The organism is Methylocystis sp. ATCC 49242 (assembly GCF_000188155.2).
In the GTDB taxonomy this organism is placed as follows: domain Bacteria; phylum Pseudomonadota; class Alphaproteobacteria; order Rhizobiales; family Beijerinckiaceae; genus Methylocystis.
Genome location: NZ_KE124774.1, coordinates 2,200,754 through 2,311,759 on the forward strand (window position 1 = coordinate 2,200,754; position 111,006 = coordinate 2,311,759).

Annotated in this window: 108 protein-coding genes, 1 other RNA gene and 2 pseudogenes (2 of these 111 only partly in view); 42 read left to right on the top strand and 69 right to left on the bottom strand. The window is 64.3% G+C overall.

Annotation, left to right across the window (positions count from 1 at the left end):
• Positions 1-631, top strand: the 3' portion of a protein-coding gene (locus tag MET49242_RS12825) for an efflux RND transporter permease subunit (protein WP_036283321.1). 2,408 nt of this gene lie to the left of the window's left edge; the window shows 631 of its 3,039 coding nt (coding positions 2,409-3,039); the start codon falls outside the window, past its left edge; it ends in the stop codon at positions 629-631.
• Here the strand turns inward: MET49242_RS12825 and MET49242_RS26395 are convergent.
• Positions 582-836 carry a hypothetical protein gene (locus MET49242_RS26395; RefSeq protein ID WP_256378616.1) on the bottom strand — a complete coding sequence of 85 codons (255 nt, stop codon included), beginning with the start codon at positions 834-836 and terminating at the stop codon, positions 582-584. The genes MET49242_RS12825 and MET49242_RS26395 overlap by 50 nt on opposite strands.
• 118 nt (positions 837-954) lie before the next feature.
• A complete protein-coding gene (locus MET49242_RS12830; protein ID WP_051134184.1) occupies positions 955-2,526 on the bottom strand; it encodes a Na/Pi cotransporter family protein in 1,572 nt (523 codons plus the stop codon).
• Between the two features lie 102 nt (positions 2,527-2,628).
• Here MET49242_RS12830 and MET49242_RS12835 point away from each other — a divergent pair, with 102 nt between their 5' ends.
• Both MET49242_RS12835 and MET49242_RS12840 read left to right on the top strand, forming a co-directional pair.
• On the top strand, positions 2,629-6,105 hold the full coding sequence (locus MET49242_RS12835; protein ID WP_144259616.1) for an HAD-IC family P-type ATPase: 3,477 nt from the start codon (positions 2,629-2,631) through the stop codon (positions 6,103-6,105).
• A gap of 66 nt (positions 6,106-6,171) precedes the next feature.
• A complete protein-coding gene (locus MET49242_RS12840; RefSeq protein ID WP_036283323.1) occupies positions 6,172-6,720 on the top strand; it encodes a hypothetical protein in 549 nt (182 codons plus the stop codon).
• Positions 6,721-7,222: 502 nt separating this feature from the next.
• Here the strand turns inward: MET49242_RS12840 and MET49242_RS12850 are convergent.
• The 5 genes and pseudogenes from MET49242_RS12850 to MET49242_RS12875 form a co-directional block, all read right to left on the bottom strand.
• A pseudogene (locus MET49242_RS12850) lies at positions 7,223-7,873 on the bottom strand (IS110 family transposase); the annotation flags it as partial.
• Positions 7,874-7,879: 6 nt separating this feature from the next.
• Complete coding sequence (locus MET49242_RS12855; protein WP_036279258.1) at positions 7,880-8,692, bottom strand: IS5 family transposase; 813 nt, start codon at positions 8,690-8,692, stop codon at positions 7,880-7,882.
• A gap of 54 nt (positions 8,693-8,746) precedes the next feature.
• A pseudogene (locus MET49242_RS12860) lies at positions 8,747-9,121 on the bottom strand (transposase); the annotation flags it as partial.
• 365 nt (positions 9,122-9,486) lie between these two features.
• Positions 9,487-10,500, bottom strand: coding sequence for an IS110 family transposase (locus MET49242_RS12865; RefSeq protein WP_036287984.1), 1,014 nt, complete (start codon positions 10,498-10,500; stop codon positions 9,487-9,489).
• Between the two features lie 996 nt (positions 10,501-11,496).
• Positions 11,497-11,943 (bottom strand): MucR family transcriptional regulator, encoded by a 447-nt coding sequence (locus MET49242_RS12875; protein ID WP_036283332.1) that lies wholly within the window; start codon positions 11,941-11,943, stop codon positions 11,497-11,499.
• 847 nt (positions 11,944-12,790) lie between these two features.
• Here MET49242_RS12875 and MET49242_RS12880 point away from each other — a divergent pair.
• On the top strand, positions 12,791-12,997 hold the full coding sequence (locus tag MET49242_RS12880; protein WP_192815600.1) for a hypothetical protein: 207 nt from the start codon (positions 12,791-12,793) through the stop codon (positions 12,995-12,997).
• A 145-nt stretch (positions 12,998-13,142) separates the two neighbouring features.
• Here the strand turns inward: MET49242_RS12880 and MET49242_RS12885 are convergent, their stop codons facing one another.
• Complete coding sequence (locus tag MET49242_RS12885) at positions 13,143-14,321, bottom strand: alpha-hydroxy acid oxidase (protein WP_051134518.1); 1,179 nt, start codon at positions 14,319-14,321, stop codon at positions 13,143-13,145.
• Between the two features lie 573 nt (positions 14,322-14,894).
• Between MET49242_RS12885 and MET49242_RS12890 the strand changes: the two genes are divergently transcribed.
• Entirely contained in the window at positions 14,895-15,596 is a 702-nt protein-coding gene (locus tag MET49242_RS12890; protein WP_036283335.1) for a LexA family transcriptional regulator, read from the top strand.
• Positions 15,597-15,923: 327 nt separating this feature from the next.
• Here MET49242_RS12890 and MET49242_RS12895 read toward each other — a convergent pair whose 3' ends face one another.
• Positions 15,924-16,703: a M15 family metallopeptidase gene (locus MET49242_RS12895; protein WP_244430810.1), complete on the bottom strand. Its 780-nt coding sequence runs from the start codon at positions 16,701-16,703 to the stop codon at positions 15,924-15,926.
• 254 nt (positions 16,704-16,957) lie between these two features.
• Between MET49242_RS12895 and MET49242_RS12900 the strand changes: the two genes are divergently transcribed.
• Positions 16,958-17,446: a hypothetical protein gene (locus MET49242_RS12900; RefSeq protein ID WP_144259617.1), complete on the top strand. Its 489-nt coding sequence runs from the start codon at positions 16,958-16,960 to the stop codon at positions 17,444-17,446.
• Positions 17,447-17,488: 42 nt separating this feature from the next.
• On the opposite strand, the gene MET49242_RS12905 is transcribed toward MET49242_RS12900, so the two are convergent.
• The 3 genes from MET49242_RS12905 to MET49242_RS12915 form a co-directional block, all read right to left on the bottom strand.
• Positions 17,489-17,797: a cytochrome c gene (locus MET49242_RS12905; protein WP_036283341.1), complete on the bottom strand. Its 309-nt coding sequence runs from the start codon at positions 17,795-17,797 to the stop codon at positions 17,489-17,491.
• A gap of 15 nt (positions 17,798-17,812) precedes the next feature.
• Positions 17,813-19,030 (bottom strand): molybdopterin-dependent oxidoreductase, encoded by a 1,218-nt coding sequence (locus tag MET49242_RS12910; RefSeq protein WP_036283344.1) that lies wholly within the window; start codon positions 19,028-19,030, stop codon positions 17,813-17,815.
• Positions 19,031-19,099: 69 nt separating this feature from the next.
• Positions 19,100-20,524, bottom strand: a complete 1,425-nt coding sequence (locus tag MET49242_RS12915; RefSeq protein WP_036283347.1) for a multicopper oxidase family protein — start codon at positions 20,522-20,524, stop codon at positions 19,100-19,102.
• Positions 20,525-20,850: 326 nt separating this feature from the next.
• Here MET49242_RS12915 and MET49242_RS12925 point away from each other — a divergent pair, with 326 nt between their 5' ends.
• Positions 20,851-21,513 carry a DsbA family protein gene (locus MET49242_RS12925; RefSeq protein ID WP_036283353.1) on the top strand — a complete coding sequence of 221 codons (663 nt, stop codon included), beginning with the start codon at positions 20,851-20,853 and terminating at the stop codon, positions 21,511-21,513.
• Positions 21,514-21,586: 73 nt separating this feature from the next.
• Here the strand turns inward: MET49242_RS12925 and recR are convergent, their stop codons facing one another.
• From recR to ffs, 4 genes are all read right to left on the bottom strand, one after another.
• Positions 21,587-22,192: a recombination mediator RecR gene (gene recR, locus MET49242_RS12930; RefSeq protein WP_036283355.1), complete on the bottom strand. Its 606-nt coding sequence runs from the start codon at positions 22,190-22,192 to the stop codon at positions 21,587-21,589.
• 9 nt (positions 22,193-22,201) lie between these two features.
• The gene (locus MET49242_RS12935) at positions 22,202-22,525 is read right to left on the bottom strand and encodes a YbaB/EbfC family nucleoid-associated protein (RefSeq protein WP_036283359.1); all 324 of its coding nucleotides are present in this window, start codon (positions 22,523-22,525) and stop codon (positions 22,202-22,204) included.
• Positions 22,526-22,537: 12 nt separating this feature from the next.
• Positions 22,538-24,370, bottom strand: coding sequence for a DNA polymerase III subunit gamma/tau (locus MET49242_RS12940; RefSeq protein WP_036283362.1), 1,833 nt, complete (start codon positions 24,368-24,370; stop codon positions 22,538-22,540).
• 75 nt (positions 24,371-24,445) lie between these two features.
• Positions 24,446-24,542, bottom strand: an RNA gene (ffs, locus tag MET49242_RS24335) — signal recognition particle sRNA small type.
• 166 nt (positions 24,543-24,708) lie between these two features.
• Between ffs and MET49242_RS12945 the strand changes: the two genes are divergently transcribed.
• From MET49242_RS12945 to hisG, 3 genes are all read left to right on the top strand, one after another.
• Positions 24,709-25,476: a DUF4239 domain-containing protein gene (locus tag MET49242_RS12945; protein ID WP_036287997.1), complete on the top strand. Its 768-nt coding sequence runs from the start codon at positions 24,709-24,711 to the stop codon at positions 25,474-25,476.
• 123 nt (positions 25,477-25,599) lie between these two features.
• Positions 25,600-26,748, top strand: a complete 1,149-nt coding sequence (locus MET49242_RS12950) for an ATP phosphoribosyltransferase regulatory subunit (RefSeq protein WP_084679315.1) — start codon at positions 25,600-25,602, stop codon at positions 26,746-26,748.
• Positions 26,745-27,713, top strand: a complete 969-nt coding sequence (hisG, locus tag MET49242_RS12955; protein ID WP_036283365.1) for an ATP phosphoribosyltransferase — start codon at positions 26,745-26,747, stop codon at positions 27,711-27,713. The genes MET49242_RS12950 and hisG overlap by 4 nt, the downstream gene beginning before the upstream one ends.
• Before the next feature lie 77 nt (positions 27,714-27,790).
• Here hisG and MET49242_RS12960 read toward each other — a convergent pair whose 3' ends face one another.
• From MET49242_RS12960 to coxB, 13 genes are all read right to left on the bottom strand, one after another.
• Positions 27,791-28,024 (bottom strand): hypothetical protein, encoded by a 234-nt coding sequence (locus MET49242_RS12960; RefSeq protein WP_036283368.1) that lies wholly within the window; start codon positions 28,022-28,024, stop codon positions 27,791-27,793.
• Between the two features lie 24 nt (positions 28,025-28,048).
• On the bottom strand, positions 28,049-29,398 hold the full coding sequence (locus MET49242_RS12965; RefSeq protein WP_051134186.1) for a S8 family serine peptidase: 1,350 nt from the start codon (positions 29,396-29,398) through the stop codon (positions 28,049-28,051).
• Positions 29,399-29,597: 199 nt separating this feature from the next.
• The gene (locus MET49242_RS12970) at positions 29,598-30,359 is read right to left on the bottom strand and encodes a WecB/TagA/CpsF family glycosyltransferase (protein ID WP_036283371.1); all 762 of its coding nucleotides are present in this window, start codon (positions 30,357-30,359) and stop codon (positions 29,598-29,600) included.
• Between the two features lie 104 nt (positions 30,360-30,463).
• Positions 30,464-31,090, bottom strand: coding sequence for a GNAT family N-acetyltransferase (locus MET49242_RS12975; protein ID WP_036283373.1), 627 nt, complete (start codon positions 31,088-31,090; stop codon positions 30,464-30,466).
• A 14-nt stretch (positions 31,091-31,104) separates the two neighbouring features.
• On the bottom strand, positions 31,105-32,511 hold the full coding sequence (thrC, locus tag MET49242_RS12980) for a threonine synthase (protein WP_036288005.1): 1,407 nt from the start codon (positions 32,509-32,511) through the stop codon (positions 31,105-31,107).
• A gap of 89 nt (positions 32,512-32,600) precedes the next feature.
• Positions 32,601-33,332, bottom strand: coding sequence for an SURF1 family protein (locus tag MET49242_RS12985; protein WP_244430812.1), 732 nt, complete (start codon positions 33,330-33,332; stop codon positions 32,601-32,603).
• Positions 33,332-33,709 carry a DUF983 domain-containing protein gene (locus tag MET49242_RS12990; RefSeq protein WP_036283378.1) on the bottom strand — a complete coding sequence of 126 codons (378 nt, stop codon included), beginning with the start codon at positions 33,707-33,709 and terminating at the stop codon, positions 33,332-33,334. The genes MET49242_RS12985 and MET49242_RS12990 overlap by 1 nt, the downstream gene beginning before the upstream one ends.
• Before the next feature lie 93 nt (positions 33,710-33,802).
• Positions 33,803-34,693, bottom strand: coding sequence for a cytochrome c oxidase subunit 3 (locus MET49242_RS12995; RefSeq protein WP_036283381.1), 891 nt, complete (start codon positions 34,691-34,693; stop codon positions 33,803-33,805).
• Between the two features lie 75 nt (positions 34,694-34,768).
• Positions 34,769-35,362, bottom strand: a complete 594-nt coding sequence (locus MET49242_RS13000) for a cytochrome c oxidase assembly protein (protein WP_036283384.1) — start codon at positions 35,360-35,362, stop codon at positions 34,769-34,771.
• A gap of 7 nt (positions 35,363-35,369) precedes the next feature.
• The gene (locus MET49242_RS25780; protein ID WP_192815601.1) at positions 35,370-35,546 is read right to left on the bottom strand and encodes a hypothetical protein; all 177 of its coding nucleotides are present in this window, start codon (positions 35,544-35,546) and stop codon (positions 35,370-35,372) included.
• Between the two features lie 30 nt (positions 35,547-35,576).
• Positions 35,577-36,509: a heme o synthase gene (locus MET49242_RS13005; protein WP_036283387.1), complete on the bottom strand. Its 933-nt coding sequence runs from the start codon at positions 36,507-36,509 to the stop codon at positions 35,577-35,579.
• Between the two features lie 117 nt (positions 36,510-36,626).
• Positions 36,627-38,291, bottom strand: coding sequence for a cytochrome c oxidase subunit I (ctaD, locus tag MET49242_RS13010; protein WP_036288007.1), 1,665 nt, complete (start codon positions 38,289-38,291; stop codon positions 36,627-36,629).
• Between the two features lie 42 nt (positions 38,292-38,333).
• Positions 38,334-39,203, bottom strand: coding sequence for a cytochrome c oxidase subunit II (gene coxB, locus MET49242_RS13015; protein ID WP_036283390.1), 870 nt, complete (start codon positions 39,201-39,203; stop codon positions 38,334-38,336).
• Between the two features lie 319 nt (positions 39,204-39,522).
• On the opposite strand from coxB, the gene MET49242_RS13020 reads away from it, so the two are divergent.
• Both MET49242_RS13020 and MET49242_RS13025 read left to right on the top strand, forming a co-directional pair.
• On the top strand, positions 39,523-40,053 hold the full coding sequence (locus tag MET49242_RS13020) for an invasion associated locus B family protein (protein ID WP_036283392.1): 531 nt from the start codon (positions 39,523-39,525) through the stop codon (positions 40,051-40,053).
• Positions 40,054-40,072: 19 nt separating this feature from the next.
• Positions 40,073-40,681 carry a hypothetical protein gene (locus MET49242_RS13025; RefSeq protein WP_036283395.1) on the top strand — a complete coding sequence of 203 codons (609 nt, stop codon included), beginning with the start codon at positions 40,073-40,075 and terminating at the stop codon, positions 40,679-40,681.
• A gap of 35 nt (positions 40,682-40,716) precedes the next feature.
• On the opposite strand, the gene MET49242_RS13030 is transcribed toward MET49242_RS13025, so the two are convergent.
• The 5 genes from MET49242_RS13030 to MET49242_RS13050 form a co-directional block, all read right to left on the bottom strand.
• Positions 40,717-41,193 (bottom strand): ATP F0F1 synthase subunit B, encoded by a 477-nt coding sequence (locus MET49242_RS13030; RefSeq protein ID WP_036283398.1) that lies wholly within the window; start codon positions 41,191-41,193, stop codon positions 40,717-40,719.
• 13 nt (positions 41,194-41,206) lie between these two features.
• Positions 41,207-41,806 (bottom strand): ATPase, encoded by a 600-nt coding sequence (locus tag MET49242_RS13035; protein WP_144259619.1) that lies wholly within the window; start codon positions 41,804-41,806, stop codon positions 41,207-41,209.
• Between the two features lie 111 nt (positions 41,807-41,917).
• Entirely contained in the window at positions 41,918-42,142 is a 225-nt protein-coding gene (locus MET49242_RS13040; protein ID WP_036283401.1) for a F0F1 ATP synthase subunit C, read from the bottom strand.
• A 49-nt stretch (positions 42,143-42,191) separates the two neighbouring features.
• Positions 42,192-42,962 (bottom strand): F0F1 ATP synthase subunit A, encoded by a 771-nt coding sequence (locus tag MET49242_RS13045; RefSeq protein ID WP_036288011.1) that lies wholly within the window; start codon positions 42,960-42,962, stop codon positions 42,192-42,194.
• A gap of 58 nt (positions 42,963-43,020) precedes the next feature.
• Positions 43,021-43,359, bottom strand: coding sequence for an AtpZ/AtpI family protein (locus MET49242_RS13050; RefSeq protein ID WP_036288014.1), 339 nt, complete (start codon positions 43,357-43,359; stop codon positions 43,021-43,023).
• A 405-nt stretch (positions 43,360-43,764) separates the two neighbouring features.
• Between MET49242_RS13050 and MET49242_RS13055 the strand changes: the two genes are divergently transcribed.
• Positions 43,765-44,370: a CPBP family intramembrane glutamic endopeptidase gene (locus tag MET49242_RS13055; protein ID WP_036283404.1), complete on the top strand. Its 606-nt coding sequence runs from the start codon at positions 43,765-43,767 to the stop codon at positions 44,368-44,370.
• Between the two features lie 9 nt (positions 44,371-44,379).
• On the opposite strand, the gene MET49242_RS13060 is transcribed toward MET49242_RS13055, so the two are convergent.
• Together MET49242_RS13060 and MET49242_RS13065 are read right to left on the bottom strand one after the other, a co-directional pair.
• Positions 44,380-45,072 carry a ceramidase domain-containing protein gene (locus MET49242_RS13060; protein ID WP_371212527.1) on the bottom strand — a complete coding sequence of 231 codons (693 nt, stop codon included), beginning with the start codon at positions 45,070-45,072 and terminating at the stop codon, positions 44,380-44,382.
• A gap of 81 nt (positions 45,073-45,153) precedes the next feature.
• Positions 45,154-48,609: a chromosome segregation SMC family protein gene (locus MET49242_RS13065; protein WP_036283407.1), complete on the bottom strand. Its 3,456-nt coding sequence runs from the start codon at positions 48,607-48,609 to the stop codon at positions 45,154-45,156.
• A gap of 213 nt (positions 48,610-48,822) precedes the next feature.
• On the opposite strand from MET49242_RS13065, the gene MET49242_RS13070 reads away from it, so the two are divergent.
• A complete protein-coding gene (locus MET49242_RS13070; protein WP_036283409.1) occupies positions 48,823-49,395 on the top strand; it encodes a gamma-glutamylcyclotransferase in 573 nt (190 codons plus the stop codon).
• A gap of 93 nt (positions 49,396-49,488) precedes the next feature.
• Here the strand turns inward: MET49242_RS13070 and MET49242_RS13075 are convergent, their stop codons facing one another.
• Together MET49242_RS13075 and MET49242_RS13080 are read right to left on the bottom strand one after the other, a co-directional pair.
• Positions 49,489-49,878 carry a hypothetical protein gene (locus MET49242_RS13075; RefSeq protein ID WP_036288020.1) on the bottom strand — a complete coding sequence of 130 codons (390 nt, stop codon included), beginning with the start codon at positions 49,876-49,878 and terminating at the stop codon, positions 49,489-49,491.
• 337 nt (positions 49,879-50,215) lie between these two features.
• On the bottom strand, positions 50,216-51,151 hold the full coding sequence (locus MET49242_RS13080; RefSeq protein ID WP_036283414.1) for a glycine--tRNA ligase subunit alpha: 936 nt from the start codon (positions 51,149-51,151) through the stop codon (positions 50,216-50,218).
• 233 nt (positions 51,152-51,384) lie between these two features.
• Between MET49242_RS13080 and MET49242_RS13085 the strand changes: the two genes are divergently transcribed.
• Both MET49242_RS13085 and MET49242_RS13090 read left to right on the top strand, forming a co-directional pair.
• Positions 51,385-52,458 (top strand): DUF2778 domain-containing protein, encoded by a 1,074-nt coding sequence (locus MET49242_RS13085; RefSeq protein WP_244430813.1) that lies wholly within the window; start codon positions 51,385-51,387, stop codon positions 52,456-52,458.
• Positions 52,458-53,525 (top strand): alpha/beta hydrolase, encoded by a 1,068-nt coding sequence (locus tag MET49242_RS13090; RefSeq protein WP_051134187.1) that lies wholly within the window; start codon positions 52,458-52,460, stop codon positions 53,523-53,525. Before MET49242_RS13085 ends, MET49242_RS13090 begins: the two co-directional genes overlap by 1 nt.
• 42 nt (positions 53,526-53,567) lie before the next feature.
• Here MET49242_RS13090 and MET49242_RS13095 read toward each other — a convergent pair whose 3' ends face one another.
• The gene (locus tag MET49242_RS13095) at positions 53,568-53,969 is read right to left on the bottom strand and encodes a bacteriohemerythrin (RefSeq protein ID WP_036283420.1); all 402 of its coding nucleotides are present in this window, start codon (positions 53,967-53,969) and stop codon (positions 53,568-53,570) included.
• A gap of 359 nt (positions 53,970-54,328) precedes the next feature.
• On the opposite strand from MET49242_RS13095, the gene MET49242_RS13100 reads away from it, so the two are divergent.
• Positions 54,329-54,655, top strand: coding sequence for a hypothetical protein (locus tag MET49242_RS13100; RefSeq protein WP_036283423.1), 327 nt, complete (start codon positions 54,329-54,331; stop codon positions 54,653-54,655).
• A complete protein-coding gene (locus MET49242_RS13105) occupies positions 54,652-56,370 on the top strand; it encodes a methyl-accepting chemotaxis protein (RefSeq protein WP_051134188.1) in 1,719 nt (572 codons plus the stop codon). Before MET49242_RS13100 ends, MET49242_RS13105 begins: the two co-directional genes overlap by 4 nt.
• Positions 56,371-56,402: 32 nt before the next feature.
• Here the strand turns inward: MET49242_RS13105 and MET49242_RS13110 are convergent, their stop codons facing one another.
• A complete protein-coding gene (locus tag MET49242_RS13110) occupies positions 56,403-57,140 on the bottom strand; it encodes a tRNA1(Val) (adenine(37)-N6)-methyltransferase (protein WP_036283426.1) in 738 nt (245 codons plus the stop codon).
• 229 nt (positions 57,141-57,369) lie between these two features.
• Here MET49242_RS13110 and MET49242_RS13115 point away from each other — a divergent pair, with 229 nt between their 5' ends.
• Complete coding sequence (locus MET49242_RS13115) at positions 57,370-58,380, top strand: polyprenyl synthetase family protein (protein ID WP_036283428.1); 1,011 nt, start codon at positions 57,370-57,372, stop codon at positions 58,378-58,380.
• Between the two features lie 43 nt (positions 58,381-58,423).
• Here the strand turns inward: MET49242_RS13115 and MET49242_RS13120 are convergent, their stop codons facing one another.
• Both MET49242_RS13120 and MET49242_RS25550 read right to left on the bottom strand, forming a co-directional pair.
• Positions 58,424-58,711 carry a hypothetical protein gene (locus MET49242_RS13120; protein ID WP_036283431.1) on the bottom strand — a complete coding sequence of 96 codons (288 nt, stop codon included), beginning with the start codon at positions 58,709-58,711 and terminating at the stop codon, positions 58,424-58,426.
• Positions 58,712-58,874: 163 nt separating this feature from the next.
• Positions 58,875-59,048, bottom strand: coding sequence for a hypothetical protein (locus MET49242_RS25550; protein ID WP_158497301.1), 174 nt, complete (start codon positions 59,046-59,048; stop codon positions 58,875-58,877).
• Between the two features lie 171 nt (positions 59,049-59,219).
• On the opposite strand from MET49242_RS25550, the gene MET49242_RS13125 reads away from it, so the two are divergent.
• Positions 59,220-61,352, top strand: a complete 2,133-nt coding sequence (locus MET49242_RS13125; RefSeq protein WP_036283434.1) for a S9 family peptidase — start codon at positions 59,220-59,222, stop codon at positions 61,350-61,352.
• Positions 61,353-61,394: 42 nt separating this feature from the next.
• Here the strand turns inward: MET49242_RS13125 and MET49242_RS13130 are convergent, their stop codons facing one another.
• Positions 61,395-61,673, bottom strand: a complete 279-nt coding sequence (locus MET49242_RS13130; protein WP_051134189.1) for a hypothetical protein — start codon at positions 61,671-61,673, stop codon at positions 61,395-61,397.
• 165 nt (positions 61,674-61,838) lie between these two features.
• On the opposite strand from MET49242_RS13130, the gene MET49242_RS13135 reads away from it, so the two are divergent.
• Complete coding sequence (locus tag MET49242_RS13135) at positions 61,839-63,137, top strand: O-acetylhomoserine aminocarboxypropyltransferase/cysteine synthase family protein (protein ID WP_036283437.1); 1,299 nt, start codon at positions 61,839-61,841, stop codon at positions 63,135-63,137.
• Between the two features lie 42 nt (positions 63,138-63,179).
• Here the strand turns inward: MET49242_RS13135 and cobU are convergent, their stop codons facing one another.
• From cobU to smbP, 3 genes are all read right to left on the bottom strand, one after another.
• The gene (cobU, locus tag MET49242_RS13140) at positions 63,180-63,695 is read right to left on the bottom strand and encodes a bifunctional adenosylcobinamide kinase/adenosylcobinamide-phosphate guanylyltransferase (protein WP_036283440.1); all 516 of its coding nucleotides are present in this window, start codon (positions 63,693-63,695) and stop codon (positions 63,180-63,182) included.
• Positions 63,692-64,801, bottom strand: coding sequence for a cobalt-precorrin-5B (C(1))-methyltransferase (locus MET49242_RS13145; protein ID WP_036283443.1), 1,110 nt, complete (start codon positions 64,799-64,801; stop codon positions 63,692-63,694). Before MET49242_RS13145 ends, cobU begins: the two co-directional genes overlap by 4 nt.
• Positions 64,802-64,898: 97 nt before the next feature.
• Positions 64,899-65,249: a small metal-binding protein SmbP gene (smbP, locus tag MET49242_RS13150; RefSeq protein WP_036283446.1), complete on the bottom strand. Its 351-nt coding sequence runs from the start codon at positions 65,247-65,249 to the stop codon at positions 64,899-64,901.
• A gap of 227 nt (positions 65,250-65,476) precedes the next feature.
• On the opposite strand from smbP, the gene MET49242_RS13155 reads away from it, so the two are divergent.
• From MET49242_RS13155 to MET49242_RS13170, 4 genes are all read left to right on the top strand, one after another.
• Complete coding sequence (locus MET49242_RS13155) at positions 65,477-66,034, top strand: YbhB/YbcL family Raf kinase inhibitor-like protein (RefSeq protein WP_084679083.1); 558 nt, start codon at positions 65,477-65,479, stop codon at positions 66,032-66,034.
• Positions 66,031-66,987, top strand: coding sequence for an adenosylcobinamide-phosphate synthase CbiB (gene cbiB / locus MET49242_RS13160; RefSeq protein ID WP_036283449.1), 957 nt, complete (start codon positions 66,031-66,033; stop codon positions 66,985-66,987). The genes MET49242_RS13155 and cbiB overlap by 4 nt, the downstream gene beginning before the upstream one ends.
• Positions 66,988-67,159: 172 nt before the next feature.
• Positions 67,160-68,422, top strand: a complete 1,263-nt coding sequence (locus MET49242_RS13165) for a polyhydroxyalkanoate depolymerase (RefSeq protein WP_036283452.1) — start codon at positions 67,160-67,162, stop codon at positions 68,420-68,422.
• A gap of 136 nt (positions 68,423-68,558) precedes the next feature.
• Positions 68,559-69,398: a bifunctional 2-polyprenyl-6-hydroxyphenol methylase/3-demethylubiquinol 3-O-methyltransferase UbiG gene (locus MET49242_RS13170; protein ID WP_036283455.1), complete on the top strand. Its 840-nt coding sequence runs from the start codon at positions 68,559-68,561 to the stop codon at positions 69,396-69,398.
• 68 nt (positions 69,399-69,466) lie between these two features.
• Here MET49242_RS13170 and MET49242_RS13175 read toward each other — a convergent pair whose 3' ends face one another.
• Complete coding sequence (locus tag MET49242_RS13175; protein ID WP_244430814.1) at positions 69,467-70,684, bottom strand: WcbI family polysaccharide biosynthesis putative acetyltransferase; 1,218 nt, start codon at positions 70,682-70,684, stop codon at positions 69,467-69,469.
• Between the two features lie 18 nt (positions 70,685-70,702).
• On the opposite strand from MET49242_RS13175, the gene MET49242_RS13180 reads away from it, so the two are divergent.
• The 5 genes from MET49242_RS13180 (at position 70,703) to MET49242_RS13200 (ending at position 74,829) form a co-directional block, all read left to right on the top strand.
• The gene (locus tag MET49242_RS13180; RefSeq protein WP_036283459.1) at positions 70,703-71,767 is read left to right on the top strand and encodes a GSCFA domain-containing protein; all 1,065 of its coding nucleotides are present in this window, start codon (positions 70,703-70,705) and stop codon (positions 71,765-71,767) included.
• 48 nt (positions 71,768-71,815) lie between these two features.
• A complete protein-coding gene (locus MET49242_RS13185) occupies positions 71,816-72,244 on the top strand; it encodes a DUF1772 domain-containing protein (RefSeq protein WP_036283462.1) in 429 nt (142 codons plus the stop codon).
• Positions 72,245-72,277: 33 nt separating this feature from the next.
• Positions 72,278-73,690 (top strand): dihydrolipoyl dehydrogenase, encoded by a 1,413-nt coding sequence (gene lpdA, locus MET49242_RS13190; protein WP_036283465.1) that lies wholly within the window; start codon positions 72,278-72,280, stop codon positions 73,688-73,690.
• Between the two features lie 120 nt (positions 73,691-73,810).
• Positions 73,811-74,221: an META domain-containing protein gene (locus MET49242_RS13195; RefSeq protein WP_158497302.1), complete on the top strand. Its 411-nt coding sequence runs from the start codon at positions 73,811-73,813 to the stop codon at positions 74,219-74,221.
• 41 nt (positions 74,222-74,262) lie between these two features.
• Positions 74,263-74,829, top strand: a complete 567-nt coding sequence (locus tag MET49242_RS13200) for a hypothetical protein (RefSeq protein WP_051134191.1) — start codon at positions 74,263-74,265, stop codon at positions 74,827-74,829.
• Between the two features lie 655 nt (positions 74,830-75,484).
• Here the strand turns inward: MET49242_RS13200 and MET49242_RS13210 are convergent.
• On the bottom strand, positions 75,485-76,090 hold the full coding sequence (locus tag MET49242_RS13210) for a L,D-transpeptidase (protein ID WP_036283471.1): 606 nt from the start codon (positions 76,088-76,090) through the stop codon (positions 75,485-75,487).
• Between the two features lie 305 nt (positions 76,091-76,395).
• Between MET49242_RS13210 and MET49242_RS13215 the strand changes: the two genes are divergently transcribed.
• Positions 76,396-77,280, top strand: a complete 885-nt coding sequence (locus MET49242_RS13215; protein WP_051134192.1) for a histone deacetylase family protein — start codon at positions 76,396-76,398, stop codon at positions 77,278-77,280.
• Here the strand turns inward: MET49242_RS13215 and MET49242_RS13220 are convergent.
• The 5 genes from MET49242_RS13220 to MET49242_RS13240 form a co-directional block, all read right to left on the bottom strand.
• Positions 77,267-78,787: a hypothetical protein gene (locus MET49242_RS13220; RefSeq protein ID WP_144259620.1), complete on the bottom strand. Its 1,521-nt coding sequence runs from the start codon at positions 78,785-78,787 to the stop codon at positions 77,267-77,269. The two genes, MET49242_RS13215 and MET49242_RS13220, sit on opposite strands and share 14 nt — an antisense overlap.
• 265 nt (positions 78,788-79,052) lie before the next feature.
• Positions 79,053-79,178 (bottom strand): type B 50S ribosomal protein L36, encoded by a 126-nt coding sequence (gene ykgO, locus MET49242_RS13225; RefSeq protein ID WP_036283477.1) that lies wholly within the window; start codon positions 79,176-79,178, stop codon positions 79,053-79,055.
• A 116-nt stretch (positions 79,179-79,294) separates the two neighbouring features.
• Positions 79,295-81,544 carry a TonB-dependent receptor domain-containing protein gene (locus MET49242_RS13230; protein ID WP_084679085.1) on the bottom strand — a complete coding sequence of 750 codons (2,250 nt, stop codon included), beginning with the start codon at positions 81,542-81,544 and terminating at the stop codon, positions 79,295-79,297.
• Positions 81,545-81,633: 89 nt separating this feature from the next.
• Positions 81,634-82,356: a 7-cyano-7-deazaguanine synthase QueC gene (queC, locus tag MET49242_RS13235; RefSeq protein ID WP_036283480.1), complete on the bottom strand. Its 723-nt coding sequence runs from the start codon at positions 82,354-82,356 to the stop codon at positions 81,634-81,636.
• A gap of 48 nt (positions 82,357-82,404) precedes the next feature.
• Positions 82,405-83,940, bottom strand: coding sequence for a HAMP domain-containing sensor histidine kinase (locus MET49242_RS13240; protein ID WP_036283482.1), 1,536 nt, complete (start codon positions 83,938-83,940; stop codon positions 82,405-82,407).
• Positions 83,941-84,073: 133 nt separating this feature from the next.
• Between MET49242_RS13240 and MET49242_RS13245 the strand changes: the two genes are divergently transcribed.
• Genes MET49242_RS13245 through kdsA form a run of 3 tightly spaced genes read left to right on the top strand, consistent with a single transcriptional unit; the run spans position 84,074 to position 86,176 of the window.
• A complete protein-coding gene (locus tag MET49242_RS13245; RefSeq protein ID WP_036283485.1) occupies positions 84,074-84,685 on the top strand; it encodes a glutathione S-transferase family protein in 612 nt (203 codons plus the stop codon).
• Complete coding sequence (locus tag MET49242_RS13250) at positions 84,686-85,327, top strand: uracil-DNA glycosylase family protein (RefSeq protein WP_036283487.1); 642 nt, start codon at positions 84,686-84,688, stop codon at positions 85,325-85,327. It begins immediately after the preceding gene.
• Positions 85,328-85,339: 12 nt separating this feature from the next.
• Entirely contained in the window at positions 85,340-86,176 is an 837-nt protein-coding gene (gene kdsA, locus MET49242_RS13255; RefSeq protein ID WP_036283488.1) for a 3-deoxy-8-phosphooctulonate synthase, read from the top strand.
• 45 nt (positions 86,177-86,221) lie between these two features.
• Here kdsA and MET49242_RS13260 read toward each other — a convergent pair whose 3' ends face one another.
• From MET49242_RS13260 to queF, 3 genes are all read right to left on the bottom strand, one after another.
• On the bottom strand, positions 86,222-86,596 hold the full coding sequence (locus MET49242_RS13260) for a hypothetical protein (RefSeq protein WP_036288047.1): 375 nt from the start codon (positions 86,594-86,596) through the stop codon (positions 86,222-86,224).
• A gap of 96 nt (positions 86,597-86,692) precedes the next feature.
• Positions 86,693-87,349 carry a Crp/Fnr family transcriptional regulator gene (locus MET49242_RS13265; protein ID WP_036283491.1) on the bottom strand — a complete coding sequence of 219 codons (657 nt, stop codon included), beginning with the start codon at positions 87,347-87,349 and terminating at the stop codon, positions 86,693-86,695.
• A gap of 96 nt (positions 87,350-87,445) precedes the next feature.
• On the bottom strand, positions 87,446-87,907 hold the full coding sequence (gene queF / locus MET49242_RS13270; RefSeq protein ID WP_036283493.1) for a preQ(1) synthase: 462 nt from the start codon (positions 87,905-87,907) through the stop codon (positions 87,446-87,448).
• 176 nt (positions 87,908-88,083) lie between these two features.
• Here queF and MET49242_RS13275 point away from each other — a divergent pair, with 176 nt between their 5' ends.
• Positions 88,084-88,617 carry a ferritin-like domain-containing protein gene (locus MET49242_RS13275; RefSeq protein ID WP_158497303.1) on the top strand — a complete coding sequence of 178 codons (534 nt, stop codon included), beginning with the start codon at positions 88,084-88,086 and terminating at the stop codon, positions 88,615-88,617.
• A gap of 24 nt (positions 88,618-88,641) precedes the next feature.
• Here the strand turns inward: MET49242_RS13275 and MET49242_RS13280 are convergent, their stop codons facing one another.
• On the bottom strand, positions 88,642-89,409 hold the full coding sequence (locus MET49242_RS13280; protein ID WP_036283495.1) for a hypothetical protein: 768 nt from the start codon (positions 89,407-89,409) through the stop codon (positions 88,642-88,644).
• Positions 89,410-89,717: 308 nt separating this feature from the next.
• Here MET49242_RS13280 and eno point away from each other — a divergent pair, with 308 nt between their 5' ends.
• The 3 genes from eno to polA all read left to right on the top strand — a co-directional run bounded on the left by eno (position 89,718) and on the right by polA (position 96,929).
• Positions 89,718-91,001: a phosphopyruvate hydratase gene (gene eno, locus MET49242_RS13285; RefSeq protein WP_036283496.1), complete on the top strand. Its 1,284-nt coding sequence runs from the start codon at positions 89,718-89,720 to the stop codon at positions 90,999-91,001.
• A gap of 84 nt (positions 91,002-91,085) precedes the next feature.
• Complete coding sequence (locus MET49242_RS13290; protein WP_036288053.1) at positions 91,086-93,797, top strand: valine--tRNA ligase; 2,712 nt, start codon at positions 91,086-91,088, stop codon at positions 93,795-93,797.
• 141 nt (positions 93,798-93,938) lie between these two features.
• Positions 93,939-96,929 (top strand): DNA polymerase I, encoded by a 2,991-nt coding sequence (gene polA / locus MET49242_RS13295; protein WP_036283498.1) that lies wholly within the window; start codon positions 93,939-93,941, stop codon positions 96,927-96,929.
• 66 nt (positions 96,930-96,995) lie between these two features.
• Here the strand turns inward: polA and cysN are convergent, their stop codons facing one another.
• Genes cysN through MET49242_RS13330 form a run of 7 tightly spaced genes read right to left on the bottom strand, consistent with a single transcriptional unit; the run spans position 96,996 to position 103,185 of the window.
• Positions 96,996-98,612: a sulfate adenylyltransferase subunit CysN gene (gene cysN / locus MET49242_RS13300; RefSeq protein ID WP_036283500.1), complete on the bottom strand. Its 1,617-nt coding sequence runs from the start codon at positions 98,610-98,612 to the stop codon at positions 96,996-96,998.
• Between the two features lies 1 nt (position 98,613).
• Positions 98,614-99,531 carry a sulfate adenylyltransferase subunit CysD gene (cysD, locus tag MET49242_RS13305; RefSeq protein WP_036283502.1) on the bottom strand — a complete coding sequence of 306 codons (918 nt, stop codon included), beginning with the start codon at positions 99,529-99,531 and terminating at the stop codon, positions 98,614-98,616.
• A complete protein-coding gene (locus MET49242_RS13310) occupies positions 99,531-100,289 on the bottom strand; it encodes a phosphoadenylyl-sulfate reductase (protein ID WP_036283504.1) in 759 nt (252 codons plus the stop codon). Before MET49242_RS13310 ends, cysD begins: the two co-directional genes overlap by 1 nt.
• Entirely contained in the window at positions 100,286-100,792 is a 507-nt protein-coding gene (locus MET49242_RS13315; RefSeq protein ID WP_036283506.1) for a DUF934 domain-containing protein, read from the bottom strand. Before MET49242_RS13315 ends, MET49242_RS13310 begins: the two co-directional genes overlap by 4 nt.
• Positions 100,776-102,500, bottom strand: coding sequence for a nitrite/sulfite reductase (locus tag MET49242_RS13320; RefSeq protein WP_036283510.1), 1,725 nt, complete (start codon positions 102,498-102,500; stop codon positions 100,776-100,778). Before MET49242_RS13320 ends, MET49242_RS13315 begins: the two co-directional genes overlap by 17 nt.
• Positions 102,497-102,814: a DUF2849 domain-containing protein gene (locus MET49242_RS13325; RefSeq protein ID WP_036283513.1), complete on the bottom strand. Its 318-nt coding sequence runs from the start codon at positions 102,812-102,814 to the stop codon at positions 102,497-102,499. The genes MET49242_RS13320 and MET49242_RS13325 overlap by 4 nt, the downstream gene beginning before the upstream one ends.
• Positions 102,814-103,185 (bottom strand): 2Fe-2S iron-sulfur cluster-binding protein, encoded by a 372-nt coding sequence (locus MET49242_RS13330; protein ID WP_051134194.1) that lies wholly within the window; start codon positions 103,183-103,185, stop codon positions 102,814-102,816. Before MET49242_RS13330 ends, MET49242_RS13325 begins: the two co-directional genes overlap by 1 nt.
• A gap of 278 nt (positions 103,186-103,463) precedes the next feature.
• Here MET49242_RS13330 and MET49242_RS13335 point away from each other — a divergent pair, with 278 nt between their 5' ends.
• From MET49242_RS13335 to MET49242_RS13345, 3 genes are read left to right on the top strand one after another with little or no spacing between them, the layout of a single operon-like run.
• Positions 103,464-104,315, top strand: coding sequence for a hypothetical protein (locus MET49242_RS13335; protein WP_192815602.1), 852 nt, complete (start codon positions 103,464-103,466; stop codon positions 104,313-104,315).
• A gap of 39 nt (positions 104,316-104,354) precedes the next feature.
• Positions 104,355-105,068 (top strand): hypothetical protein, encoded by a 714-nt coding sequence (locus MET49242_RS13340; protein WP_036283515.1) that lies wholly within the window; start codon positions 104,355-104,357, stop codon positions 105,066-105,068.
• A gap of 9 nt (positions 105,069-105,077) precedes the next feature.
• Complete coding sequence (locus MET49242_RS13345) at positions 105,078-106,127, top strand: aldo/keto reductase (RefSeq protein WP_036283516.1); 1,050 nt, start codon at positions 105,078-105,080, stop codon at positions 106,125-106,127.
• 3 nt (positions 106,128-106,130) lie between these two features.
• Here MET49242_RS13345 and MET49242_RS13350 read toward each other — a convergent pair whose 3' ends face one another.
• Positions 106,131-106,766, bottom strand: coding sequence for a YqgE/AlgH family protein (locus MET49242_RS13350; protein ID WP_051134522.1), 636 nt, complete (start codon positions 106,764-106,766; stop codon positions 106,131-106,133).
• A 109-nt stretch (positions 106,767-106,875) separates the two neighbouring features.
• On the opposite strand from MET49242_RS13350, the gene MET49242_RS13355 reads away from it, so the two are divergent.
• Positions 106,876-107,676 carry a protein-disulfide reductase DsbD domain-containing protein gene (locus tag MET49242_RS13355; protein ID WP_036283523.1) on the top strand — a complete coding sequence of 267 codons (801 nt, stop codon included), beginning with the start codon at positions 106,876-106,878 and terminating at the stop codon, positions 107,674-107,676.
• Positions 107,677-107,680: 4 nt separating this feature from the next.
• Here the strand turns inward: MET49242_RS13355 and MET49242_RS13360 are convergent, their stop codons facing one another.
• The 4 genes in view from MET49242_RS13360 to MET49242_RS13375 are tightly spaced (at most 17 nt apart) and all read right to left on the bottom strand, a layout consistent with a single transcriptional unit that may run on beyond the window.
• On the bottom strand, positions 107,681-108,979 hold the full coding sequence (locus MET49242_RS13360) for a glycosyltransferase family 2 protein (RefSeq protein ID WP_036288061.1): 1,299 nt from the start codon (positions 108,977-108,979) through the stop codon (positions 107,681-107,683).
• Positions 108,980-108,986: 7 nt separating this feature from the next.
• Positions 108,987-110,126: a glycosyltransferase gene (locus tag MET49242_RS13365; RefSeq protein ID WP_144259621.1), complete on the bottom strand. Its 1,140-nt coding sequence runs from the start codon at positions 110,124-110,126 to the stop codon at positions 108,987-108,989.
• Positions 110,127-110,143: 17 nt separating this feature from the next.
• A complete protein-coding gene (locus tag MET49242_RS13370; RefSeq protein ID WP_036283527.1) occupies positions 110,144-110,935 on the bottom strand; it encodes an SDR family oxidoreductase in 792 nt (263 codons plus the stop codon).
• On the bottom strand, positions 110,932-111,006 hold the 3' end of the coding sequence (locus MET49242_RS13375; protein WP_036283529.1) for a MaoC family dehydratase. It continues 333 nt past the right edge of the window; only the last 75 of its 408 coding nucleotides appear in the window; the start codon falls outside the window, past its right edge; it ends in the stop codon at positions 110,932-110,934. Before MET49242_RS13375 ends, MET49242_RS13370 begins: the two co-directional genes overlap by 4 nt.

Here is a 111,006-nt window from a genome sequence, read left to right on the forward strand (position 1 = left end):
GACCGTACAAGCCGACCCCGCGACGGGCCTCACCGCCGAAACGGCCGTGGCCGCGATCGCTCCCGCCGTCGCGTCGATGAATGCGAGCCTCCCGCCGCAATATCGCATCGAGACGGGCGGGACCGTCGAGGAGAGCGCCAAATCCCAGGGCTCGGTGTTCGCGCGTGTGCCGCTGATGCTGTTCCTGATGACGACTTTCCTGATGATCCAGTTGCAAAGCTTCAGCAGGATGTTTCTCGTCCTCGCGATCGTGCCGATGGGTCTCATCGGCATTATCGCAGCCCTGCTCATTTTCGGTAAGCCGCTCGGGTTCGTCGCGATCCTCGGCATTCTGTCGCTGCTCGGCATGATCGCGCGCAACGCGGTCATTCTCGTCGAGCAAATCGAGATCGAACGCCGCGAGCAGAGCGATCAGTGGAAGGCCGTCGTGGACGCGACGCTTTCGCGATTCCGCCCGATCATGCTGACGGCGATTTCGACCGTTCTCGGTCTCATCCCGATCGCGCCGACTGTCTTCTGGGGCCCCATGGCCTTCGCCATCATGGGCGGGTTGCTCGTCGCCACGGTTCTGACGCTGGTCGTCACGCCGGCGCTTTACGTGCTGTGGTTCGGCATAAGAGAAGCGGCCTGACGTGACGTCCGGGAATTGGCGAGCGCCAATATCGCTCCGAAACGACGCGCTTCCTCTTTGAAGACGCGACGCCGTCGTAATCGAACCCTGTCGAGCGCTCCGGCAGGATCGCCATTTCGCGCTTGATCTTTTCGTAAGGAACGGCGTCGAGCAGATGGCGGATGCAGTTTGACCGGGCGCGGCGCCTGTCGTCCGAGGGGACAATATGCCAAGGCGCGAATTATTTGTCGGTCGCTTCGAACGTCATGTCTCCGACGCGCGAATATTCGCACCGTCGGCCTGGGGATGCACGCCGCGGACGTCTGCACGAGCTGCTGATTGTCCTATTTGTCAGCGGCCGCATCCAATGAGTCTATTATTCGCCACGAATGGTTCAGCGCTTTGTCGGCCCATTGCAATGCGAGCAGCGTCTCGTTAGCGGTCGAAGCCGGCGTCTGTTGACGCGCGACGGACTCCAGAATTTGCGCGCGAAGCGCCTTACGCTCCTCCGTGAGATGCGTAGCGGCGGCGCCGATCGCGTCCAGGATCGGTCCGCCGGTGATCCTCGCAGTCTCCTTCTGCGCGTCGAGCCATGCGGCCAGCGCCTGCGCGCCTGCGCCTATAGCCTCCGTCCGCGTCGTGAAAGCAGCCGTCGCGGCGGATTCGCCCAGGTCTTCGAGTAGCTGCTTGAGATGGTCGATCGCGTGACACAGGCGCACCAGGCGTGGCTCGACTTCGGCGAGATCGAGCGTTTCCAGCGACAACGACTCCAGAAAATGTTCGATCTGCCGCACCGAGTCCTCGGGCGGTTGATAGGCGGTCCGGTCGCCGGCGAGCCGCCGGCGCACGGCGTCCACGGCGTCCCGCGCAACTTCGGACAGCGCCCTCCAGACCGCTTCGAGGGCCACCGGCCCGCCGGCCTCCGCGAGCGCCGGCTCCAGTCTGCTGACGGCCGACTCCGTTCCTTTTCCCGACAAATTGACGATGAAACGCGCATAGGCGTCGAGCCAGGGGAAAAAGACGACGACGCCCATCAATTTGAACAGGCTGCTGAACGCGGCGACTGCGAGCACGCCGTCATAATCGTCGAAGCGTGAAACGACCCAGGTTGCGGCGTTGGCGAGCGGAGAGAGGAGCAACATGCCCAAGACGCCGACGACCAGGCTGAAAATGATATGCGCCAGGGCGGAGCGCCGGACCGCCAACCCGCCGCCCATCGTCCCGAGCGCGGCGCTGGTCGCGGCCGTGCCGATGCTTTGTCCGACCACCATGGCGCAGGCTTGCTGAAAGTTGAGGCTCCCCGCATGCAAAGCGACCAGGGTCGCGGCGGCGGCGGCGCTGGAGCTCTGCATGACGACCGTCATGACAACTCCAAGTCCCGCAAGCAGCCATTTGGCGCCCCACCCTTCGCCGACGAAGGAGTCGACGTTCCAAGACACATTGCCCATGCCGGTCTGCAGATAATCCAGCCCGACGAAGATCAGGCCAAACCCCGCAAGGATGGCCCCGGCCGCGCGCCATTTGCCTTTGGCGACGAGCCACAGGAAGGCGCCGACGCCAACCAGCGGCATCGCAAAGGCGGAGATTTGCACCCGGAAACCGAAGAAGGCTACGATCCATGGCGTCGTCGTCGTGCCGAATGTGGCGCCGATGAGCACGCCGATCGCTTGTGAAAAGCTGACCAGCCCGGCGCTGACGAAACCGATGACGGTCAGCACCGTGGCGCTCGACGATTGAACCAGCGCCGTGAAAACGGCGCCAAACAGGACTGCGCTGAAGCGGCCACGGACGAGTGTTTGCAGGGCGCGTCTGAGCGAATCCCCGGCGAGGCCCTTCAGGCCCTCGGTAAGATGGTGAATTCCAAGCAGGAAAAGCCCGAGGCCGCCCAGGATCGTCATGACAGAAGTAGTGTCCATCTGAGCGGCTCACGTCCATCAAAGCAAATACCAACGATAGAAGTTCGCTTTACTAATCCAACATGCTCAGACAGTATCACATTCTTGATGGAGCGTTTGTCAATGAATGTTACGAAGCTTTTTTCCGTTGAAAATTGGCACGCGCTCGAATTTCAGGAAGCGCTGAGCCGTCTCGACAGCGATCCCTCGCGCGGCCTTTCGTCGGAGGAGGCGGTCAGGCGGCTCGGCGAATATGGGCCCAACCGCCTGCCGGAGGGCGCGAAGCGCGGCCCACTGATGCGGTTCCTGCATCAGTTCGACAATATACTCGTCTATGTTCTGCTCGCCGCCGGCTTTGTAAAGCTTATGCTTGGCCTTTGGCTCGACGCGTCGATCATCACGGGCGTCGTCGTCATAAACGCCCTGCTCGGGTTCCTCCAGGAGGGGAAAGCGGAAAAGGCGCTGGAGTCGATCCGCAACATGTTGTCGGCGGACGCGCGCGCCCTGCGCGACGGAGAGCCCCGCGTGGTCGCAGCCGAGAACCTCGTTCCCGGCGATATCGTGCTCATGGAGTCGGGCGATCGCGTCCCCGCGGATCTGAGGTTGATCGACGTCAAGAATCTTCGCGCCGACGAAGCTGCTCTGACAGGCGAATCCGTGCCTGCGGACAAATCGACTGACGTTGTTCCAGAGAACTCTACCGTCGGCGACCGCGCCGACATGGCGTTTTCCGGAACTCTGATCGTGTCCGGACGCGCTGCCGGGGTGGTCGTTGCGACGGGCGCGCAAACGGAACTCGGCCGCATCAACCAGATGCTCGCCGCCGTCGATGCGCTCGAAACGCCCTTGCTTCGGCAGATCGAGGATTTCGGCCACACCATCGCGAAAGTGATCGGTTTCGTGAGCGTCATCGTCTTCGCCTATGGCCGCTGGGTTCGCGATCTTCCCTTCGTCGACGCCTTCCAGGCTGTCGTCGGCATTGCGGTCTCCGTCATTCCGGAAGGCCTGCCCGCGCTGATCACGATCACGCTCGCGATCGGCGTGCAGCGCATGGCGCAGCGCCACGCGATCATCCGCCGTCTGCCGGCGGTCGAAACCCTGGGATCGGTTTCGCGCATCTGCTCCGACAAGACGGGCACGCTGACCCTGATGGAGATGATGGTCGCTTCGGCCATTACGGCCGACGCCGCCTACCGCGTAACTGGCGACGGCTATGCGAGCGAAGGTCAAATTCTACTCGATGGCCAACCCGCCGCCGGCGCCGCTGCGCTGCGCCACATGGGAATCGTTTCGGCGCTGTGCAACGATTCCGAACTGCGCGCAATTGACAATGTCTGGAAGGTGGAAGGGGACCCAACAGAGGCGGCGCTTTATCCATTTGCGACCAAACTTGGATTGGATCGCGCCGGCGAACGGCGGAAGCTTCGTCGAATCGACGCCATCCCCTTCGAGTCCGAGCATAAATTCATGGCGACCCTGCATGAGGAGCAGGGCGGCGAACGCCTCCTGCTCGTCAAGGGCGCGCCGGAAGTTATCCTCGCCCATTGCGACCGTGAGGAGGCAGAAAAAGGTTTCGAGCTGCTGCGGCGCGACTATTGGGACGCCGCCGCCGATCGACTCGCAGCGCAGGGCGAACGCGTGCTCGCCCTTGCCGGTCTGCGCAACCCGCCCGTCGGGAAAGCCAGTCTCGGCCCGGAGGACTTGCCCGGGAGTCTCGTTCTGTACGGCCTTGTCGGACTTATGGATCCGCCGCGCAAGGAAGCCGTGGAAGCGGTCGCCGAATGCCATAACGGCGGCATCCGCGTGACGATGATTACCGGCGACCACAAGATTACAGCCGCGGCGATCGCCAAAATGCTCGGCATTGGCGATGGAAAGACGGCGGTTGCGGGGACCGAAATCGAAGCCATGAACGACGGGGAGTTGCAGGAGTCCGTCGAGAATGTCGACGTTTTCGCGCGCGCCAGCCCCGAACATAAATTGCGTCTTGTGAAAGCCATTCAGGCCAATGGCCAGGTGGTGGCGATGACGGGCGATGGCGTCAACGACGCGCCGGCGCTCAAGCGCGCCGACATCGGCGTCGCCATGGGGATCAAGGGCACGGAAGTCACCAAGGAGGCGGCGGCGATGGTGCTCGCGGACGACAATTTTGCGTCGATCACCGCAGCTGTGCGCGAGGGCAGGACGGTTTACAACAATATCGAAAAAGCGCTTCTCTTCATGCTTCCAACCAATGTCGCGCAAGCGCTCGTCATTCTTGTCGCGATCGTCGCCGGTTTCATGCTCCCGATCACGGCGCCCCAGATCCTTTGGGTCAATATGGTGACGTCCGTCGCGCTCGGGCTTGTGATCTCCTTCGAACCTCACGAACTCGACGTCATGCGACGGGCGCCGCGCGCTGTTTCTCGACCGATACTCGACGCATTTGCAGTTTGGAGGGTGGTCTTTGTCGGCGTGGCGTTGCTCATCCTCACGCTCGTCGCCTTTTTCTGGATGAAAGCCGCCGACGCGCCGGACGAACTGGCGCGGACGGTTGCGGTCAACACATTGGTTGTGGGTCAGATTTTCTATCTGCTCAACAGCCGGTTCAAGACCGATTCCTCTCTCTCCATCGCAGCGCATCTCGGCAATCGCTACCTGCCGCTCGGAATCGCCGCGGTCGTCGTGTTGCAGCTTCTTTTCACCTACGCGCCGCCGTTGCAGGGTCTCTTCGGCACGCAAGCCATCCCGATGAATATCTGGCCATGGCTGTTCCTCGGCGGTTTTGTTTTCTTCCTCGTCGTCGAGGCGGAGAAGTTCTTCGTGCGCAGATTCGGTCTCATCGGCGCTCGCGGCGAAAGGCGCTCGGCAAAAGATCATCTGGCGTCGCCAGCGCTGGCGACCCCTTCTCGCGCCGTCGTCTCCGATTTCGGGAAATGGCAGGCGCTGCTCGGCGTCCTTGCGGTGGCGGCGTTGATTGCGGGTGAAATTTTCGTGTTCTGGCGCGGCGGGCAAGATCAGCAGCTGCTGTCCGGCCCGAACCTCGATGATCGTCCCTCCCGGATATCCGCCGCCAGCAGCCCGGACACGCGTGCGCCTGTGGAAGTCTTCGCACCCATTTCGGGCAAGATCATCGCCGTTCTTTGTGAAAAGGGCGCCGCGGTGACGGCGGGCCGCGTCTGCGTCAGGCTTGATCCAACTCCCTTTGAGGAAGCCGTCGCGCGCGAGAAAGACGCGCTTGCCGCGGCTTTGCAGCGCCAACAAGCGAGCGCGTCCGCCGCCGCGGCGGCGACTAAGGACCTTGAGCGCAAGCAGCGCGCGCAAGGTCGAGGCGCCCCACGCCCGGCGACAGAGAAGGCCCGCGCCGTGCTGGAACGCGCCACGGCGCGCGCCGAGGCCGACAAGGCGGCCGTCGAACGGGCGCGTGCCGCTTTGGCGAGCGCGGAAGCGGCGCTCGCGCAGGTCGACATTGCAGCCCCTGTCACTGGCGCCGTCGTCTCGGCGGCGAGCGTCGGCGAGACGGTCGAGGCAGGAAAGCCCCCCGCGGCGTTCTCTATCGCGCCCGAAGCCGCGCAGGAGATTGATGAGAATTCAGGCTCTAGCGAGCCCGCCGACCCGTAAAGGTGTTTTCGAGGGTCGGAATCTCAAAGCGTAACGGCTTCTGTTCTATCTGAAAGGTGCTGGGAAATGACCGATATCAACTCCTCCGACCTCACGCCGGCAACGCGGCCGAGGGGGATCATGCCATGGCTCCGCGCGCGCTTGCCATATTTCGTCGTCCTGGTCATGGCGCTCGTGGGGGTGGCTTACACCAGCATGTCGGGAACCCCGCTGTATGGATATTGGGAAGTCCTCGCCGTCGCCATCGGTCTCGCCTGTATCGCCACTGGCTGGCGCAAGACGGCTGACAAAGCCGCGCGCAAACAACTCATCGTGACGCAATCCCTGCATTGGCTCGCGTTCCTGATCGCGATGAGCATTTTGATGTTTCCTTCAGTCAATACGTTCCTCAACGGCCCAGCGACCGGTCTCGCGCTCATGTTGCTGCTCGCGCTGGGGACGTTCGTTGCGGGCGTCCATGTTTCCGCGGAAATCGCCGTCCTCGGGATCCTGCTTGCGCTCACCGTGCCGGCGATAGCCTGGCTCAAACAGACGGCCTTGATTCTGTTCCTTATCGCCCTCGTCATCGGCGGGGTCGTCGTGGCTTTTCGACCAGAGCGAGCCAACGGCGCGTGAGGGCCATGAACTGATGTGGATGCCCTCTCCGCCCAGCGTCGTAAGATGCTGGGCGGAGAGGGCATCCACATAGGGCAATCGCGGGAGCGAGTCGCCCCCGGCAATGCCGATACTGCATTGTGGTGGCTGTTCTCGGATAAGATCGAACACGGGCTGACGACCCCGCACCGTGCCCAAGCATCTGACGGAGAGCAGCCTGAACTGATGGGGTGGATGTATATGGACCCCGCCCGATTGCAACGGCTTTGACAGTTCCGACTTTCGGTCACAACTGCTGACGTATATCCGGCTTCATGATGCGGCCGAAAAAGTTCTTGCCGCGAGCCTCGATGGATTTTCGCGCGCTTCCACCTCAATGCCCCCAAGGCATTGGCTCTCGCCATGCCGGTCCACACATCAGGTTCGGGAATCGACGGAGTGACCGTTTCGCCATCACTGCCAATCGTTGCAATTGCTGGTGGGAATCTCGTTGGTTGTCTGTTTCCCGGATGCTTAGCTGCGGTTAGGCCGAGCTGACGGTTAGACGCTGATCGTAGCTCATGCCGCTGGCGAGCAAGCTCCATGCGATCCGCGCGTTCTTGTTGGCGAGCGCGACGGCGACGACATTTGGATGATGGCGTTCGCGCGCTTTGAGCAGCCAAAGGCTTCTCGGATCCTGCTTCCCTCGTATCCGGCCCAAGGCGGCGCGTGCGCCGTGGATAAGCAAGGTACGAAGATATCGGTCGCCGCGTTTGCTGATGCCGAGCAGCCGCGATCGGCCGCCACTCGATCGTTGTCTCGGGACAAGTCCGATCCATGCCGCGAACTGCCGTCCATTCTTGAAGCATTTTGCATCGCCAGCCGCTGCGACCAGCGCTGTCGCAGTAATAGGTCCAATTCCTTCGACCATGCCGAGGCGCTGACATGCTGCGCTTGTTCGATACAATTCCCGGATTTTGCGATCGTAAATTGCGACCCGCCTATCAAGGTCGATCAATTCCTCCCGCAATTCGCCGATCAACTCCCGAACAATGCTGTTCAGACCGTTGCTTTCCTCGTCGACGATCCGCGGCAAAGCGCGCCGAAGATTGCCGATGGTCTGCGCAATAACGACGCCGTGCTCGCCGAGTAGGCCGCGGATCTGGTTCACAAGTCTAACCCTATTGGCGACTAGAGGGTGTTATGCACCTTGGATCATGAAATCTGCTGCGCGCTTGAGCATGAGACATGCGAAGGCGACGACGTGGAGTCCTGCGAGGGTCTGAGCATAGCGCTCGTAGTCTTTGACGAGCCGCCTGCATCGCGTCGCCCAGGCGAATGAACGCTCGACCACCCAGCGCTTGGGCAGCAACACGAAGCCTTTTTTGGCCTCGGCGAGTTTGACGACGCAAAGCTCGGCGCCCTGCGCCTTTGCGGCCTCGGACGCCTTTTCGCCGGTGTAGCCCTGATCGACATAAACGAGTTCGACGCTTTCGCCTGTCACATCCTGCACGGCTGCGATGAGCTTGCCGACCTCGGCGCGGTCATCGACATTCGCCGGCGTGACATGCAACGCCAGCAAATGGCCCAATGTGTCGACTGCCATGTGCAGCTTCGAGCCGCGCTTTCGCTTCGCGCCGTCATAGCCCGCTCGTGGGCCGCTCTCAGGGGTCGAGCGCAAGGTGCGGCTGTCGATGATCGCCGCCGTCGGCTCCGCCGCCCGCCCGGAAGCGACGCGCAACTGGGCGCGCAGATCCTGCGCAAGCGCCTCGAACACGCCCGCCGACAGCCAGCGCTGCGATTGCTGATACACGGCGAACCATGGCGGCAGATCGTTGGGCATGGCGCGCCAGGCGATGCCGTAGCGCAGCACGTAACGCAGGCCGTTGAACAGCTCGCGCAGCGAATGTTGACGCTGCGGCGCGCCTTCGTCCATGAGCGTCAGATAAGGCGCAACCAGCGACCATTCTTCGTCGCTGACGTCAGACGGATAAGGTTTGCGAATCGGAGACATCCGATTCTACTAAGACAATCAATCACCAAAGTACATAACACCCTCTAGACGACTGCGAATCCGATGAATAGCCTGGATCGCCAGCTGTTCGGCGGATTTGACCGGAACGAACCGCATGTTCGGACGGCCGACTGCTTCACAGATCGCCTCGGCGTCATTCCGATCATTCTTGTTGGATTTTACGTATGGCGTGACGAACTGCGGGCTGATCAATCGAACGTCATGCCCAAGCTCGGAGAACGTCTTGGCCCAATAATGCGCGCCGTTCGAGGCTTCCATTCCAACAATGCAGGGCGGAAGATTCGCGAAGAAGAGCGCAACGGCCGGGCGGCGTAAAGTCTTACGCAAAACGACTTTGCCGCGTTCGTCAACACCGTGAAGATGGAAAACATATTTCGCGAGATCGAGGCCGATACGGACGATGTGCATGGTCGTCTCCTGCTCTGCGAGTGACAGTTCGACATCCCAGCCTAGGCCAAGGGCGGGGTCCATACCATTGCCCCCGTTTTGGCAAGGTGATTCTTCGGCGACATTTCAGCGCGGCGCTTCTATCGGTCGTGTGTCAGGCCTCTTGACGTGGCCTGCTTTGCGCCACGGGCCGGCATGCCGTTCGAAGAACAGGGTCCACATCGGTTCAGAGAGCTTGGTTGGCTCGAGCCCCGGGACCGGCTTTCCCCATTCTGAACATTGAAGTCCTTGCCGCATATGTCGTCGGTCGATCTCCTCGCCGGAACCGGCGCTACGCCGGCCCTGTCAGCGCTTTTCCGCTTCGCGCCCGGTTGGGCTTTCGCGGATCACGCCATTCGGTAATTCTGTTCCCTGGTCATCATGGCCCAGATGATGCGCGCCATTTTGTTCGCGAGGGCGACGGCTGCGACCATCCTCGGCTTGCGGCCGAGAATGCGGCCAAGCCAATTGTCGGGCAATACGCCCTTGCGCACGATCCAGCGGATCCTGCTCATGGCGCCGACGATCAGCAACCGGCGGATATCGTTCTGCCCCATCTTGCTGACCGCCCCCAGTCGGGTTTTCCCGCCTGTCGAATGCTGGCGTGGCACAAGGCCGAGCCAGGCGGCGAAATTTCTGCCGCTCGAAAAAGCCCGCAAGTCCGGAGCGAAGGCGAGCACGGCTCCGGCGGTCACAGGGCCAACGTCCGGGACAGTGCAAAGACGCCGCATCTCGTCGTTTTCCTTCGTCGCTTTTTTGAGCCGCAGAGCCAGATCCTCGATCTTGGAAGTAATCGCTTCGATCTGATCGAGGAAGAGCTGGACGACGTCCCGCACTGCTTCTGGGACATCGACGCTTTCATCCTTCATCATGTCGACGAGTGACTTCAAATTCGCGGGGCCTTTCGCGACGACCAGTCCGAACTCCGCCAGGTGACCGCGAAGCGCGTTGATCAATTGCGTGCGTTGTCCGACGAAGCATTGATGGGCGCGGAAGGCGACGGCCCGCGCCTGATGTTCGGCGCTCTTGACCGCCACGCAATGCATGTTCGGCCGCAAAGCGGCCTCGGCGATCGCCGCAGCATCCGCGGCGTCATTCTTCTGACGCTTCACGAACGGCTTGACGTAGATCGGCGGGATCAGACGAACCTCGTGTCCACAAGCAACTCCCATTCGGCCCCAGTAATGGCTCGTCGCGCAGGCTTCCATCGCGACGATGCAGGGCGGCTGCGCCCGGAGGATTTGCTCGAGTTTCGAACGAGACACGGTCCGATTGAACAGAACCGCCCCACCGCGATCCGTCCCGCAAAGCTGAAAACTGCGTTTCGCCAAATCGATCGCCAAAACATGAACTTCAGACATATGCACGTCCTCCATAACTGCGCCTCCCGGCGCCGACCCAGCATCACACAATGCTGGGTGGAGGGGGCATCCACCCCATCAGTTCAGGATGAACGGCGGTCGTGTCCTTCGCGACGCCGCTAGCGAAAAATGTGACGAGACTGCATCTGGCTCGTTCGAGCCAGGCTTTGAGTTCGGATTAAGTTTTCTTGCGGATCATCAAATGTAAAACAGCGACGACGGTGCGCGCATCGACGACGCGAACTTACCGACCTGCCAACGGCAGATCCGACAAACGCCGAAGATAACGGCTATGGACGCACGTGGCGATCACGTCGCAGTCCGGGCGCCGACTCGCCTTACTCGCGGGGTGAACCGTGAGCACAATCATCGCGCCATCACCGGCGTGTACGCGGCGGCGCTCTCAACATGAAATCCACGCGGCGCAAAATCCGAAGGGCGAAGCGTGCGACCCATGCTGAGCAGCCAACCTCGCACACAAAAACGCGACTTGTTTGCACACTTCGCTGAATTTTGAAAAGGCGATAGACGTCGGAGAGATACGATCTTCCCGGCTCATGTCGAGATCATCCATCATGACGGCTCGCCGCGGAACATGGAAAAGTCGGGCATGACCAAAGGTTTCCAAGCCAAATCTCCGCGCTTCAACCTTCCCTCATCAGCTCAGCTCTGTTTGCTGGAACGCTGAGAATTTATCAACGAAGCATTTTCCGCAGCGTTGACGCGGGCGAACTGAAGCGTGCATTGGCAAGGTCGGCATGTCGCGGCGCGCGAAAGCCCGGCTCAATGCATTTCATAGCTCCCTGGTCGCTCCGCAAATGTTGACGTCCCTTGAGGCGCGGCTTGCGATATGAGTTGACCGTGGACATCCTGCGATAACCATGCACGACATCGTTCCCGCAATGCATTTGCAGTTGCGACGCCCGGTCGAAAACATTGTGAAGCGAGAGCGCTCGAGTAACGCGGCGGGCAATTGCCTTCAACGACTGTCGCGGCTCACTTCCTGGCTCTGCGCGCGCCGGACTTGCTTGACTTTTGACCCAGTCCCATCTGCACGGCCAATTCGGATCGAGTTTTAGCGTAATTGGGCGCGACCATCGGATAATCCGACGGCAGCCCCCATTTGGCGCGATACTGGTCAGGAGTCAGGGAATATGCGCTGCGAAGGTGACGCTTGAGCGATTTGAATTTCTTTCCGTCCTCGAGACAAATAATGAAGTCGGGCGTCACTGATTTCTTGATTGGAACTGCAGGTTCTTTCGGAGTCGTCGTATCGACAGCTGTAACCTGGCCGGACGCCAGCCGCACCAGCGAGGCGTGAACAGACTGCAACAAGGCGGGAAGCTCCGAAGCAGGCAAAGAATTGTTGGAGACGTAGGCCGACACGATTTCCGCCGCATATTCGAGACTTGCGGCATGTTCGGGAGAATTGTCATCAGCCATGAGCGGCGCTCCTTCTTAATCGAATCAGAAAACTCGGCCGGAATTTGAACACGTATTCCCCCTGTAGAAGCAAGCTGGAGCGCGAGACTAGACATCACTTCTTTCCGGGGCGCCCCAATGATAACGGTCGCATGCGGCGCGCGGCGCTGGATTATGTTGTCGCCCTTCACTGAAGCTGATCAATGATCTTTCCGATGATGTTGAGGATGATTGCCGCTTCATATCCGGGGCGCGGCGATTTCTATCGCTTCGTAGGCGCACAAGACGAACTTTTGAGGACGTTTATAATTTCAGCTTCAAATCAACCCTTTGACATCTTCTACATTGACGCCGTAACGGCCGGAGCCGATAGACAATGCTCAAGGCCGCCGCCATCCCGGAACGAATATTTCGATCCGGAACGGGCGCGACGTCTTTTCCGGCGCCGACGCTCGAAGCAGGACCGTGCGCCGGGAGCTGCGAGGCACGGCTGAGAGGGCGACCTCGCCTGTCAAGGAATTCTTCATTATTTCAATATCCCGAATCAGTCGTCCATGATTCGGACATGCTCCGTTCCGGACGTATTCAAGATTTTCCGAAATGAAGCAGCGCTGAAAGGTCTCGCATTAAGAACCTGATCAGATCATTCACCGAGGGCAAGCATCGAGGAAATGGCGCCGCGTCGCCTGTGCGATCCACCCCGACATCGCCTCCCCTAGACACCACGGCGCCGCCGACCGGCGGATCATGCGACAACTGAGGCTTGTGAGTTGAAATATTCCGCCGTTGAATTATTTCTGGCTGATCGCGAAGGCGAGGCGATGACCTCCTCTCGCTCCCGGAATTGCAAATTGATAGGAACCCCGCCGTGCCGGACATTTCGAACAAACGACAGCCGCAAAATCAGGAGCGCAGCCAATATCCGTTGTGGTTCGCGATTGTAGGACTTGTAATAAGCATCGCCAGCTACGGCATGATGGACTTGATGATTGGAGACGTCGTCTTCCTGTTTGGCGCGTTTTGCGCCGTTGTCGGGTTGGTCTATTGGTTTTTACAGCCGCGACACGGACTGTAGAAGGAATATCGACCCGCAGGTCAGACCAAAGAAGCGCCGCACTGATGATGGAGCGCCGAGAGCGAATTCGCCGAATTTGCGCTCCAATTTCGGCCGTCCCGCGTTCTGACGGGAAAGCGCATATGCTTTCCATCAGCGCGCGCAATTACGTTTCATCGGGCGAATAGTTGGACCCGGTGGCGCTGCGGCGCCTGATCAAAATTTCTACCGTCACCGCATTGATATCGACGACGCCGCAAAATCCCATGGTGAGGCTGAGTTCTTTCGCTATTATTTCGAGGCACAGGCGAACGCCCTCTTCGCCCAATGCGCCCAGACCATAAAGATAGGCGCGGCCAATCATGACGCCCCGGGCGCCGAGAGCGATAGCCTTCAACACGTCCTGCCCGCTTCTGACGCCGCCGTCGAGCCATGTCTCGACGCTCCCGCCGACTGCTCTCGCGATCGCCGGCAAGGTGGAAATCGAGGACGGCGCGCCGTCGAGCTGGCGGCCGCCATGGTTGGAGACGACAATCGCATCCGCGCCGACATCGACGGCGCGTCGCGCATCCTCGATGTCCATAATTCCCTTCAGAACAAGCTTGCCCTGCCAAAGGCGCCGGATCCAGGCGATATCCTCCCATGTCACCCTTGGATCGAACTGGCTGCTCGTCCAGGCTTCCAGCGACGCCATATTTTCCACGCCCGTCACATGCCCGACGACATTGCCGAAAGTCCGCCGCCGCGTGCGCAGCATGGCGAGTCCCCACTTCGGCTTGCGCGCCAGATCGAGCAGATTTGCAAGGCCCGGTTTTGGGGGCGCCGACAGCCCATTGCGCAAATCCTTGTGCCTTTGACCAAGCATCGGCAGATCGAGCGTGACGACGAGGGCGGAACATTTCGATTTCCCGGCCCGATCGATCAGACGTTCGACGAAGGCGCGATCGCGCATGACGTAAAGCTGAAACCAGAATGGCCGGCTCGTGTGGGTTGCGACGTCCTCGATCGAACAGATGCTCATGGTCGAGAGACAGAACGGAACGCCGAAAGCCTCCGCCGCTCGCGCGGCAAGAATTTCGCCATCGGCGCGCTGCATTCCGCACATGCCTATCGGGGCCAGCGCGACGGGCATGGCGACGTCTTGCCCGATCATTGTCGAGCGGAGATTTCGCCTCTCGATGTCGACAGCAACACGTTGTCTGAAGAGCAGATCGCCAAAATCACGTGTGTTTGCGCGGTAGGTCGTCTCCGTCCATGAGCCGGCGTCGGCGTAGTCGTAAAACATTTTCGGAACACGCCGACGCGCGAGACGACGCAGATCCTCGATACAGGCGATGTGCGCCATGATCATCCCTTCGCCGGTTTCACCGCGACGCTCCTTGCGCCATTCGTGTCGCAAGCCGAAATGGAGCTCCCGAATTGTAAATCATCCGCCCGGCCCTCCTCCAGCAATCCCGTCGACATGGCGCGTGACACGGTCCGGACCAGATACGACCGCCCGCCGACGCTCGCCGAGATGGAGCGGATCAGGAGACTGACCCGCCGCATTCGTCGACACGCCTCCGGGAGCGGCCCGGTTGCTCAGCTCCGAATTGGCCATAAGGGGAGAGATGGCCCAACGCCCGGAACATATTCCTATGACCGCCGCCGGAATTCTCGATAGCGCGCTGATGCTGCTTGACTTTTGCCTTTTATTGCTATCCTTTTCCGCCGCCTCGTGACGCCGCATGTTTCACGAGACGCCGACGGAAACACGGTCAAGATTACGCAAGGCCAAAAAATGAGACGCCAGAAGCTGAACATTTTGCGCAAATCGGATTGCGTGTTTCGCATTCCAGATTGCAATGCGTTTTCAGAGCGTTAAATTTCATACAACCGTCACATGCCCTGTGGCGCCACGAAAAGAAGACCGAGATCCATGCACGACCGCTTAAAGAAAGCGCGCATAAGCGCCGGCTATTCGACGGCGACAGATGCGATCAGACGTTTTGGCTGGAAGGGCTCGACATATCGGGCGCATGAAAACAGCCAAAACCAATATGACGCCGAGACGGCGAAAATTTACGGCCAGGCTTATGGCGTGAGCCCCGGCTGGCTCCTGACCGGCGAAGGCGACATGAGCCCGCGGACCGCTGCGGCCTATTTGGCCGAGCCCCGGGAAGGCGCCCGCAACGCCTGCTTCGTCCCCCTCAAGGGAAAAGTGGCCGCCGGCATCTGGTCGGAGGTCTTTCTCGCCGAGAAGGACGACACGCAACAGAGAAGAACGCCGCTCCCTACCGATCCGCGTTTCCCCGAGGAGATACAATTCGATCTGGTCATCGAGGGCGCGTCGCTGAACAGATTTGCGCAGGAAGGGGATTATATTCGCTGCATCGACGCCAGGGACGCGGACGCCGAAATCCAGGACGGCGATCTCGTCGTTATCGAACGCATGCGCGAGAAAACGCTGCGGGAAATTTCCGGACGCCGATTGCAGAGGAATGGCGATCGCCACGAGTTCTGGCCCGAGTCCGACGATCCGCGCTGGCAAGCGCCCCTCGTCGCGAAGAATGGCCTGAGCGAGTCCGGCGAAGAGATCAGGGTAATCGGAAAGATCCTCTGGAAATATCGCGAGCCCTGAGATTCCGGCCGCGGCGCGGGATGTCCCGTGGACGCCGTCGGCCACGAGTTCTCACCGACAATCAGCACCAGTTGATTGTCCTCCCCGGGGCGGCTCCGTTCGATACAGACCTCGACCGGAGCCGCCTTGCACCGGAAAAAAGATTCGCGCTCGGCGGCCGAGTCGCCCGCAAATAAGGGGCGAAGACCGTCAGGACGCCGCCGAGCGATGCCTATTGCAAAAAGGCGAGAGGCCTGCCGAAGCAGCTTCGCCGGGCTATTCCATCGCGCCGCGCTGTTTTTCAGGTCTGGCTTGCGGTTATTTTTGTTGCACACGCGGCGGCGGGGTTCAGTTCGCCTTGTCTTTCGCCGCGAAAAACTCGGGCCGATATTCGAAATGCATCGTGTCGAAATGCCCCCATTTCCCGCCCCAGATGAAGCCATGACGCTCGAAGATCTCGACGATCTCATATGGAATGCGATTGCGATAGGCTCCCTTTCGCCACAGCCAGTAGTCGGCTTGCACAATGCTGATGTCGATCGCCGCGCCATAGGCATGCATGCTGCGGGCGCCCGTGTCCTTGACGACGCGGCAATTGAAGGCGCCAGCGCTGGGGAAGGTGAGACGCTTCACTGGCGGCGGTAGCTGCTCCAGTTCCTGCCTGATTGCGCGCAGCTTGTCGGCGACGCCATTCACCTTGGTCACGCGCACGGCCTTTCCGCCGACCCATGGAACATCGACCAGGCGCTTCTGTGTTTCGCCCTTGTCGCAATCGCCATACATCTTGTCGAAGAAGGCCGCATTGCGGAAACGCCCCGGATCGTCGTTCGGTCCGGGAGGCTGGGCGAGCGGCCCGGTCTTGTAAGGAAGACTTAATTGGTCGAGCAACGAGGCGCGCCTCAGTTTCTCATCGAAACTCTTGTCCGCGCGACCGTCCGACAACGGCTGCTTCGTTCCATCACGCCATTGGACCGACGCCTCGTCCGCGCCGGCAAGATGATCAGGATAGGCGCGCACGAGCGCTTGCGGCGAGATCGCCTGCGCATGGGCGAGCTGGGACGCGAACACGGCGACGAAAACAAAAGAGACGCTCGCGCCGATACGTTTCGGCGCCTTTGGCGCATTCACGACATCATCCTCCAGCATCGAAGCGGCGCAGGGCAAGCGGCTTCGCAAAAAAGGGATCGCCGAACGCTCACCCCTGAAACCGCCAAGCTAAATATCGTCCTCGAATGGATGGCGCGCACTGCGATGAAGTGTCGCGGCGTTTCCTGCTCAACGCCGGCCGTTACAGCGGCTCGACGAAAGGTATGCGAACTTGCGGAGCAATCCATTCATGGACAATATGAAAGCCGGAAAATGAACGCGTGCAGGGCGGGATCATGAAACGAATTGCGATAGTGACGTGCGCCTTCGTAATTTGCATTGCGATCGGCGCGGCGCCTGAAGCCCGGGCGAAGGAACAATGGGACAAGGCGCAGCCCGACCTGCAAAAGATCGGCGTGGAGCTTGTCGTATGCAAGGACTATCCCGAACAGCTCATATGTCTCGGACTGGGCTGCGCGTCCGGCGCGTTCGAACTGATCAGCATTCGCAGCGCCTCCGGCGCATTCACCGAAGATGTGCAGCTGTCGGCCGGCGGCAAGACATTCGACGTGCGCTTTTCAGATCATGATCCAAAGATCATGGAGGTCGTGGGAACTTCCGGCTCCAGAGCGAAAGTTTCCTCCAATCTGGTCGACGCGATTGCAGCCTCCCGCAAGGTTACGATCCGCGATCCGAAAGCCGATGGATTCACGGAAAGTTATCTCACCAAGGGGTTGAAGGCGCTGCTTCAGGACCCGAAGGGCTCCTGCGCCGCGGTCAGGTGATAGTGGCGGCGGCTCCGCCCCCTGCGCCGCCTATTAAAGCGCTCAATAGGTTCGCGCGAGATAATCGATGATCGTCTTCGCATCGGCCTCGGAGATCGAAGCGTGATAGGCCTTGATCATCTTCCTGACTTCGGCCTCCCAGAAAGCAGCGCCGCGATGGGGCGGCTGCGTGTTTACATAGTCGGCTGAGTGACAGGCGAGACAATTGTTTTGCGCAACGTCGCTCCCCGGTCCCGGACGAAAGACAGAGGTTTCTTCGGGCAGCGCATAAGTCAGGGGCTTTGCCGCGCCAGCGGTCACGAACAGCATTGACGCCGCGACGACGGCTTGCGTCCGGTTGAGTTTTCGCATGATCGCGCCCTCCGGTCAGTGCGCCGCGACGCGCACCGTCTCCACGACGTTGCGCATATAGCCGGCGGGGTTCCACAATGGCGCCATCGGCTGCGATTGCCCGATTCTGTTGATGGCGCACACGCGCAGATGATGCTCGCCCCTCGCAAGTCGCGTCGTTGCGCGCCATTCGCGAAACGAGTAGCGCCCAAGGTCGGGGCCGAAACTTGTCGCGCGCCAGTTCCGACCGCCATCGCTCGACAGCAGAACTTCCGTGACGCCATAGCCGCCATCGAATGCGACGCCTTTTACGAGAGTTTCGGCCCCGGCCTTCACTTTCGCGCCATCGGCGAGATTCGTTATGAATGACCGAACGTCGAGACGCCTGATCGGCGTCGTCGCCGTTGCCGTCTGACCCGGTTCCGTGCAGGCGCAGGCGTTGTCGGGAATCCGATAGGCGTTCTTGACCCAGAAACCGTCGAAGACGTTGTCGATGACTGTGATCTCGCTGAGATGCTTTACCCAATAGGTGCCGTAATAGCCGGGAACGACGAGGCGCGCCGGAAAGCCGTTGAGCCATGGCAGGTCTTCGCCATTCATCGCATAGGCGATCATCACCTCGCCGTCGCGAGCGTGATCGATGTCCAGCGCCTTTTCGAAGTCGGGCGTTTCCGGCAGCACGGGTCGGTCGAGCCCGTTGAAAACGACCTGACGCGCGCCGGCCTGAACGCCCGCCTTGTCGAGCACGGACTTCAGCGATACGCCGCGCCATCGCGCATTGCCCATCGCGCCATTCGCCAGTTGCCCGCCCGCGACGCGGGGTTCGACAAAACCGCGGCTGTTGCCGGAACACTGGTTCACGGCGACGATCTCGATTGGCTCGAAGCCTGTCTTCAGATCTTCCAGTGACAGCGACAGGGGACGGTCGACCTTGCCTTTCAATTCGATCCGATACGTCGCGGGATCGATCGACAACGGAATATCGGCGAGGTGATAACGCACGAAGAAGGCGTCATTGGGCGTGATCGCTCCTTCATCGAAAACGCTGAAAGGCGTTTCGAGTTGCGGCGGGCGAGCGGTCAGCTGTATCAGCGGCCGTTTGCCGGGATAACGGACGAGCGGTCGTTCGCCATTTGCGAAAGGCAGCGTCACGCTCCCCTCCGCGCGCGCGCCCAGCGGAAACGCGAAACCATCGAAGGCTGCGCCGATCGTTGCGCCGCCCATTGCCTGTAACACGGATCGCCTTTTCATCATCGCACCGTTTCCCCGAAAGCATGGCGGCCAAGCGAAACGAACGGCGCCGCTGGGGCGCCTTATGCGACGTCACGAATAGGCGAACGTCGCGAACATTCCCGCGTGCATGTGATACAGCAAATGACAATGGAAGGCCCAGCGGCCGGGATTATTGGCGTCGAAAGCCATGACGACGCGTTTTCCCGGCGGAACCAGCACCGTGTCGCGCATGGCGCCCGGGAAGCGCGCGCCGTCGATCTCCACGACCTGAAACTGATGGCCATGCAAATGCATCGGATGAGACATCATCGTCCGGTTCGTCAGCGCGATTTCGACGCGCTCTCCGAGAGCCAGCGGCAGCGGCGGCGTCGAGGCGCTCCACACGACATTATTCAGCGACCAGACATAGCTCGCCATATCGCCGGTCAGATCTATGGAATAGACGCGATCCGCCTTCCGCTGATCGAGCGGCGCGATGGCGCGCAGCTGCGATTCGAGATCGAGGTTCAGCGCCGTCGACGCTTCCGCCGCGAGTTCCGGAACGCGCTCGATCGTCGCCCCGGCCGGCGCGAGGATAACGCCGGTCCGCCGTCTTTCGCCTTCCAGAACGAACAGAACCGGGAGCGCCTTCGCCTGCTTCGGCGTCTCCAGCAGAATGTCGAACCGCTGCGCGGATGCGATCGGAAAGCGCCGCCCGGCGATGGGAAGAACCTTCTGTCCGTCCACCGCGACGAGCTTTCCCTCGATCTCGCCGAGATCGACATGGAAGGCGCTCATCGATGCGCCGTTGATGATGCGTAAAAGCACACGCCCGCCGGCGTCGATCCGGATGACCTCAGGATCAGCCAGCGTGCGGTCATTGGCGAGAAAGGCGTCGTATGTGACGTCGTTCAGATCGGGCCTGGCCGTTGGCGTCGTCATCGGCCCGGCCATCGCCTTGCCCATATGCATCCCGTGGCTCGCAGGCATGTCAGCGGAGGCGGCTCTTCGCTTTTGCCCAATGAGAGACGCATAAATCTCCTCGGCGGGCCTGAAGCTGAAATCGGCGAGCATGACGACGACCTCCTGCAGGTCCTCATGCGTCGCGCCGTCATGGATGATCAGGGGCGCCGTCATGAGCGACTGCTCCTGAAATCCGACATGCGAATGCATCCAGTATGTGCCGCCGAACGTCAGCGGAAAATCATAATCCGCCGCGTCGCCCGGCGCGATGACCGGACCCGTCACCTCGGGCACGCCATCCTGTCGCCACGGCGGCGTGAGCCCGTGCCAGTGAATGAGGCTCGGCTCGCCCAGTTCATTTTCCACGCGCACGCGAAATGACGCGCCAACCTTCGTCGACAATCCGGAAACGCCGCTCGCCTGTCGAATGCCGTAAACGGAAGCAGCTCGGCCATTCACGTCGATGATGCGGCGCTGCAATTTCAGGACGGTGGGCGTCGCCGCCGCCTTGGCAATAGCGGGCGTCGCCGCCATGGCGACCGTGTTCAACAGAAGCGCGCGCCGCGTGAGCATGTCGATGCCTCTTGGCCGTACGAAAAACGCGATGGGAGTTTTCAAGAACGACGCGGGACGGCGATCTCGAAGGCGCCAGAGCGCCAATATGGGCGCCGAATTTCGGGGTTCGTCAAATATTCGATGGCCGATCCCGTTTCGTTTCGCGCCTTCGCCAGCGGGACATGAGCGCAGCGCAGCCCGTTGATGTATTTGACCAAAATGTCGACATCCGTCTTGCGCCGGGCGACGATTTCGACGCCTGTTCGCCGCTGCGGCCAATTTTGAATTGCCACAATCTGCGGACAGATTATGGTCTGTCCACACGATTCAGCCACGGGCCTCTCATGTCTTTTCCGTTCTTTACGCTTTCCCGCCGCAGCCTGCTTTCCCTCGCCGCCGGGGCTCTGGCCTTCGCCGCCACGCCTGCGCTTGCCGAAAAATCCTCGTCCGGCAAGGTCTCGATGGAGGAGCTGATGGGGCCGAACGCCCTGCCCGACGTGGTCGAGGGCGGAGCCGACGCGCCTGTCACGATCGTCGAATACGCCTCGATGACCTGCAGCCACTGCGCCGCCTTCCATCACGAAGTCTATCCGGCGCTGAAGAAGAACTATATCGACACGGGCAAGGTGAAATTCATCCTGCGCGAGTTTCCGCTCGATCCGCTGGCGACGGCCGCCTTCATGCTCGCGCGCGAACTCGGCGACAAGCGCGACGCCGCTGTCGACCTGCTGTTCTCGCAGCAGAAGAACTGGGCATTCACCGACAAGCCGCTCGACGGCCTCGCGAATGTGCTGAAGCAGGCGGGCCTGGGCCAGGAGAAATTCGAGGCGATCCTGAAAGATCAGGCGCTCTATGAGAAGGTGAACAAGGTGCGCGAACGCGGCTCCGAGAAATTCGGCGTTAATTCGACTCCGACCTTCTTCGTCAACGGAGACAAATACACCGGCGAGATAAGCGTCGCCGATTTCGACAAGATCATCGCGGCGCATACGCCCGCCCCGAAGTGACGGGTCTCGCCCGACATCGGGAATAACTGGACGACGAATGGCCGGGGCGGACCCGGCCATTTCTTTTACAGGCCTAAAAACTCGTCCGCCGCTCCAGCGCCGCGGCGAGCGTGCCTTCGTCCAGGTAATCGAGTTCGCCGCCCACCGGCACGCCATGAGCGAGCCGCGTCACCTTCACGCCGAAGGGGGACAGGAGATCGGCAATGTAATGCGCGGTCGTTTGGCCATCGACGGTGGCGTTGACGGCCAGCACGATCTCGCGGATTTCTCCGGCGCGAACACGCTCGATGAGGCTTGCGATCGTCAGATCGTCCGGCCCGACGCCGTCGAGCGGCGACAGCACGCCGCCGAGCACATGATAACGGGCGTTGAGCAGTCCCGCCCGCTCCAGCGCCCAGAGATCGGCGACAGTCTCCACGACGACGAGGATCGACGGATCGCGCCGCGCGTCCCGGCAGATGGTGCAGGGATCGCTCGTATCGATGTTGCCGCAGACGGAGCAGGAAACGATGCGTTCCTGCGCGACGCGCATGGCGTCGGAAAGCGGCGCGAGCAATTCCTCCCGCTTGCGGATGAGATGCAGCGCCGCGCGGCGCGCCGAACGCGGGCCGAGCCCCGGCAGTCGCGCAAGGAGCTGCACCAGCCGTTCGATTTCGGGGCCTGCGACGCGTTCCGCCATTGAAGGAACTCAGAACGGCAGCTTGAAGCCCGGCGGCAACTGCAGCCCGCCCGTCATCGCCTTCATCTTTTCCGCCATGACTTCGTCGGCCCTGGCGCGCGCCTGCATATGCGCGGTGACGATGAGGTCCTCGAGGATTTCCTTCTCCTCGGGCTTCACGAGGCTCGGGTCGATGGAGATTGATTTCATCGCGCCCTTGGCAGTGAGCCGCACTTTCACCAGCCCGCCGCCGGCCTCGCCCTCGACCTCGGTCTGTTCGAGTTCGAGCTGCGCCTCGGCCATTTTGGCCTGCATCTGCTGCGCCTGTTTCATCAGGCCCATGAAATCCATCATCTGCTCTCTCCGTTAGTCTTCATCGGGAGACATATCGTCATATTGCACGTCCGGCGCCTCGGAAGCGCCGGCGCCCTCGTCCTTGCTGCGCACCGCGACGATCTGCGCTCCGGGGAAGCGCGCAAGAACGCCCGCGACGACCGGATCGGCCTCGAGCCCCGAGCGGCGCTCGCGCTCCTGCGCGTCGCGGCGTTCCTTGATCGTCGGCGCGCCGCCCGCAGCGACGATCGACACCATCCAGCGCTCATTCGTCCACGCCTGCAACTTTTGCATGAGCGCCGAGGCGAGATCGCGCGAGCCGCCGGGGGCGAGCTCGAATTCGATGCGGCCGTGTTCGAAGCGCACGAGCCGCACATCCGATTCGAGCGCGAGCTTCAAGCGGATGTCGCGTTTCTCCTCGGCGAGCGCGACCAACGCATCAAAGCTCGCGATGGCGACGCCCTGCTGCTCCGGCGCCGGGGAAGCGGGCGCGGCGACGGGACGAGCCGCGCTTTGGCTGCGCAGAGCCGGCGCGCCGCCGGCGATCGCGACGGGCGCGCCGCGTGACGGGGAGCCGCCCGGCGCGGGGGAGGCAGGCGCGGCGCCGCCGGCGCCATGTCCCAACTGTTTCAGCAACTCGCCCGGCGTCGGCATGTCGGCGGCGTAAGCGAGCCGCACCAGCACCATGTCGGCGGCCTGCAGGGGACGCTGCGAGCCGCGCAATTCGTCGACGCCCTTCATCAGTATCTGCCACGCGCGCGTCAGCGCGGGAACGGAAAGCCGCTCGGCCGCGTCCGAGCCGCGGCGTTTTTCCTCCGGCGTCAGCGCGGCGGATTGCGCCGTTTCGGGCGCGAGCTTCAGCCGCGTCGCGAGATGGGTGAACTCGGCAAGCTCCAGCAAAACCTGCGCCGGATCGGCGCCGCCGTTGTACTGGTCTTCCAGCAGCGCGATGGCCCGGCCGACGTCGCCGGCCATCACGGTCTCGAAGAGATCGATCACCCGCGCCTTGTCGGCGACGCCGAGCATGAGGCGCAGATCATCCGCCGCAATCGCGCCGCCGGCGGCGTGCGCCGAGCCATAGGCGATCGCCTGATCGAGAAGGGAGAGCGCGTCGCGCGCGGAGCCCTCCGCCGCGCGGGCGATCATGGCGAGAGCGTCTGGCTCGATCGCCACATTTTCCTTCTCGCAAATTCCGCGCAAATGGCTGGCGAGCAGACCGGCGTCGATGCGGCGCAGGTCGAAGCGCTGGCAACGCGAGCGCACCGTCACCGGCACCTTGTCGATTTCGGTCGTCGCGAAGATGAACTTCACATGCTCCGGCGGCTCCTCGAGCGTCTTCAGCAGGCCGTTGAAGGCGGCCTTGGAGAGCATGTGCACTTCGTCGATGATGTAGACCTTGGTCCGCGCCATCACCGGGCGATAGCGTGCGTTGTCGATGATCTCGCGAACGTCGTCGATGCCGGTGTGGGAGGCGGCGTCCATCTCCAGCACGTCGACATGACGCGAGTCGATGATCGCCTGACAATGGACGCCGAGTTCGTCCATGTGGATCGTCGGCTTGTCGATCGCGGGGCGGCCGTCTTTCGCCGGCAGTTCATAATTGAAGGCGCGGGCGAGAATGCGCGCGGTCGTCGTCTTGCCGACGCCGCGCACGCCGGTCAGCAGATAGGCCTGATGGATGCGGCCGAGGTCAAAGGCGTTCTCCAGCGTGCGCACCATCGGCTCCTGGCCGATGAGGTCCGCAAAGGTCGTGGGACGATATTTGCGCGCCAGGACGCGATAAGCGGCGGCGGGCTCGGCGGCGGCGCCAAAGAGCGAGGGGCCATTGTCCGGCTCGAGCGACGGCTGGTCGTGCTCGTGGTCCATCTTCGTTCCGCGCTAGAAAGACGAAAGGCGCGAGGGCAGAAGCAGCAAGGCCCTGCGCAGCGCGCCTGTCGGAAAGGTAGGAGGCTGGACGAAGACCCGCTCAAGCTCGTTAGGGCTGCTTCCTTCCGGACCTGACCCGGTTGGCGAGTGAAACGTCCAACGCCAACCTCCCGGCCCTTATGTGGCAGAGGACGCGCCCGGACGCAAGGGGGGCCTCGGCGCGCATTGCGGCGGCTGCGGATTTTCCGTTTTTCAGCGAAAACTGGCCTTTCGCCCCTTCCCCCTGCTCCCCGGCGGCGATACGAAGCCGTCGCTGTTTTTCATGCGCGGAGGCGCTCTTGCTGTCCTACTGGCTGTCGCAAACCCTGCCCATGATGGAAGTGACGCTGGTGCTGGCCTTCGTCGCTTTCGCAGCCTTCCTCGCCTGGCTCAGCTTCGCTTCGCCGCTCGCGCCCGTCCTGCAGGGCGCGCGGGGCGTCGTCCCGCCCTTCGTCAACATCGCCGGAACGCTCTTCGCGCTGATGGTGACCTTTCTTTCGCAGGACATCTGGGAGAGCAACCGGCAGGCGCGCCGCGCCATCAACAAGGAACATGAGTATTTGCTGACCCTTCGCGCGCTCAGCGAGGTGAATGGAAGCGTCGACGAGACGCTTCGCGCCGCGATCCGCGAATATGTCGAGGCCGTCGTCGGCCTCGAATGGAAGACCATGGAGGACGGCGAGGGCGCGCCGGAGGCGCAAGCCGCGCTCGACCATCTCACGCGCGTCGTCGCCAGAACCTCAACTGACCGGCGTTTCGAGCGCGCGCTCACCGAAACCGCGCTGGGCCTCAATTCCGCGCGCGAACAACGGCTTTCGATCGCCAACGCTTTTCCGGACGACCGGAAATGGGCGGCGGTTTTCCTGCTCGCATTTCTGACGCAGATCAGCCTCGCCGCGACCCACCTCGAGCGCCCGCGCCCGCAATTGATGGCGCAGGCGATCTTCGCCGGAGCGGCGGTGATCTCGCTCTCGCTGGTCGCCTCGGTCGAGAAGCCGTTCGAACCGCCGGACGCGACCAGCGCCCAGCCGCTCGCGGAAATATTGAATCTCATCCCGGAGAAGTGAGCGCCGCGGCGGCCGTATCCCCGGCTCTCGGAAGTTTTTTGCGCTGCAATTCACCTTTCCGCCGGAAAGCGGGTGCGCCGCAGCGACGCGCTTGCTAAAGAATGCGCGAAATCGAAAGGGAAAATGCGCGTGAAAGACGCGAAAGCCACAGCCGCCGGGCGGCAGTCCGGGATCCTTGCCGCGATTCTCGGGCATTTCGAACACGAGGGATTCTCGCGCCGCGAGCCGAAGCTCCTTCAGCCGGCGGGCGTCTTCCTCGACCGTTCGGGCGAGGATTTCCGCGGGCGGCTCTATCTCACGAGCGACGCCTCGGGCGCGGAATTCTGCCTGCGCCCGGAATACACCATTCCCGTCTGCCTCGATTATCTCGCCTCCGGCGCGGCCGGAAAAGTCGCCGCCTACGCCTACGGCGGCTCGATCTTTCGCGCACCCGAACATGGCGCCGCCGGCGACGGCGAATTCCTACAGGCGGGCATAGAAAGCTTCGGCCGCGACGACCGCGAGGCGGCTGACGCCGAGATCATGGGGGCGGCGCTCGAAGCCGCCAAGGCTGGCGGCGCAGGCCCTCTCGCCGTGCATATCGGCGACGCGGGGCTCGTCGCCGCCTTTCTGGATCGTCTGGACCTGCCTTCCGTCTGGCGGCGGCGCATCGAAGCCGGCCACGCCCGCGGCCAGTCGCCGGCCGAAATCTTCGCGCCCCCGCAGCGCAACGGCGCCGCAGCCGATCAGCGCGGCGTCCTCGCTGCGCTGACCAAGGTCGATCCCGCCGACGCCCGCCGCCTCGTCGAGGACCTGCTCTCCATCGCCGGGATCACGGCGGTCGGAGGACGCAGCGCGGCGGAGATCGCCGAGCGCTTTCTCGAGCAGGCGATGCTCGCCGAGGGCGCGGGCGTCCCGGCGGAGAAACGCGCCCTGGCCGAAGCCTTTTTCGCCATAGAGGGCGCGCCGGACGCCGCCTCGACGGCCCTGCGCCGCCTTGCCGACGACGCGAATCTCGATCTCGGCGCAGCGCTCGATTCATTCGACACGCGCTCGGGCTTCATCGCCGCGCGCGGACTGGGTCTCGACGACATGGTCTTTTCGGCGAGTTTCGCGCGCCATCTCGACTATTATTCCGGCTTCGTCTTCGAGGCGCGCCATGCGGCGGGCGGCGAGCCGGTGATCGGCGGGGGCCGCTATGATCGCCTGCTGAAAACGCTCGGCGCCGGGGCCGACATTCCGGCCGTGGGCGCGGCGATCTGGATCGACCGTCTGGCGGGAGACGCGGCATGACAAAACTCATCGTCGCCTCGCCCTCCAAGGGCCGCCTGCAGGAAAACGCCAGCGCCTTCTTCGGCCGCGCAGGGCTGGAGCTCACGCAGGGACGCGGCGCGCGCGATTATCGCGGCTCGATCGCCGGCATGGACAGCGTCGAGGTCGCCTTCCTTTCCGCCTCCGAAATCACCGGCCGCCTCGCGCGCGGCGAGGTTCATTTCGGCGTGACCGGCGAAGACCTGATGCGCGAGGAGATCGCCGATCCCGAAAACAAGGTCGAATTGCTCGCGCCGCTCGGCTTCGGTCACGCCAATGTCGTTGTCGCCGCGCCGCAGGCGTGGATCGACGTGCGCGGCATGGCCGATCTCGCCGATGTCGCGGCCGGCTTCCGCGCCCGGCACGGGCGCGGCCTGCGCGTCGCCACCAAATATGTGAACACGACGCGGCGCTTTTTCGCACAGCATGACGTGAGCGACTATCGCATCGTCGAAAGCTCCGGCGCGACCGAGGGCGCGCCCGCCGCCGGCTCGGCCGACCTCATCGTCGACATCACCACGACCGGGGCGACCCTCGCCGCGAATGCGCTCAAGGTTCTCGACGACGGCGTGATCCTGCGCTCGCAGGCCAATCTCGTCGCCTCGCTGACCGCGCCCTGGGGCGAGACCGCGCGCGAAGCCGCGCGCGTCATCCTCTCGCGCATCGCGGCGGAAGAGGAAGCGCGCATGACGCGCGAGGTGCGGGCGACGCTGCCCGACCTCACCGACAAGATCATCCGCAAGGCCGAAACGAAATTCGACGCCGCCCTGCGCGAGAGCGTCGGAGACACGGCGACCTTTACCTGCCCGGCGAAGAAAGTCGCGGGCCTCGCCGACTGGCTGATCGGGCAAGGCGCAAAGAGCGTGACGAGCGCCCGGCTGGATTATGTGTTCCGCGCCGACAATGCGCTGTGGGCAAGACTGGCGGGGCGGCTCGACGGACGCTGACAAGCGCCGCGCGCCCTTCTTTGCAGGCGCGTCGGCTCATCGCCGGCCGCTCGGGAATCGCGAAACAGCGTTTCGACTTATTGGGCCTTGTAGATCTGATCTTCACGCACGGAGGCGACGCCTTCCACGCGCCGCAGCGCGTCGAGCAGATCGGCGCGCACGCGTCCGTTCACGATCATGAAACGCAGATGCCGCTCGATGTGATCGAGTCCAAGTTTTTGCAGGGCTTGGACGATCTCCTCGATCCTCTGGGCCTGCGCCTTGTCGATGCGGATTGTCACATCGACGTTTCCCGACGCGCCACGTTCCATTTCTTGTCGTCTCCCGGCGCCGCCTCATGGCTGCGGCGCTTGCAACAGGCCCTTGCCCACGTCACGAGCCGGGACGTTGAGCCGCCGCGTGAGTTGCAGCACGCGCGCCCATAGCGCCCAGCCGCGAAATGTCGCATCGGACTGGGCGATCAGCGCCGCGACGCCGGCCACATGCGGCGTCGCCATGCTGGTGCCGTCCCAGCGATCATAGCCGCCGCCGGGCAGAGAGGAAAGAATCCCGACGCCCGGAGCCGCGATGTCCACGTCCTGCCCCGGATTGACGCCGCCGCAGGAGAAGGACGCCGGGTTGAAATTCTGGTCCACGGCGGCCACCGCCATTATTGTAGAGGCGTTCGCGGGCGAGCCAACAGGCGCGATGCGCCGGGGGCGCTCGCTTTCATTGCCCGCGGCGGCGACCACCAGCACGCCAGAGTCCAGACAGACCTGCCCGATCTGCTCATAATCGGCGTTCGGCTGGTCGCCGACCCGCGTCGCCGCGCCGAGCGACATCGAAATGATCTGGCACCCTTGCTCCACCGCCCAATCCATTCCGGCGATGATGGACCGGTCGGTGCCGAAGCCGTCGTCGCCCAGCACCTTGCCCGCATAGATCTCGGCTTCATAGGCGACGCCGTAGCGCGGCGCCCTTTCGGGCCTGAGCGGTCCGCAAGCGGTTCCGATGCAATGCGTGCCATGCCCATGAACGTCGTTGGGCGAACTCTGGCTGGCGAAAAGCTTCTTTGTGACCGCTCGCCCCAGAAAATCCGGGTGGGTTTCGTCGAAACCGGTATCCAGCACCGCAATCTTGATCCCGGCGCCGGTGAGGCTGGAAAGCGGCGCCTTGACAGCCTGAAGACCCCAGGTGACGCTGCTCTCGTCGAAACGCTCGGCGGCCCTTTTGCCTTCGATGGCGGTCTCGCCGAGCAGACGGTCGATCAATTCGTTGACGCCGTCGCGATATCCCCTCAGATAATCGCGGTCGAAACCGCCGGCGTCGCTCAGCGAGGCGTGGCTCGGCCGGCCCGATCTGTCCGAGGCTGCGCCCAGGGCGCGATAGCTGTGCTCCGGCCGGATATTGCTGACGACCTTCTGCTCCCTCGCCTTTTCCAGCATCGGCTTGAGCCGCTCGCCGTCTCGGCGGACGATCGCGATGCCGAAGCGCTCGAAATATTGAACGTCGGCGCCGCCGAAGTCGTTCGGCACGGCGGCCGCGGCGCGGAAGTCCCGGGACGAGGCGACCTGAAATCCCTCGGACTCGAGCTGCCGGACGCCTGCCGCGGCCGCTCCGGGCGTGAAGCGCATCACCATGCCGAGGCGCGGAGAAGCTGGCGGGGCGGGGGTCGGACGGGAGGGCGGCGCGGGACGACGAGTCATCTCAATCTCCTTGAACAGAAAAGAAATATTGAATTGGCTCGCAAATCATTTTGCGAGCTTTCTTTAAAGCCGCATAATTATGATGTTCCTGCTCTCGCAGGACGTCAAGCGTCATATTTTGCTGACGTGATGGAGATCGAATACTTGAGCTTTACTTTTTCAACGGCGCTGTCGTGATCCATGCGCCTGGCGGCGGGCGTCACCGCGTCCGGGTCAGCAGCAGATAGGCCGCCACGGGGTTCGTCGTCAGGTAACGCTTCAGGAGCCGCCGCGGCTCCAGTCCCAGACGAAACGCCCATTCGAGCCCGGCGTCCTGCATCCATTGCGGCGCGCGTTTCTTGACGCCGGAGACGAAATCGAAAAGCCCGCCCGACGTCTTGATCATCTTCACATTCGGCAGGCGATGCGCATGGTCGCGCACGAATTGCTGTTCCAGCGGCACGCCCATGGCGAGCCACAAAATGTCCGGCGCCAGCGCGTTGATTTCGTCGAGCTTCGCTTCCAGCTCCGCGCCTTTCAGGAATCCATGCGAGCGCCCGACGATGTTCACGCGCGGCGCGATGCGCTTCGTCGCCTCACAGGTCGCGCGATTCACCTCCTCGCTCGCGCCGAGCAGATAGAAGCTCGCTCCCGCATCCTGCGCCATGCGCGCGACGATCGGATAAAGATCGGTTGTCGCCACGCGCTCCGGCAGCGGCTGCTTCGAGAGCAGGCGTGAAGCCGCAACGAGCGGCTGTCCATCGGCGTTGATGAGATCGGCGGAATCGATCAGCTTGGTGAATTCGGGATCGAAGGCGCGGCGCGCCAGCACTTCGCCATTGACGGAGGTGAGATAGTAAGGCCCCTCCGCCCGCGCCGGACGCCGCGCCAGATCGAGCATGAGCCGCGCGGTCTGTTCGAGATTCAGTCGCGCGACGCGCGCCCCGCCGATGAGACTCGTTTCGACATCGCCAATGGTCACGGTCAATCCTGCGCCCTCCGTCGCGCGCGGCGACGCGGAGCGGCGCCCGTGATTTTCATTTACTTGAAAACCAGCGGAAGCTCAGCCTTTACCTTTTGGCATGGTCAACGTGTTTCACCCACACGAGAGTCGCAGGGCGCAGGTTTGCCCGGCGGCGTCGGGTCCGTCTCCAGCAGCGCGAAGAGCAGATGGTCGCGCCACTGGCCGTTGATGTTGAGATAGGAGCGCGCATAACCTTCATGGCGGAAGCCGACGCGCTCCAGCAGCCTCCTGGAAGGTTCATTACTCGGCAGGCAGGCGGCCTCTATGCGATGCAGCCCCTGCTTCTGGAAAGCGTAAGCGCAGGCGGCGCGCACGGCGCGGGTCATGTAACCCTTGCCGGCGTAAGGCTCGCCCATCCAGTAGCCGAGCGTCGCCGATTGCGAGACGCCGCGCCGCACATATCCGAACGACAGACCGCCGACCAACACTTCGTCATCCTCACGGTAGATGAAGAAGGAATAGGCTTCGTCGCGCGCCATTTCCTCGGCGTGCCGACGCACGCGATAGCGGAAGCTCGCGCGGGTGAGATCGTCCGCCGGCCAGATGGGCTCCCACGGCGTGAGAAAGGCGCGGCTTCGCTCACGCAGCGACGACCATTCGGCGAAATCGCGCATCTCCGCGGGCCGCAGAAAGACGCCCTCGCCCCGAATGGGCATGTCGCGGCGTCCCATGATTCCGAACAGTGCCATCTCGGATCTTCGCCTCAGACCTGCGCCGCGCGGGCGCGTTCCGCGATGAAATCGGCGACGCGCGCTTCGTCGTTTTCGAGGACGGTGAAACGCTCCCGGCCGTCGAGACGCGCGGCGACCGCGTCCGGAAGGCGCGGCCGCTGGCCGATCGCGCGCTCGATCGCGTCGGGGAATTTCGCCGGATGCGCGGTGGAGAGCGCCACCACAGGCGTCGAGGGGTCGACCCTGAGGCGCGCCCGCGCGGCGCGCACGCCCGTCGCCGTGTGGGGGTCGAGCACATAACCGGCCTCGCGCCAGGTGCGCGCGATCTCCTCGGTGGTCTCCGCCTCATCGACCGACTGCGCGTCGAACTCCGCGCGGATCGCGGCAAGCGGGCCGGCGGAGATGTCGAAGCCCCCGGACTGTTCCAGCGAGGCGAAAGCCGCGCGAATCGCCGCTGGATCGCGGCCGCAGGCGTCGAACAGAAGGCGCTCGAAATTCGACGAAACCTGAATGTCCATCGACGGCGACTGCGTCGGCGTGACGCCGCGCGGCTCGTAGCGGCCTGTCGTTATCGCGCGCGCCAGAATGTCGTTGGCGTTGGTCGCGACGATCAGCCGCTCGACCGGCAGGCCCATATGTTTGGCGATGTAGCCGGCGAGCACGTCCCCGAAATTGCCGGTCGGCACGGCGAAGGAAACATGCCGGTGCGGCGCGCCCAGCGCGACGCCGCTCGTGAAATAATAGACCATCTGCGCGACGACGCGCGCCCAGTTGATCGAATTGACGCCCGCGAGCCCCACGCGCTCGCGGAAGGGCGCGTTACAAAAAAGGCGCTTGAGGATGTTCTGCGCGTCGTCGAATGTGCCTTCCAGCGCGATCGTGTGGATATTGTCGTCGGCGACGGTCGTCATCTGCCTGCGTTGCACGTCCGACACGCGGCCATGCGGATAGAGGATGAAGACATCCACGCGCGGCAGGCCCCGAAAGGCCTCGATCGCCGCCGCGCCCGTATCGCCGGAGGTGGCGCCGACGATGGTCGCCCGCAGGTTCCGCTTCTCGAGCACATGATTCATCATGCGGCCCAGAAGCTGCATCGCCAGATCCTTGAACGCGAGCGTCGGACCATGGAACAGTTCGAGCACGAAGAGATTGTCGGCGATCTGCGACAGCGGCGCGATTGCGCGGTGCCGGAAGGTCGCATAGGCCGCCTCGGTCTCCGCGCGCAGCAACTCGGGCGGAAAAGTCTCGTTCACATAAGGACCGATGAGACGCGCCGCAGCCTCGGCGTAAGGGACGCCCGCGAGCGCCGCGATGTCGCTCGGCGCGACATGCGGATAGGCGAGCGGCGTGTAGAGTCCGCCATCGGCCGCGAGGCCGGCGAGCAGAACGTCGGCGAAAGGAAGCTGCGCGGCTTCCCCGCGCGTCGAGAGATAGCGCAACGTCATGTCCGTGTGAGAGGAACGCGCCGCCAGCGACACGATTCAACGCGTCTTTTCATAACATATTCGCCCGCGCCGCAAGGGCTGGCTCAAAGAGCGCCGCGCCCGAGGCGACCGCGCGCATAAAGCGCAAAGATCACGACGAGCGCGAAAGCCAGCGAAAACCAGGTGACGGCGTAGGAAAAGTGATTATTGACGATCTCCGGCGCGGCGGGGACCGGCCGTGGAAATTCTCCCGGCTCCTCCTGCGTCTCCAGAGCAATGGTAAAAGGCGCCGCTTCCCCCAGGTTGAGCGCAGCCGACATCGCCGCCGGGTCGCGCGTATACCAGATGAAACGCGCGGGTTCGTCGGCGGGCGTGAAGAGGTTCCGCGTCTGGGGCGCATGCAGGAGACCGACGATTGTCGTCTCTCCTTCGGGGGGCGCGCGGCTCGCGAGATCGGCGGCTTTTGACGCGGGGATGAAGCCGCGCTCGACCAGAACGACCCCGCCCGAAACGGGGGCGAAGGGCGTCAGCACGAGATAACCCGGCTCGCGACCAAAACCCTCGGGCGGCTTCGTGAAGATCAGCGCATCGCGGCCGCCGCGGTAGCGGCCGCTCACGCGCACATGGCTGAAATCGTAATCCTGCGGCTTGAGCGTGGCCCACGCCGCGCGCGGGGGGAGATCGGCAGCCGCACCCGTCGCCCGCGCTTCGACGCGCTGGATGAGCGCCTCTTTCTCGCCGAGGCGGCGCAGTTGCCACGTCCCGAGACCGACGAGGAGGGCAAAGGCGAGCGCGGCGGCGACAGCGGGCCACAGCAGCGCTCGCGCGCCGCGCATCATGACTCGCGCTGGCCTTCTTCGGCCTTGTTGAAATATTGCAGGGCGATCAGCAGCCCCTTGGCCGGCCTCAGCAGGCCGATGCAGACAATGGCGGACAGCGGGAGGAAGATCGCCGCATGGATCCAGTAGGCCGGCTGGTAGACGACTTCGATATACCAGGCCAGGCCGACGATGATGAAGCCTGCAATGGTCATCACGAATATCGCCGGACCGTCGCCCGTATCAGCGAAGGAGAAGTCCAGACCGCAATTGTCGCATTTGGGCGCTACGGAGAGGAGCCCCTCGAGCATCTTGCCCTTGCTGCAGCGGGGGCATCTGCCGAGCAGGCCGTCGATATAGACCGACGCCGGAGGATAGACATGCTCTTCGGACATGGATTGTGCGCTCCAAAGAAAACGGCCACGGCGGCGCCGTGACCGTCGATATTCCGAGAAAGGCCGGCGCGCGATGGCCGCGCGCCGCGCGTCTTACTCCATCGTGCCGCCCCAGTTGCCCCACACATATATGCAGCAGAACAGGAACAGCCAGACTACGTCGACGAAGTGCCAGTACCAGGCGGCGAATTCGAAGCCGAGATGCTGGGTCGCCGTGAAATGGCCCCTCAGCGCGCGAATTAGGCAGACGATCAGGAAGATCGTGCCGACGATGACGTGGAAGCCATGGAAGCCCGTCGCCATGAAGAAGGTCGAGCCATAGTTCGTCGCCGCGGGATGCGCCGGATCGAAGGAGAAGGCGAAGGGCGCGTGCGCGTATTCATAGCCCTGAATCAGGGTGAACAGCAGGCCCAGGCCAATCGTCGCCATCAGGCCCTTCTTGAGAACGTCGCGATCATTGTGCAGCAGACCATGATGCGCCCAGGTGAGCGTGGCGCCCGAGGTGAGCAGGATGACCGTGTTGAGCAGCGGCAGCTTCCAGGGGCTGAGCACCTCGACGCCCTTCGGCGGCCACACGCCCTGGAACAGCTCCGTGCGCGTCACCTGCCAGACGTCGTCGGGGAAGATGCTGGAGTTGAAGAAGGCCCAGAACCAAGCCACGAAGAACATGACCTCGGACAGGATGAAGAGGATCATGCCGTAGCGGTGATGAAGCTGCACCACGGGCGTGTGATGACCTTCGACCTGCGCCTCGCGAACGATGTCGCTCCACCAAGCGTACATGACGATCAGAACGGCCGCGAGGCCGATGAAGAACACCGTGCCGCCGAAGTTCATGCCGTAGATCGGCGCGCCCTTGTGCTGGGCCATCCACATGATGGCGCCGATGGCCATGATGAGCGCGGAGAAGGCGCCGACAATCGGCCACGGGCTGGGATCGACCAGATGATAGTCGTGATCAGGTTTCGCGTGTCCCTCGGCCATCTTTGCTCTTCCTCGTCATTCGCCGGTCGCCCCGGCGTGTTCAAAATGCTTCGTCCGCGCGGACGCGGATTCGGTTCAGGACTTCGGCTTCTCCGACCCCGCCTCGCTCGCCTTCGGCTTGGCGATCGTCTTGGTCGGGAAGAACGAATAGGAGAGGGTTATCTCTTCGACCCGGCGCATCGTCTCGTCGGATTCGAGCGCGGGATCGAGATAGAAGACCACCGGCCATTCGGCCGTTTCCTGCGGGCCGAGGCGCTGCTCCTCGAAACAGAAGCAGGCGATCTTCACGAAGAAGACGCCGGCCTGATCCGGGCTGACGTTGTAGGCCGCCTGACCGGTGGTCTCGTGGTCGGAGAGATTGGTCACCTTGTAATAGACGGTTTTGGTCTCGCCGGTGCGCAGTGAAACCTTCGCGACCTCGGGCTCGAAACGCCACGGCAGTTCGCGCGCGACATTGGCGTCGAAGCGCACGGCGAGCACGCGCTCGCCCGATTTCGTCGGCGCGATCTTCGCGGTCTGCGGCGTGCCGCCGAAACCCGTCGCCGCGCAAAAGGCTCGGTAAAGCGGAACCGAAGCAAAGGAGAGCGCCAGCATGGCCACGGACCCGACGACGAGCGCCGCGGCGATATTGCGCGGTCTGCGGGTCGGGGTGGGCGCGGACTCTCTCATTGCGAACTCAGATCTGCCGGTTGGCCACGGCGCCGCCAAGTTTTACGAGCGTGACCGCATAGAAAAGCGCTGCGAGCAGGGCCACGGTGACGCCGATGGCGATGTTGCGGGCGCGGCGGCTGCGCTGTTGCTCGGGCGTCAGCACGACGCCGTCGGCCGCTTCGTTTTTCGTCGTGTCGTTCATTTCTCCTCGCTCCCTTGGCGTGTCCCGCGATCAGGCGATCGCGAGGAGGTGAAGCCCCCGCTCGACAACGAGAACCAGGAACAGAAGGAAAAGATAGAGGATCGAGAAAAAGAACAGCCGGCGCGCGGCGCGGCGCGCGCGTTCGCCTTCGCGTTCCCGGAACACGACGGCCGCCAGCGCGACGAGGGCCACCCCGCAAGCGATCGCGACGACGCCATAGGCGAGCGAGGCGAAGCCGAGAAGCCAGGGAGCTACGCCAATCGGCGCGAGAACCAGCGCGTAAACGAGAATCTCCAGGCGCGTGCGGTCGGGACCGGCGACGTTCGGCAGCATTGGCACGCCCGCGCGGCCGTAATCCTCGCATTTCAGCAGGGCGAGCGACCAGAAATGCGGCGGCGTCCAGATGAAGATGATGGCGAAAAGAACGACGCTCGACAGGCTGATCTCGCCCGTCGCGGCTGCGTAGCCAACCATTGGCGGGAGCGCGCCCGCGGCGCCGCCGATGACGATGTTGAGCGGCGTCGAGCGCTTCAGCCACATCGTGTAGACGGCGACATAGAAGAAAATGGTGAAGGCGAGCAGCCCCGCCGCCAGCCAGTTGGCGACATAACCCAGCGTGAAGACGGAGAGAGCGGAGAGCACGAGGCCGAAGGCGAGAGCGGTCTCGGGATCGAGGCGGCCGGCGGGGATCGGACGCCGCGCGGTGCGTGTCATCACCGCGTCTATGTCCGCGTCGTACCACATGTTGAGCGCGCCCGACGCGCCGGCGCCGACGGCTATGGCGAGAAGCGAGGCGAAAGCGATCAGCGGATGCGGCGGAACCGGCGCGAGGAGCAGGCCGGCGAGCGCCGTGAATATGACGAGCGACATCACGCGCGGCTTCAGCAGCGCAAAGAAATCCGAGGGCGCCGCGATCGGTATCTGCGGAGCCCGGCCCTCGTCGAGATAGGAAGCGTCGCTCATCGCTTGTCAGGTCGCTCTTGCTTTACAACAGGATCCAGTCTGGTCGCATGGACCGCGCTTCGGCGGCCCGTTTTCTTTCCATCGGCGCGGACCGCAGCCCGCGCCGATGGATTTTTCTTACTGATGTCCCGAGCCCGTGATGCGCGGGAGCGTCTCGAACTGGTGGAACGGCGGCGGCGAAGGCAGCGTCCACTCCAGCGTCGTCGCGCCGGCGCCCCAGGGATTCGCGCCGGCGACGCGCTTCTTCAGGAAGGCCTCGATGACCGTGTAGAAGAAGAACACCATGCTGATCGCGCCGATAAACGCGCCGATCGACGACAGATAGTTCCAGGTCGCGAAAGCGTCCGGATAGTCGATGTAACGGCGCGGCATGCCCGCAAGACCGAGGAAGTGCTGCGGGAAGAACGTCAGATTGATGCCGATGAACAGCACAGCGAAGTGAATCTTCGACAGCGTCTCGTTGTAGAGATAGCCGGTCATCTTCGGGAACCAGTAGTAGAAGCCCGCAAAGACTCCGAACACCGCGCCGAGCGACATGGTGTAGTGGAAGTGCGCGACCACGTAATAGGTCTCGTGCAGCTGACGGTCGGCGCTCGCATTGGCCAGCACGACGCCAGTGACGCCGCCCATGGTGAACACGAAGATGAAGCCGATCGCCCAGATCATCGGCGCGCGGAAGGAGATCGACCCGCCCCACATCGTCGCGATCCAGGAGAAGATCTTGATGCCCGTCGGCACCGCGATCACCATGGTCGCGAAGACGAAGTAACGCTGCGCGTTCAGCGACAGACCGACCGTATACATGTGGTGCGCCCACACGATGCAGCCGAGGAAGCCGATGCAGACCATGGCGTAGGCCATGCCGAGGTAGCCGAAGACCGGCTTCTTGGAGAAGGTCGACACGATGTGGCTGATGAGGCCGAAGGCGGGCAGGATCAGAACATAGACTTCGGGATGGCCGAAGAACCAGAACAGATGCTGGAACAGCAGCGGGTCGCCGCCGCCGGCCGGATCATAGAACATGGTGCCGAAGTTGCGGTCCGTCAGCAGCATGGTGATCGCGCCGGCGAGAACCGGAAGCGTCAACACCAGCAGGAAGGCCGTCACCAGCATGGCCCAGGCGAAGAGCGGCATCTTGTGCAGCGTCATGCCCGGAGCGCGCATGTTGAAGATCGTGGTGATGAAGTTGATCGAGCCGAGGATCGACGAGGCGCCGGCGAGATGCAGCGACAGGATGACGAAATCCATCGCCGGACCCGGATGGCCGATGTTGGACGACAGAGGCGGATAGAACACCCAGCCGCCGCCAAAGCCCATCATGCCCGGCGCGCCGTCGACGAACATAGACATCACCAGCAGGATCAGCGACACCGCGAGGAACCAGAAGGAGATGTTGTTGAGGCGCGGGAAAGCCATGTCGGGAGCGCCGATCATGATCGGCACGAACCAGTTGGCGAAGCCGCCCATCAGCGCCGGCATGACCATGAAGAAGATCATGAGCACGCCATGCGCGGTGATGAACACGTTGTAGAGATTCTTGCCGGCGTCCAGGGCCATGGACGGATCGGCCTTGTTGATGAGCTGCGCCAGTCCCGGGAAGATCGTGATCCCCGGGTTCATCAGCTCGGCGCGGATCGCAACCGACATCAGCAGGCCGACCATGCCGCCGATGACGGCGAGGATCAGGTAAAGCGTGCCGATGTCCTTGTGGTTCGTTGAGAAGAGAAAGCGGCGCAAGCCCCTGGGATGATCGTGCGCCCCGGCCGTCGTCGAACTCGCCATCGTCATTTTCCTCGAAGTCTTATGATGTCTCTAGCGTAGGTTTCAGCGGGCCTGCTCGCCAGAGGCGAGCCGCACCGGCGTTTGCGCGGCGGCGAACTTCTTCTTCGACTCCGCGAGCCACTCATCATATTTCTCTCGGCTGACCACACGGATCGCCGACGGCATGAAGGCATGGTCCTTGCCGCAGATCTTGGAGCACTGACCGTAGTAGACGCCCTCCTTCTCGGCCTTGAACCAGGTCTCGTTGAGACGGCCCGGAACCGCGTCGATACGGATGCTGAAGGCGGGAATCACGTAGGAATGAATCACGTCCGAGGCGGTGACTTGCAGCTTCACCACTTCATTGATCGGCACGACCGCCTCATTGTCCACCGCGAGGAGGCGCGGCTCGCCGGGCTGCAATTCCGATTCCGGCTTCATCAGCTGGTCGAAGCCGAACCCGCCGCCCTGATCTTCCGGATATTTGTAGGACCAGTACCACTGGTTGCCGGTGACCTTGATCGTGATTTTCGATTCCGGAATTTCGACCTGATGCGCGAGCAGGCGGAAGGACGGGATGGAGATAAAGACGAGAATGAGAATCGGGACGAGCGTCCAGATGATCTCCAGTCCCGTGTGATGCGTAAGCTTCGACGGCACAGGGTTGGCCTGCTCGTTGAAACGCCATGAGACGTAGAGCAGAAGCCCGAGCACCGCCAGGGCGATGAAAGTGATGATTGGCAACAGGATGCCGTTATAAAAGAACTGCGTCTCGTGACCGACCTCTGTGACGGTCGCCGGCAGTCCCATGCCGCCCGGAGTCGGCTGTCCTTCGACCTGCGCGTAGGCGAAGCCGGCGAAAAGAACGACAGGGAGCGCAACTGCGGCCGCAAGCGCTCCGCTCGTAAGGATATGTCGATTGCCCGTGGACATGCAGGTCGCCTTTCGCACCTTTTAGTCAGTCTGTTTCAATTCTGATGCAAATTTCGCGCGCGCGCGCTCGCCGCAGATCGCGTCGCCCGACTTAAGCCGGTTCAAGCACAAACGCACGGCCCGCGCAATTGCTGCAGTGCGCGACTCTCATAGACAAATCGTCGCGGCGAAAAGGGTTCGGGAGCCCTGGACGGCCTCAGCCGCCCAGCTTGACAGTTCAAAGCCATTTGCTAGGCAACGGTGGCCCGCGCGACGCCGCGAACTGGCCGGTTTCTCGTCGCAGGATCGACGAATGAAGCAACCTGCTGCTGGAGCGATCATGAAGCTTTTGCGCGTAGTGAAGAAATGCGCCCCCTTGCGACAAACCGTCGCGGTCCTTTTCGCCGCAACCCTCGCGGCCTCCGGCGGCGAAAGCCTCGCGCAAGGCATCGTCAAATCCAAGTTCGGCGACTGGGAGATCCGCTGCGAGACACCGGCGGGCGCTTCCGCCGAGCAATGCGCGCTGATTCAGAGCGTCGTCGCCGAGGACAAGACCAATGTCAATCTCGTCGTCATCGTGCTGAAGACCAGCGATGGCAAGAGTCGCCTGCTGCGCGTGATCGCGCCGCTCGGCGTGTTGCTTCCCAACGGCCTTGGTCTGAAAATCGACGAAACGGACATTGGCCGCGCCGGCTTCGTGAAATGTCTGCCCACGGGTTGCGTCGCCGAAGTGGTGATGGACGACAAGCTCATCGACCAGATGAAGGGCGGCAAGACGGCGACCTTCATCATTCATCAGGTTCCCGAGGAGGGAATCGGCCTGCCGCTGACCCTTCAGGGCTTCAAGGAAGGTTTCGCCAAACTGCCGTAATGGAGCGGTTTCCAAAGACATGACGACTGCTTGCGCAAGATTTGCCGCCCTTGTGGTAGCGACGACATTGTCGGGCGCCGCCGCCGCGTTCGAATTGCCGAAGATCGGCGTTCCCCAGATATTGGGCGGCGGCTCGAAGGACGCGCCGCCCGCGCCCGGCGTGACGCCGGATTGTCCGGGCGTATTCATCGAGAATGACGCGGCGATGCTGCGATCTCCGGCGGACGCCGACAGCGCGAATGTGCGCTATCAGCTCTCGATAATTTCGACGGCGCGCGAATGCGTTGTCGAGGGCGACCGCCTGACGATCAAGATCGGCGTCGAAGGCGGCGCAGTCCTCGGTCCGCAGGGCGCGCCGGGTTCATACGGCGCGAATTTGCAGGTGATCGTGCGGAACGTTAAGGACGAGTCGGTCGCCTTCTCGAAAAACTACCGGGTGACAGCGACAATTCCGGGCGGCGCCTCGCGAGCCGATTTCCGTCTGCTTGCGGATCCGGTCAACGTGCCGGTGGTGAGCGCGCGCGCCCAGGACGATTACGAGATTCTCGTCGGCTTCACACAGGGCGCCGCAGAAAATATCGAAAAGCCTGCGCGCAAAAAGAAAAAGGGCCGGCGCCGCGGCGCCTGACCCTTCGTTCTTCAGACCGGTCGATGTCGCGCGCTTCAGTGAGCGAGCGATTTGACCTCGTTGATGCCGGCGGCCACGAAATCCTTGCCGGCGACGCCCTTTCTCAGCACGCCCTCGGCGATCCTGACCGCGGCGTCCGCGGCGGCGGCGCGCACTTCTGCGGCCGCCTGCGCCTCCGCCTGCGAGATCTTCTGCTCCACCTGCTTGACGCTGCGCGCCATGAACTCGTCGAGCCGGCGACGGCCCTCGGCGGCGATCAACTCCGCCTCCTCCTTCGCCTGCGCGACGATGGCCTTGGCTTCAGCCTCGGCGTCGGCGCGCTTCTTCTCGAAGGAGGCGAGCAGCGTCTCGGCCTCGGAGCGCAGACGCTCGGCCTCGGCGAGTTCGCTCTTGATGCGATTGATGCGCGCGTCGATCAGCGCTGCAAATTTGGAGTGGGCGCCGACCCACAGCAGCACGAGCACGAAGATCGTGAAGCCGACGGCGACGTAAAATTCTGCATCGAAGTGCATGGACGACGTCTCCTCAGTTCGACTTCACGGCGGAGCGGTATTCGGCGACGAGCTTGTTGACGTCGACCTTGGCGCCGGCGAGCTTCTCGATGATCGAGGCGGCGGCGTCGACGGCGATCTGTTCGACATTGCCGAGAGCCTGCGCCTTGGCGCTCGCGATGCGCTCCTCGGCGGCCCGGATCTTCTCGGCCGCCTGCGTCTCCGCGAGCGTCCGCTGGGCGGCGGCCTCATTCGCGATCTTCTGCTGGGCCTCGCGGCCGATCGCTTGCGCCTCTTCGCGACGCAGACGAAGATTTTCGTCATTGGCGGCGGCGGCGGCCTGGGCCTTCGCCTGCATATCGCGCGACGCGTCGAGATCGGCGGCGATCTTGTTCGCGCGGTTCTCGATGATGCCGCCGACGCGCGGCAGCGCGAGGCGCGACATGAGAATGTAGAGAACGCCGAAAATCAGGACGAGCCATACCAGCTGCGGCGCGAAATTCTCGGTCTGGAAGGGCGGAAAGAGGCCTTCGTGATGGGCTTCGCCACCCGGCGCGCCCACGGACTCGTGAGTCCCCTGGGTTTCCTGCTCGGCCTCGGCGGCGTGGGCGGAAGAGATGATCGCCATGGACATGATCCAAAGTCTTCGACGCGGCGCGCGGCTATAACGCGAGGCGCCTCTGCGAGGGGCGTACGGACGCAAGGCGCGCCGTGACGCGCGCCTCGCGAAGATTGCAAGAAAGCCTCAGGCCTTCAGATACAGCAGCAGCGCGATGACGAAGGCGAAGATGCCCAGGCCTTCGGCGAGCGCCGCGCCGATGATCGCGTTGGTGAACTGGCCGGCGGCCGCCGACGGATTGCGCAGGGCGCCGTTGACGAAGTTGCCGAAGATGAGGCCGACGCCGATCGCCGCAGCGCCGGTGCCGATGGCGGCGAGACCCGCGCCAACCAGTTGCATTTCAGAAGCCATGTTACTCTCCTGCTTTCTTTGAGGGGCGACTTTTATTGTTGGATGTTTATCAGTGGCCCGGATGAATCGCGTCGTTCAGATAGACGCAAGTGAGAACGCTGAACACGAAAGCCTGCAGACAGGCGACGAGCAACTCCAGCGCATAGAGCGCGACAATCGCGAGCAGCGGCACCGGCGCGAGCGCCGAATAGACGCCGCCAGCGGCCAGGAGCAGCACGACGAATCCGCCGAACACCGCGAGCGTCACGTGGCCCGCAAGGATGTTGGCGAAAAGACGAATTGAGAGCGAAACCGGGCGCGACAGGAAGGAGATGATCTCGATAGGAACGAGGATCACCAGCACCGGCAGCGGCACGCCATGCGGCACGAAGAGGTTAATGAAGCCGAGGCCGTTACGGTAGAAGCCGTAGGCGGTCACCAGCGTTATGACCAGCAGGGCGAAGGCGCCGGTCACGACGATCTGGCTCGTCACCGAATAGGTGTACGGGATGAGGCCGATCAGATTGGAGATGAGGATGAAAGAGAAGAGCGAGAAGACGAAGGGGAAGAACTTCATCCCTTCCTTGCCGGCGGTCGAGCGCACCGTATTGGCGACGAACTCGTAGAGCATCTCGGCGAGCGCCTGGAAGCGGCCCGGGACGATCGACTTGCGCGAGGTCGCAATGACCATCAGCAACACGACGCCCAGCGCGGCGAGCAACATATAGAGCGACGCATTGGTGAAGGAGGTCTCGACGCCCGCGATCTGGTGCGGGAAGTAGCGATGCAGTTCGAACTGCTCAATCGGATTGGGCTTCGAGGCAACTTCTTCCGCGCTCATCGTCATGCCCCGGACGTCTCCGCCCGGCCCTTGTATCGACGCTTCAGGGCGTCATGTTTCAACTGTCCTCGCCGGCCCCGCCTTTCGGCTTCGCCAAGCGATAAATGTTCCAAAACCCCGCCGCCACGCCGACGCCAAGCAGCAGGAGCAGCAGCCATGGACCCGTCCCGAGCCATTCATCGGCCTTCCAGCCGAGGAAGCCGCCGACGACGACCGCCGCGACAAACTCGGAAAAGGCGTTGAGCCCGACGCTCAGCGCCCGTGAGAGTCCGCGCCGCTCGACCGGGGCCTCCTGCGCGCTCTGCTCCTGTTCGCGCTTGCGCAACTCCGCAGCGAGCCGCTCGAGCCGAGCATTGAGCGCCGCCTGCTCCGCATTCTCCTTTTCCTCGTCGCTCATCGGCGTTCTCCGCCGCGCAAATTCGCGCGAAAAATCAACGAGGGCCGCGAGGGTGCGGGAGGTGAAAGTCCAGTCGTTCCGGGGACGGCGACGAAAAAACCCGGCCTTGCGGCCAAACCCTTTCGAGCCGCGCGCAACATATGGGCGGGGCAAGTTTTAGTCAAGGCGCGGCCTGAAAGCGTATGTCACTGAAATAAAAACAGATTTTGGCATGCGACATTTTTATGCTCGGTGACTTTTGTGCGGTTGCGAGCAAGCGCCGCGACGACGTCGCTGGGAGTAAGGGCCTCACCCCGCGGGCCGGCGTTCGCCCCGATGCGAAATTCTCCGCGGCCTGAGCGTCCCGGCGCTCCCGGATGAAGGAACCGCTTGGCGTGGCCCGGATCACGAATATGTTACAGCGTTATGACGCTTTTTCGCGATGTGCGGGCGATGTCGCCGCTGTTGGGTTTTTCGCTCCTTCTGCTTGCGCCGGCCATCGCGGTCCGTTCCGGCGCCCTGTCGTTCGACCTTCGTTTTGAAGCTTTGCTGATCGTTTCAGCCCTTTGCATTGGCGCTTACGTGCTCGCGGGCTTCTCCTCCTCGGAGCTCGGGCTGAGCACGCCATGGATCGCCCGTCACTGGGTCGGGGGAACCGCGCTTACCCTCGTCCTTGCCCTCGCGATCCTGCTGGAAGCGAATCTCGTCGCCGACCACAAGCCGCAGCCCGACTGGGCGGCCTTCGCCCCTTTTTATGTGCTCGTGTCGAGTCCCTGTCAGGAAGTCGTCTGCCGCGCCATTCCAAAACTGATCGCGGATCGCGCGCAAATGAGCGGGCGAAACTATGTTCTTTTTTCAGCGGCGGTTTTTTCGCTGATGCACTTCGCCTACGGCGATTCGCTGTTGCTGCTGAACACGTTCTTCGCCGGATTGGCCTGGGCGGCGGCCTATCTTGTCACGCGGAACATCTGGCCGCTCGTGGCCTCGCACGCCGCCATCGGCACGCTCGCCTTCTGGCTCGGCGTCGCATGAGCCGGCGCGTCACGCGGCGGCGCGCGGTCCGGCGAGAATGGCCGTGCGAAGCAGAAGCCAGAGGACGACGGCGTTCAGAACATGCCAGACGAAATGGACGCCGGGCGGAAAGGCGGCGCAAATGTCGCGATCGATCGTCCGGAAGACGAGAGAAACAAGGAACACGAAAGCCGCCCCCGTGAGACTCGCCGCCGCCCGGTGGCGACGCATGATTTCAGCCCGATCGCTCCCGCCCGCCCTCCAGAGCAGAGCCGCGAAAACCGCCAGCGCCGCTAGCGCCGGCAGATAACCGGCAGAGCCGTTCAATCCCTTTATTGACGCGTCGACCCAATAGGAGCCCAGGGCGAAGAGGAGCGTGATCCCGACCGCCACAGTCGTTTCGAGGCCGAACATCCGGCGCAGGGTCAGCAGAAAATAACCATAGATGAATAGCGAGATCGGGATGACGTCGAGCAGCATGGCCCCGCGCGTCGCAACCGTATGGAAAATGAAGCTTCCGACGCCCACGACGGCCGTGGCCAGTATCAGCGCGAGCGCGGGGTAATCGGCCTGCTCCTGCCGGCGCCAGAGGGTCAAGGCCGCCGTCGCCGCCAAAAGGAATGCGGCATTCGACAGCGCATTGAGCTGCTCCGCCCAGAAAGCGCCGCTCTGGCGCTCGCAATAGTCGATGACAGGTTCGCGCCAGTCCATGAGCGCCAGCATGCGGCCGGATTGCTACGATCGCGCGACGCCGCGTTGAAGAAAAAACGGCGGAGTCGAATGGCGCCGGGACAAGGCGCGGGATCAGCTCGCCAGCGCGAATTTCTCCGCCTGCTCCAGATCGACCGAGACGAGTTGCGAAATCCCGCGCTCGGCCTGCGTCACGCCGAACAGCCGATCCATTCGCGCCATGGTGATCGGATTATGGGTGATGGTCACGAAGCGCGTGTCGGTCTTCTTGCGCATCTCTTCGAGAAGGTCGCAGAAGCGTTCGACGTTCGAATCGTCGAGCGGCGCGTCCACCTCGTCCAGCACGCAGATCGGCGACGGGTTGGTGAGGAACACCGCGAAGATCAGCGACATGGCCGTCAGCGCCTGCTCTCCGCCCGAAAGCAGCGTCATCGTCTGCGGCTTCTTGCCCGGCGGGCGGGCGAGAATGTCGAGGCCGGCCTCCAGCGGATCGTCGCTTTCCACGAGCTGCAATTCCGCTGAGCCGCCGTCGAAGAGCAGCGTGAACAGCTCCTTGAAATGCGCATTGACCTTGTCGAAGGCGGCGAGGAGCCGTTCGCGGCCTTCCTTGTTGAGGCTCGCGATCGCGGAGCGCAGTTTCTTGATCGCCTCGTTGAGGTCGTCGCGCTCGGACATCATCTTCTCGCGCTGCGCCTCGATCTCGGTGAGTTCGTCCTCGGCGCGCAGATTCACGGCGCCGAGCCGCTCGCGATCGCCGCGCAATTCTTCGAGACGCTTCTCGATTTCAGCGATCTCGGGGAGTTCGTCCCCCTCCCTGATCCCTGCGAGTTCAGCCAGCGCGGCCGGCGTCGATTCGAGGTCGTGGGCGATGGCGCGCTCGACATCGGCGGCGCGCTGTCTGGCGGCTTCCAGCTGCGCCTCGCTTCGCGCCTTTTCCTCGCGGGCGGCGCTCATCGCGTCGAGCGCGGCGCGGGCGGCGCGATCGGATTCGGCAAGCCGCGTCTCGGCGGCGGCGCGGGCGTCCGAGGCGGAGCGGCGAGCGGCCTCGGCCTCCTCCAGCGCATTCATCAGCGCGCGGCGCTGTTGCACGAAGGCGTCGGGCGACTCGGCGAGGCGCTCCTGCTCCTCGCGCGCCGATTCGAGGCGCTCCTCCAGTTCGCCGATCCGGTCCTGCGCGCGGTCGCGGCGCTCGGCCCACGAGGCGATCTCGCGGGTGATGGCGGCGACGCGCGAGGCGCGGGCGTTGACCTCGTGGCGCAGGGCCGCGAGAGCCGCGCGGGCTTCCCCGGCCTGCGCGCGTTCGACCATGGCCCGGCTGCGCAGGCTCTCCAGCGCGCCGGCGAGAGAAGCCGGCTCTTCGAGCGCGTCCAGCGAGGCGGCGAGACTGTCGCGCTTCTGCACGGCCTCGTCACGATTGGCGAGAGTCTGCGCCTTGGCCTCCTCCAGAGCGGAGAGGCGCTGGCCGATCTGCGCCTGACGGCGCTCGGCGGCGCTGTGGCGCTCGCGCGCCTCCTCGAGCCGGACGCGGGCGCGGCGCTGCGCGTCACGCGCCTGGGCGTCGGCCATCGCGGCGAGGCGCGTGGCCTCGCGGGCGGCCTCGAGCTCCTCGGAGAGCGCATCCGCCTGCGCGCGGGCAAGCTCCGCTTCGGCGCGCAAATCTTCGAGGCGATTCTTTTCGACGAGGCGGCGGGCCGCGGCGGTCGGCGCCTCGGCGGCCTGAGTGAATCCGTCCCAGCGCCACAGATCGCCTTCCCTGGAGACGAGCCGCTGGCCGGGCTTCAGCAGTTTGCGCAGACTTTCGCCCTCGCCCCGCAGCACGACCCCGATCTGGGCGAGACGGCGGCGCAGCGCGGCCGGGGCCTGAACCATCTCCCCGAGCGGGCGCACGCCGCTGGGCAGGGCCGGATCGCCGGCGTCCGAGGTGAGCGCCCAATGGGCCGGCGCGGAAGTCTCCGCCGAGGCGTCAAGATCGTCGCCGAGCGCGGCGCCGAGCGCGGTCTCGTAACCTTTCTCGACCGTCACGCTCTCGACGACGGGAGCCCAAAGGCCGCCCGAACCCGACTGCAGGAGATTTTCGAGCGTGCGGACCTCCGTTTCGAGCCGCTGCGCCCGCAACGTCGCCTGCTCCATGGGCTGGCGCGCGGCGGACTCGGCCTCGCGCGCGTCGCGCTGGGCCTCCTCCGCCATCTGCGCGGTCTCGTCCGCGGCCCGCGCCTCCTCGACCGCCATCTCGAAAGCTTCGGCGAGGCGGGCCGCTTCTTCGGCGCCGCCGCCCTGCCCCGCGATGAGCGCGAATTCCGTATCGAGCCGGGTCAGTTCGGCCTCGAAGCGGGCGACGCGCTGATTCTCGTCACGCAGCGCAGTTTCGATCGCCGCGCGTCTGGCGTTGACGCCGGCGAGCTGTTCCTGGGCGTCGCCGAGCGCGGCCTCCGTTTCGGCGAGCGCCGACTCGATTTCGGCGAGGCGCTCGCGAGCTTCCTGCTCGCGGCCCCCATCCTGCGAATCGGCGCCGATGAGCTCCTCGCGCTCATCCTCGAGCCGCTGCGCGACCTGCGCCGCGTCCTCGATCAGCGCACGCTCGCGCTCGAGATCGCGCGCGAACTGCTCGATATGGCGGGTGAGTTCGGTGACGCGGTCTCTGGCGCGCTGCTCGTCCGCCTCCAGCGCCTGGCGCGCGGCGACGAGACGATGCACGGCGGCGCCGGCCTCGGCCTCCCTCTCGCGCAAGGCCGGCAGTTCATGGGCGGCGATCGCCTGGAATTTCGCGGCCTCAGCCTGCTCGAGCGTGCGGGCCTGAACATTGCGCAGATCGGCCTCGAGCTTCTGGGCCGCGTCGCGCAGCTGGTCGGTCGCGATCTGATAGGAGACGAGAGCGGCGAGCGCCTCGTTCTGACGGATTTTCGCTGCGAGGTCGCGGTAGCGCGAGGCCTGCCGCGCCTGGCGCTTCAGACTGTCGGACTGACTTTCGACCTGTTTCAGCACGTCTTCCAGACGCGTGAGATTTTCCGAGGCGGCGTTGAGGCGCAGCTCCGCCTCGTGCCGGCGGGAATGGAGGCCCGCGACGCCGGCGGCGTCCTCGAGAATACGGCGGCGCGCCTGAGGCTTGGCCGAGATGATCTCGCCGATCTGACCCTGCCGCACGAGAGAGGGCGAGCGCGCGCCGGTCGCCGCGTCGGCGAAGAGCAGTTGCACGTCGCGCGCGCGCACTTCCTTGCCGTTGATGCGATAGTTCGAGCCTTGCTCGCGCTCGATGCGGCGCGTGACCTCGATCGAATCGGAGTCGTTGAAGGCCGCCGGCGCCAAGCGCTGCGAATTGTCGAGGACGAGGCCGACTTCCGCGAAATTGCGCGCCGGACGCGAGCCGCCGCCCGAGAAAATTACGTCATCCATGCCGGACGCGCGCATGTTCTTGTAAGAGTTCTCGCCCATCACCCAGCGCAGCGCCTCGACGAGATTCGACTTGCCGCAGCCGTTCGGCCCGACAACGCCGGTCAGGCCCGGCTCGATCAGGAAATCGGTCGGTTCGCAGAAGCTCTTGAAACCCAGAAGGCGAAGGCGCTCGAATTTCATGGGATCAGAGCGCCACAAAAGAATGGTGAAAGCAAGAAATCGGCCGCAATATGTTGTGGGTACGCCGCCCCCGATCGTCGATCCATGGGCGGTTGCGACGCTTCTCCACAGGTTTTTGTTGCGCCGCGCAACAAGGCCCGAAAAAATAGGCGCGGGACGAGAGGGCGAATCACCTCCCTCTTTGTCATGTTTGCGCGGACGACACGGCAAGGCATGGGCTCACTGGACCTGACCGGCGACGACGACCTCTGGGTTTTTGGCTATGGTTCGCTGATGTGGCGGCCCGGCTTCGACTTCATCGAGAGCGCGCTGGCCTGGGTCCACGGCTATCACCGATCCCTCTGCATTTTCTCCCATGTCCACCGCGGCACGCCCGAGCGGCCGGGTCTCGTGCTCGGCCTCGACCGCGGCGGCTCGTGCCAGGGCGTGGCGTTCCGCGTCGCGGGCCGTGATCGCGAAAAGACCGTCGCCTATCTTCGCGAGCGGGAGCTCGTCACCTCGGTTTATCTTGAAAAGACAGTGGGCGTGCGTTTCGCGGAAGGCGGCTGCGCCAACGCGCTGGCCTATGTCGTCGACCGCAGCCATTGCCAATACGCCGGCCGCCTGCCCTATGAGGAGATGACCCGGCTGATCGCCGAGGGAGTCGGAGTCAACGGCGACAACCCCGCCTATGTCCGCAACACATATGAGCATCTGCTGCAGCTCGACATCCATGACGCGGAGCTGGCGGAAATCGTGAAGCGGCTCGACGGCGCGTCCTGCAGGATGGCGCCGGCGCCGCTCTGACCGGCGCAAAAAAGGCCGGGGACGAGCCCCGGCCAATGAGACGCCGTTACAACGCTCACGCAACGACGCAAGGCACCGGACGCACGCAACGACTCAACTCAACAGAGACCCCGCGAGATCGCGCAGCGCCTCGGGATCGGTGGTGAAATGCACATGCCATTCGGAGATCCGCAGCTGCCGCGCCATCTCCCGCAGCGACCCTCGCGCGCGCCCCTCTCTCGCCTGGAACACGCAGACCGGCCGCGCCGTGACGCCCTCCCGCGCCACGCCGATGACGATCCCGCTCGTCACATCCGCGATGAAGCCTTCCTCTCCGCTCTGGAACACCGAGCAGACGTAACGCTGGCCGGAGAGACCGCGCCACGAGAAGAAGCGATTGCGCAGGACGTCTGATTCGACGAGAGAATCAAGCTCCTGGCCACGCGCGGACGGAGACTTGCGGCCAATGCGCAACGACGAAATCGGAGTGGCGAACCGTTGCATGACGACCCCAGCGATCGGGAGCAAACACAGAACATGAATGGAACAAACGCGATACAAAGTCAAGACGCGCGCCCGTCCGGTCGCCCGGGTTCCTGAAAGGCCCCGAACGAGCGCGCTCCGCGTCGCTTTTTGCTCAGCGCCGCGAGACGGTTAACCCGTCTCGCCCGCCGTTATGCCGCGGAACGCCGGGACGCGATGTGCGCCAGCGCTCATGACGAGCTGTCTACTTGCGAATTGGCGAGCGAGCCCGCCTTACGCAAGCTTGACTGCACACAAAACGCGCGGCTGCGACAATTGTTCGCGGCGGTAAATAAATTTTTTAGCTTTTTTGGGCGGGTCAGCCGTTCGCGCCGCCGCCCGCTGTGCGCAGCCAGGCGGCGCCGCAGGCCTTGGCGAGTTCGCGCACGCGCAGAATATAGCTCTGCCGCTCGGTGACGGAGATCACGCCGCGCGCGTCGAGCAGGTTGAAGGCGTGGCTGGCCTTGATGCACTGGTCATAGGCCGGCAGCGCCATGAGGTGCTTCTCGTCGCCGGAGCCCGCGCCGAATTCGAGCAGCCGCGCGCATTCCGCCTCGGCGTCCCTGAAATCCTCGAAGAGCTTCGACGTGTCGGCGGCCTCGAAATTGTGGCGCGAATATTCCTGCTCGGCCTGCAGGAAGACGTCGCCGTAAGTGACCTTCTCCGCCCCTTCGCGGCCGTTGAAATTCAGATCCATGATGCTGTCGACGCCCTGCAGATAACAGGCGAGGCGCTCCAGCCCATAGGTGAGTTCGCCCGCGACCGGCGCGCATTCGAAGCCCGCGACCTGCTGGAAATAGGTGAACTGCGAGACCTCCATGCCGTCGCACCAGCACTCCCAGCCAAGCCCCCAGGCGCCGAGCGTCGGGCTCTCCCAGTCGTCCTCTACGAAGCGGATGTCGTGGAGGCGCGAATCGAGGCCGATGGCGGCGAGCGAGGCGAGATAGAGCTCCTGCAGGTCCGGCGGCGAGGGCTTCAGGATCACCTGAAACTGATAATAGTGCTGCACGCGATTGGGGTTCTCGCCATAGCGCCCGTCCTTGGGCCGGCGGCAGGGCTGCGCATAGGCCGCGCGCCACGGCTTGGGCCCCAGCGCCCGCAGCGTGGTGGCCGGATGAAAGGTCGCCGCGCCCATCTCCATGTCATAGGGCTGCACGATGACGCAGCCCTGCGCCGCCCAGAAATTCTGCAGGGTGAGAATCAGGCCCTGGAAGGAGCGCGTGGGGGAGAGATAGGGGGAGTCGGCGGCGGGCATGAAGTGTTCCTGATCGAGAATTGGCGCGCAAGTTATTGCCGTCGAAGGACGCCGGTCAACAGCCGTCCCTTCATGGAGCCGAAACCATGGCGTGCGCCGAACTTTCATCCGCGTGATCGGAGTCCAGTGAAACGTCCGCGACAATTTGCAGCAAATCATCGGGTCGAGCAAAAGCCTTTGGAAACTATTCCTCAATTCATGCGCGCTATCCGTAGCGTATGCGTAACGAAGTCTTGTATCCTCGCGTTTCTGCCCGTCGCAGACTTCCCCGGGTCATCCCCGCTCTCGGCGCCCTCGCCCTCAGCCTCTCGGCGGGCGTCCTGCTTCTCCCGCGCGCGACGGCCGACGCCGCGCCGGACGCCAAGCCCGCGCAGGCGAGTGCTCCCCTCCTTCGCGGCTCGCTGCTGGCCGATCTCGGCCCGCATAAGCCGACAGCCTTTGCGCCGCGCGGCGCGGGCGTGAAGCCGCAGACCGCTTTCGTCGCGCCGACACCCCCCGTGCGGCCCGCGCAATTGCAGAATGTGACGACCGCCGCCGTCGTCGAGACGGCGCCCGAAGCCGCGGCGGACACGCCCCTGCCGCCGCGCCGGCCAGCCGAATACAGCGTCGCGAGCCGCGCGCCGGAGCAGAGCGTTGTCGCGCGCCGCCCGGAGCCGCAGCAGGAGCCAACGCCCGTCGCCCCGACCCGTCTGGCGCTTCCCGCGCAGCCGCCGCGCCAGATCGCCCGCACCACCGTCGTTCCCGCCTCGCCCTCGGACGGGCGGAGCTTTTTCGAGCGTCTGTTCGGCGGCGCGCCGCAGGCGGCGGCGCCCCAGTCGGTCAGCCGCCGCGCGCCTCAGGCGCTCGCCTACGCCGCGCCGGATGCGGGCGGGCTGTTCGGCGGCCTGCACAGCGCCGTCGCGCCGGTCAATCCGGCCGCGCGTTACGACCGCCTGACCGCCGTCTACGACATTTCGGCGCGCACGGTTTACCTCCCCAACGGCCAGCGGCTCGAGGCGCATTCGGGCCTCGGCGCCATGCTGGACGACCCGCGCTACGTCCATGTGCGGATGCGCGGCGCGACGCCGCCGCATGTCTATGAGCTGACGCCGCGCGAGGCGCTGTTCCATGGCGTCGAGGCCCTGCGCCTCAATCCCGTCGGCGGCGCCGGAGCGATCCACGGCCGCGCCGGGCTGCTGGCGCACACCTTCATGCTCGGCCCCAACGGCGATTCGAACGGCTGCGTCTCCTTCCGCGACTACAACGCCTTCCTGCGCGCCTACAAGAATGGCGAGGTCAGGCGGCTAGCGGTCGTGGCGCATCTGTGATGGTGTCGAGAGAGGCTTCGCGCGCGAAGGCGGCGCGCTGCGCAGTCGTTTCCCTGTGTCTCCTCGTCGGCGCCGCCCGCGCGCAGGAAAATGTCTGGTCCATCGGTCCGCGCAGCCTGCCGCCGCCCGCAAATGCCAGCGAGGCGCTGCGCAAGACGCTCGCCGCTATGCCGACGCCCGACCTCTCCGCCGCGAGGAAAGCGCCGGCCACGACCGAGGAATGGAAGGCGCAGATCGCGGCCGCTGACGCCGAGGGGGCGAAGCTCTCGCAGGATATGGCGAAGATCACCGGTGTCGCGGTCGCGGAAGACACGATCGCGGGCGTGAAGGTCTACCGCCTCACCCCGCCGAAGATCGCGCCGGAGCACAGGAACCAGCTTTTCCTGCATATTCACGGCGGCGCATGGGCGTTCAACGGCGGCATGGCCGCCGTGGGCGAAGGCGTCGAGATCGCGGCGAAGCTCGGCATTCCCGTGATCTCGATCGACTACCGGCGCCCGCCCGACTTCCCGGCCCCGGCCGCGATGGACGACATCGTCGCGGTTTACGCCGACATCGTGAAGACCCGCCGTCCCGCGCGGATCGCGATGGGCGGCACGTCGGCTGGCGGCAATCTTGCGCTGGTCGCGACGTTGCGGCTGAAGGACCTTGGCCTGCCGCTTCCCGCCGCCATTTTCGCGGGAACGCCGGTGGTCGACATGAACAAGACGGGCGACAGCCGCTTTCTCAACGACGGCGTGGACCCCGGCCTGACATGGGACGGCCTCATCGCCGGCGCCGCGAAGATCTATGCGGGCGAAAGGAGCTATGACGATCCCTATCTCTCGCCGATCCGCGCCGATGTGAGCGGCTTTCCGCCGACCTATCTCGTCACCGGCACGCGCGACCTGTTGCTGAGCGACACCGTGCTGATTCATGCGAAGCTGCGCGAGGCGGGCGTCGACGCCGATCTGCATGTCTATGAAGGCATCGCGCATGCAGACTATGCGAAACTGTTCAATACGCCGGAATCCGCCCGGCATTATGCCGAGCTGAAAGCATTCGTCCTGCGCCATCTCTCGAAATAGGCGCGGCGCCGCCCGAGCGACGCCGGGCGCGGGCGCGGCGGCTCAGGCGGCGGCCCCGCAGTGGACGCCGTATTTCACGTCGATACCCTTGATGTGGGCGACGAGCCAGCGCTTCAGGAAGCCGAAGAAATCGTCGTTCGCGACGCCGCCTGCCGCCCTGATCCTTCCGGCGTGGGTCGAGAAATCCCGCAGCAATTGTTCGTGAATGAGCTTGTGGCTCTTCAACCCCGGAAATCCCGTCCGCGCCATGAAGCCTTCTTCATCAGCGAAGTGACGCGTGGTGACATCGCCGAGATGCGCGACGAGCCTGTTGATGATCTCGCCCGTCTGGCCAGCCGCGTGAGCGTCGAAAATCCGGTTCATCGCATCGAGAATATCGCGATGCTCCCTGTTCATCGCCTCGACCCCGACGTCCAGCGTATCGTCCCAATTCATGATCGGCATTTGCGCATCCCCTTTATTTTCAACGTTGATGCGAATAGCAAAGCTGAAGTTAAGCGGCTTTGAACCAGTTCGTTACACTTCGAAGGAAACCCTGCGACATATTGTCGATTCACCATCCACGCTGCGGCGCCGCGCGAGTCACAATTCCTGTTAAGCAATTATCCAGCAGTCGCCGACTAGGATGCCGCCAATCGGTCGGCGTTCGCCCTTTCGCGAACCCCGAAGGCATGACGCCGCCCCGACCGCTCCGGCTCAACCGGAATGTCCCTCCTTTCCATCCTGGTCGCTTTCGGCGCTTCTGCGTTCCCGCAGCCGCGCCGGCGGCGCGGACGCAACCCCTTTGCCGAATAGCGGATTCGATGACGGGCAGAGACATCGCGGCAACCGTTGTGAGCGTCGGGGCCGCCATTCTGGCGACTTTGGCCCTGGCGGCGGGACTCGGTTCCTCCCGCGCCGAATTCACGGTCGCCCTGTTCCCGCCCTGGCTGGAGCCGGATCGCCCGATCCTCTCGGCGGCGAGCGTCGGCGAAGTGGCGTGGATCGGACGACTGCATTCGATCGTGGTCCTGCGCGGCGACGCGGGGAGCATGTCGGAACGGTTGCGGGCGGCGGGCGCGCTCCTCGTTTTCAACGCGCCCTTCGCGGGAGCCTGCGGCGGGCGTCAAAATTCCAAGGGAAAAACATGAAGATTTTTTTCGACACGATGGAGGCGCAACGGCGCGCCGCCGGTCCGTTCATCGCCGTTGTCGTCTGGTTGATGGCGCCGATCGTCGTCGCCGAGAGCTTTTTCACGGGAGGCTCGCTTGTCGGCGCGGCGCTCGGCGCCTGCGCTTGCGCGGCGCTGGCGACGATCGCAGGGGCGCTCCTGGGCGGAACGACGCTCGGGCGCGCGCTTTCAGGCGTGGCGTTGATGGGTCAGGTGTCCTTGCTGGTCGCGAATGGCGGATCGTGGCAAATCGATCTCCACATGGCCTATTTCGCGGCGCTGGCGCTGCTCATCGCCTATGCCGACTGGGTCGCGATCCTCGCGGCGGCGGCGACCGTCGCGGTTCATCATCTTGCGCTGAACTATCTCTTTCCCTTGGCCGTTTTTCCGGATTCGGCGGATCTGGGCCGCGTCCTGCTGCATGCTGTCATCCTCGTCGCGGAGGCTGGCGCGCTGATCTGGGTCTGCATCAATCTGGACAATATTTTCACCGCGTCCAGCCAGTTGCTCGCACGCTCGGAAAAGTCCGCGGCGGAAGCGCGCGCGTCGAACGCCCGCGCGGAAGAGGCGTTTCGCGCCCAGGCGGCGGCGGAACAGGAACGCCGCCAGGCGGAGGAACAGGCGATAGGGCGCGAACGCGCGCTGGTCTCGCAATCGATCGGCGCGGGACTGGCCAAACTCTCGACGAAAGACCTGTCCTTCCGCATGACGGGCGACGCGCCCGAGGCCTATCGTCAGCTTCAGGAGGATTTCAACACGGCGCTCGCGCAACTTGAATCGGCCATGCTGAAAGTCGTCGATGGCGCAAGGACGATCGACGCGACGGTCGGCCAGATTTCCGTCGCGACGGACGATCTCTCGGGACGCACGGAGGAGCAGGCAGCCGGCCTCGAGGAAACGACCGCGGCGCTCGCGGAAATCACCTCGACCGTAAAACGCGCCGCCGAGAACGCCCATGAAGCGAGCGTCATCGTCAGTACGACGAAGTCCGACGCCAGGAGCAGCGGAGAAGTCGTCCATAGAGCTGTCGAGGCGATCGAGCGCATCGAAAAATCGTCGCAAAGCATCGGACAGATCATCGGCGTCATCGACGAGATCGCCTTCCAGACCAATCTCCTCGCGCTCAACGCGGGCGTGGAGGCCGCGCGCGCGGGCGACGCCGGCAAGGGCTTCGCCGTCGTCGCGTCCGAAGTGCGGGCGCTCGCGCAACGCTCGGCGGAGGCGGCCAAGCAGATCAAGGAACTGGTCGCGACATCCTCCTCGGAAGTCTCGCAGGGCGTTCAGCTCGTCGGCGAAACGACGAGCGCGCTCGAAAAAATCGTCACGCAGATCGTAGAGATCGACAGGGTCGTCGCGGAGATCGCGCAAGGCGCGAAGGAACAGGCGACGACCCTCTCCCACATCAACTCCGCCCTCAACCGGATGGAGGAGAACACGCAGAAGAACGCGTCGATGATCGAGGAGACGAACGCCGCGACCGCGCAATTGAGATCAGAAACGGCGTCGCTCGTGCAGGCGGTCGACAGTTTCGCCGTCACGGGACGTGAGTCGACCAGCGCGAAAGTCCGGGCCGCGCCTGCGTCGGTGAGCGGCGCGCGGGCAACGCCGGCCCTCAAGACCATGGCGCGGGAGAACGGAGGCGGCGCCGTCCGCAAGTTCAGCGAGGCGCCTGAGGAGGACTGGGCGGAATTCTAGAAGGTCCGCGCACGGGCGGGCCGGGGCGTCCATCAGACGCCCGTCTCGCCGCGATTCATGCGCTCCGCCTCCTCCGTGAAGCGACCGTCCGCGCCATGGAGGACGAGAGGCGCGAGGAGCGAGAGCGGCGCCCTGGAGCCCTTGACGCCGCAAAGCAGGATACGGCTTGCCGGCGCGCCGGCGCGAGGGAGAATGGGGAGGATGGAAACGGCCCCCAGCCTTGCCTCCACCGCCGCAAGACAGTCGGCCAACGCCTCGGCGCGATGGATCATGGCGAATGTTCCGCCCGGCGCAAGAAGGGCGAGACAGGCGCGCGTCCAGCCGGCGAGCGGGACGGCCGCGACATGGGCCAGCGCCTTGGCCGCGTCGGGCGTCACGCGCACCCGGCCCACCTCGTAAAAGGGCGGATTGGTGAGAACCAGCGCCGCTTTTTCGTCGGACAATCCGGCGGCGCGGCGGGCGCCGGGCGCGGTCACGTCGGCCTCGAAGACCGAAACGCGGTCAGCGAGCCCGTTGGCGGCGACATTCTCGCGGGCGAGCGCGGCCGCGCCCGGATCGATCTCGACGAGGCCGATCGCCGCGCCCGGCGCGCGGACCGCCGCCATCAGACCGACGGCCCCTGCTCCGGCGCCGACATCGAGGATCAGGCCCGTCTCGCCGGGGGGCGTAACGGCGGAGAGCAGCACGGCGTCGGTGCCGGCGCGATGGCCGCGCCCCTGCCGCAAACGCAGGCGCCCGTCGAGAAATCCGTCTGTCGAGTCCGCGCTCATTTCGGCGCGACAGTCTCACGCAGGCGCGCGCCGAACAACCGGCGACGCGCCATTTCCCGCGCCGGAATGCTGAAAAGCGATGTCAAGTCCGAGCTGAAATTTCGGTCAAGCTGCGGAGATACCGGGCTTTTTTCAATTTCGGGCGCGTTGTCATTCCGTCGCCGACTTGCCGCATTGGGCGCAAGGACGTAAGTTCGCGCCAATTGTAAGGAAGGCCGTAGGGGGGTCCGTGGGTATCGTTGTTCCGCTCGAAGAAAAGAAAGACGCCGGCCTCGACAGTCTTCTAACGCTCATCGGCCCCGATCTTGAGCGCACCAATCAGCTGATCATTCAGCGCACCGGCTCGGACGTCACGACGATCCCCGAGGTCGCGAACCATCTGATTTCGGCTGGCGGCAAGCGCCTGCGGCCGATGCTCGTCCTCGCGACCGCCGGCATGTGCGGCTATAAGGGCGACGGCCATCTCAAATTCGCCGCCGGCATCGAATTCATGCATACGGCGACCTTGCTGCATGACGACGTGGTGGACGAGTCCAACATGCGCCGCGGCAAGATCGCCGCGCGCATGCTGTGGGGCAACCAGACCTGCGTGCTGGTCGGCGACTTCCTTCTCGGCCACGCCTTCAAGATGATGGTCGAGCCCGGGATGGTGCCGCCGCTCACGGTCGTCTCGCAGGCGGCGGCCGTCATCGCCGAAGGCGAGATTCTCCAGCTCAACGCCGCCAAGGACACGACAACGACGGAAGACGCCTATATGGCCGTCATCCGCCGCAAGACCGCCGAACTCTTCGCGGCGGCGGCGGAAGTCGGCGTCATGCTCGCCAACAAGCCGAAGGCGGACGAAGCCGCCGCCCGCAGCTACGGCATGAATCTCGGCATCGCCTTTCAGCTCATCGACGACGCGCTGGATTACGGCGGCTCCTCCGCCAAGCTGGGCAAGAATGTCGGCGACGACTTCCGCGAGGGCAAGATCACGCTGCCCGTGGTGCTGGCCTTCCGCCGCGGCAACGAGAAAGAGCGCGAGTTCTGGCGCCGCACGCTCGAGAAGGGCGAGATCAACGACGGCGACGTCGAGACCGCCTGCGGCCTGATGAAAAAGCACAAGGCCCTCGACGACACGATCGAGCGCGCCGCCCATTACGGCGCCATCGCCCGCGACGCGATGGAGATCTTCCCGGCCTCGCCGTGGAAGAGCGCGCTGCTCGAGGTGGTGGATTTCTGTATCGAGCGCGTCTACTGACGCGAAAAATCGCCGGCCGCCGAAAAGCGGCCGGCGGCCTGACTTACTTCATGCACTCGGCCTTGAACTGCTTCTTGGCCTTGCCCTTGAGGCCCTTGGCGGCGGCCTGTTCGGCGCAGCTCTTTTCCTTTTCCGCCTTGGTCATCGGCGCGGCCTCGGCGTTGGCGGCCGGAGCGGCCGTCGTCGAAGCGCCGGCGGCGGGAGCGCCCTCCGCCGCCTTGGGGGCGATCTCGGCGGGAGGGGCCCAGGTCTGCTGAGCGAGGGCGCTGGCGCCGAACAACAGGCCGATGCAGGCGCCGGCTGCGGCGAAATACTTGATGCTCTTGTACATGTTTGCTCTTTTTTGTTGAAAGAAGCCGGCCGCGCGGCTTCGCGACTCTCCCTCGGCCGCTCGCAGGAACCGGGCGACCGGCGCGAAGAATATGGCATTTGTGACAATTTGTCTTGCCGCCGCAATCGGCGCGGACGGCGCCCTTCAACGCGCCGCGACAGCCCTACCGTCGCCGCCAGACATAGAGCGCCACGACCCCGACAAGCGCCGACACGAGCAGCCTGTAGAAAATTCGCCTGGGCATAAACGCAATTGATACAAAGACTTGAGAGACGAGATGCGCATCGCCGGAGCAACGCCGAGGAACGACCTTCAGATCCGCGTCAAGATGGCTCATGGGGCCGCTCCTTCAAGAACGACACTGGGTTTGACGGTAAGGCTAATACGCAAAAAATTTATAAATCCTTTAAGATTTCCGCGAGCGCGAGGGATGGTTTACTTGACGTCTACGCGACTTTCGCCCCTCGATGCTGCAAACGCGTCGATCCCCACAGTTGAAGGATAATGAATGATCCCGGGCAGCGAGACGAAGACGGACGCCGACGCTCATTTCGACGCCAGCGCCGCGCCGCCAGTCGCGCCGCGCCGCCCGAATCGCGCCCTTGTGCATGGGCGGCTGCGCGACGACCCCTATGCTTGGCTCGCGGCGGACAACTGGCGCGACGTTCTGCGCGACCCGGCGACGCTGCCGAAAGACATCGCAAATCTCGTGAAGGCGGAGAACGCCTATTGCGACCGCGTCATGGCGCCGCTGAAAGCTCTGCGTGAAACCCTCGTCGCCGAGATGCGCGCCCGCATCAAGGAAGACGACAGCGACGTTCCCGACAAGGACGGGCACTACGCCTATTACGGTCGCTTCCGCGAGGGCGGCGAACAACCGCTCTATTGCCGCACGCCGCGCGAGGGCGGCGCCGAAGAACTGCTGCTCGACGGCGAGGCGCTGGCTGAAAATCACGATTTCTTCGACATTGGCGAGATGACCCATTCGCCCGATCACGCCCAGCTCGCCTGGAGCGTCGACGACATGGGCTCCGAGCTCTACGCGATTCGCACGCGCCCACTGACGGACGGCGTCGACCGGCCCGACGTCGTGATCGACACGGACGGTTCGCTTGTCTGGAGCGCGGACTCGAAAGCTTTTTATTATGTGCGCGTCGATGAAAACCATCGCACCGCGCAGGTCTACCGTCATGAGATCGGCGCCGATCCCGCGCAGGACAGGCTCGTCGTCGAGGAGCGGGACGGCGCGTGGTTCGTGTCGTTGCGGGAAAGCTGCTGCCGCCGCTTCGCGATCGTCTCCATCCGCGGCCACGACGCAGCCGAATGCTGGCTGATCGACCTGCGGGACGCGCAAGCAAGACCGCAACTGGTCGCGCCGCGCGAGCCGCATCTGCGCTACGACGTCGAGCCGCACGGGGATCTTATCTATATCCACAACAACGCCGGCGGGGCCGACGATTTCCGCATCTCCGTCGCGCCGCTCGCCGCGCCCGCGCGCGAGAACTGGCGCGAAATCGTTCCCCACAGGCAGGGTGCAATGATCGTCGCACACCTCGTGTTTGCGCGCTTTCTCGTCTGGCTCGTGAGCGAGAACTCACTGCCGCGACTGATGGTGCGCGATCTCGCGAGCGGCGAGGAGCATGCGATCGCCTTCGAGGAGGAAGCCTATTCGCTGTATATCGACGCCGGGCTCGAATTCGACACGACGACGCTGCGCTTCACCTATTCGTCCATGACGACGCCAGAGGAAATCTACGATTACGACATGGCGACGCGCACGCGCGTCTTGCGCAAGCGTCAGGAAATTCCATCGGGCCATGATCCGAAAAAATATGTGACGCGCCGTCTCTTCGCGCCGGCGCCGGACGGCGAGAGCGTGCCGATCACGCTGCTGCACCGCGCGGACTTCGCGCCGGGGGCGGGCGCGCCCTTGCTGCTCTATGGCTACGGCGCCTATGGCGACGCGCTCTCCGCAAGCTTCGACGAGGACGCGCTGTCGCTCGTCGACCGCGGCTTCGTCCACGCCTATGCGCATGTGCGCGGCGGCGCCGACAAGGGCTGGGACTGGTACGAGAAGGGGAAGCTCGAACACAAGCCCAACAGCTTTTCCGATTTCCTCGCGGTCGCCCGTCACCTCATCGCGACAGGTTACACCCGCGAGGGCTGGATCGTCGCGCAGGGCGCGTCGGCGGGCGGCATGCTGATGGGCGTGATCGCCAATGAAGCGCCGCAGCTTTTCGCCGGCATTATAGCCACCGTGCCTTTCGTGGACGTGCTCAACACCATGCTTCGCGACGACCTGCCCCTGACGCCGCCGGAATGGCTCGAATGGGGCAACCCCATCGCCGACCCCGCCGTCTACGACCGGCTCGCGTCCTATTCGCCCTACGACAATGTTCGCGCGCAAGACTATCCGCCGATCCTCGCCATCGCGGGCCTCAACGATCCGCGCGTTACTTATTGGGAGCCGCTGAAATGGGTCGCGAAACTGCGCGCGACGATGAGCGGCGGCGGACCCGTCCTGCTTCATACACAGATGGGGGCGGGCCACTCGGGCGCCTCGGGGCGTTTCGAGTCGCTCGAAGACACGGCGCTGGAATACGCCTTCGCGATCGCCTGCGCGGCGAAATTGCAGAATTGACGGGAGGGGGCTGCGACGCCGCGATCGCGACGCCGCGCGGGGTTAATTATGCCGGGTCTTGGGCGGCGGCGTACGCACTTCGCCGCTCTGAGTGCCGCGTTTCCCTTCCACGCCCGGCACGCCGGCCGACATGCCGCTCGGCCCCGCAATTGTTGTATTGTTGTTGCCGACATGGGTGTTTCTCTTCTGCACCGCCGTCGATGGATTGACCGGGGTTCCAACCGCCGGCCCCGATGTGTCGCCCTTGTCCGCGGCGAAGGCGGGCGCGCCGATGAGGACGCTTGCGGCGATCGCTGCAGAGATGATGAGAAGCTTTTTCATTCTGGCGTCTCCCTGTCGCCGCGTTCGGCTTGCGCGGCGACGATGATGCGCCCCATCAGATAGATGGAGGAGGAGCGCCCGTTGGCAAGGAAGGACCCTGTCCACGATATGGCGTCGACCCGTCTTTTCGTTTAGTCAGCGAGACTGCAAGGGAGGGAACCGGAAATGGCCATCGACTCGAAACATCCGGAAACGATCGCGCTTCACGCCGGCTGGCGCGCCGACGCCGCAACCGGCGCCGTCGCGGTGCCGATCTATCAATCGACATCCTTTCAGTTTCGCGACACCGCACACGCGGCCGATCTCTTCGCGCTGAAGGAGCTGGGCCCGATCTATACGCGCATCGGCAATCCCACGACGGATGTGCTGGAGAAGCGTCTCGCGGCCCTTGAAGGAGGCGCTGCGGCGCTGGCGCTCTCCTCCGGACAGGCGGCTTCGGCCTTCGCGATTCAGAACATTGCGCGCGTCGGCGACAATATCGTCTCCTCCACCGATCTTTACGGCGGCACCTGGAATCTCTTCGCCAATACGCTGAAGGATCAGGGGATCGAAGTGCGCTTCGTCGATCCCGCCGACCCAGAGAATTTCCGCCGCGCGACCGACGACCGCACGCGCGCCTATTATGCGGAGACGCTTCCCAATCCCAAACTGTCGGTATTTCCAATTGCGGAAGTCGCGACGATCGGACGCGAATATGGAATCCCGCTCATCGTGGACAACACGGCGGCGCCGATCATCGCGCGCCCGCTCGACCATGGCGCGGCAGTCGTCGTCTATTCCACGACGAAATATCTCGGCGGTCACGGCACGTCGATCGGCGGCGCCATCATCGACGGCGGCAATTTCGACTGGGAGAAATTCCCCGCGCGCCAGCCGGCGCTGAATACGCCGGACCCGAGCTATCACGGCGCGATATGGGTCGAGGCGGTGAAGCCGCTCGGCCCCGTCGCCTACATCATCAAGGCGCGCACGACGCTGCTGCGTGACCTCGGCTCCTCGCCGTCGCCCTTCAACGCCTTTCTGACGCTGCAGGGAATCGAGACCGTGACGCTGCGTATGGAGCGCCACATGCAGAACGCGCAGGCGGCGGCGGACTTCCTCGCCAGCCGAAACGAGGTGACGCGCGTGATCTATCCATCCCATCAGACGGGCGAAGCGCGCAAACGCGCCGACAAATATCTCAAGGGCGGATATGGCGCCTTGCTCGGCTTCGAGCTGAAAGGCGGCGCCGACGCCGGCCGCCGATTCATCGACGCGCTGGAGATGTTCTACCATGTCGCCAATATCGGCGACGCGCGCAGCCTCGCGATCCATCCCGCGACGACGACGCATTCGCAGCTCTCGGAAGAAGCGCAACTCGCCGCAGGCGTCACGCCCGGCTATGTGCGCCTGTGCATCGGTCTCGAACACATCGACGACATCATCGCCGATCTGGAGAAGGGACTGACGGCCGCGGGGGCGTGAGATGTTGTCCCTTCTCCCGTGAAACGGGGGGAGGGACTTTCCTCACTTCACCTTCACCGGATAGCCCGCCACGACCAGCGCAACATGCGCGGCGATTTTCGCCACGTCCTGATGCAACAGCCCCGCCGCGTCGCGGAAGGCGCGGGCGAGCGCGTTTTCGGGGACGATCGACAGCCCCACTTCCGGCGACACGACGACCGTCGGCGCCTGCCGCTTCGACAAGGCCGCGATCAACGACGCGCGGTCGGCGACAAGATCGGCGTCGGCGAACATTCTGTTCGAGAGCCAGATCGCCAGACAGTCGATCATCAGGGGCGCGTCCGCCGGCGCGTCGCTTATCGCGCGCGTCAAATCCTGCGGCGCCTCGATCGTGCGCCACTCGCCGCCGCGCCGCGCCTGATGCACATCGATTCTCTCGCGCATTTCATCATCGAAGGCTTCAGCCGTCGCGATGTAAATCCAGGGCGGAGGATAGGCCATGACGAGCCGCTCCGCATAGGCGCTTTTTCCCGAACGCGCGCCGCCGAGAATGAAGGTGAGATGCGGATTTTCAGTCATGACGCCGCGCTCGCAAATGGCGCGCGCGCCAGCAACGCGCCCTCGCGGTCGAACACGAGAACCTCCAGCTCGATTTGCGCGCAATCGAGCGCGCGCGCGGCGGTTTTCCAGGCCGCGAGCGCAATGGGCGCCGCGAGTTCGACATTTTCCGCGCGCGCGATGAGAAGCGCGTCCAGCGCGCTGTTCGCATGCGCGATGCGAAAGGCGAGATCCTCCTTCGCGCCGGCGTCGCGCGCCGTCTGCGACAATTGCGCGAGATCGACGCTCGAACGTCCCGAATGAAGATCGAGCCGCCCCTGCGCAAGTTTCGTCATCTTGGCGAAGCCGCCGCCGATGGTGACGCGCGCAACCGGATGCGTGCGCAGATATTTGAGAACGCCGCCGACGAAATCGCCCATCTCGATCAAGGCGGCGTCGGGCAGATCATAAAGTTGCTGCACGGCGGCCTCCGACGTCGAACCCGTCGTTCCGGCGATATGCGTCAGACCGCTCGCGCGCGCGACGTCGACGCCGCGATGGATGCTGTCGATCCATGCGGCGCAGGAGAAGGGCGTGACGATTCCCGTCGTGCCGAGAATGGAAAGGCCGCCGACGATCCCGAGCCGGCCGTTGAGCGTATGTTTCGCCATCTCCACGCCGCCGGGAATCGAAATCTCGATTTGCGCATCGGGACCGACGCCAAGTTTCGCCGCCGCTTCGGATATGGCTTCACGCATCATCGCACGCGGAACCGGATTGATGGCGGGTTCCCCCGGCGGAAGCGGCAGGCCGGGGCGCGTGACGGTCCCCACGCCCTCGCCCGCCGCGAAAAGCACGCCGGCCCCCGCAGGCGCGGGGCGCACGGTCGCGCGCACGAGCGCGCCATGGGTGACGTCGGGATCGTCGCCAGCGTCCTTCACGACGCCGGCGCGCGCGAAATCCGCGCCGCGCTCGAACATGCCGAGCGCAAAGGAAACGCGCCTGCCCGAGGGCAGCGCGATCTCCACCGGGTCCGGCGGCGGGGCGCCGGTCGTCAGCGCCTCGAAGGCCGCGCGGGCGGCGGCGGTGGCGCAGGCGCCGGTGGTCCAGCCCCGTCGCAGCGGACGATCTTTCGGCGCGTCTGTCATGGTTCTCGTCAGCGCGCCGACGCGGCGCGCGAGATCGATCGATCAAGGGCGGGGCGTCCGGGCGCATGGCCCGGACGCCCGTCTCGATTCTGTTCGCCTATTTCACGGATTCGAACTGCGCGAGCGCTGATTCGGCCAGCGCCGTCGCCTTGTCCAGGCGGCCCTCCTGGCTCGTGCCTCTCGCGATCTTGTAAGCCTTTCGCAACGTCTTGATGCCCTTGCGGATCGGGTCGACCGGGTTGACCCAGACGGCGCTACGCGCGCGGTCGATCGCCTGCGCCACATGTTCGGCGAAGGATCCCGGCTCACCCTGCTTGCCGGCCGCGATCGCCTCTCTGGTCTCGGAGATGGCGTCCTCCAGATACTGTTCGGCGTGAGCGATCTGGGGCGCGAATGCGGTCAGGCCGAAGCCCAGGGCGGCGATCATCAGACGGCGCGAGATCTTCATGTTTCCTCCTACGCGAATCCATTTGCGGCTATGGTTGTTCCAAAGCGCGAACGCGGCCCCCCAGAGGGCCCTTGAAAGGGCGGCGCCAAAAAGGCTCCGGCATGATGATTAGCCGCCTTCCCGCCCTGCCGCCAGCCAATAGTTTCGCGAGACGCCGGACGCGCGCGACAGGGTCGCGACGATCCGCTACAACGATCCGCCATTTCAAAAAATGAGGAGTCCGGCGAATGAAGCGCAGCGTCTCATCCTTCCTCGCCTTCATGGCGCTCGCCGCCGCCGACGCGAGCGGCGCGCAGGCTTTCGAACTCAAGAGCCCGGATATTGCCGAGGGCAAGAAGATCGACATGAAGCATGTCTACGATTCTTTCGGCTGCACGGGCGGCAATGTTTCTCCCGAACTGGTGTGGACGGACCCGCCGGCGGGGACCAAAAGCTTCGCCGTTCTGATGCACGACCCGGACGCGCCGACGGGCGGGGCGGGTTTCTGGCACTGGCTCGTCGTCGACATTCCCGCTTCCGAACGCGGGCTGAAGCGGGGCGCGGGCGACGCCTCGGGCAAGAATCTCCCCGCCGGGGCGCATATGCTGGAGACGGACTTCGGCGAAAAGGCCTATGGCGGCCCCTGCCCGCCGCCGGGCGCGCCGCATCGCTACGTGATCACGGTCTATGCGCTCAAGGTCGAGAGGCTCGGCGACGACGCCAAGGGCCGCACGGCGATCGCGGGCTTCACGATCAACCAGCACGCGCTGGCCAAGGCGACCCTGACCGGCATATTCGGACGTTGAGTTTCGGCCTCGCCCTGCTGGCGCTCGCGATCGAGGCGGGCGCCGGCTATCCCGACGCGCTCTTTGCGCGCGTCGGTCATCCGGTTACGTGGTTCGGCGCGCTGATCGGCGCGATGGACCGGCGCCTCAACTGCGCGGGCGAGAGCTTCGCGATGCGACGCGCGAAGGGCGCCGCCGCCCTGCTCGCGCTCGTCCTCGCGGCGCTCATATCGGGTGTTGCGATCCAGCGCGTCCTGCTGGCGCTTCCCGGAGGCTCGATCGCCCTCGCCGCGCTTGCGTCGAGTCTCCTCGCGCAGCGAAGCCTCCACGTCCATGTGTCGGCGGTCGCGCGGGGCCTCTCCGTCTCGCTGGACGAAGGACGACGGGCGGTCTCGATGATCGTCGGCCGCGACGTCTCCCGGCTCGACGCCGGCGGCGTCGCCCGCGCGGCGATCGAGAGTCTGGCCGAGAATTTCTCGGACGGGGTCGTTGCGCCCGCGCTGTTTCTGGCTGTCTTCGGCCTGCCGGGCGCGCTCGTCTACAAGGCGGTCAACACCGCCGACAGCATGATCGGCCACAAGTCCGAACGCTATCTCGCGTTCGGCTGGGCGGCGGCGCGCCTCGACGACCTGCTCAATCTGATCCCCGCCCGTCTCGCCGCCGGCCTCATCGCGGCCGCGGCCTGCGCCCTGCCCGGAGCGGCGCCCGCACCGGCCGTCACGGCGGCGCGGCGCGACGCGCCCCGACACGCCTCCCCCAACGCCGGCTGGCCCGAGGCCGCCATGGCCGGGGCGCTGGGCCTCGCGCTGGGCGGCCCGCGCGCCTATGGCGATACGATGGTCGATGGCGCAATTCTCGGCGACGGACGGCGCGAGGCGACGGGCGCCGACATCATCCGCGCCCTCGCCCTTTATCGCCGCGCGACGCTCGCGCTCTGGGCTATCTTCGCGATCGGCGCCTTCGCAGCCGGATAAAAAAAGCCCAACCCGCAGGACGTTAAGCAACGCCGCAGGGCAAATGGGCGCAGTTGACGGGTTGTGCTTCCATTTTTCCAGATTTTGAATATTTTAAGAATTGCATTGTGCATCGCAACATCGACTATGGCGCAACGGCTGAGGTAGATTGGTGGGCGGAGAGGCGTAAAAAATGGACCGTATGTCGTATCAGATTTACGAAATGCTGCATCTGGCCTTTGCGCCGGCGCGCGCGATGACCGACGCCCTGCTCCACACCATCAAGAATCCGCTCAATCCGCTCCATCACACCACGCTCGGCCGCAACATCGCCGCCTCGGCGGAACTCTTCGAGCGCATGACGCGCCGCTACGGCAAGCCCATGTTCGGGCTCGACACGACCCGGGTCGACGGCGAGGAAGTCGAAATCGTCGAGGAGATCGTCTGGCAGCGCCCCTTCTGCGGCCTGCTGCATTTCAATCGACAGTTTGCCGGCGCGCCGCCGAAACAGTCGAAGCTCTTGATCGTCGCGCCCATGTCGGGCCATTACGCCACGCTGCTTCGCGGCACCGTCGAGGCCTTCCTGCCCACCCATGACGTCTACATCACGGACTGGGCCGACGCGCGCACCGTGCCGCTCGTCGAAGGCGGATTCGATCTCGACGACTACGTCGATTATCTCGCCGACATGATGCGCCATCTTTCCCGGCAGAAGGACGGCGTCCCGCTTCATACGCTCGGCGTCTGCCAGGCCTCGGTGCCCCTCATCTGCGCCATCGCCGCGATGGAGGCGGCGAACGATCCCGACTATCCGGAGTCGACAGTGCTGATGGGCGGCCCGATCGACACGCGCGTCGCGCCGACCGCCGTGAACCGGCTCGCAGAGCAGCGCGGCATCGAATGGTTCCGCCGCCACTGCATCCACACGGTGCCGTTCCCGCACGCCGCCATGGGCCGGCAGGTCTATCCGGGGTTCCTGCAGCTCTCGGGCTTCATGTCGATGAATTTCGAACGCCATGTCTCGGCGCATCTCGAAATGTTCAACCATCTCGTCGAGGGCGACGGCGACTCGGCCGAGAAACACCGCGACTTCTACGACGAATATCTCGCCGTCATGGATCTGACGGCGGAATTCTACCTGCAGACCGTGGAGCGCGTCTTCATTCGCCACGAGGTGCCGCTCGGGCTCATGCGCCATCGCGACAAGCTGATCGACCTCAAGGCGATTCGCCGGACGGCGCTGTTTACGGTCGAGGGCGAGAAGGACGACATTTCCGGCGTCGGCCAGACGGAGGCGGCGCTCGACCTCTGCGCCGGCGTCCCGGCCGCCCGCAAGGCGCATTATCTGCAATTGGGCGTCGGACATTACGGCGTCTTCAACGGCTCGCGCTTCCGCTCGCATATCGCGCCGCGCATCTGCGACTTCACGCGGCAGATGGAGAGCGTGGAGGCCTGACCGGCCGCGCCTTGCGCCGGCTGGTGAATAAAGGCAAAATCCCGAAGGCGGTGGCGCATGACGCCGCCGGCGCCGCTTGGCGCACTCACCACCGTCCGCGCGCGCGCGGCGAAACAATTCGTCAGGGAAACAGTCTATGGACGTGCAGGACGCGGCCGCTCGTGAGGCGCTGCAAAAGGAAATTGACGCGATCCATTGGTATCACGAATATGATTTCGGCAATGGACTGCGCGCCCGCAGCGTGTCGCAGGCGGAAGACCACCGCCGCATCTGGCGCTTCATCGAAAGCGAACTCGACAAGATCGACTTTGCCGGCAAGTCCGTGCTGGAGATCGGCTGCTGGGACGGCTACTGGAGCTTCTACGCCGAGCGGCGCGGCGCGAAGAGCGTGCTCGCCACCGACGACGTCTCGCAGAACTGGGCGAGCGGCGCAGGATTGCGGCTTGCAAAGAAGCTGCTGAACTCGAATGTCGAGATCAACCAGAGCGTCTCGATCTACGAGGCGTCGAAGCTGAATCAGACCTTCGACATCATCATCTGTCTCGGCGTCTATTACCATCTCGTCGATCCCTTCGCGGGCTTCGCCGAAGTGCGCCATCTGATGCACGAAAATTCGATCGCCATCTTCGAGGGCGACGCGACGCTGGAGCTGCGGCCGGACACCTATTACTGGGACATGTCCGACTCCTCGAAATCCTGTTTCGTGCCCACGCAATGGGGCCTCAACCACATGTTGAAGACGGCCTATATGGACGTCGTCTCGCAGAGCTGGATGAGCCCGCGGCCGGGCTTCAGGGTGAACATCGACCCGGCGCATCTTCTGGGCAATCTCGGCGACAAGGATCCTTCCGGCTTCGCGCCGCTGAAGCATCGTGACCGCATCCTCACAGTCGTGAAGCCTTTCGCAGGCGAAAACCCGCTTCACCCCTACAAGCCGCCATTCAATCTCGCGCGCTTCGACACGCGCTTCAAATAACAAGAAGCCCGACCGGCGATAACCGGTCGGGCTTCTTGCTGATTTCGGGGGAGCAAAACGCCGACGCGTCAAAGCGTCGGCGTGAGACCGGCCTTCAGATTTTCGCGCGCAAGCCTGACGAGGAGATCGCTGGTCTTTTCATCCGCTAGCCAGGCGTCGACCCGCGCATTGCCGAGCCGCGAGGCTTCATGCGCGGCATAGATCTTGTAGCAGGCGGCAAGATATTGCGGCAGGGTCAGAAAATCGCCGACCGTCTGAGCGAGATGGTGATTGCCCAGCTTGAACAGATAGCCGCCCTGCACGCCGAGCATCTTCGCAATCGGCGGATAGACGGGGAAAATCTCCGCGCGTGAAAGATCGCGAATGTCGTAGTAATCGAAATCGACCGCGCGCGGCGTGAGGCCGACCTTCTCCCATATCCTTTTGGCGAGATCGAACAGCACGAAGCTCATCGGATGCACCGTGCTGTACATGAAGACGCCGCGCCGCGACCACTTCATCAGGTCGGCGGAAAGATCGAAATCGAATTTTTTCCCCAGATCGAGCAGCTCCTTTGCCGCCCCGTTCCAGACCTCGAAATAGCCGAGCGCCTCGAAGACATTTTCGTTGAAGAGCGCATTCGCCTCTTCGAGCGACAGGCCCTTCCGATAGGCGAAAAGCCCGACCGCCGAATGATAGGGGCCGATCGGCCCGAAGACGAAGCCGTGCAACTGCTGCAGGTCGTGGATGTAGATCAGATCGGGATGGAAGGCGGCGAATCCGATGCCCGGAAACATCAAGGCCTGCGGCAGGCGCCGGCATAATTCGTCGGAATTTCCCCCCCGCACATGGCCGTCGAGAAATTCATGCGTGAAGACGTGATCGTAGGTCGCGAGCGTCCTGGCGAAAAGGTCCATATTGGCGCGCGAATGCCCAATCACCGAATAATGGTCGACGGTCGCGCTCGGGTCCAGCACCTTCATCGCATAGGCGACCCCGAAGCTCTGGCAATTGCCGACGACGGCGATTCGCGGTCCCGTGTTGCGCAACACCCGGCCGGTGCATTTCGCGATGCGCGGCTCGATCAGATATTGGCGCCAGCATTTGAGTATCTGTCTGTCGATCTGCGAAAACATGCGGCCATTCACCGGATTTGCCAAGGAATCGACGGGGTTTCGCCAAGCTTCGCCGCGTCTTGCGGGACGCCTCATGGTGACAAGCGGCGACGCCCCGTCTATGTTCCGATCATGAGCGTCGGCGCGCCAGAGATGCGGCGAGGGGCCGTGCTGCAACAGATCGATCAGCATCGATGAGGAGTTTGCCGGATGGCGGACAACCCCTATAGCTCCCTACCCGACCATCGCTTCTGGCGCAAGGCGGTGGCGTCCCTGCCGCCCTTCGCCATCGATCCGCTCGTGAAGACGCCCTTCAAGATCAGGCCGCAGGACAAGGTGGCGACGGCCGGGAGCTGTTTCGCGCAGGAGATCGCCCATCGGCTGCAGACCAGCGGCTATACTTATTACCTTGCGGAACAGCCGCCGCAGGGCATGTCGAAGGACGAGGCGCTGCGCCGCAATTATTCGATGTATTCCTGCCGTTACGGCAATCTCTACACCACCGCGCAACTGCTGCAGCTGATCGACCGCGCCTATGGGCGCTTCTTTCCGCAGCTCGATTACTGGAACCGTCCGGAAGACGGCCGTTTCGTCGACCCTTTCCGCCCGCGCATCGAACCCGACGGCTATGCGACGCTCGATGAGATGCGCGCCGATCGCGAGCGCCATCTCGCCGCCGTCCGCAAGATGATCGAGACGATGGACGTGTTCGTCTTCACCTTCGGCCACACCGAGACATGGCGGCACAAACCGGACGGCGCGATCCTGCAGCTTGCGCCCGGCGTCGCGGGCGGCGAATGGGATCCCGACGTCTACGAATTCTACAACATGACGGTCAGCGAGGTCGTGCGCGACTTCCTCGCGTCGGTGGACCGCATTCGCGAGGTCAATCCGACGGTGCGCATCGTGCTGAGCGTCTCACCGGTCGGCATCATCGCGACCTATGAGGACCGCCATGTCGTCGAGTCGAATTGCGCGATCAAGTCGATCCTGCGCGCGGCGGCGGACGAAGTGTCGCGGGTTCGGCCCAACATCGGCTATTTCCCCTCCTATGACCTCGTCACCGTCGCCCCCAACGCCGGCCGCTTCTATCGGGACGACACAAGGCGTATAAATCCGCATGGGATCGACCGCACGATGAAGATGTTCTTCGATCACTTCACCGAGCGCGCGCGGGACGAGGAAACGATCAGGGCGCTCAAATTCGACATTGCGGCGGAGGCTGAGACCAACGCCCGCATCGTCTGCGACGAGGAAGCGATCGAGTCCGCGTGAGGCGGCGCCCGTCGCGTCACACAAGAAAATAATTCGAGGATGGTTGGAATGATCATTGGTTCGCTTGCGCTCGCAGCCGCGGGCGCCTTCACCGGCGCTTCTCTTTACGTCAATTACGTCGAGCAGCCGGCGCGGCTGGCGCTGAGCGACGACGCCCTTATCAAGGAATGGGAGCCCTCCGACCATCGCGGATTCATCCTGCTCGCCGGACTGGCGGCGGTCGCCGCGCTTTTCGGCTTCATTGCCTATCGCGAACTCAACGACGTCCGCTGGGCGCTCGGCGCGCTCGTCATGCTGGCGACATGGCCCTACACCTATCTCGCCATCGTGCCGCTCAACAATCGCATCCTCGCCCTCATCGGCGCGGACGCCGCCCATGAGGCGCGCAAGGTGATCGACCTTTGGGGCCGGCTCGAGATCGGGCTGACGGGAATCGGCCTCGTCGCCATCGCGATCTTCGTCTGGGCGGCGGGCTGACCCTTTCGGCGCCATTCTTGAAGAGCGCATGACATGAGTTACGATCTTGTGGTGATCGGCACGGGTCCGGGCGGCTATGTCTGCGCGATCCGCGCCGCGCAACTGGGCCTGAAGACCGCCGTCGTCGAAAAGGACGCGACCTATGGCGGGACATGCCTCAATGTCGGCTGCATTCCGTCGAAGGCGCTCCTGCACGCGTCCCACATGTTCGCGGAAGCCTCGCACGGGCTCGCGCCGCTGGGCGTGATCGTCGATCCGCCGCGGCTCGACCTGCCGGCGATGATGAAGCACAAGGCCGACACTGTCGGCGCGAATGTCAATGGCGTCGCTTTTCTGTTCAAGAAGAACAAGATCGACGCCTTTCGCGGCGTCGGGCGGCTCGCCGGTCCCGGCAAGGTCGATGTGACCGGCCCGGATGGCGCAACGCAGACGATCGAGACGAAAAACATCGTCATCGCCACCGGCTCCGCCGTTGCGCCCTTGCGCGACGCCTCCGGCGCGGAAATCGCCATCGATGAAAAACTGGTTGTTTCCTCGACGGGCGCGCTGGCGTTGGAGAAGGTTCCGCAAAAGCTCGTCATCGTCGGCGCGGGCGTGATCGGGCTGGAGCTGGGCTCGGTGTGGCGGCGCCTGGGCGCGCAGGTCACGGTCATCGAATATCTCGACCGCATTTTGCCCGGCTTCGATCTCGAAGTCGCCTCGCGTTTCCAGAAGGTCCTTGAAAAGCAAGGATTTGCTTTCAGGCTCGCCTCGAAAGTTACAGGCGTTGCGCAAGCAGGCGCCGGCGCCGTCGTGTCCTGTTCTTCGGTCGACGGCGCGACCTCGGACAAGATCGAGGCCGATACGGTGCTGATCGCGACCGGCCGCATCCCCTATACGCAGGGCCTCGGGCTGGAAGAGGCGGGCGTGGAGATGGAGCGCGGGCGCATCGTCATCGACGACCATTTCGCCACCAATGTCGCGGGCGTCTACGCCATCGGCGACGTCGTTCGCGGGCCGATGCTCGCGCACAAGGCGGAGGACGAGGGCATAGCGATAGCCGAAATCCTCGCCGGCCAGGCCGGGCATGTGAATTACAACGTCATTCCCGGCGTCGTTTACACCATGCCCGAAGTCGCCTCGGTCGGGATCACCGAGGAAGAAGCCAAGGCGAAAGGCGTCGCCGTCGCCATCGGCAAATTCCCCTTCTCTGCGAACGGGCGCGCGCGCGCGATGCGCGAAACGGACGGTTTCGTGAAGATCATCGCCGACGCGGCGACGGATCGCGTGCTCGGCGTCCATATTCTGGGCGCCGGCGCCGGCGAACTGATCGCGGAAGCGGCCGTGCTGATGGAGTTCTCCGGCTCTGCGGAGGATCTCGCGCGCACCTGCCACGCCCATCCGACCATGTCGGAGACGATGAAGGAGGCCGCGCTGGCCGTCGCGAAGCGGCCCATCCACATCTGAGGCCTCGCGGGATTTCTCGACTATCCGGCGAGAGCGGCCCGGTCTTCGAATGGATGGGGCTTGGCGTTTGTCGACGCGGCGCCCACATCTCCTGTGCCTGCCTTTTGGGAGATGTCGATAATGAGATTATTCGCGACCGGCGCCGCCTACGCCCTGCTGGCGCTTTTTTCCGTCACGACCGCCCGAGCCGCGGACGACTCGATCGTCGGGGAATGGCGCGTCGAACGACTCGACGGGGCGCCGCTCGTGCCGGGCTCGACCGCCACCATGCAGTTCGCCGCCGACGGCCGCGTGGGCGGAAAAGGCTCCTGCAACCGCTACGGTTCCGGCTACACGATCGATGGGGACAGCATCAGCTTTACCGGAGCGATGGCCACGCGGATGGCCTGCGCGCCCGCCCTGATGCGACAGGAGGCGCGCTTTCTGTCCGTCTTCAGCGGCGAGGCGCGCTGGACCATCGATCACGACACGCTGACGCTGAAAGGCGAGACTGGCGTCATCGTACACGCCAAACGCTCAACGCGCGGGTAAAATCCCGATTCGCGGCGCCCGCGGATGTCGAGGAAAATGTAATGGAGCAGATCAAACGCCGGCTGAAGCGCGCTTTCTGGATCGCCGTCGCGCTCATCTTCCTGCTCGAAAGCTGGCTTTGGGACCATGTGAGGGAATGGCTGCGCGCGCTGGAACGCGCGCTCGGCATGGAGCGTATGGAACCCTGGCTGCGCGACCTCGTCGCGCGAATGTCGCCGCCCGCAACGCTCGCGCTGTTCGCAATTCCGGCGCTGGCGGTCTTTCCCCTTAAATTACTGGCGGTGGCGGTTGTCGCCAGCGGCCATGTCGTGAGCGGGGTGATCGCGATATTTATCGCCAAGACTCTGGCGCTCGGCGTTACATCCTTTCTTTTCGACATCTGCCGCGACAAGCTGCTCGAAATGCAGTGGTTCGGACGCTTCTATTCGCTGGTGCTCGATGCGCGCGCCTGGGCGAGCGCGCTGGTTGCGCCGCTGAGGGCGCAGATCCACGAGTTGACGAGGGAGGTCCGGACGCAGTTCGCCACGATCATCGGCCCCGAAAGCGGCAATTTGCGACGACGGCTCGCGCGGCTGCGCGAACTCGCGCGCCCAAAACGCTCGGCCTGACGCCGGTCACTCGCAGATCGCATATCCGAAACAGAAATCATCCGCGGCCGACGGCGACGTATTGAAAATCGTCGCCGCGCTCGCGACGCCTGCGGCGAATAAGACGATAAATAAAGATATGGCCGCCTTACGCATGTGAGCCCCCCAAAAAATCTTGCGCGGCGAATGCATCGCTCGCCGATTGAAATGAACGGTGAAGGGCGGAGGAGCCGGGTTGCTTTTCTTGGAGCAAGATCTCAGTCTTCGAGCCTTCTTCCTATTAACGCTAACCGGCCGCCCGCGTTCCGTTAAATTTTGTGGATGACGCAACTAGCGGCATATTGCGTAACCGGCGCAAAAATCACTCTTTTCCATGTGGACGGCCGCGAGGCGATAGCCTCCGGCGGCCGCGCCGACGAGAAGAAATGCGCAAATAGCCAGCATTGCGATCCGTGCTGTGTGGCGTATCGCCGAAATCTCCATCTCCGCCTCCCCTCCAACGAGAAACAAGATGAAATTAACCATCCGCGCAGCCGGACGGCGTGCGCCAGCGCTCATTTCGGAAGAGGGGCGGAGGGGAAAACGGTCCGCGAGACGCCGCGGGAAAATCAATAAAAATCGGACCGATTGAAAAAGCGGCCCTCTCTCCGCAACCGGGGAGAGGGCGCGAGAAGCGTCAGATCACCACGACCTTGGTGCCGACCTTGACGCGATTGTAGAGGTCGATGGCGTCGATGTCGCGCATACGGATGCAGCCCGAGGAAACGCCCTGGCCGATCTTCTCCGGCTCATTGGTGCCGTGGATGCGGTACAGCGTGTCCTTGCCGTCCTGATAGAGATAAAGCGCGCGCGAGCCGAGCGGATTGTCCGGCCCGCCCGGGAGGCCGCCGGCGTCCGCCGTCGGCTGAAGATGAGGCCAGCGCTCCAGCATGTCCTTGGGCGGAATCCAGCGCGGCCACTCCTGCATCGCGCCGACATAGGCGCGGCCGGTCCAGCCCATGGCGTCCTGGCCCGTCGCGACGCCGTAGCGCACGGCCTTTCCGCCCGGCATGACGTAATAGAGGAAGTGGTGACGCGAATCGACGACGATGGAGCCGACGGGTTCGCTCGTCTTGTAATCGACCAGATAACGCTCGAACTCCGAACCGATCTGAGCCTGGGGCGCAAGCGCCATGAATTCGGCGTCGCGGCCGGAGAGCTTGGGATCCGGCAACCGCGTGCCGTTACAAGCCGAAAGCGCGACTGCAGAGAGAGTCGCAGCAAGCAATAGCCTCAAATTCATAATGGTCCCCCTTTCCGCCGCGGAACAGACGTTAGCAAAGCCTTACCACGAACTTGCCCGCAACCTATCGGTGCAACACGCTCGCCGAAGCAATATTCTCGCTGTGTTGCGCAGGCGCCACGGCCAATTTTTCGCCACAAAGCGGCTCGCCGGAAATGCAAAGCTTGGCGTCTTCCAATTTTCATGGACATAAGCGAATGAACGGCGGAAACTGATAAAAAAGAGCGGTCACAAAGGCCGACTCGCACGGCGGCGTTGCGGTGAGAACCCTGATTTTCACACATTCGAGTGGTCTTGCGCATGAGATGGGCCCCGGTCATCCGGAGCAGCCCGAGCGGCTGCGCGCCATAGAACGTGGACTGGAGGCGGAGCGCTTCCAGTCGCTTGGGCGCGTCGAAAGCCCCGCCGCGTCCCTCGACGCAATATTGCGCGTTCATCCGCAAGCCTATGTCTCGGCGCTGGAGGAAGCCGCGCCCAGGGAGGGCTACGCCGCGCTCGACAGCGACACGCTGATGTGCCCGAAGACGATGGAGGCGATCTGGCGCGCCGCAGGTGGAGCCGTCGCCGCGGTCGACGAGGTGATGAGCGGCGCCGCCGACACGGCTTTCGTCGCGGCGCGGCCGCCCGGCCACCATGCAAGCGCGCGCAATCCGATGGGCTTCTGCTTTGTCAACAATGTCGCGGTAGCCGCGCGCCACGCGCAGACCGCCTACGGCGCCGAGCGCGTCGCCATCGTCGATTTCGACGTGCATCACGGCAATGGCACGCAGGATATCTTCTGGTCCGACAACAGCGTGCTGTTCTGCTCGACTCATCAGGCGCCCTTCTATCCCGGCACCGGCGGGCGCAACGAGACGGGCGAACATGGCACGATCGTCAATGCGCCGCTTTTCGCCGGTTCAACCGGCGACGCCTTTCACGAAGCGCTGGCCGACCGGATTCTGCCGCGGCTGCGGGACTTCGCGCCGGACCTCATCCTGATTTCCGCGGGGTTCGACGCCCACGAACGCGACCCGCTCGGCGGGCTGCGGCTGAAGGAGCGGGACTTCGGCGAAGCGACGAAGCGGCTGCTGGACGTCGCGGACAAAAGCTGCGGCGGCCGGCTCGTCTCACTCCTCGAAGGCGGATACGATCTGGAGGCGCTGAGCGGCAGCGTCTCGGCCCATGTGCTCGCGCTCATGGGGGCGTGATACGGCGCAACCCATTTGCGAAAACAGCCTCCGCCTCGGCGGCGTTGTGCGCCTCTTCGGCGCGCGCCAATATGTCGGCGAGCTTCACTTCCTCGTCACGCGGCGGCTGGAACCGCTGCTGTCGCGCGGCCTCCAGCGCGCCCGCCGTCACCCGCTTGGAGAGCCGCTCCTTTTCGAGTTGCTCGGTGAGGTCGTGCACCGTCTTTTCGAGTTGCGCGCGGCGCTCGTCGAACCGCTTCGTTTCGGCCGCGAGACGCTCGCCGGCGAGCTCCGCCTTGCGCTTTGATTGCTCGACCTCCGTCGAAAGATCGCGCATGGCGCGGATCAGGCTCTTGGCGCGCTGGCTCAGCCGCGCATTTGCGCCTTCCTGATCGGTGAGCCTCTGTTTCAGCTGCGCGGCCTCGTGCGCGACTTTTCCCGCATATTCCGACAGGCCGGCAATTTTCTTTTCGAGCTCCTGCGCGCGGCGTTCTGTCGCCCGGCTCTCGGCGATCTTCGCCTGCAGTTCTGCCCGCACTTCGGAAAGCAGCTTGTCGCGCGCCTGCGCATGGGCGGACAGCATGTCGATCTTCGCCTCGAGTTCGGCGATGTGGCGGCTGTCCGCCTCCTTCTCCTCGCGCCACGCCGCATGCGCCTTCTGGTGCTCGGCCTGATTGGCGGTGAAGAGTTCGTCGAGCCTGGTCAGCTGACGCCCGTCGGATTCGAGCGCGATCTCCAGTTCACGAACCTTGTCGGCTAGCCCTTTCGCCTGAAGCTGGCTCTCGCTGTAGGCGTTCTGCAGCTTCGCGTGGTTCTGCTGGCTTTCGTTGAGATTCGCCTGAAGCTTCTCGACATGCTGTCGGGCGAAGACCAGCTGATCGCGAAGCGCGGCGAGGTCGCCCTGGAGCTGCGAGACCTGCGCGTCGTTTCTTTCGTTGGTCGCCTGCGCCGCCTCTAGCGCGTTCTTGAGATGAAACGACTGGCCGCGCTCGGCCTCCAGCGTCTGGCGCAATTGCGCTGCGTCATCGATGGCCTCGCGCAAATCCGCCTCGACCGCCTCTATCCGCGCCTCACGGCTGCGCGTCGAGGCCTTCAGACGATCATTCTCGGCGCGAAGCAGGCTGTTTTCCGCAAGGATCTCTTCCCTGCTGTCATGGAGCGCGCGGGACTCGGCTTTCAGATCGGCGAGCGCGCCCTCGGAGAGCGCGAGCATCATCGCGCGCTCGACGAGCGCCGCATTGGTCTGCTCACGCACCGCCAGGATTTGCCCGATCCAGCCGGAGATTTCGATGAAATTTTCCCTCAGCGCGGCAAGCTCGTCGATCTTGCGGACGAAATCCACGCAGCGATTCTTGATCTCTTCGTTCTCGGCGCCGATCTGGTCGAGCGTTTCCTGCGAGAGCGCCGCGTCCTTTGGCTCCTGTTCGGCAGGACGGCGGCCCTGGCCGACCCAGCTCGACAGTTTCGTCAGAAGATTTTCCCGATCCTGCGGGGAGGGCGACGCGGGCGCAATCATGATACTCGACATTTCAATGTTCCCATCACGCAAAAACGCGCCCGCCGCCGGGAGGAGCGGCGGCAGAGTAACAGCCCCTCCCATAAAGATGCGGCAGATTTTCTGAAAACACAATTAAAGTCACAAGCTTAAGAACAAGGCTAAGCTTGAAGCGGTTAACCCGATGCTTTCATTGCAAGAAAAAACCGCCGCTGTTGCGGCGGTCGGCCAGCAAATGAAAAAGCCGCGAAGCCCGACCGGGCTCGCGGCTGTTTTCGAAAGGCGTGCAGCGCCCGTATCAGCCCTGGCGGGCCTTGTAGCGCTTCTGCACCTTGTTGATCACATAAACGCGGCCCTTGCGGCGCACGATCTGGTTGGCGCGGTGGCGCGAACGCAGTGATTTCAGAGAGTTGCGGACTTTCATCGATCTATCCTCGGCAACAACACATTGGCCGGGATGAACGCCCAGCGCATCGTTCGGAGGTGGCTATGCCAAATTTTGCGCCGCCGATCAAGTCGAAAGCGCTACGGCGTCCCGCCTCAGAACACGATATTCGCAAAAAACCGCACATTCGTCCCCGGCATCAACACCTCGTTCTTGCGGAAGGAGACGCTGTTGCGGATGTCGTCGTTGAGCAGATTGTTCCCCACGACGCCGACCATCATCTCGCGGCCCTTCGGATCGTTGGGATCCAGCCTCAACCGATAGCTGACCTCGGCCTTGAGCAGATTGTAGCCGCTGGTCGGCGTCTCATAGGGCGCGATATTGTTCTGGGCGAAGGCGTGCAGCAAATTCACCCGCGCCAGCCAGTTGGAGTCGCGCCAGAAAAGGCCGCCGCCGAGCCGCAGGGGCGGGATGCGGGGCACATTGCCGCCGTAAGTGAAACTCGCGCGCACCACGTCGAACTGGTTTTCGACACCCACGGTTCCCCCCGCAAGCGGCGCGACGTCCCACTGGCTCTGGAACTCGCCGCCGCGAAACACCGCGTCGCGCTGGGCGTAGACCGCCTGAGCGAGTTCGCCTCCCTCGCCGCCCGGCGTGCAACTCGCGAAATCCTCGCCGCAGCTCTGGCCGGTGAAATTTCGATAAATGAATCCGTCGAAGCGCGTGTAATAGACGGACGCCTCGAAACGAAATGGCCCGACGGCGCGGCGCAGGCCCAGCTCGACCGTCTTCGCCGCCTCGATCGACAGATCAGGATTTCCAATGTCGAATGTGCCCGTCGATTCATGCGGACCGCGCGACAGAAGCTCCGGCGCGCGAGGGGCGCGTTCGACATATTGGGCGGTCAGGCTCGCGACCATGTCGCCCGGCAAGTCCTGCAGGAACCCGATCGCGCCGCTCATGGGCGTGAAATTCCGGTAGCGCGTCAGGTTGATGTCCGGGGCGACGAAAAGATTCGGCGAAGAGCCCGCGACATTGGCGTTTTCGACGCGCCCCGCAATCTCCATGCGCAGCGCGTCGGTGAATCTGAATTCATTGAACAGGAAGGCGGCGACGCTCCTCGTCGTGTTCGGATTGAACAGGCCGCCCTCGACGCCCGGCGACGTCAGGATCTGGTTTGCGCCCTGCACGCCGAAGAAGCTTTTCAGCGTCGCGAAGGGGAGGCGAAGGGGAAGAAACTGCGCCTCGACGCGCGTCTCCAGCTCCTTGCTCGTAAAAGTCTGAAGCACGCCATAGGCGCCGTCCAGATTCGCGATTTCATGATGTTTGTAATCCGAGAGCCCCGCCCAGAAGCGGATGGCCTCGACATAAGAGGATTGCGGCCGGAACTCGCCTTTGCCGCTGACCTTGGTCTGGCGCATGTTGATGCGCGTCGAGGTCTCCGCCGGCTCGACGCCGGGAATGCCGTATTGGGTATTGAACTGCGTCACCGCGAAACCGACGTGGCCGCTGTCGAAAAGATAGGTCGCGCCGAGCGAGGCCCCGCCGGAGCGCATGGCGGAATTGGGCTGGCGCCCGTAGACGACGGGCGGCGGCTCAGGCGGGTAGAGATAGGGATAGCCGGGAATGGCGTAGTCGTTCGCGCGCCGTCCCTGCACGTCGGCGTGCACCAGAACATTGCCCTGCCCCGCGTCGAGCAGCGCCGCGCCCTCCTGCGCGAGATCGACGGTGGCGAAAGCGGCGCGCGTCTCGAAACGCGCGCAGCCCTTGTCGCGGAAAACGACTGAATCGCTGCAGGGCGGCGCGTCGGGAATGCGGTTGTTGGAGACGTTGACGACGCCGCCAATCGCCTGCGAGCCCCAGCGGAGCGTCGCGGGCCCGCGCACCACCTCCACCTGGCTGGCGCCGAGCGGATCGAGCGGGACGGCGTGGTCCTCGCCCAGTTCGGAAACGCCGCTCGACGCGACGCCGTTCTCCTGAATGCGGACGCGGTAATTGTCGAGACCGCGCACGATCGGGCGGCTCGCGGCGCCGGGCGCGAAGCTGGAGCCGGTGACGCCCGGCTTCGCGAACAGAAGATCGCCGAGCGTCGTTCCGGTCGAGCGGCGCAGCTCGCCATTGGTGACGACCGTCACCGTTCCGAACTGATCCGTGACGATGGGAAGCGTCCCTCGCGGCGGCGCCTCGGGCGCCGCCGCCGAGGTTCCGGACGGCGTCGCGGCGGGACGGCGAGGCGCGGGCGCGGCGATCTGCGCGGCCTGAACCCGCGCCGGAGCGCGCCGTTTGACCGGGCTCGCCGCGCCAATGTCGATCGACGGCAGCGCCTGCTGCGCAAAACCCGGATGGGCCGCCATGACGGCGCAGCCGAGGGTCGGCGCAGCGAGCCAGCGTACGAAAGGCTTCATCGATGTCCGCCCGGGTAATAACGTTATAATGTTACATTGACGTTATAACATTACGTTCAAGGCGGGCGTCAAGTCCCGCGGGGGCGACTTCAGTCCGGCGGGATGAACCTCTCCCACCCCGCCGCGCGCAACTGGCAGGCGGGACATTCGCCGCAGCCATAACCCCAGTCGAAGGGCCGGCCGCGCTCCCCAAGGTAACAGGTGTGGCTCTCCTCGACGATGAGCTGCACCAGCGCGTCGCCGCCGAGCTCCTGCGCCAGTCGCCATGTCGCCGCCTTGTCGATCCACATGAGCGGCGTGTGGATGACGAACGCCCGGTCCATGCCGAGGCTGAGCGCCTGCGCCATGGCGCGGATCGTCCCGTCGCGACAGTCGGGATAACCGGAATAATCGGTCTCGCACATGCCGCCGACGAGATCGAGAATCGAGCGCCGGTAGGCGAGCGCCGCCGCGAATGTGAGAAAGAGAAGATTGCGGCCCGGCACGAAAGTGTTGGGCAGGCCGTCGACGTTCATCGCGATCTCGGCCTCGCGGGTGAGCGCCGTGTCGGAAATGGCGCCGAGCGCCTCGATCGAGATGGTGTGATCCTCGCCCAGCCGTTCGCGCCAGGCGGGTGAAATGCGCGCGATCCCTTCGCGCAGGGCGGCGCGGCGCTCGAGTTCGACGCGATGGCGCTGACCGTAGTCGAAGCCCAGCGTCTCGACGCGAGAAAAGCGCGTCAGCGCCCAGGCGAGACAGGTCGTCGAATCCTGGCCGCCGGAAAACAGCACCAGCGCGGAGTCGGAGAGGGGGGGCTTGTCGTCGGCTGTCATGTTGGTCGGCCAAAACTAGCGCCGACCAACGTCCTGCGCCAGCCTTGCTCAGGCCGCCGGGCGTCGCGTGTGCTGGTCCGCCGGCGTGTCGAACTTCGGCAAGGCGTTCATCACGCGCTGGGCGGGGAAGACGACGATCGCGTCGGTGCCTTCGCGCACCTTCGACTTCAGCACGAACTGGCCGCCGTGCAATTCGACAAGTCCCTTGACGATCGGCAGGCCGAGGCCCGTCCCCTCGTCGGCGTTTTTCTGCGCGAGCATCCCGCGCCCGAAGGAGGACATCACCACCGCGATCTCGTCTTCCGGAATGCCGGGGCCGTTGTCCTTGATCGCGATATATTGGCCGCCGGCGCTGGTCCAGCCGACCTTGATCGTCACCTGCCCGCCCTGCGGCGTGAATTTGATGGCGTTGGTGAGCAGATTGAGAATCACCTGCCGCACCGCGCGCTCATCCGCCCAGATTCGCGGAAGGCTCGGCTCCACCACCTCTATCATTCTGATATCGCGCTTTTGCGCCCTGATCGTCAGCAGATGGCGACATTCCTGAGCCACGCCGACGAGCGAGACGCTTTCTTCCTTCAGCTCGTAACGCCCGGCCTCGACGCGCGAGAGGTCGAGGATTTCATTGATCAGCATGAGCAGATGCTGGCCGCTGGAATGAATGTCGTTGGAATAGTCGCGATAGGCCGGATTGGCGTGGGGGCCGAACAATTCGCCCTTGAGCACTTCGGAAAAGCCGAGGATGGCGTTGAGCGGAGTGCGCAATTCATGGCTCATCGTGGCCAGGAAGCGCGACTTGGCGAGATTGGCCTCCTCCGCGCGGCGGCGCGCCTCGTCGGAATTGGCCTTCGCCTGCTCCAGTTCGGTGATCAGCTCGTTCTTTTCGGCGCGGAAGAACTGGCTCTCCGACGCGAGCTGATGGAAGCGCTTGGCGAGGACGAAGAAGAACACCTGCGTCACCGCCACCATCGCCAGCAGCGCCACCGAGGTGTCGCCGAAACCGGTGAAACCGATGAAGAAGACGATCGTCAGCGACGTCGGCACGATCGCGGCGTACACCGCGACGGGAATGGTCGCCGTCACCATGGTGTTGAAGGCCGCCGACAGCAGCATCATGGCGATCACGAAGATGCGCGCATTGGGATCCTTGCAACTGAGCAGGATCCCCGCCACGCCCGCCCAGACGACGCCATGAACAAGTTCGGTGACGACGAATTTCGTGCGCCACCGTTTCACGGTGATTTTCGAATCGTCGTAATATGCGAGCCGCTTCGCCATGCCGTAGCACAGGATGAGGCTGGAGAAGGCCAGAACGGACCAGATGAAGATGGCGTTGGTCTTCACCCAATAGAGCGAGAGCATCGTCATCATCAGGATCAGCGCGACCGCCGAGATGGCGGACTCGACCCTCGTTTCGGCGTAGGCGCGGAGCAGTTCCAGATCACAGGCGCGGTGGCCGGTGTCGGATGTCGTCAGCCGCTCGCGCGCCTCGCGCACCTTTGCGCCGAGCCGACGCTTCTGCGTCGCTGTCTGCGGATCGAGGCCGCGGCCGCGCTCGATCATTTCTGCGGTAACTTCACTCATGCTGGACGATACGCAGTACGAAGCTTGAGGTAGGCTGTATGGATAATCGTCGAGAAATATTAACAGCCTCCTGCCCGATCGTCGTAAACTCGGGCATATTTTGGGGCAGAGCCTCCCTAAAACGCAGGACGCAATGCTTCTCCACACGACGCCCGTTGCCCCGAATCCCCGAAGAGTCCGCTTTTTTCTCGCCGAGAAGGGCCTCTCCATCCCCATGCACGACGTGAATCTGATGGCGCTCGAACACAAGACGGACGCCTATGCGAAAATTAACCCCTTGCTTACCGTGCCGGCGCTCGAGCTCGACGACGGCGCCGTGCTGACGGAGTCGGTCGCAATCTGCCGCTATATCGAATCTCTCTATCCCGAGCCGGCGCTTTTCGGACGCGGCGGCCGCGAGCAGGCCTTTGTCGAAATGTGGCAGAGACGCATGGAATTCGGCCTGTTTGCGCCCGTCGCGATGGCTTTCCGCCACAGCCATCCGCGCATGGCGGCGCTGGAGCAGCCGCAGTTCCCGGAGTTCGCCGAGGCGCAGCGCCCGCGCGCGATTCGCATGATGCGTTTTGTTAACGATGAACTCGCCCAGCGTCGCTTCATCGCCAATGAAAATTTCACCATCGCCGACATTACCGCTTTCATCGCCATGGAATTGACGAAACTCGCGCGGGTCGAAATCCCCGACGATCTCCCGCACCTCGCCCGCTGGCGCGCGGAAGTCGCGGCGCGACCGGGAGCCTCCGCGTAAATGGCGCGTGGCGAGGCAAGGAAACTCGACGAAGTCGTCGCGCGCATCCGCGCCTGCCGTTTCTGCGTCGAGACGCCCGAGGGCGCGCCGCTGCCGCATGAGCCCCGCCCGGTGTTGCGCGTTTCATCCAGCGCGCGGTTGCTGATCGCGAGCCAGGCGCCGGGCAATCTCGTCAATCAGACCGGCCTCCCTTTCAACGACCCTTCCGGCAACCGGCTGCGCGAATGGATGGGCGTGGACCGCGAGACTTTCTACAATGTCTCGCGCATCGCCATCGCGCCCATGGGCTTCTGCTTTCCCGGCAATGACGCGGCGGGCGGCGACCTACCGCCGCGGCGCGAATGTCGCGCCCGATGGCACGACGAACTCTTCGCCGCCCTGCCGCAGATCGAAACCGTGCTCGCCATCGGACGCTATGCGCAGGACTATCACTTCGCCCGGCTCGGTCATGCGCTGCCCAGGGGACAGGGTGTCTCGCAGATCGTCGCGCGCTGGCGCGATTTTCAAAACGCGCGGCCCCTCATCTTTCCGCTGCCGCATCCGTCCTGGCGCAACACGGGCTGGCTCAAGCGCAATCCCTGGTTCGAGGCCGAGGTTCTGCCTGTGCTGCGCAAGGAGGTCGCGCGGCTCGTCAAAACATGAGAGAAAGCGCGCGTGACGACAGTTCCTATCGGAGAAGGCGCGCGCCGCGTCGAGATCGGCGCCGACCGGCCGCTGACGCTGATCGCCGGCCCCTGCGCTCTGGAGAGCCGGGAGATGGCGCTTCAGGTCGCGCGTGAACTCGCGCGGCTGTCGGATCGCCTAGGAATCGGCGTCGTTTTCAAGGCTTCCTTCGACAAGGCCAACCGCACCAGCGGCGACGCGCCGCGCGGCGTGGGGCTGAGCGCAGCGCTGCCGATCTTCGCCGAGATCAAGGCCGCGACGGGACTGCCGGTGACGACCGACGTGCATGAGAGCGGACAATGCGCCCCCGTCGCGGAAGTCGTGGACCTCCTGCAAATCCCCGCCTTTCTTTGCCGTCAGACCGACCTGATCGTCGCCGCCGCGCGGACTGGACGGCCGGTGAACATCAAGAAGGGCCAGTTCCTCGCGCCATGGGACATGATCCATGCGGTCGAGAAAGCGCGCGCGGCGGGCGGGGGCGGCGTTCTCGTCACCGAGCGCGGCGCGAGCTTCGGCTACAACACCCTCGTCGCCGACATGCGCGCGCTGCCGATCCTGCGGGAGACCGGCGCGCCGGTGATCTTCGACGCCACACATTCCGTGCAGCAGCCGGGCGGACGCGGCGCGTCCTCGGGCGGCGAGCGGCGCTTTGTCGCGACGCTCGCGCGGGCCGCCGTGGCGGTGGGGGTGGCCGGGCTTTTCGTCGAGACGCACCCCGATCCCGACGCCGCCACCTCCGACCCCGCGACGCAGGTTCCGCTCGGCGAGCTGGGCGCGATGATGGAGCAATTGATGGGCTTCGATCGGCTGGCGAAGGCGATTTCATAGCGCCCTCACGCAGCGAATAAGTAACCTCGAGCCCTCCATTGCCGCTCAGGGGTTTTGAACGAGCCCGGGCTCCGGGGCGTCGGCATAATCCGTCAGCCAGCCGACGGCGACGATGACAAGCCCCATGGCCGCGAAGAAAAGAAAGGCGGGGCCGACGCTGTAAAAGCCCGGAAGGAAAGCGACGACAAGCAGCGTGGGGCCGACGATCCGCTCGATCCAGCCATGAACCGAGAATGGCAGGCGGCGGAAAAGGCCGAGGGGGAAATTCGTCGCCAGCGTCATGGCGAGATGCACGGCGGCGAGCGTCCACGCCAGTCGAGCCGGCAGGCCGTCGAAGCCGAGCAGGCTCGGTGCGGCGAGAAAAACAACGACGGTGAGATAATCGAGATAGCCGTGCGCGCGCGGCGTGATGAGCTTCATGATCGCGCTCCTTTTCTCTTGCGGCGCGCCGATTTTCACACGCGCCCGCCATGAGAAAGCGTTAAGGCGCGGCGGCGTCGATGTCTGTCATCCGGGTTACAATTCGAAAGATTTCGATCCGGCGAAGGACCGAAGCGCGGCGTGGTTCACGCAGATCATTTCACGCTGGTAATCGAGCGCGCCGCGGCGTCGAAGCGCGTTCATGATCTTCGTCACGACGGGACGGCTCGCGCAGACGAGATCGGCAATGTCCTGTTGCGTGAGCGGTATCTCGAGCGAATAGCCATGCGAACACGGCGCGCCGAAAGTGAGCGCGAGTTCGCAGAGCGTTTCGATGAGACGCGCCTCGACGGTCTTTGTCTGGCAGTCGACGAGCTTGCGCTCCGCCCGCTCCCGCGAGGCTTCGAGACCCTGGTTGAGAAACGCGGCGAAGACCGGATTCTTTCCGACGAGACGGGCGATATCCGCATGCGCGATCCTGACGATGCGGGCCTCGCCAATCGCCGTCGCCGCGTGTTCCGCGGGCCTGATGGCCGCCGCCGTCCCGAAAACTCCGCCCGAACTCAGGACGGCGATCGTCAGTTGACGGCCATCCTTTGCGACATGCGAGAGCTTGACGACGCCCTTCAGCACGCAGTGGAGAAAGGCGACATGGTCGCCCTGGCTGTAGATCACGGCTCTGTCTGCAACATCCGCGACGACAAGCGATGGCGCGACGCGCCGCCAGTCCGCGATGTCGTCTTCCGTCAACATGAGCCACGCTCTGGGCCGGCCGCTCGCAGCGATGGACGATCAAGCTAGCAGATGCAGCGTCGCAACGAAACGCGGATCATCCGACAGCGCCGCCGCTCACCCCCGCCCGCGATAGGGCGGCACGCCCTGATCCGGCAGCCACAGACCTTCCGGCGGCGCGCCGGTTTGCCAGAAAACGTCGATCGGGATGCCGCCGCGCGGATACCAGTAGCCGCCGATGCGCAGCCAAGCGGGCTTCATCGCCGCGACCAGGTCGCGCGCGATCCGCAGCGTGCAGTCCTCGTGAAAGGCGCCGTGATTTCGGAAGCTTCCGAGGTAGAGCTTCAGCGATTTCGACTCGACGAGCCATTCGGCCGGAACGTAATCGATGACGATATGCGCGAAATCCGGCTGGCCCGTCACGGGGCAGAGCGAGGTGAACTCCGGCGCCGTGAAGCGCACGAGATAGCTTGCGTCCTTGTGCGGATTGGGCACGAGATCGAGTTCGGCGTCGTCCGGCGAAGCGGGCAAAACCGTCTGTTGGCCGAGCATCGCGGCGCCTTCGTGGATTCTGGTCATGGCCGTAAAGATAACGACGCGCAGCGCCCGTCAAGCCGGGGAGAGCACGGCCCTCGCGTTGACAAAGGCGGGCGCCGCGACATTTACGCCGTAGCGCCGCATGGGCGGCTTCTTCACACATCGACACCCTGATGGCGCCGAGCCGTGCATGCGAATCCCATTCGCAGGAGGACGCGATGGCAAGGAAAGACACATCGAAGAAAACCACGACGAACGCGCTGGAAAAGCTCTTCCTTCATGCGCTCGGCGACATCTACTCGGCGGAAAACGCCGCCTCCAGGGCGCTGAAGGATCTCGCGGGCGCAGCGACCCTGCCCGGTCTGCAAGCGGCGCTGACGGCGCATCGCGACGAGACGGAGGCGCAGAGGAAACGGCTCGAAGCGATTTTCGAGATGTTCCACGCCAGGCCGAAATCGATCACCTGTCAGGCGATCAAGGGCATCGTCGACGAGGGGGAAACGATGCTGGGAGAATTCGGCGACACGGACGCCGCCGACGCCGCGGTGATTTTCGTCGCGCAGGCGATCGAGCATTACGAGATCAACCGCTTCGGCACGCTGCGCGAATGGGCGCATGAACTCGGAAAACCCGAGGCCGAGCGGCTGCTGTCCGAAATGCTCGACGCGGAATACGCCGCCGACCAGATGCTGACCAAGATCGCCGAGGATCAGGCCAATCGGGCGGCGGAAGGCGCGCGCGCCGGGATGTAGGTCGCGAGGCGAAGGACCGCGCCCTTACGGGTCGCGGTCGTCCGCGCATTCGCCGGTGCGCAGCGTGATCGGATGCGCGGTCATCCAGCCTGAGAGGAAGCGGTTGACGGGTGTGGTCAGGGCGGTCTGCATCTCGGCCCTGATCACCTCGAGCCATTTCTGGCGGCGATCGGGCGTGTTCATCTCGGCCGGCACGCCGAGGTCAATGGCTTTCACGGCGAACTGGAACGGCATGGTGTGCCAGTAGGCGACGGCCCCGCCGCCCGGCATCGCCTCGACGGCGGCCTCGGGCGTCCTGGCGAGCTTTTCCTGCTCCTCCGCCGGCACGGCGCCCGGCTTGCCGCTCATCGGAGCGCCGATGGCGACGCCGTTGCGGAAAAACATGTTCTGCAACACGCCTTTGCGCGCGGCGATGACATTGCCGCCAATGGCGAATGTCGCGTTGGATTTCTCGACAGCGCAGCGGAGCATGCGGTCGAAGCAGGCGGCGACGCCGCTCATATGGGCCTCGCAGCCGGTCTCGATCCATTTGGCCATGACTTCCGGCTTCACGTCGAGCACATAGGCGACGCCGGTCATGTCGCCGTTCTTGTATTCGCAGCGCTGCACGAGCGCGGCCGGCCAGCCCTGAAAGTCCTCGGCGACCGGGGCGCACTGGCCGGCGCGCACGGGCGACTTCTCCAGAACGCCCTGCACGGCGGCGACATGCTCCGCCGTCTGCGCCGCAGCGCCCTGAGCGCCGAAAACAATCGCCGCTGCGGCGAGCGTAAACCGTCGGTTGCCAAACGCCATCTGTTCCTCCCGCGCGACGCTTTTTCTTGGTGTTTGTGAAGTCGAACGATGCGCTTTTGCCGAGTTTACTTCGAATCATGTAGCAACAAGCGCCGTAGATTCACTCTTGTATTTGATATATCTCAAGGATAGCGGCCCGGCGGCGCCAGTCAACCGCTTTCGCCGCCACGATCTTTCCGCGTCGCACAAAGATCGGACGCGCGCCGGAGCGCAAAACGCACATTCCGGGCGCTGCGAGGCTTTCCCGCACGGCCTAATAGGGCTAAAAGGCGGCGCTGCTCCGCGCCGCATCATAAAGAGGCCCTTCAATGACGGAAATCATCGACATCCACGCCCGTGAAATTCTCGACTCGCGCGGGAATCCGACCGTCGAGGTCGATGTGACGCTGGAGGACGGCTCATCGGGCCGCGCCGCGGTTCCGTCCGGCGCCTCGACCGGCGCGCATGAAGCCGTGGAAAAGCGCGACGGCGACCCCAAGCGCTATCTCGGCAAGGGCGTGCTGCAGGCGGTCGACAATGTGAACGACGAAATCGCCGGCGCCCTGCTCGGCCTCGACGCGGAAGACCAGGTCTCGATCGACGAGACCATGATCAAGCTCGACGGCACGCCGAACAAGGCGCGTCTCGGCGCCAACGCCATTCTCGGCGTCTCGCTCGCCGTCGCCAAGGCGGCCGCCGAGGCTTCCGCCCTGCCGCTCTACCGCTATGTCGGCGGCGTGCAGGCGCGCGTCCTGCCGACGCCGATGATGAACATCGTCAATGGCGGCGTCCATGCGGACAACCCCATCGATTTTCAGGAATTCATGATCATGCCGACCGGCGCGGACAGCGTGCGCGAAGGCATCCGCTGGGGCGCGGAAATCTTCCACACGCTGAAAAGCGCGCTCAAGAAGGCGGGGCTCGCCACCTCGGTCGGCGATGAAGGCGGCTTCGCGCCGAACCTTCCTTCCGCCGAGGCGGCGCTCGACTTCATCATGAAGGCGATCGAGACCGCCGGCTTCAAGCCGGGCATCGACGTGCATCTGGCCTCCGACTGCGCCGCGACCGAGTTCTTCAAGGACGGCAAATATGTCTATGAAGGCGAGGGCGTAACCCGCACCATCGATGAGCAGGTCGCCTATCTCGCCAAGCTCGCGAGCGCCTATCCGATCGTCTCCATCGAGGACGGCATGTCGGAAGACGATTGGGAGGGCTGGAAGAAGCTCACCGACGCCATCGGCAAGAAGGTGCAGCTCGTCGGCGACGATCTCTTCGTGACGAACGTCAGCCGCCTGTCTCAGGGCGTCAAGACCGGCACGGCGAATTCGATTCTCGTCAAGGTCAACCAGATCGGCTCGCTCACGGAGACGATTTCCGCCGTCGATATGGCCCACCGCGCTGGCTACACGAGCGTGATGTCGCATCGCTCGGGCGAGACGGAGGACAGCACGATCGCCGATCTCGCGGTCGCGCTGAACTGCGGGCAGATCAAGACCGGCTCGCTCGCGCGCTCCGACCGCACCGCGAAATACAACCAGCTCATCCGCATCGAGGAAGAGCTTGGCGACGCGGCCGTCTACGCCGGCAAAGGCGCGATCAAGCAGCTCGCCTGATCGCGAGCCGCAATCTCGGGGCTCCCATCCCTCCCCGTAAAGGGGAGGGATTTTTGTAACGAACGCCCGGCTTACCCGATGACCATGGAAAAAACCTTCGACCCCCGCTCCATCGAGAGCCGCATCCGCACCACCTGGGAAGACGCGCAGGCGTTCCGCGCTGGCCGTCCCGAGCGCGCGGGCGCCGCCCCCTATTCCATCGTCATCCCGCCGCCGAACGTCACCGGCAGCCTGCACATGGGCCATGCGCTCAACAATACGCTGCAGGACATTCTCGTGCGCTATCACCGCATGAAGGGCGAGGATGTGCTGTGGCAGCCGGGCACGGACCATGCGGGCATCGCGACGCAGATGGTCGTCGAGCGCCAGCTCATGGAGCGCCAGGAGCCGGGCCGCCGCGAGATGGGCCGCGAGAAGTTTCTCGAGCGCGTGTGGGAATGGAAAGCGGAATCCGGCGGCAAGATCGTCGAACAGTTGAAGCGCCTCGGCGCCTCTTGCGACTGGTCTCGCGAGCGCTTCACGCTCGATGAGGGCCTGTCGCGCGCTGTTGCGAAAGTCTTCGTGCAGCTCTATCGCGACGGGCTGCTCTACAAGGACAAGCGTCTCGTCAACTGGGACCCCGTTCTGCACACGGCGATCTCCGATCTCGAAGTGCTGCAACAGGAAGTGAAGGGCCATCTTTGGCGCTTCAAATATCCGGTCGTGGATGACGCGGGCGAAGAGACCGGCGAGTTCATCGTCGTCGCGACGACGCGTCCGGAGACCATGCTCGGCGACACCGCCGTGGCCGTGCATCCGGAAGATGAGCGCTACAAGGCGCTCGTCGGCAAGCGCCTGCGCCTGCCGCTCGTCGGGCGTCTGATCCCCATCGTCGCCGACGAATATTCGGATCCCGAGAAGGGCACGGGCGCGGTGAAGATCACCCCCGCGCACGACTTCAACGACTTCGAGGTCGGCAAGCGCCACGGCCTTCGGCTCATCAATGTGCTCGACGCGCAGGCGCGCATGCAGCTCGGCGCCAACGCCGACTTCCACGAGGGCGTGGAGCCGTCGGAAGAACTCGCCGCGACCGTCGCCGCGCTCGACGGACATGACCGTTCCGCCGCGCGCAAGCTCGTCGTCGAGATGATGGAGGCGAGGGGCCTTCTCGACGGAATCGACGACCATAAGCACATGGTCCCGCACGGCGACCGCTCGCAGGCGGTGCTGGAGCCGCGCCTGACCGACCAATGGTATGTGGACGCCAAGACGCTCGCCCAGCCGGCGCTCGCCGCCGTGCGCGAGGGCCGAACAAGCTTCGTGCCGAAGAACTGGGAAAAAACCTATTTCGAATGGCTCGAGAACATCCAGCCCTGGTGCGTTTCGCGTCAGCTCTGGTGGGGCCATCGCATTCCCGCCTGGTATGACGAAGACGGCAATGTCTATGTCGAGGAGACGGAGGAAGCCGCCCATGTCGCCGCGCGCTCGCGCACCGGCGCCGACGTAATGCTCACGCGCGACGAGGACGTGCTCGACACCTGGTTCTCCTCCGCGCTGTGGCCCTTCTCGACGCTCGGCTGGCCGGACGAGACGCCGGAGCTTTCGCGATTCTATCCGACGAATGTTCTCGTCACGGGCTTCGACATCATCTTCTTCTGGGTCGCCCGCATGATGATGATGGGCCTGCACTTCAAAAAGGAAATCCCCTTCAAGGACGTCTACATCCACGCTCTCGTCCGCGACGAGAAAGGCGCAAAGATGTCGAAGTCGAAGGGCAATGTCATCGACCCGCTGCATCTCATCGACGAGTATGGCGCGGACGCGTTGCGTTTCACGCTCGCGGCGATGGCGGCGCAGGGACGCGACATCAAGCTCTCGACGCAGCGCGTCGAAGGCTACCGCAATTTCGCGACCAAGCTCTGGAACGCCTCGCGTTTCGCCGAGATGAACGGCTGCGCGCGCGTCGATAGTTACGATCCGCGCGCCAACAAGGTGACGCTCAACCGCTGGATCGTCGGCGAAGCGGCGCGCACCGTGCGCGAGGTGAGCGCGGCGATCGACGCCTATCGTTTCAACGAGGCGGCGGGCGCCGCCTATCGCTTCGTCTGGAACGTCTTCTGCGACTGGTATGTGGAGCTGACGAAGCCGCTCCTCACCGGCCCCGACGGCGCCGAAAAGGATGAGACGCGCGCGACGACCGCCTTCGTTCTCGACCAGATCTACGCGCTGCTGCATCCCTTCATGCCCTTCATCACGGAGGAGCTCTGGGCGATCAAGGGGGCCGAGGGGCCGAAGCGCGAGAGCCTGCTGGTTCTGGCCCGATGGCCTTCGCTCGAAGGGCTCGAAGATGCGGCGGCCGAGAGCGAGATCGGCTGGGTTGTGGACCTCATCTCGGAAATCCGTTCGCTTCGCGCCGAGATGAACCTCAACACCGAGACCGAGCTTCTCTTGATTGGCGCTGATGCGACGCTTCAGTCGCGCGCGACGCGCTGGGAGGAGACGATCCGCAAGCTCGCCCGACAGTCGAAGGTCGGCTTCGCAGACTCCGCGCCCAAGTCCTCGGCGCAGATCATCGTGCGCGGAAGCGTCGTCGCCATCCCGCTCGAGGGCGTGATCGACCTCGGCGCGGAAAAGGCGCGTCTCGCCAGGGAAATCGCCAAGCTCGAGGGCGAGGTAAAGAAGGTCGATGCGAAGCTCGGCAACCCCGGCTTCCTCGCCAAGGCCGACGAGGAAGTGATCGAGGAACACAAGGAGCGCCGCGAAGAAGCTCTCGCGCGCATCGAAAAGCTCAACGCGGCGCTGGGGCGGTTGGGCTAAGGCCCCCTCCCCCCAGCCCTCCCCCGCTTACGCGGGAGAGGGAGCAGACTGTCGTCCTCATCAACATCGCTGCTCGCGAGCCACGTCTCCCTCCCCCTTGCGGGGAGGGACAGGGCAGGAGCGACCCGCTACAATGCCCTCATGAGCTCCAAGCACAACCCCGTTGGCCGCGGCAGCCATGTCTTTCTCGTCGACGGCTCGTCCTTCGTCTTTCGCGCCTATTTCCAGTCGATCCGGCAGGACGCGAAATATAACTACCGCTCCGACCGGCTGCCGACCGGCGCCGTGCGGCTCTTCTGCGCCAAGATCCTGCAATTCGTGCGCGAGGGCGCGGCGGGCGTGAAGCCGACCCATCTCGCCATCATCTTCGACAAGAGCGAGAAATCCTTTCGCAAGGAAATCTACCCGGAATACAAGGCGCATCGGCCCGATCCGCCGGAAGACCTCGTCCCGCAATTTCCGCTCATGCGCGCCGCCGTGCGCGCCTTCGGCCTCACGCCGATCGAGCAGGATCTCTACGAGGCCGACGACCTCATCGCGACCTATGCGGAACAGGCGCGCAAGAAAGGCGCCGACGTGCTCATCGTGTCCGCCGACAAGGATCTCATGCAGCTCGTCGGCCCCGGCGTGACGATGTACGATCCGGCGTCCGGCGCGCGCGAGGAGCGGCTGATTACGGAAGCGGAGGTCGTCGACTATTTCGGCGTGCCGCCAGAGAAGGTCGTGGACGTTCAGGCGCTCGCCGGCGATTCGACCGACAATGTGCCAGGCGCGAAGGGCATCGGCGTCAAGACCGCCGCGCAGCTCATCAATGAATATGGCGATCTCGACACGCTTCTCGAAAAGGCCCCCGGCATCAAGCAGCCCAAGCGCCGCGAGGCGCTGACAGAGCCTGAGGCGGTCAAGCTCATCCGTCTTTCAAAAAAGCTCGTCGAGCTCGTGCGCGACGCGCCAGTGGAGACGAAGCTCGACGAGCTTGGTCTCGAAGAGCCCGACGCGAAAAAGCTCGTCTCCTTCCTGCAGGCGATGGAGTTCACGACGATCACCCGCCGCGTCGCGGAGCTTTACGGCGTCGACGCGCATGACATCGAGCCCGATGCCGATTTCGTCGGCCCCGCCGGCTGGCGCGCGCGCAATGGGGAGGTGCGGGAAGACGCGCCCGCAGCGGCGCCGAAAGGGGAGAAGACGGCCGGAAAATCGAAGCACGGCGGCAAGGCGGAGGGCATGACGCCCGCGAGTCTCGCCGCTGTGCGCCGCGCCGAGGCGCAGGCGACGAAGATCGACCGTTCCGCCTATGAGACCGTAACCTCGCTCGCGAGCCTCGAAAAATGGGTCGCAGAGGCGACAGATGCGGGCGTTGTCGCAGTCGATACGGAAACAACCTCGCTCGATCCGATGAGCTGCGAGCTCGTCGGCGTGTCGCTCGCAATAACGCCGGGGCGCGCCTGTTACATTCCGTTGCAGCATCGCGAGCCGGGCGACGGCGATCTCTTTGGCGGCGCCGCGCTGCTCCAGGGACAGATCCCCCTCGACAAGGCGATTGCGACACTCAAGCCGCTTCTCGAGGACGACGCCGTTCTCAAGATCGCGCACAACATGAAATACGATCTGCTCGTGCTGGCGCGCTACGGCGTAGACGTCGCGCCGATCGAAGACACGATGCTGATTTCATATACGCTCGACACCGGCCGCAACAATCACGGGCTCGACGAGCTGACGCTGAAGCATCTCGGCCATGAGAATATTCCCTTCTCCGCCGTCGCGGGGTCGGGACGCAATTTCATCGGCTTTGCGCGGGTCGCGCTCGATCGTGCGACAGAATACGCCACCGAGGACGCCGATGTGACGCTGCGCCTATGGCGCGCGCTCAAGCCGCGTCTCGCCGCCGAGCATATGACGAATGTCTATGAGACGCTGGAGCGGCCGATGGTCGCAACGCTCGCGGGCATGGAGCGGCGCGGCATAACCATCGACCGCGCCATGCTCTCGCGCCTCTCGGGCGAATTCGCTCAGGACATGGCGCGGCTGGAGGCCGATATTTTCGATCTCGCGGGCGAGACCTTCAATCTCGGCTCGCCCAAGCAATTGGGCGACATTCTCTTCGGAAAGATGGGCCTGCCCGGCGCGAAGAAAACCGCGACCGGGGCCTGGTCGACATCCGCGAGCGTGCTCGAAGACCTCGCAAACGAGGGCAATGATTTCGCGCGTCGCATTCTCGACTGGCGGCAGCTCTCGAAATTGAAGAGCACTTACACCGACGCCCTGCCCGGCTTCGTCAACAAGGAAACGGGGCGCGTCCATACGTCCTATGCGCTCGCCGCGACAACCACGGGGCGGCTCTCATCGTCGGACCCGAATCTGCAGAACATTCCGGTGCGCAACGAGGCGGGACGCAAGATTCGCAAGGCTTTCGTCGCATCGCCCGGCCATGTGCTGATAAGCGCCGACTATTCGCAGATCGAATTGCGGCTTCTCGCGCATATCGCCGATATTCCGCAACTCAAGAAAGCCTTTGCGGACGGAATCGACATTCACGCCATGACGGCGAGCGAGATGTTCGGCGTGCCCGTGAAAGACATGCCGCCCGAGGTGCGCCGCCGCGCCAAGGCGATCAATTTCGGCATCATCTACGGCATTTCCGCCTTCGGCCTCGCCAATCAGCTCTCCATTCCGCGCGAGGAGGCGGGCGCCTATATCAAGCGTTATTTCGAGCGCTTCCCCGGCATACGCGACTATATGGAGGCGACCAAAAAACTCGTTCGCGAGAAGGGCGCGGTAACGACGATCTTCGGCCGCGTCTGCCATTTCCCGCGAATCGGCTCGGCCAACGCCTCCGACCGCGCCTTCTATGAGCGGGCGGCGATCAACGCGCCGATCCAGGGCGCCGCCGCCGACATCATCCGCCGCGCCATGGTCCGCATGGACGATGCGCTGGCGAGCGAAGGACTAAAGGCGCAAATGCTGTTGCAGGTGCATGACGAACTGGTGTTCGAGGCGCCGAAGAAAGAAGCGGAGGCGACGATCGAGATCGCACGCCGCGTGATGGAAGAGGCGCCGGCGCCGGCCGTTCAACTCGCCGTGCCGCTGAAAGTGGACGCGCGCGCCGCGGCCAACTGGGACGAGGCGCATTAAAAAAGTCCCGGAAAACCCCAAGAGCTTTCCGGGACATATTTCAGCGCATCGATACGAAGTCGCGGCCTAAAGGCCCGCCTCGTCGAGCGACGAGGCCCCTTCAGATCCGCGCAACCGCGACCAGGCGCGCTCGTGCAGATAATGGATCGCCGCCAGCGCGAAGGTTTCCGCCATCGCGATCTGTCCCGCCAGCGACGCATCTTTCACGAACGCGAAAGCGATTGCGAAAGTCGCAACGCCCGCAACGAGCGCAAAGCTCAGCGACCGGGCGATACGTCCCGAGACCGTCGTCGCCTCGCGCACGGGCGCCACGCCTTCCATCGAGGCGTAGCTCAGCTCCGCCAGCGCCGGCGCGACGCGGCCGCTGGACGAGGCGACCGTCTTCACCATGCCGACGGCCACCGTCTCATTGGTGATGCGGTCGATCAGGATGAAGCCGCCCGTCTCGCGATTCTCGACATAGGGATCGCAGGCGACGACGGTTTCAAGTGAGAGCTTCGCCTCGCCAATTTCGTTGAAGGCGAGCGTCTCGCCCTGGGCGACCGGCGCGGCGAGTCCGGTCTCGATCTCGATGCGCGAGTCGACGGCGGAGACGCTTGCGGGCGTGAGCTTCGTTCCGATCTTGAGCAGATAACTTGCGCCGACTTTCAGCGGCTCGCGCACGAGCCACAGCAGTTTCGCCTCCAGCCGGTCCCCCACCTTGGCGGGCGAAACCGGCGACGACAGCATGTCGCCGCGCGAGCAGTCGATTTCCTCGGCAAGCGTGACGGTGACCGACTGGCCGGAGACCGCGCTGTCGAGATCGCCATCGTAAGTGACGACGCGCGAAATCCGCGTGTCGCGGCCGGCGGGCAGGATGCGCACGATGTCGCCGGGACGGATGTTGCCGCCGCTGATGAAGCCGGAGAAGCCGCGGAAATCGAGGTTCGGCCGGTTCACCCATTGCACCGGCATGCGGAAGGGCGCGATGCGCGTCGTGTCCTCGACCGCGACGCTTTCGAGATAGGACAGGAGCGGCGGGCCGTCGTGCCAGGGCATGTTCGTCGCGCCGCCGTGAACGAGATTGTCGCCGTCCTTGGCGACGAGCGGCAGAACATAGATCGAGGCGAAGCGCAGATTCCCGGCAAAGGCGCGGAAGTCCGACTCGATCTTGCGGAACACGTCCTCGCTATAGCCGACGAGGTCCATCTTGTTGACGGCGACGACGACATGGCGCACGCCGAACATCGACGTGATGACGCTGTGGCGGCGCGTCTGCGGGAGAATGCCCTTGCGCGCGTCGACGAGCAGGATCGCGAGGTCGGCAGTGGAGGCGCCGACCGCCATGTTGCGGGTGTATTGCTCGTGGCCGGGCGTGTCGGCGACGATGAACTTGCGCTTGTCGGTCGCGAAATAGCGATAGGCGACGTCGATGGTGATGCCCTGCTCGCGCTCGGCCGCAAGACCGTCGACGAGCAATGCGAAGTCGAGATCGTCGCCCTGCGTGCCGTGCTTCCGGGAGTCGGTTTCGAGCGCGGCGATGAGATCGTCCGGCGCGAGGTCCGCGTCGTAGAGCAGGCGGCCGATCAGCGTCGACTTGCCGTCGTCGACCGAACCGCAGGTGATGAAGCGCAGCAGCGGCTTTTCGCTGGCCTGACTGGTCGAGACGCGTGCGGGCTCTGCAGTGACGACGGCGCCGTGCATGTCAGAAATAACCTTCCTGCTTCTTCTGCTCCATGGAGCTGGAGCCGTCGTGATCGATCAGGCGGCCTTGCCGCTCGGAGGAGCGGCTTTCCCGCATTTCCGTAATGATCTCTTCGAGAGTGGCGGCGTTGCTTTCGATGCCGCCGGTCAGCGGATAACAGCCGAGCGTCCGGAAGCGCACCATCTTGCGCTCGATGACTTCACCCGGCTCGAGCTTCATGCGCTCGTCGTCGACCATGATCAGCGTGCCGCTGCGGCGCACGACCGGGCGCTCCTTGGCGAAATAGAGCGGCACGACCGGAATGTTCTCGCGCGCGATGTAGTCCCAGATGTCCGCTTCCGTCCAGTTGGACATGGGGAAGATGCGCAGGCTTTCGCCCGGCGCCTTGCGCGTATTGTAGAGCCGCCAGAATTCGGGCCGTTGATTCTTCGGGTCCCACCGATGCTGCGCGGTGCGAAACGACAGCACGCGCTCCTTGGCGCGGGACTTCTCCTCGTCGCGCCGCGCGCCGCCGAAAGCCGCGTCGAATTTATATTTGTCGAGCGCCTGTTTCAGCGCTTCGGTCTTCATGATCTCGGTATGGAGCTTCGAGCCGTGCGTGAAGGGGCCGACGCCCATCTCGATGCCCTTGGGATTGATGTATTCGATGAGCTCGAGTCCCCACTGTTTCGCGATATTGTCGCGAAACTCGATCATCTCCCGAAACTTCCACGTCGTGTTGATGTGCATCAACGGGAAGGGCGGCTTCGATGGGTAGAAGGCCTTCATGGCGACATGCAGCATCGCCATGGAGTCCTTGCCGATCGAAAAGAGCATCACCGGCCGCTCGCATTCGGCGACGGCCTCGCGCATGATGTGAATGCTCTCGGCCTCCAGCCTGTCGAGATGGCCGAGAGAGCGGGTGGCGATGGCTGTCATCAAAACGTCTCCTCGGCCTTTTGCGGCGCCGGGCCGCGGCGCAGAACGCCATCCTCGCCGACATGCAGGCCGCATTCTTTCTTGTCGTCCGCCTCCCACCACCAGCGGCCGGCGCGCTCGCTCTCGCCGGGCTGCACAGGGCGCGTGCAGGGCGCGCAGCCGATGGAGAGAAATCCCCTGGCGTGAAGTTCGTTGATCGGGACGGAGAATTCCTCCACTGCGGCGACGACGTCCTCGCGCCGGTAGTCGGCGAGCGGATTGATCTTCAAAACCTTGTGGCCGGCGTCGAAAGCGACGAGCGGCGCATCGGCGCGCGCGTCGGACTGGTCGGCGCGCAGGCCCGTCACCCAGGCGGAGACGCCGGCGAGAAGGCGCGACAGCGGCTCCACCTTGCGCACATGGCAGCAGGCCTTGCGCGCTTCGACGGATTTGTAGAAGCCGTTGATCCCCTGCTCCTCGATCAGCGCTTCGAGCGGTTCGGCCTTGGGATAAACGGCGCGAATGCGGCGGGCGTAACGCGCTTCGGTCTGTTCCCAGAGCTCGTAGGTCTCGGGAAAAAGCCGGCCCGTGTCGATCGTCACGACGTCGATGTCGAGCCCCTGCGTGAAGATCGAATGGGTGATGAACTGATCCTCAATGCCGAAGCTCGTCGTAAAGACGATGCGCCCGGGAATGAACTCCCGCGCCAGCAGCAGACGGTGATGAAGATCGAGCGGCGCGAGACGCGGCTCGAGAATTTCAGCGATGGAAGCAGTCATTTCGCCGCCGCCTTCCGACGAGCTTCGAGAATGGAGCCCGGCGCGACATAGCCGCGCTGATAGCTGCGCGCATGGGCGGCGCGGGCCGCGGCCCACTGCGATTCATCCTGACGCTCGGCGAGATCGTCGGGGATTTCGACCGTGTCGAAACCGCAGCCGAGCGCATGGGCGTATTGGTCCGCGAGCAGACGCCCGCTCGCGCGCAATTCGCCCTTGAAGCCGGCGCGGCGGATGAGACGCGCAAGCGAGAAGCCGCGACCGTCCGCAAAGGCGGGAAAAACGATGGAGACGAGGCCGAGGCGCGGCAAGGCGCTCGCCAGCGCGGAAGGCTCCGTCGTGTTCGGCACGATGACGCCGAGGCTCGCGCCGGGCGCGAGCGCTTCGAGCGAATGTTCGAGGCGCGGCAGCGAAACGATGATCCTGCCGTCCTTCGGCAAGGCCTCTTCGTCGGCGAGCCGGCGCCAGCCGTCCTCGATGAAGCGGCCGTCAGATATCAGCGCCATCTTCGCCCTCCCGCCGCACGGCGCTCTTGAATCGCGCATGGCCGACGCGCCGCCATGTTTCGATGAATGTCTCGCTTTCGCGTCGCTCGGCGAGATAGAAGTCGACGATATGCTCGATCACGTCGGGAACCTGGTCCGCCGTCACGCCCGGGCCGAGAATTTCCCCGATCGACGCCGAGAGCGTCGGATCGCCGCCGAGCGTGATCTGATAGGATTCCTGCCCCTTCTTTTCGAGGCCGAGAATGCCGATCGCGCCGACATGGTGATGGCCGCAGGCGTTGATGCAGCCCGAAATCTTGACGCCCAGCTTGCCGATGCGGCGCTGACGCGACAGGTCGGAGAAGCGCTTCGAGATCGCCTGCGCGACAGGGATCGATCGCGCAGTCGCCAGCGAACAGTAATCGAGACCCGGGCAGGAGATGATGTCGGAGACGAGGCCGGCGTTCGCCGTCGCCAGTCCCGCCTCGTCCAGCATGCGCCAGAGCGCGAACAGATCGTCCTGCTTCACATGCGGCAGGATGATGTTTTGCTCGTGGGAGACGCGCAATTCGCCGAAGCCGAAGCGCTCGCTCGCCTCCGCCAGCACGCGCATCTGCTGCGAGGTCGCGTCGCCCGGAATGCCGCCGATGGGCTTCAGCGACACGGTGACGATGGCGTAGCCCGGAACCTTGTGGGGCGCGACATTCACATCGACGAAATTGCCGAAGGCCGGCGTCTCGATCCGCGCAGCGCGCAGCGCCTGCGACTCGGCGGGCAGCGCTTCATAGGGCGGCGGCGCGAAATAGGCCGCGATCCGCGCGAACTCGGCGGGATCGTAGGAGAAGACCGAGCGATCCATCGAGCCGAACTCCGCCTCGACGGCGGCGCGGACCTCGTCGATCCCCTTCTCGTGAACGAGGATCTTGATGCGCGCCTTGTATTTGTTGTCGCGTCGGCCGAAGCGGTTGTAGACGCGCATGATCGCTTCGAGATAGGCGAGCAGATCGGCGCGCGGAACGTAATCGCGGATCACCTTGCCCACGAAAGGCGAGCGCCCGAGGCCGCCGCCGACCACGACCCGATAGCCGATCTCGCCGGCGCCGTTCTTCACGATCGCGAGGCCAATGTCATGCACCATGATCGCGGCGCGATCATGCCCGGCGCCCGTCACCGCAATCTTGAACTTTCGCGGCAGGAAGGAGAATTCGGGATGCGCGCTCGACCACTGGCGAAGGAACTCCGCCGTCGGGCGCGGATCCTCGATTTCGTCCGGCGCGACGCCGGCGAAATGATCCGAGGTGACGTTGCGGATGCAATTGCCCGAGGTCTGGATGGCGTGCATCTCGACCTCGGCGAGCGCCTGCAGAATGTCGGGCGTGTCGACGAGCTTGGGCCAGTTGTACTGCAGGTTCTGGCGCGTGGTGAAATGGCCATAGCCGCGATCGTATTTGTCGGCGATGTCGGCGAGCCGGCGCATCTGCCGCGCGGTGAGCGTGCCATAGGGGATGGCCACGCGCAGCATATAGGCGTGGAGCTGCAGATAGAGCCCGTTCATCAGACGAAACGGACGGAATTCGTCCTCCGTCAGGGCGCCGGAGAGACGGCGGCGCACCTGCTCCCGGAACTCCGCGACGCGTTCGCGCACGAAGGCGGCGTCGAATTCGTCGTAGCGATAGGTCGTGGTGGGCGCGTTGGGACGCGTCAGCGCCTGCGGATCATGGGCGGTCATCTGGCGCCTCCTGCGGCCTGCTTGCCGAGATCGAGACGCACGCTCGGTCCCTTGATCCGCATTTTCTCGCGGTAATGGAGCGGCGTCGGAACGCCGTCCGCGCCGATTTCGACATCGGCGAGATAGACGTCGACGACGTGATTGGCGGCGATCTCGGCCTTGCCGAATTGTTCGAGCGCGGCGGCCTCGTCCTTGTCGCGGGCGACGCGGGCCCTGGCGTGGTTGCGCTCCCAGCCGTTGGCCCCGAGAAACAGCACCTCGCCGTCCGCGAGATCGGAGGCAAGGAGGATTTGCGGATTTTTCAACGTGGACATCACGTCTCCTGCGCGATCTTCAGCGAGAGGCCGCTCATTTCGTCCGACCAGATGATCTGGCAGCAGAGGCGCGAGTTTTCGTAAAGCATCGGCAATTCGTCGAGCTTTTCCAGTTCGTCCTCGCGCGGCGGCGGAACCCGCTTCGCCGACTCCGCGTCTAGCACGACATGGCACTCCGCGCAGGCGAGGGCGCCGCCGCAGGTGTTCTCCATGCCCAGACCATAGTCGCGCAGGATTTCCATCAGCCGCCAGCCCTCGACGGCCTCGAGCTCATGGATCACGCCATTACGGTCCTCGACGCGCAGAACCGGCGTCTCGGGCCGCGGCTGCGGGTTGGGCGGGTCCGCGACAATATCCACTGCAGTGCTCATACGCTTGCTTTGCTCACGGCGGATGGACGCTCCTTCGGCGCGCCCGGCGTTCGGTATTTCGAACGTTTAATACTCTAAATCGGCCCGATGTCAATTCACTTAAAAATGAGGCGCAATAAAAATATATTACATCAAAAATACGTTGATTTTGCCCGCCGTCATGCGCATGGCGCAGGAATCAACTAGTGAGGGCATGACAAGCGACCGCAAACTATGCTTGGTAAGAATCTCGCAAGGATTCGAGGCGGCGCACGTTATAGAGTGCTATAGGAGACCGCATGGTAAAGAGACCGCTCAAACCCACCAAGGAAATCTCGCCTCCGAAAAAGGAGACGGAATCGCGTCGCGACATTCGCGAAACCGCGGCGTCGCAGCAATCTTCAGGAGCCTTGATGAAACCGACCGTCATCGTCGTCGGCGCCGACAAGGGTGGCGTCGGCAAGACGACCATTGCGCGCGCCGTCCTCGATTTTCTCGCCCTCAACAGCATCCACGCGCGCGCGTTCGACACCGAGACGCCCCGCGGCACGCTTCATCGCTTCCATCCCGAGGAGACGATGATCGTCGATCTGACCTCGACCTCGGATCAGATGAAGATCATCGATACGCTGAACACGTCGCAGGCCAAGGTGAGCGTCATCGACGTGCGGGCCGGCGGCCTAAGCCCCGCTCTCGAGGCGCTGGACGAGATCGGCTTCTTCGACGCGGTCAAGGCCGGCGAATTCCGCTTCATCCTGCTTCACGTCATCGGCCCGTCCATCGCCTCGCTCGACGAGATCGCCGAGATCGCGCCCTATATGGCCGACGCGAATTATTTCATGGTCAAGAACCACGTCAACGACACCACATTCTTCGAATGGGACCCGCAGACGCACGCCAAATATTTCGAGGAAGTGCAGACGACCGGGGAGATCACCATCCCCAAGCTGGGCGAACTCGCCTATGAGCAGGTCGAACTCGCGGGCACGCCCTACTCCACCTTCATCGCCAACCAGACGGCGGAAGGCGAGCAGGCGGACCACTCCTTCGTTCTGCGCGGCTACGTCCGCACATGGCTCGCGCGCGTCGCCGACGAATTCGAGCGGGTCGGGCTGCTCGACCTGATAAACAGCGGGGGCAAGGGGCGTTAAGGCGGCGGCGGCGTCGCCTGTCGCATCCGCGAGGATCAAATGAGACGCCGCACCCTCGTCTTCTTCGTCTGTTCGCCACACTCCCGCACCGGCGTCACGACGACGGCGCGGCTTCTCACCGACTACTATCTCTCGCGCGGCGTCGGCGTGGAGGGGTTCGACACCGACTCACGCGAGCCCTGCTACGCCATGTATTTCCCGACGCTCTCGCAGGTCGTGGACATCGACGAAATCAGGGGTCAGATATCGCTCTTCGACCGGCTCCTCGTTCCCGACGAGACGCCCAAGATCGTCGACGTCTGGGTTCGCTCCTACGACCGCCTGTTCTCGACGATCGCCGAGATCGGCTTCTTCGAGGAGGCGCGACGGCTGGGAATCACGCCGATCCTGCTCTTTCAGGCCGACTCCACTGAGTCGGCCGCCCGCAACGCCCTTCTGCTGAACACGACATGGCCCGAGCTGTGGATGACCGTCGTCCACAATGAGGGCGCCGCGCCGCTCGGCGCCGAAGCGATGGAAATCCTCTCGCGCTACCCGGCGCGGGGGAAATTCGTGATCCCGCGGCTCGAAGCCCCGATCGCGCGGACGCTCGACGATTTCCAACTGTCGCTGTCGGAATTTCTGGCGGAGCCCCCGCTCGACATGTCGATCGTGGTGCGCGCCGCGCTGAAGGCGTGGCTCGCGCCGATCTTCACCCAGTTTCAGAGTTTCGAACTCAGGCTCGAACTTCAATCGAGCCAGTTCCTCCGTTAGGGGAGCGACATGGAATACCGCCGTCTCGGAACGACCGACCTTCCCGTCTCCGCCATTTGCCTCGGCTCCATGACCTGGGGCCAGCAGAATACGGAAAGCGAAGGCCATGCGCAGCTCGATTACGCGATCGCGCGCGGCGTCAATTTCATCGACACGGCGGAAATATATTCGATCCCGCCGCGCCGCGAGACGCAGGGCTCGACCGAGCGCATCATCGGAAGCTGGCTCGCCGCGCGAAAGAACCGCGACAGGGTGATCATCGCGACGAAAGTCGCCGGTCGCGGCGACGCCGACTGGCTGCGCGAAGGCGGCGCGGGCACGGTCCTCGACGCGAAGAACATACAATACGCGATCGAGGGGTCGCTGAAGCGGCTGCAGACGAATTATGTCGACTTGTATCAGCTGCACTGGCCGGACCGTTCGCTCCCGCTGTGGGGCGCGGGCGGCACGACCTACCGCCGCCCGAGCAAGCGCGCGGAAGTTCCGATCGAGGAAACGCTGGAAGCGCTCGCCGGGCTGGTGAAGGCCGGCAAGGTTCGCCACATCGGCCTTTCCAACGAGACGCCCTGGGGCGTCGCGCGTTTCCTGCGCGCCGCCGAACTCGGGCGCGGCCCGCGCGTCGTCTCGATCCAGAACGCCTACAACCTCATCAATCGCACCTTCGAGATGGGCCTTGCGGAATACGCCGAGCGCGACGCCGTCGGCCTTCTCGCCTATTCGCCTCTGGCGCAGGGCTATCTCACGGGCAAATATCAGGGCGGCGCGCGGCCGCCCGGCGCGCGCACCACGCTCTTCGAGCGGGCGCAGCGTTATGAAAAGCCGGGAGTGGAGGCGGCGATCGACGCCTATCTTGCGCTGGCGCGCGACATCGGCGTCGATCCGGCGCAACTCGCCATCGCCTATGTAACCTCGCGGCCCTTCGTGACGTCGAACATCATCGGCGCGACGACGATGGCGCAGCTGAAGACGGACCTCGATTCGGTGGAGGTGAAGATCACGCCGGAAATCGAGCGGCGGATCGACCAGATCCACCAGCTGCACAGCAATCCTGCGCCGTAACCGTTACGCGTGCCCCGCGCTCGACGAAAGCCGCTCCAGATCGATCCCGATGGAGCGCAGCGCGCGCCTGTATTTGCTGTCGAGGTCGCGATCGAAGAGCAGCTCCGGATCGGCCGGGCAATGAAGCCAGCCATTGTGCTGGATTTCGTCCTCGAGCTGCCCGGCGTCCCATCCGGCATAGCCGAGCGCCAGCAGCGCGTGGTGCGGCCCCTCGCCAGCAGCGATCGCCCGCAGAATGTCGATCGTCGCGGTGAGCGACACGCCGTCGTCGATCGGCAGGGTCGAATTGTCGAGGAAGAAATCCGGCGAATGCAGCACGAAGCCGCGGTCGGTCTGCACCGGGCCGCCGGACAGCACCTGAATCTCTTCGGCGCGGCGCGGCAGGCTGATGCGCTCCTGCGGGGCGATCACCTGCAGCTGCACGAGGAGATCGGGGAAGTTCTTCACCCGCGCCGGCTGGTTGACGACGATGCCCATGGCCCCGTCTTCCGAATGGGCGCAGAGATAGATCACCGACCGCGCGAAACGCGGATCCGCCATGCCGGGCATGGCGACGAGGAGTTGCCCGTCGAGATAGCGGCGTTCTCCGCCGCGCGGGCCGCCGCCCACCGGTCGATCCAAATCTTGCTTCCTGCCCATTGCGCTCATAATTTCATGCTACGCTTGCCGCGCTTCCTTCACAAGCGGCGATAATGCGGCGGGCGCGATAACCGCCCCGAAAACAACGCCCGAGACGAAGCAGGAGCCGATGAAGCGCGCCTTCCCCACATATATAGCGGTTTTTCTGGCGACGACCGTGCTGACGCCCGCTGGCGCCGCCGAGGCGGATTTCGCCTCGCCCCCGTCGAAGGGCGCCGTCTCCGCCGCGCGACTCCTCGCGGCCGGGCCGGCGCAGGGCGGCGTCTATCGCGCCGGCGTCGAGATCGACCTCAATCCCGCGACCATCACCTATTGGCGCCAGCCCGGCGAAGCCGGCTCGCCTCCGGTCTTCGATTTCTCCAGATCCGTCAATGTGGCGAGGGTCGAAACCTCCTTCCCGGCCCCGAAACACATCGACGAGGCCGGAACAATCGTCGCGGGCTATGACGGGAAAGTGGTTTTTCCGCTGAAAGTGACGCCGCAGGACCCCAAGGCGCCGGTCACCCTCAATCTGACGCTGGATTACGCCGCCTGCGGCAAGATCTGCCTGCCGGCGAAGGCGGAGCTGTCGCTGGCTTTGCCCCGCGCGGGCGCCTCGCCCTTCGCGGCCGAGATCGCGGCGGCCGAGAAGCGCGTCCCGCAGAAGGTCGGCGCGGCGGAAGCGAAGAAGCGGCTGGCGCTGCGCAAGGAGGACGCGCAGGATTCGTGGCGTCTGAGCTACAAGGGCCCCGGCAAGGCGGAAGACGTCTTCCCCGAGGTGGCCGAGCCGCTCTTCATCGAGAGCAAGCGCGACGGGGCCGATTTTACGCTGACGCTCTTCTCGACCGGGCCGAAACCCAAGGGCGCCGACGCGACGATCACGGTCGTCACCGACAAGGAGGCTTTCGAGGCGCCGGCGCGCCTCGAATAGGGTTTTACTCCGCCTCGACATCCACGGGCGCGGGCCCGGTCTCGCGGTCGAGCTTGGGCGTGCGCTTGAAGGTCGATTTGCGGCCGCGCAGCGTCTGCAGGATTTTCGCGCCATTGGCGAAGGCGAGATAGATGAAGAGCGGCGGCACCGACCCGACGGTTTTGGCGTAATCCGCCACCGTGCCGCGCTTGAGCGCGAGATAGGGCGGCAGCGTCATGCCGAGGGCGACCATCAGCGTCATCACGACGACGAGCTCTAGTATGCCGTAGTAGGGCGCGAGCGAACCGTGAAGGATCGCGCCGATCACGAAGGCGATCAGGCCGATCGCGGCGGCCGGGAAAAAGATCTGATGGGCGATGAGCGAAATCGCCAGCACGCGCTTGGACAGGCTCCAGGGCGATCGCCAGATCGGAACGATGGTCTTCTGCGCGACCTGCACGAAACCGTTGGACCAGCGCCGCTGCTGGCGGCGGAAGTCGCGGATGCCCTCCGGCACCTGGCCGGGAATCGGCGGCTCCGAAACGAAGAGGCCGTGCCAGCCCTTGAGTTCGGCGCGCACGGTGAGATCGAGGTCTTCGCATAGCGAATAATCCGACCAGCCGCCCGCGTCCTCGATCGTCGCGCGACGCCAGATCCCGCCCGTGCCATTGAACTGGAAGAGCCAGCCGGCGTGAGCGCGCGAGCGCTGCTCGATCATGTAATGCCCGTCCTGCACCAAGCCCTGCGCACGGGTGAGCCAGTTGGTTTCGTAATTCTGGAATTCGCAGCGCGACTGCACGAAGCCCGCGCGGTCGTCGGTGAGAAAGAGCGGCACGGTGCGCCTGAGCCAGTTCGGCGGCGGACGGAAGTCCGCGTCCAGCATGGCGATGAAGGGCTCGTCCGTCAGCGTGAGGCCATGGGCGCAGGCGCCGGCCTTGAAGCCGGAGCGATCCGCCCGGCGGACATGGTCGATCACCGTTCCGCCCGCGCGCAACTCCTCCGCCACGGCCGCGGCGCGCGCGCTCGTCTCGTCAGTGGAATCGTCGAGGAGCTGAATGCGGAGCTTGTCCTTCGGCCAGTCGAGCTGCGCGACGCAGCGCAGCGACTGCTCGGTGACGAGCGGCTCGTTGAACACGGGGATCTGCAGCAGCACATGCGGCAGATCGGCGTCGGCGCGCGCCGGCGCTTCGGGATCGCGCACGCCGCGCAGCTGATCATAGAGAAAGCGGCCGATCACGACGAGATAGCCGAGACCGATCGCAACGAGGATCAGGGCGCAGGCATACGCGACCGCGTCGACCAGAAATTGGAGGAGTCCGAGCAGCAAAAGGCTATCCTTCTTCGTGCGGGGTCGGCGCCGGCTGCGCAGCCGCGCGCGCGTGGACCGTATCCTTCGCCCAGACCACCCGGTCGGTCATCCAGGCGTTCACCCAGACCGCAAGCATCATCGCCTCGCGTATAATGAAAACCGCGGGCGCCGCGTAAGATAACTGCCATCCTTTTGCCATGGAAAGCAATGTCTCCAAAGCAAACCACACCGCAAATGTGACGAGCGCCCCCGAAATCGGGCTCAAATCGACCATCGGCGCGGCGACGGCGCCCGCCGCAACCGCTGGAAGAGCTTGGCAGATCGGCTCCGCGAGGAAGGAAATCAGCTCGTCGTTGCGGCGTATGACGCTCCAGCGCAATTGACGGTTGTAGACATCGCCGAATTCGCGCGCGCCAAGCTCCTGCCGCACCGGCCGATGTGAAAAAACGGGTTTCTGACCGATTCGCCGCATGGCCTTGGCGAGGGCGTTGTCCTCGCCGACGGTGTGCGAAATGGCGCCGAAGCCGCCGGCCCGAAGGAAGTCCGAGCGGCGAAAGAGCATGATCTTGCCGACGCCGTGCCCCTGCCCGAGACAGGAGGCGAGGAACAGCATGCGCGCATGCGGCCCGTTGATGATCGCCGCCTCGACATGGGCGGCGAAATTGTCGAGCCGCGCGCAATAGGGAATGGCGCAGACGAGGCCCACATCGTCATTGAGCTGTTTGAGATGCTCCGCGAGCGCGTCCGGCTCCAGCAGGACATTGGCGTCCTTCATGAAGATGACGTCGTTTTCGGCCTGCATGAAAGGCGCATACAGATTGTCCACCTTCGGGCTCGCCGCGAATTTCGCGGTCGAGCGAAGGATGCGGGCGGGAACGTCCGGATGGCGGGCGAAGATCTCCCGCATCTTCGCGACGGCGGGCAAGGCGAGATCGGCGGCCGCGACCGTCACTTTGAAATCCGGATAGTCCTGCGCCAGCGCCGATTCCTGCGTGCGCTCGAACTCCTCCTCCAGCAGTTTCACCGGCAGCACGATCGAGACCGGCGGCTGGTCGCGCCGCCTCGCGCGCCGCGCCGCGAGCCAGGGCTGCGCGATCGTGGCGACGACGGAAATGACCAGAAGCGCGATCGCGACCACCCAATAGACGGCTGCAAACCACATGAGGGCGAGACCCGCCGTCACGACGGTTCGCGCTCGCTGGTTTCGGGCACCTCGACATGGAAGCGCCGCATGACGCTGTCGACCAGACCCGACGGCAAAAGGGTGAAGAAGCGCATTGCGAAATACATGTATCGCGGAAAGGCGATGACGTTCTTTCTTCGCTCCAGTCCGCGCTTGATGATTTGCGCCGCCTTCTCGTCCGAGATCGCGCCCGGCTGCCAGGACTTGGTGCGCGCCGACATGGGCGTCTCGACGAAGCCCGGAACAATCAGACTGACCCGGACGCCGTGCGGCGCCAGCCGTCCGCGCAGGCAGTCGGCCCACATGTGAACGCTGGCCTTGGCCGCGCAATAGGAGGGCGAATAGGGAAGGCTGCGCACGCCCGCCATGGAGCCGACGATGACGATCTGCCCCCGCCCGCGGTCGCACATGGCCTCGATCGCGGGCTCGACCGTGTTGAAGACGCCCGCCACATTGATCGCCAGCATGGCCCGCACGGCTTCCGGCGTCTCCAGAACCTGCCCGGGCGAGAGCCCGGTGGCCACGCCCGCGTTGGCGAAGAGCACGTCAATCGGCCGCGCCGCATGGGCGGCCTGCACGAGCCTCGCCATGGCTTCACGGTCGCGCACGTCGGCGACGCGCGTCTCGACATCCGAGGCGCCCGCCGCGCGGCAGGCCTCCGCCGCGGCCTCGAGCCGCGTCCTGTCGCGCCCGAGGAGGCAGAGGCTCGCGCCATCCCTGGCGTATGCGAGCGCCAGCGCGCGGCCGATGCCGCTCGAGGCGCCGGTGATGAGAAGTCGCAGGGTCATGCTCCGGAAGTCGCGGGTCGCAGCGTCGCCTCGCCGATGATCCCCGGCGTGCGCGCCGCGCCATGGGCGAA

Bases quoted from the DNA above. Each gene is read 5' to 3' on its own strand.
- MET49242_RS12830 (WP_051134184.1), bottom strand. From the start codon at position 2,526: ATGGACACTACTTCTGTCATGACGATCCTGGGCGGCCTCGGGCTTTTC.
- MET49242_RS12835 (WP_144259616.1), top strand. From the start codon at position 2,629: ATGAATGTTACGAAGCTTTTTTCCGTTGAAAATTGGCACGCGCTCGAA.
- MET49242_RS12840 (WP_036283323.1), top strand. From the start codon at position 6,172: ATGACCGATATCAACTCCTCCGACCTCACGCCGGCAACGCGGCCGAGG.
- MET49242_RS12855 (WP_036279258.1), bottom strand. From the start codon at position 8,692: ATGTCTCCGATTCGCAAACCTTATCCGTCTGACGTCAGCGACGAAGAA.
- MET49242_RS12865 (WP_036287984.1), bottom strand. From the start codon at position 10,500: ATGTCTGAAGTTCATGTTTTGGCGATCGATTTGGCGAAACGCAGTTTT.
- MET49242_RS12875 (WP_036283332.1), bottom strand. From the start codon at position 11,943: ATGGCTGATGACAATTCTCCCGAACATGCCGCAAGTCTCGAATATGCG.
- MET49242_RS12885 (WP_051134518.1), bottom strand. From the start codon at position 14,321: ATGGCGCACATCGCCTGTATCGAGGATCTGCGTCGTCTCGCGCGTCGG.
- MET49242_RS12890 (WP_036283335.1), top strand. From the start codon at position 14,895: ATGCACGACCGCTTAAAGAAAGCGCGCATAAGCGCCGGCTATTCGACG.
- MET49242_RS12900 (WP_144259617.1), top strand. From the start codon at position 16,958: ATGAAACGAATTGCGATAGTGACGTGCGCCTTCGTAATTTGCATTGCG.
- MET49242_RS12905 (WP_036283341.1), bottom strand. From the start codon at position 17,797: ATGCGAAAACTCAACCGGACGCAAGCCGTCGTCGCGGCGTCAATGCTG.
- MET49242_RS12910 (WP_036283344.1), bottom strand. From the start codon at position 19,030: ATGATGAAAAGGCGATCCGTGTTACAGGCAATGGGCGGCGCAACGATC.
- MET49242_RS12915 (WP_036283347.1), bottom strand. From the start codon at position 20,524: ATGCTCACGCGGCGCGCGCTTCTGTTGAACACGGTCGCCATGGCGGCG.
- MET49242_RS12925 (WP_036283353.1), top strand. From the start codon at position 20,851: ATGTCTTTTCCGTTCTTTACGCTTTCCCGCCGCAGCCTGCTTTCCCTC.
- recR (WP_036283355.1), bottom strand. From the start codon at position 22,192: ATGGCGGAACGCGTCGCAGGCCCCGAAATCGAACGGCTGGTGCAGCTC.
- MET49242_RS12935 (WP_036283359.1), bottom strand. From the start codon at position 22,525: ATGATGGATTTCATGGGCCTGATGAAACAGGCGCAGCAGATGCAGGCC.
- MET49242_RS12940 (WP_036283362.1), bottom strand. From the start codon at position 24,370: ATGGACCACGAGCACGACCAGCCGTCGCTCGAGCCGGACAATGGCCCC.
- MET49242_RS12950 (WP_084679315.1), top strand. From the start codon at position 25,600: ATGCGCGTGAAAGACGCGAAAGCCACAGCCGCCGGGCGGCAGTCCGGG.
- hisG (WP_036283365.1), top strand. From the start codon at position 26,745: ATGACAAAACTCATCGTCGCCTCGCCCTCCAAGGGCCGCCTGCAGGAA.
- MET49242_RS12960 (WP_036283368.1), bottom strand. From the start codon at position 28,024: ATGGAACGTGGCGCGTCGGGAAACGTCGATGTGACAATCCGCATCGAC.
- MET49242_RS12965 (WP_051134186.1), bottom strand. From the start codon at position 29,398: ATGACTCGTCGTCCCGCGCCGCCCTCCCGTCCGACCCCCGCCCCGCCA.
- MET49242_RS12975 (WP_036283373.1), bottom strand. From the start codon at position 31,090: ATGGCACTGTTCGGAATCATGGGACGCCGCGACATGCCCATTCGGGGC.
- MET49242_RS12985 (WP_244430812.1), bottom strand. From the start codon at position 33,332: ATGCGCGGCGCGCGAGCGCTGCTGTGGCCCGCTGTCGCCGCCGCGCTC.
- MET49242_RS12990 (WP_036283378.1), bottom strand. From the start codon at position 33,709: ATGTCCGAAGAGCATGTCTATCCTCCGGCGTCGGTCTATATCGACGGC.
- MET49242_RS12995 (WP_036283381.1), bottom strand. From the start codon at position 34,693: ATGGCCGAGGGACACGCGAAACCTGATCACGACTATCATCTGGTCGAT.
- MET49242_RS13000 (WP_036283384.1), bottom strand. From the start codon at position 35,362: ATGAGAGAGTCCGCGCCCACCCCGACCCGCAGACCGCGCAATATCGCC.
- MET49242_RS25780 (WP_192815601.1), bottom strand. From the start codon at position 35,546: ATGAACGACACGACGAAAAACGAAGCGGCCGACGGCGTCGTGCTGACG.
- MET49242_RS13005 (WP_036283387.1), bottom strand. From the start codon at position 36,509: ATGAGCGACGCTTCCTATCTCGACGAGGGCCGGGCTCCGCAGATACCG.
- ctaD (WP_036288007.1), bottom strand. From the start codon at position 38,291: ATGGCGAGTTCGACGACGGCCGGGGCGCACGATCATCCCAGGGGCTTG.
- coxB (WP_036283390.1), bottom strand. From the start codon at position 39,203: ATGTCCACGGGCAATCGACATATCCTTACGAGCGGAGCGCTTGCGGCC.
- MET49242_RS13020 (WP_036283392.1), top strand. From the start codon at position 39,523: ATGAAGCTTTTGCGCGTAGTGAAGAAATGCGCCCCCTTGCGACAAACC.
- MET49242_RS13025 (WP_036283395.1), top strand. From the start codon at position 40,073: ATGACGACTGCTTGCGCAAGATTTGCCGCCCTTGTGGTAGCGACGACA.
- MET49242_RS13030 (WP_036283398.1), bottom strand. From the start codon at position 41,193: ATGCACTTCGATGCAGAATTTTACGTCGCCGTCGGCTTCACGATCTTC.
- MET49242_RS13035 (WP_144259619.1), bottom strand. From the start codon at position 41,806: ATGTCCATGGCGATCATCTCTTCCGCCCACGCCGCCGAGGCCGAGCAG.
- MET49242_RS13040 (WP_036283401.1), bottom strand. From the start codon at position 42,142: ATGGCTTCTGAAATGCAACTGGTTGGCGCGGGTCTCGCCGCCATCGGC.
- MET49242_RS13045 (WP_036288011.1), bottom strand. From the start codon at position 42,962: ATGAGCGCGGAAGAAGTTGCCTCGAAGCCCAATCCGATTGAGCAGTTC.
- MET49242_RS13050 (WP_036288014.1), bottom strand. From the start codon at position 43,359: ATGAGCGACGAGGAAAAGGAGAATGCGGAGCAGGCGGCGCTCAATGCT.
- MET49242_RS13055 (WP_036283404.1), top strand. From the start codon at position 43,765: ATGACGCTTTTTCGCGATGTGCGGGCGATGTCGCCGCTGTTGGGTTTT.
- MET49242_RS13060 (WP_371212527.1), bottom strand. From the start codon at position 45,072: ATGCTGGCGCTCATGGACTGGCGCGAACCTGTCATCGACTATTGCGAG.
- MET49242_RS13065 (WP_036283407.1), bottom strand. From the start codon at position 48,609: ATGAAATTCGAGCGCCTTCGCCTTCTGGGTTTCAAGAGCTTCTGCGAA.
- MET49242_RS13070 (WP_036283409.1), top strand. From the start codon at position 48,823: ATGGGCTCACTGGACCTGACCGGCGACGACGACCTCTGGGTTTTTGGC.
- MET49242_RS13075 (WP_036288020.1), bottom strand. From the start codon at position 49,878: ATGCAACGGTTCGCCACTCCGATTTCGTCGTTGCGCATTGGCCGCAAG.
- MET49242_RS13080 (WP_036283414.1), bottom strand. From the start codon at position 51,151: ATGCCCGCCGCCGACTCCCCCTATCTCTCCCCCACGCGCTCCTTCCAG.
- MET49242_RS13090 (WP_051134187.1), top strand. From the start codon at position 52,458: ATGGTGTCGAGAGAGGCTTCGCGCGCGAAGGCGGCGCGCTGCGCAGTC.
- MET49242_RS13095 (WP_036283420.1), bottom strand. From the start codon at position 53,969: ATGCCGATCATGAATTGGGACGATACGCTGGACGTCGGGGTCGAGGCG.
- MET49242_RS13100 (WP_036283423.1), top strand. From the start codon at position 54,329: ATGACGGGCAGAGACATCGCGGCAACCGTTGTGAGCGTCGGGGCCGCC.
- MET49242_RS13105 (WP_051134188.1), top strand. From the start codon at position 54,652: ATGAAGATTTTTTTCGACACGATGGAGGCGCAACGGCGCGCCGCCGGT.
- MET49242_RS13110 (WP_036283426.1), bottom strand. From the start codon at position 57,140: ATGAGCGCGGACTCGACAGACGGATTTCTCGACGGGCGCCTGCGTTTG.
- MET49242_RS13120 (WP_036283431.1), bottom strand. From the start codon at position 58,711: ATGTACAAGAGCATCAAGTATTTCGCCGCAGCCGGCGCCTGCATCGGC.
- MET49242_RS25550 (WP_158497301.1), bottom strand. From the start codon at position 59,048: ATGAGCCATCTTGACGCGGATCTGAAGGTCGTTCCTCGGCGTTGCTCC.
- MET49242_RS13125 (WP_036283434.1), top strand. From the start codon at position 59,220: ATGATCCCGGGCAGCGAGACGAAGACGGACGCCGACGCTCATTTCGAC.
- MET49242_RS13130 (WP_051134189.1), bottom strand. From the start codon at position 61,673: ATGAAAAAGCTTCTCATCATCTCTGCAGCGATCGCCGCAAGCGTCCTC.
- MET49242_RS13135 (WP_036283437.1), top strand. From the start codon at position 61,839: ATGGCCATCGACTCGAAACATCCGGAAACGATCGCGCTTCACGCCGGC.
- cobU (WP_036283440.1), bottom strand. From the start codon at position 63,695: ATGACTGAAAATCCGCATCTCACCTTCATTCTCGGCGGCGCGCGTTCG.
- MET49242_RS13145 (WP_036283443.1), bottom strand. From the start codon at position 64,801: ATGACAGACGCGCCGAAAGATCGTCCGCTGCGACGGGGCTGGACCACC.
- smbP (WP_036283446.1), bottom strand. From the start codon at position 65,249: ATGAAGATCTCGCGCCGTCTGATGATCGCCGCCCTGGGCTTCGGCCTG.
- MET49242_RS13155 (WP_084679083.1), top strand. From the start codon at position 65,477: ATGAAGCGCAGCGTCTCATCCTTCCTCGCCTTCATGGCGCTCGCCGCC.
- MET49242_RS13165 (WP_036283452.1), top strand. From the start codon at position 67,160: ATGGACCGTATGTCGTATCAGATTTACGAAATGCTGCATCTGGCCTTT.
- MET49242_RS13170 (WP_036283455.1), top strand. From the start codon at position 68,559: ATGGACGTGCAGGACGCGGCCGCTCGTGAGGCGCTGCAAAAGGAAATT.
- MET49242_RS13175 (WP_244430814.1), bottom strand. From the start codon at position 70,684: ATGCTGATCGATCTGTTGCAGCACGGCCCCTCGCCGCATCTCTGGCGC.
- MET49242_RS13180 (WP_036283459.1), top strand. From the start codon at position 70,703: ATGGCGGACAACCCCTATAGCTCCCTACCCGACCATCGCTTCTGGCGC.
- MET49242_RS13185 (WP_036283462.1), top strand. From the start codon at position 71,816: ATGATCATTGGTTCGCTTGCGCTCGCAGCCGCGGGCGCCTTCACCGGC.
- lpdA (WP_036283465.1), top strand. From the start codon at position 72,278: ATGAGTTACGATCTTGTGGTGATCGGCACGGGTCCGGGCGGCTATGTC.
- MET49242_RS13195 (WP_158497302.1), top strand. From the start codon at position 73,811: ATGAGATTATTCGCGACCGGCGCCGCCTACGCCCTGCTGGCGCTTTTT.
- MET49242_RS13200 (WP_051134191.1), top strand. From the start codon at position 74,263: ATGGAGCAGATCAAACGCCGGCTGAAGCGCGCTTTCTGGATCGCCGTC.
- MET49242_RS13210 (WP_036283471.1), bottom strand. From the start codon at position 76,090: ATGAATTTGAGGCTATTGCTTGCTGCGACTCTCTCTGCAGTCGCGCTT.
- MET49242_RS13215 (WP_051134192.1), top strand. From the start codon at position 76,396: ATGGGCCCCGGTCATCCGGAGCAGCCCGAGCGGCTGCGCGCCATAGAA.
- MET49242_RS13220 (WP_144259620.1), bottom strand. From the start codon at position 78,787: ATGTCGAGTATCATGATTGCGCCCGCGTCGCCCTCCCCGCAGGATCGG.
- ykgO (WP_036283477.1), bottom strand. From the start codon at position 79,178: ATGAAAGTCCGCAACTCTCTGAAATCACTGCGTTCGCGCCACCGCGCC.
- MET49242_RS13230 (WP_084679085.1), bottom strand. From the start codon at position 81,544: ATGAAGCCTTTCGTACGCTGGCTCGCTGCGCCGACCCTCGGCTGCGCC.
- queC (WP_036283480.1), bottom strand. From the start codon at position 82,356: ATGACAGCCGACGACAAGCCCCCCCTCTCCGACTCCGCGCTGGTGCTG.
- MET49242_RS13240 (WP_036283482.1), bottom strand. From the start codon at position 83,940: ATGAGTGAAGTTACCGCAGAAATGATCGAGCGCGGCCGCGGCCTCGAT.
- MET49242_RS13245 (WP_036283485.1), top strand. From the start codon at position 84,074: ATGCTTCTCCACACGACGCCCGTTGCCCCGAATCCCCGAAGAGTCCGC.
- MET49242_RS13250 (WP_036283487.1), top strand. From the start codon at position 84,686: ATGGCGCGTGGCGAGGCAAGGAAACTCGACGAAGTCGTCGCGCGCATC.
- MET49242_RS13260 (WP_036288047.1), bottom strand. From the start codon at position 86,596: ATGAAGCTCATCACGCCGCGCGCGCACGGCTATCTCGATTATCTCACC.
- MET49242_RS13265 (WP_036283491.1), bottom strand. From the start codon at position 87,349: ATGTTGACGGAAGACGACATCGCGGACTGGCGGCGCGTCGCGCCATCG.
- queF (WP_036283493.1), bottom strand. From the start codon at position 87,907: ATGACCAGAATCCACGAAGGCGCCGCGATGCTCGGCCAACAGACGGTT.
- MET49242_RS13275 (WP_158497303.1), top strand. From the start codon at position 88,084: ATGGCAAGGAAAGACACATCGAAGAAAACCACGACGAACGCGCTGGAA.
- MET49242_RS13280 (WP_036283495.1), bottom strand. From the start codon at position 89,409: ATGGCGTTTGGCAACCGACGGTTTACGCTCGCCGCAGCGGCGATTGTT.
- eno (WP_036283496.1), top strand. From the start codon at position 89,718: ATGACGGAAATCATCGACATCCACGCCCGTGAAATTCTCGACTCGCGC.
- MET49242_RS13290 (WP_036288053.1), top strand. From the start codon at position 91,086: ATGGAAAAAACCTTCGACCCCCGCTCCATCGAGAGCCGCATCCGCACC.
- polA (WP_036283498.1), top strand. From the start codon at position 93,939: ATGAGCTCCAAGCACAACCCCGTTGGCCGCGGCAGCCATGTCTTTCTC.
- cysN (WP_036283500.1), bottom strand. From the start codon at position 98,612: ATGCACGGCGCCGTCGTCACTGCAGAGCCCGCACGCGTCTCGACCAGT.
- cysD (WP_036283502.1), bottom strand. From the start codon at position 99,531: ATGACAGCCATCGCCACCCGCTCTCTCGGCCATCTCGACAGGCTGGAG.
- MET49242_RS13310 (WP_036283504.1), bottom strand. From the start codon at position 100,289: ATGACTGCTTCCATCGCTGAAATTCTCGAGCCGCGTCTCGCGCCGCTC.
- MET49242_RS13315 (WP_036283506.1), bottom strand. From the start codon at position 100,792: ATGGCGCTGATATCTGACGGCCGCTTCATCGAGGACGGCTGGCGCCGG.
- MET49242_RS13320 (WP_036283510.1), bottom strand. From the start codon at position 102,500: ATGACCGCCCATGATCCGCAGGCGCTGACGCGTCCCAACGCGCCCACC.
- MET49242_RS13325 (WP_036283513.1), bottom strand. From the start codon at position 102,814: ATGTCCACGTTGAAAAATCCGCAAATCCTCCTTGCCTCCGATCTCGCG.
- MET49242_RS13330 (WP_051134194.1), bottom strand. From the start codon at position 103,185: ATGAGCACTGCAGTGGATATTGTCGCGGACCCGCCCAACCCGCAGCCG.
- MET49242_RS13335 (WP_192815602.1), top strand. From the start codon at position 103,464: ATGGTAAAGAGACCGCTCAAACCCACCAAGGAAATCTCGCCTCCGAAA.
- MET49242_RS13340 (WP_036283515.1), top strand. From the start codon at position 104,355: ATGAGACGCCGCACCCTCGTCTTCTTCGTCTGTTCGCCACACTCCCGC.
- MET49242_RS13345 (WP_036283516.1), top strand. From the start codon at position 105,078: ATGGAATACCGCCGTCTCGGAACGACCGACCTTCCCGTCTCCGCCATT.
- MET49242_RS13350 (WP_051134522.1), bottom strand. From the start codon at position 106,766: ATGGGCAGGAAGCAAGATTTGGATCGACCGGTGGGCGGCGGCCCGCGC.
- MET49242_RS13355 (WP_036283523.1), top strand. From the start codon at position 106,876: ATGAAGCGCGCCTTCCCCACATATATAGCGGTTTTTCTGGCGACGACC.
- MET49242_RS13365 (WP_144259621.1), bottom strand. From the start codon at position 110,126: ATGTGGTTTGCAGCCGTCTATTGGGTGGTCGCGATCGCGCTTCTGGTC.
- MET49242_RS13370 (WP_036283527.1), bottom strand. From the start codon at position 110,935: ATGACCCTGCGACTTCTCATCACCGGCGCCTCGAGCGGCATCGGCCGC.